We start from the raw sequence: 111765 nt of genomic DNA, 5'->3' as shown, positions 1-111765 counted from the left end.
CCTGTTTGCTGCGAGAGCTGGCGTGATGCAAAGCTTTGACGAACACTTCCTTGCCGACCCCGGTTTCACCGTGAATCAACAGCGGAATGTCCTTCTCCAGCAAACGCTCGGCCTGCCGTACGGCTTTTTCCACGCGGCTGTCGCCGAAGTGCAGGGTGTTGAGGCTGATCGCGGCAGGCGCTGTTTCGGCAGGTTCGGTGCGCGCGGGTTCAGTGCTCTTCATTTCAGAGAAAAGCCGCGCCTGGATCGGTGCCTGCTTCGGCCGTTTCAGCACGCACTGAAAGCGGTTGCGACCGGCTGCTTGCAGGGAAAAAGGCAGGCCTTCGGGCTGGTTCAGCAGTTCCAGTAGCGAGACTTTGAACAGGCTTTCAACGCTGACCCGCGACAGGCTGATGCCCAGCAAGTTATCGGCACGGCGGTTGGCCGAGAGCACTTGACCGGTTTCATCGAAAATCAACAACCCGGCCCATTGGCTGTCGAGGTTGTTCAACCCGGTATTGAAGGTCAATTGAAAGTGCTGGCCATGGAACAGGTTGAGGATCAGCCGGTTCTCCACGGTCTGGCTCATCATCTTGACCATGCCAAGGGTGTGGGACGGTGGCAGGTAGCTGTCGCTGGACACGTCCAGCACCGCGATCACCTTGCGCTCGGCGTCGAAAATCGGCGCGGCGGACCCGGTCATGAAACGGTTGGCCTTGAGGAAGTGCTCATCGTGCTCGATGTGCACCGCTTGCTCGCAGGCCAGCGCGGTGCCGATGGCATTGGTCCCGCTGCAACGCTCCATCCAGCTGGCGCCAGCGTTGAAACCGCGGGTCAGGCTCGGCTCGATGAAGCGCTGAGTGCCCCATGAGGTCAGCACCTGGCCCTGTTTGTCAGCGAGCATGATCAGGCAATTGGAGTTGCTCAGAATGTTTTCGTAATACGGCAGGACTTCCTGATGCGTGGTCTGCACCAGTGAATGCTGGCTCTCCAGCAAGTGCGCGATGTCTGCCGCCGGTAACTGATCGAACGCCGGGGCACTCTGATGATTGAGGCCAAACGCGCGGCAACGGGACCAGGAGTCCTGGATGATGGCGTCGTGGGATAAACCGGGGGCAGGTGCGGCCATGAAGGTCAGCCTCTGAGAAACACTTTTATTGTTGTTATAGGTATTCCCCTGTGGGAGCGGGCTTGCTCGCGAAAGCGGTGGGGCAGTCGATATCAACATTGACTGGTCGACCGCTTTCGCGAGCAAGCCCGCTCCCACAGGTTCTGTAATTCTGGCCTTGCTTAAAGGGAGGCACAAAACATCCGTAGAGTGTTGTTCACTATTGTTCATTGTCAACGGTTCGATTGTTCAGTTGTTCAATCGTGACTGTTCATTTCTGTTCAGCAACGAAAGCCGGCTTGCCGCTGTTTCGAAGTTTTTCAAGGCGGATCAACGGTTTGCATTTTCTGGCATGAAACTCGCTCTGTGCCTGGTGTCGCTTGACTCCAAATAATAAAAAAGGCCGAGCCATGTCATTAACCCTGGAGCACGTCAGCCGCACCGTCGAGGGCCAGACCTGGATCGACGATGCGAACCTGAGTTTCGAACCCGGATCCTTCAACGTTTTGCTCGGGCGCACGCTGTCCGGCAAAACCAGTCTCATGCGCCTGATGGCCGGTCTGGACAAGCCCGACAGCGGCCGCATCCTGATGAACGGCGTCGACGTCACGCAGCGCCCGGTGCGTTTGCGCAACGTGTCGATGGTGTATCAGCAGTTCATCAATTACCCGACCATGACGGTCTTCGAGAACATCGCCTCACCCTTGCGCCAGGGCGGTGTTTCCAACGAGCTGATCCAGAGCAAAGTGCTGGAAACTGCGAAGATGCTGCGCATCGAGAAATTCCTCCAGCGCCATCCCCTCGAACTGTCCGGCGGCCAGCAACAGCGCACGGCGATGGCCCGGGCGCTGGTCAAGGATGCCGAACTGATCCTGTTTGATGAACCGCTGGTCAACCTGGACTACAAACTGCGCGAGGAACTGCGCCAGGAAATGCGCGAGCTGTTCAAGGCTCGCCACACCATCGCCATTTACGCCACCACCGAACCCAACGAAGCGCTGGCGCTGGGTGGCACCACGACCATTCTTCACGAAGGCCGGGTAATTCAGAGCGGCAAGTCTTCGCAGGTCTATCACCAGCCGCAAACAGTGCTGGCGGCGGAGTTGTTCTCCGAGCCGCCGATCAACCTTATGCCGGGCCGTATCGCCGGCAACGAGGTCAGTTTCGCCAACTTCGTGCACTTTCCGTTGAATGTGGATTTGCGCCCGGTGGGCGAGGGCGAGTTCCGCTTCGGCGTGCGCCCCAGCCACATTTCGCTGGTGCCGAGCAACGACGATGACCTGGAACTGGCGGTGACCGTCGAGGTGGCCGAGATCAGCGGCTCTGAAACGTTCTTGCACGTGCGCAACGAACATTTCCTGTTGGTGCTGCACCTGCCCGGCGTGCACGAGTACGACGTCGATGCACCGATCCGCATCTACATCCCGACCCATAAACTGTTTGTGTTCGATGCGCAGGGGCGGCTGGTCCAGGCGCCCGGTCGCCGTATCGCGAGGGTTGCCTGATGGCCGAAATACGCTTGCAGAATCTCGCCCACAGCTACACCCGCACGCCGACCGGCCCCGAGGATTACGCGATTCGCGAGATGGACCACATCTGGGAGCAGGGTGGGGCCTACGCGTTGCTCGGTCCTTCGGGCTGCGGCAAATCGACGTTGCTCAATATCATTTCCGGGTTGCTCAGTCCGTCCCAGGGCCATGTCCTGTTCGACGGCAAAGCGGTCAATGATCTGACCCCGGAGAAACGCAACATCGCCCAGGTTTTCCAGTTCCCGGTGGTCTACGACACCATGACGGTGTTCGACAACCTGGCCTTCCCGCTGCGCAACCAAGGCATGGCCGAGGCGAAAATTCACAGCAAGGTGCAGGAAATTGCCGAGGTCCTCGACCTCCAGGCGCTGCTGAGCAAGAAGGCGCGCAACCTCACCGCCGATGAAAAGCAGAAAGTCTCCATGGGCCGCGGGCTGGTGCGCGATGACGTCTCGGCGATCCTCTTCGATGAGCCGCTGACGGTGATCGACCCGCACCTGAAATGGAAGCTGCGGCGCAAGCTCAAGCAGATCCACGAGCAGTTCAACATCACCATGGTCTACGTCACCCACGATCAGCTGGAGGCTTCGACGTTCGCCGACAAGATTGCGGTGATGTACGGCGGGCAAATCGTGCAGTTCGGTACGCCGCGCGAATTGTTCGAGCGGCCAAGTCACACCTTTGTCGGCTATTTCATCGGCAGCCCTGGCATGAACCTGATTCAGGTGCAGCCACAACCGGGCGGTGTCGGTTTTGCTTCGACGCATTTGCCGTTGTCTGACGCGCAACAAAAACGCATCGCCGAATCGCAATGGAAAACCTTGAAGGTCGGCATCCGTCCCGAGTTCGTGCATGTGTGGGACGAACCGGTAGATGACGCGATGCAGGCACACGTCGTACACGTCGAAGACCTCGGCACCTACAAGATCATGACCCTGAACCTCGACGGTGCGCCGCTGAAGGTGCGCCTGGCCGAAGACAAGCCCGTGCCTGAAGGCACGGCTTACATCAGCTTTCCGGCGCAGTGGCTGATGGTCTATGCCGACGATTACCTGCTGGAGACTCAGCCATGAACAAGGTGCAAAACAACAAGGCCTGGTGGCTGGTCCTGCCGGTGTTCCTGCTGGTGGCGTTCAGTGCGGTGATCCCGATGATGACCGTGGTCAACTATTCGGTGCAGGACATCTTCGACCAGTCCAGCCGCTACTTCGTCGGTGCCGACTGGTACAAGCAGGTGCTGCTGGACCCACGGCTGCACGAGTCACTGCTGCGCCAGTTCATCTATTCGGGCTGCGTGTTGCTGATCGAAATCCCGCTGGGCATCGCCATCGCCCTGACCATGCCGACCAAGGGCCGCTGGTCTTCGCTGGTGCTGATTATCCTGGCGATTCCGCTGCTGATTCCATGGAACGTGGTTGGCACCATCTGGCAGATTTTCGGTCGCGCCGATATCGGCTTGCTGGGGTCGAGCCTCAACGCCATGGGCATCAGCTACAACTATGCGGCAAACACCATGGACGCCTGGGTCACGGTGCTGGTGATGGACGTCTGGCACTGGACCTCGCTGGTGGCGCTGTTGTGTTTCTCCGGGTTGCGGGCCATTCCCGACGTGTATTACCAGGCGGCGCGGATCGATCGGGCCTCGGCCTGGGCCGTGTTCCGCCACATCCAGTTGCCCAAGCTCAAGAGTGTGCTGCTGATCGCGGTGATGCTGCGGTTCATGGACAGTTTCATGATCTACACCGAGCCGTTCGTGCTCACCGGCGGCGGCCCGGGCAATGCCACCACCTTCCTCAGTCAGACCCTGACCCAGATGGCTGTAGGGCAATTCGACCTGGGGCCGGCCGCCGCGTTCTCGCTGGTGTACTTCCTGATCATCCTGTTGGTGTCCTGGCTGTTCTACACCGCCATGACTCACTCTGACGCCAACCGCTGAGGTCTGCCATGAGCAAAAGAAAGCTGATCCCGCTGCTGATCTACATCCTGTTCCTGCTGGTGCCGATCTACTGGTTGCTGAACATGTCCTTCAAGAGCAACACCGAGATCCTCGGCGGGCTGACACTGTTTCCGCAGGATTTCACCTTCGCCAACTACAAGGTGATCTTCACCGACCCGAGTTGGTACACCGGTTATCTCAACTCGCTGTACTACGTGAGCCTCAACACGGTGATCTCCCTGAGCGTGGCGCTGCCGGCGGCTTATGCGTTTTCGCGTTATCGCTTCCTGGGCGACAAGCACCTGTTCTTCTGGCTGCTGACCAATCGCATGGCGCCGCCTGCGGTGTTTCTGCTGCCGTTCTTCCAGCTGTATTCCTCGATCGGCCTGTTTGACACGCACATCGCCGTGGCCTTGGCGCACTGCCTGTTCAACGTGCCGTTGGCGGTGTGGATCCTCGAGGGCTTCATGTCTGGCGTTCCGAAGGAGATCGACGAAACGGCCTACATCGACGGCTACAGTTTTCCCAAGTTCTTCATAAAGATTTTCGTCCCGCTGATCGGCTCCGGGATCGGCGTCACGGCGTTCTTCTGCTTCATGTTCTCCTGGGTCGAGCTGCTGCTGGCCCGGACGCTGACGTCGGTGAACGCCAAGCCAATTGCTGCGGTGATGACCCGAACGGTCTCGGCGTCCGGCATTGACTGGGGCGTACTGGCGGCGGCGGGGGTGTTGACCATCCTGCCGGGCATGCTGGTGATCTGGTTTGTTCGCAACCACGTGGCCAAGGGCTTTGCCCTGGGCCGGGTCTGAGGAACTGATGATGGAATGGATGAGTTGGACCGGCCCCACGGCGGCGTTCTTCGGCGTCATTGCCTTGATGCTGGTCGGCATGACGACCTGGGAATTACGCTCGCCGAGTGTTCCTCGGCGTGGCTTTTTGCCGATTGCCACGACCCGTGGCGACCGGCTGTTTATCGGTCTTCTCGGCAGCGCCTACCTGCATTTGCTGGTAATTGGCGTCACCGACTGGAGCATCTGGGTTGCGTTCGCGTTGTCCCTGGTGTGGCTGTTGGCTGTGATGCGGTGGGGCTAGTCGAATCGCTCGGCAATCGTGCTCCAAAACCTAAACAGGAGGTCTCTATGTTCGACAAAAACAATAAGCTGCGACATAGCATTTCATTGGCAGCCATGCTGGCACTCAGCGGTTTGAGCGCATCGGCCTGGGCCGACGCCTATGAAGACGCTGCGAAGAAATGGATTGGCAGCGAGTTCAAACCGTCTACCCTGACGGCGGATCAACAGCTTGAAGAACTGAAGTGGTTTATCAAGGCGGCAGAGCCGTTTCGCGGGATGGACATCAAGGTTGTTTCCGAAACCCTGACCACCCACGAGTATGAATCCAAGGTCTTGGCCAAGGCCTTTACCGAGATCACCGGGATCAAAGTCACCCACGACCTGCTGCAAGAAGGCGACGTGGTGGAAAAACTGCAGACCGTGATGCAGTCGGACAAGAGCATCTATGACGGCTGGGTCAACGACTCGGACCTGATCGGTACCCATTTCCGTTACGGCAAGACCGAAGCCATTACCGACCTGATGGCCAATGAAGGTAAAAACTTCACCTCGCCGACCCTGGACCTCAAGGATTTCATCGGCACCTCCTTCACCACCGCGCCCGATGGCAAGCTCTATCAATTGCCCGATCAACAGTTCGCCAACCTCTACTGGTTCCGCGCCGACTGGTTCGAGCGCCCGGAGCTGAAAGCCAAGTTCAAGGAAAAATACGGTTACGAGTTGGGCGTGCCAGTGAACTGGTCGGCCTATGAAGACATCGCCAAGTTCTTCAGCGAAGACATCAAGGAAATCGACGGCAAGCGTATCTACGGGCACATGGACTACGGCAAGAAAGACCCGTCCCTGGGCTGGCGCTTTACCGATGCCTGGTTCTCCATGGCCGGCGGCGGTGACAAGGGCTTGCCCAACGGTTTGCCGGTGGATGAGTGGGGCATTCGTGTTGAAGACTGCCACCCGGTCGGCTCCAGCGTGACCCGCGGCGGTGACACCAACGGCCCGGCAGCGGTTTTCGCCACCACCAAATACGTCGATTGGATGAAGAAATACGCGCCACCGGAAGCGGCGGGCATGACCTTCTCCGAATCCGGCCCGGTGCCGTCCCAAGGCAACATCGCCCAGCAAATTTTCTGGTACACCGCGTTCACCGCAGACATGACCAAACCGGGCCTGCCGGTGGTGAATGCCGACGGCACGCCAAAATGGCGCATGGCGCCATCGCCACGCGGACCGTATTGGGAGGAGGGCATGAAGCTTGGATATCAGGACGTGGGTTCGTGGACGTTCATGAAATCCACGCCTGAGAAACAGAAACTGGCGGCCTGGCTGTACGCGCAGTTTGTGACCTCGAAAACCGTATCGCTGAAGAAAACCATCGTCGGCCTGACACCCATCCGCGAGTCGGACATCAACTCGCAAGCAATGACCGACCTGGCACCGAAACTCGGCGGCCTGGTGGAGTTCTACCGCAGCCCGGCCCGCGTGCAATGGACCCCGACCGGGACCAACGTGCCGGACTATCCACGTCTGGCTCAACTGTGGTGGAGTCACATCGCCGAAGCCGCCAGCGGCGACAAAACCCCGCAACAGGCGCTGGATGGCCTGGCCAAGGATCAGGACGCGATCATGACGCGCCTGGAACGCTCGAAAGCGCAAGCCGTGTGCGCGCCGAAAATGAACGCCGAGCGCGATGCGCAGTACTGGTTCGATCAGCCGGGTGCACCGAAGCCGAAACTGGCGAACGAGAAACCTAAAGGCGAAACCGTGAGCTACAACGAACTGCTCAAATCGTGGGCGGATGCACGCAAGTAAGAGGCTGTAATGTGAAACGCGAACGGCACCGAAAGGTGCCGTTTTGCTTTGTGCCTGTTCCGCCGCCATCGCGGGCAAGCCCGCTCCCACAGGTATTGCGCAGTGCCGGCAAATGTTGTGTACACCGCTAAACCTGTGGGAGTGGGCTTGCCCGCGATAGCGGTGGAACAGCCAATGAAGAGGCTGGATGGGCCGGATTTTTCGTGGGTAAGCCAGAACTGGCCTGATAATTCCGTGCACCACAGTTCGTATTTCAATGCTGGATGTTTAAGCGTTTAAGTGGATGAGCAGAACCTTCCCACAATGTTTTCAGGTTGTCCGTCGGACGTCAGCTCTCTAGCCTGTGGACGTCGCTGCCAAATCAGCGATCGGGATTGGAACCCCGAGGGCAGTACAGCGCCAAGGCGCCTTTCATAACGTATGCTTGCACACCTTCAATGTGTGCATTCCGTTTATGGCGGCTGTGCGCGGGAGACCTTCGGGTCTGCCGGGTTCTTTGCCCCCGGGTTCCAACCTGCGTACAGCTGCCACCCTTCGCGTGGAACCGAAAGGGGCAGCTACAACTTTCATGCAAAGGAAATACCCTATGAAAAAACCAACCCCCAACCCTCCCGAAGCAGATACCGCTACGGACGCCGACCCAACATCCCCCTACGTCTGCGTGGACACCCGAAAACTCCACGAAGCCGCCGACCGCGCCCTCGACTACTACCTCAACCCCTCCGCCCAAATCATGGCCACGCCATACACCCCCAACGCAATGTTCTTCGTCAATCCCGAAGCGGACACCGAATCCTTGCTGGCCAATGCCTGTGAATCCCTGGCCTCGGCCTCGGTCATGCTCGGTGATTTTGCTGCGCTACTGGAAGGCACGCATCGCAGAACGCTGTTGGGGATCGCGCAGGTGGTGATGCTCGGCGAATTGGCAGTGAATAAGGCGCTGGATAACGTCGACCCTGCGGGCTGATCAACGGGACTGAGCAGACACAAAAAAACGCGGCGCTAGAAGGGCCGCGTTTTTATTGAATGGCTGGCAATCGGCTTCTTTGCTGTCAGGCAAATTCCAGTCGCCGTTGCTAACAGCCTCGATCAGTTTTCGCTGGTTGGCTCCTTGCATGTAGTTGGATCGACTGAGCCCCAATGCGTTTTGCAAATCGTCGAAGCCTGGTAAATCGTCCGGGCGGTTCAGCGCCTCTCGAAAATTTTCCATGGCTTGGTAGGTGTCGAGTACATGACCATGTTGGCCATGGACTTCTCTTCGGGGGATGAGTCTGGTCACGTCCGTGTCCCTTTCCGCAAAACGGGGACTTTGGCGAGTAGCCTCAAATGTGAATGTCGGGTGATTCCGGTTTGGCAGTAGGGTAAATCCGATTTACCTGCGAGCCGAAGCCGAAGGCAAAAAAAGGCGCCCTGATGGATACCCAAAAGACTCACCTCTTACCCAAGGAGCGCCAAGGTTTAAGCCCACTCCCACAGGTATTGCAGCGTCACCTGTGCCTGCCCATCAACTTGCTGATCGGCGTGCGCAGCTCATCGGCCAGGTCATCGCAGAACTGCGACAACTGCTGCACGCCCTGCGGCTACATAACGGATATGTAATTTGCGCGCCACCTTCATGAAAGGTTCGGATTGTTACCTTGATCTCGTTAGTTAATTAAACGAGGAATCAAACATGAAACTTGCACAACTGAGTGCGTTTGCAGCAGCGTTGCAGATGTCTTCTGTGGTTTTGGCTGAAGGTGGTGGCGACAGAGCCTTTGAAAAAATGATGGCGGCCAATGAACGCTCGATGGAGGTGTTTGTTGCCAAAGAACAGGCGCGTAACCCCGTCGTGTTGACTGAGAAGAAGGACGACAAGACCCAAGATTTGTAAGCGTGTCGAGTGACCCTTCCTTGTCGCTCATCTGCGAGATCTTCCATGCCTCCCATCAGTTCGGAAAAATGTCACGTTCCATAGTGCGATCTCTTGTCAGCGCAGATGTTCACGTTTCAACGACTGGCGCACGGTTTTCAGAATCGCCAGCTCGAAGGCGTTGTGTCCGGCGTTGAGTAGCCGGCATCGCAGCGGCTGGCGCCGCCGAAGCCAGCGAACGCTGGCCATGCCGAAGGTATCGCTGATGCCTTGGATCACTTCAGTCTGGGCATTAAGCGAAGGCGCTTCATCCGCGGTTGTGAAGAAGTACTGGTTTACGTGGTAATGCAACTCCAGGCGGATAGCGCGCACGGCTTCGTCGTCAACGAATGCTTCGAGTGCGCTCGGCTGCATCGATTGTCCGCTCAATTGCAGTGTTGCCCTTAACCAGTGGAGGGCCGCCTGGCGCTGCTGGATTGCGCAGCCATTGTTCAAGACTTGGTAGATCGCACCGGCACTGACGGCGCATGCCCCATGGGTAATGGCCGAGAGACCGCCATTCAAGGTTTGATCGTAGGCACTTACGTTGGCTGAAAACGGCACGAAGACTGAGACCAGTGTGGTTTTCAGAACGGCCTCTGGGTAGCGTTGCTGGTATTGAATGGCCAGCCAGCTGCCCCATGAGACGCCGAGCATACTGATCGTTTCGAACCCCAGATGCTGCCGCAGGGCTTCGATGTCTTCGACGCAAAGCCCGGTGTCGTTGTGTCGGAGTTCGCCGTGGGGAACGGAGCGCCCGCAGCCACGCTGATCGAACAGGATAATGTCGAAACAGCGCTCATCGAAGAACTCCAGATGACGTCTGTCGCTGCAACCCCCAGGTCCGCCATGCAGGAAAAATATCGGTTCGCGACCTGGGGTGCCGTGTCGCTCCCAATAGAGTTGGTGACCGTCGCCGGTCGAGAGGTAGCCACTGTTCACCATTAGGCGGGCGTCCTCAGCCTGTAGAACTGAAACAGTTCCGTGTGGCCGGGACGGGCCGCTACGCTGGATATCAGTTCAAGCTTCAGCACCTGCGCCATATAGGCCACGGCGATCAGCACCGGCGTATGGCCGAAAAGGAGAATAGTGCCTCCCGGTTTAACGCCGGCTGCCATATCGAGGAACGCTCGCTGCGCGTCCTTGCGCGTCATCACTTCGGCATTGAGGAAACGCAGGATCAGCACATCGCATTGAATGCCTGTTGTCGCGATGTGGCGGGCGTCGGCCAGGTAGAACCGGGCGGCTGAAGTGCCATGATGCTTTTTGGCATATTCGATCATCGACGCTGAGCGATCAGATCCCAGGCATTGGCGATCCGGGAGTTCCCCAGCGAGGTGCGCGATGAACTCGCCCGTCGAACACGCCGGGTCATGGATCACCGCGCCGGGAGATGACAGGGAATTGATCAGGCTCGTGCAATGCTGGCGAAAATGCAGTTCGTCAGCATCCAGCTGCGTGGCGAGCAACTCAGTACATTGCCAGTACTCGGGCGGGCAGACGCACTCTCGGCCGCTGTCATCCATGGCAGGAAACGGAAATCGCACTTCGCTGCCCGACTGCGTCAATGCGTTATGGAACGCGGTTTCTTTCTCCTGTGCAGATACAGCATGGAAATAGATCACGGCGCCTTGATTGCCCCACTGCCACTCCGCCAGCGGTCCGAGCAACATCCAGGGTTGGAGCACGCTGCTGATGTGCCAGCCGACCGTCTCGCTGTGTTGCAGGACTTTGCGGCCGACCCATTCGCCGCCGCCGACACGAAGGACAAACAAATGATGCAGGCCCGAGCCGAAGGGTTCGATGAAGCTATCGAGCTCGCCCGGCGATGCCTTGTGCCGGGGGAATGATTGAGCAAGGTGGTGTTCTCGATGAAGGGTAGGGGTCATGTTGCCACTCCCTGGTTCCTTTGCAGGCGCCGTCCTCGTGCCTGCGGTATCACCACGTTGCCACTGGACACCACAAAAAACCGCTCCAGCCCCGGAATGACGACGTTGACCAGCGTGGTCCCCAACGGCGTCTGATGTAGTTGGGTGACCCCCAGCGCGCGCCCATGCCGGTGGAGATCTTCTGCCAGCAAGTTGATTTGCTCGGCCAATGGTCGCTCATTGATTGTTTCGGGTAATTCGACGGTGAATTGCTCGCACAGGGTAAGCAGTGGATACAGATCGAATCGCAGGCAGCGGAGCAGGCGAGGAAATTTGCTCAGGTGCCGTTGCGCATTACTCAGGTAGTGTTGCAGTTCTGGCTCCGAGGCCCCGTGATGCAGTTGGACGAGTTCGGTCAGCGCCCGCCACGCGCCATGTCGGGCGCTGATCGAGCTACCGCTGCCGAACACGCGAGGATGGGGACCAGGTTCGGTTGTGAACGCCAGAAACGTGCGAGGCAGGAATTCGGTGCTGATGTCGATCAGGATGATTTCCGCTCCGATCTCCGCTTCGGCGTCCGACCACAGTTGACCCAATTCTTCGTGATCTGCCACGCGCCCAACCAGGCGCAAAACAGGCCGGTTCTCGTAGTAAAAATGCTCCAGCAAAAACAACGAGACCGCATCGCGCTCGATGCATTCATTTGCCGCATGCAAGACCGCTTCGTCGTAACTCGCGCCAATGGCCGTTCCACTGTTAGAGGCGTATCGCCGTAATACTCCGTAGTTTGTAGTGTCTTGTTCCAGTGGTTGGCGCGAATAGTCGGGAGTGCATAACGCAACGGGGTAAGAGAATAAAATTTTTTTGAAAATGTCCGTATAAGTTCTGCAGGCTGTCAAGGCATCGGGTTGGTCGATGAGAGTCGAAAGAACAGTGTCGTCGATAAATAGTGGCGAGTCGGAAAAATAATGCGGGGCCATGCAGTGAATATCGCAGGAGCTGTAGTGATCACTTAGATAATGTTCCAGTGTTTCGTAAAGTGCACCCACCTGGGCGTGATGGAGGTAACCTTTTCCCGCTCCCCTGGCGATGCCCTGTTGATTGCCAACACTCGCCGAGACATGCACCGCGACAATCTTTTGCCCGAGTGTGCGGGGTTCTGCGCGAATCCCCAGGGTTTCCAGTTCGGCGTGAATCCTCTTTTCAGCCTGAGCGAGGGTGAGTTCTCGTTCTGCACGTGTAAAGTTATCCATTGTTCCCTCCCTTGAAAAACGGGGGGCATTTGCCCCCCGCTTTCTTAAACGGCTTCCAGTTCTGCCTGTTCATCCTCGGTCAGTTGCAGTTGTTCAATTTGCTCTGCTGTGGGGGTGTCCTGTTGTTGCAGGTCGATAACTTTGTTTGCGTTCCAGCTGACAAGGTAACCCATAGGTAGACTCTCTTTTTTGTTGGATAGTGGCGTGCTTAATCAAGCACGGAGCAACTGTATAAGTTGGAAGTTGGTCGGTCAAAAATGACGGGAAGTTACAGTGTCGTTATTTTTGGTGTAAGGAAACACATACACATTAATCCGCGATTGACGACTTTTATTCGTAAACAGGAGAGGACGCCGAGTAAACACCGCATTCGCTGCAGCGATGGGGGAAATGGGGTGTGGGAAAATTCAGATAGTTGGGTAGCCAAATCGCAATGATGAGTCTGTTTTCGTTCCTTTACAGGTAGTACGCGGAGATTTTTCCTATCGCGTTTGAAGTTTCTTCAGACGGCGGCGCGGATTTACCCCTCGAATTCAACCGGCAGAAGTCTTTGCTTTCTGCACAAATGAAAACGCCCCGAACAAGTCGGGGCGTTTGCTTGGAACCACCATCAGTGCGTTTTCACTCAGTCTTGAGAGGTGCCGTTTTTGTTTGTGCCAGTTCCAGCGCTTTAGCGAGCAGGTCCGTCACTGCGGGCAACGATCCAATGAAGGAGCAATTAAAATGGTGCAGACAATTCAAGTCAGTGCCGCCAGTTGCGCGACTGTCTCCGGAAAACGCTCAACCAGGCGGATCAGTGTCGTGGCTTGGGCATTGGGAATTGCCCGTCCCTGCTCCCAATTCTCGAGGGTTCGGGTGTTGGTGCGCAGATACATGGCGAACACGGACCGGGAGAGGTTGAGCTGTTGGCGGATGGCTACTACTTCCTCGGCAGTGATGGGCACCAGTTTTGGCAACTGAACCTTGTGGGTTCGCAACGTGATTTTGCCTTGGCGCTCATCCGCCAGGGCCTCGAGGCCATCCATCAGTTCGGAAAAAATATCACGTTTCATAGTGGGATCTCGTGTTGATTTCTCTATCTAGCGCTTGTCTGAAAACGTTTTTCTGGGAGGGCGACAGGTCGTCTTGCTCGTTTTTGCTGTACACGGTGAACAGCCAGAATTGATCGAAGCCTGACCACCAGTAATAAATCACCCGCAATCCGCTACGTTTGCCCTTGCCTCGTCGTTGATCGCAGAAGCGGATTTTGCGCAGCCCACCGGTGCCCTCAATGAGATCGCCCGCTTCCGGATTCTTAAGCAACTCCAGTTGAAAGCTGCGAAACAGATCGTCATCCATGTACTCGTCTCGATGTTTCTGAAACATACGTAATTCGATAAAAAGAGCATCCATGTTCTGTACGCTACCTACGTATAGTGTTGTCTTGATAATCGAATCGGTCAAGGCATCGAAGCCATCCTTTTCGTTCCCGTTTCCAACGGTAGACCCGGGTTGAAAAAACACCTGTAGGACAAATCAACCCGTGCGGTGAGAGCATTCGATCAAAGAGAGGGGATACTTCGCAGTGGGACTGACCCGGGAGGCGGTGCATAAATCGATGCTTGAAAATCACGATCCCACAAACGCAAAAACGGCACCCGAAGGTGCCGTTTCTGTTTTCTACCGAGTATCGACTAAACGATCAACCCGCCAGGCCCGCCTGCTGAACCAGCACCAGCAATGGCTGCGGATACAGACCCAGGAAGAACGCCAGTGCGGCGATGGCCAGCAGCATCACGCCGCCTGCACGTTGTTCCCAATGCAGTTGCGCATCGTGACGACGCAGGTTTGGCTCGATCAGGTACAGGGTGACCATGACGCGCAGGTAGTAGAAGACGCCGATGGCGCTGCCCAGTACCAGGGAGCCGACCAGCCACCATTGATGCGATTCGACACCGGTGGCGATGATGTAGAACTTGCCGATGAAGCCCGCGGTCAGCGGGATACCGGCCAGGGACAGCATCATCACGGTCAGTACGGCGGTCAGGTACGGACGACGCCAGAACAGGCCGCGGTACTCGTACAGGGCATCGGCGTCACGACCGTTGTACGGCGAGGACATCAGCGTGATCACGCCGAACGCGCCGAGGCTGGTGATGACGTAGGTGACCAGGTACACACCGATGGCTTCAACGGCCAGACCCTTGCTCGCCACCAGGGCGATCAGCAGGTAACCGAAGTGAGCGATGGACGAGTAACCCAGCAGACGCTTGAGGTTGCTTTGGGTCAGTGCCAGCAGGTTACCGAACAGGATCGACGCGATGGCGATGATGGTCAGTACGTCGCTCAGTACACCGCTGCTTGCCGCCGGGGAGATCTGGAACAGACGCACCATCACCGCGAACACCGCGACTTTGGAGGCGGTGGCCAGGAACGCCGCCACCGGAGCCGGGGCCCCTTCGTAAACGTCCGGGGTCCAGAGGTGGAACGGCACCAGCGACAGCTTGAACGCCAGACCGATCAGCATCATGCCCAGGCCCAGTTGCGCCAGCGAGCTTGGCAGGCCGGTGGCCGCGAGGGCCTGGCCGATGCCAACGAAGCTCAGGCTACCGGAGTCGGCATACAGCAGCGCCATACCGAACAACAGGAACGCGGAACCGGCGGCCGACAGCACCATGTACTTGATACCGGCTTCCAGCGAATGCTTGTTGAAGAAGGCGTAAGCCACCAGACCGTAGACCGGTACCGAGAGCAGCTCCAGACCGACGAACAACCCGGCCAGGTGTTGCGCGCTGACCAGTACCAGGCCGCCAGCGGCGGACATCAGGATCAGCAGGTAAAGTTCTTCACGGTTGCCCGGGTAACCCGAACCGCCATCGCCGAGGTAGGCGTGGGCGAGGGTGACACAGGCGAGGGTGGCGACCAGGATCAGCGCCATGTACAAGCAGGCGAAGGTGTCGATCTGCAGCAAAGGCGTCACGGCCAGAGGCGCGACTTTCAGGGCCGGCAGGATCGACAGCAATGCCAGGTTCAGACCCGCCACGGAAATCAGGAAGGTCTGCGAGTGGTTGCGGCGCCAGGCGATTGCCAGCATCACCACGATGATCGTGGCGCTGGTGATCAACAACGGCGCAAGCGCGATAAAGTGTTGAGTCGTGAATTCCATAGCGCTCTTACCGGGCCGAAGCGAGTTGAGTGAAGGCGGAGCCAAGCCACTGCTGCACGCCATGCATCGTCGCGGCAGAAGTGTCGAGGAACGGCTGCGGGTACACGCCGATGTAAATCAGCAGCGCCGCCAGGCCGACCACCATGATCAGTTCGCGACCGTCCATGCCATGCAGCACCGCGTCCGATTTGGACGGGCCGAAGTAGGCACGGTGGATCATGATCAGCGAGTAGACCGAACCGAACACCAGGCCCGACGTTGCGATCGCGGTGATCCACGGCGCAGCGGCGAAGGTGCCGATCAGGATCAGGAACTCACCGACGAAGTTACCGGTACCCGGCAAGCCCAGGGACGCCGCCGCGAAGAACAGGCTGATGGCGGGCAGGTAAGCGATCTTCGACCACAGGCCACCCATTTCACGCATGTCGCGGGTGTGAGTGCGCTCGTACAGCTGACCACTTAGGATAAAGAGTGCCGCCGCCGACAGACCGTGCGCCAGCATCTGCATCACCGCGCCCTGCAGCGCCAGTTGGCTGCCGGAGTAGATGCCGATCAGCACGAAGCCCATGTGGGAAACCGAGGAGTAGGCGATCAGACGCTTGATGTCGGTTTGCGCGAACGCCAGGAAAGCACCGTAGAAGATCCCGATCAGACCCAGGGTCATGGCGATCGGCGCGAACTCGGCCGAGGCATTCGGGAACAGCGGCAGGGCGAAACGCAGCAGACCGTAAGCCGCAGTCTTCAACAAGATACCGGCCAGGTCGACGGAACCCGCGGTCGGTGCCTGGGCGTGAGCGTCAGGCAGCCAGGAGTGGAACGGCACCACTGGCAGCTTCACCGCGAACGCGATGAAGAAGCCGAGCATCAGGATGTACTCGGTGGTGAGCGACATCTTGGTTTTCAACAGATCGGAGTAATTGAAGGTAATCACACCGGTGCTGTTGAAGTTGACCAGCACCAGACCCAGGATCGCCACCAACATGATCAGGCCGGAAGCCTGGGTGAAGATGAAGAACTTGGTCGCCGCGTAGATCCGGGTTTTCTTGCCGTCCGAAGAACTGTGACCCCAGAGCGCGATGAGGAAGTACATCGGCACCAGCATCATTTCCCAGAAGAAGAAGAACATGAACAGGTCGAGGGCGAGGAACACGCCGACGACACCGCCCAGGATCCACATCAGGTTCAGGTGGAAGAAGCCAACGTGACGCTGGATCTCTTTCCACGAGCAGAGCACCGAGAGGATACCCAGCAGACCGGTCAGCAGGATCATCAGCAGCGACAGGCCGTCGAGGGCCAGGTGCACGCTGATGCCGAAGCGCTGGATCCAGATGTGCTTGAACTCAAGCGCCCAGACCGGATCGGCGCCAGGCGCCGGAGCAAATGAATAATTACCGTGGGCCCACAGCCAGAGGCCGAGCGCGAGTTCCAGGGTCATGGTCAACAGCGCAATCCAGCGGGGGAGGGTAGCGCCGAAGCGCTCACCCATCCAGCACAGCAGGCCGCCGATGAAGGGGATCAGGATTAGCCAAGGCAGAATCATGACGGGCTCAATTCCTTTCGCAAGTTCGCAAGGTTCATATTCAGACCGCTACCAGCACGATGGCGCCGATGACCAGCACGGAGCCGGCTGCCATCGATGCCGCGTACCAACGCAGTTGACCGGTTTCGGTACGGCTCAGGGCGGTGTGACCGCCTTTGGCCATACGCGGGATCAGACCGATGGTCTGGTCGAGCGGGTCTTTGCGCAGTGCGTGGCTGATCGCAAGGTATGGCTTGACGAACAGTTTGTCGTAGATCCAGTCGAAGCCCCAGGCAGCGAACCACCAGGCCGAAAGGAAGCGGCCGATGCCGCTGTTGGCGATTGCAGTGACGAAACGACGCTTGCCAAGGAACAGCAGCGCGGCCAGCAGGATACCGGACAGGGCGATGGCGCCCGAGGCGATTTCCAGACTGTGCTTAGCTTCGCCGCCGGCATGGCCAACGCTTTCCGGCAGCACGCCGTGCAGCGGTGGAACGATCATGGCGCCGACGAAGGTCGACAGCACGATCAGCACCGACAGTGGCAACCAGTGAGCGATGCCGTGACCGGCGTGCGCTTCGGTCTTCGCTTCACCGTGGAACGTGATGAAGATCAGGCGGAAGGTGTACAGCGATGTCATGAACGCGCCGACCAGACCTGCATACAGCAGACCATGGTTGCCGCTGGCGAACGCTTCCCAGAGGATTTCGTCCTTGGAGTAGAAGCCTGCGGTCACCAGAGGCAGGGCAGACAATGCCGCGCCGCCGACGATGAAGCTGGCGTAGGCCAGCGGCAGTTTCTTCCACAGGCCGCCCATCTTGAAGATGTTCTGCTCGTGGTGGCAGGCAACGATCACCGCACCGGAGGCAAGGAACAACAGCGCCTTGAAGAAGGCGTGGGTCATCAGGTGGAAAATCGCGCCATCCCATGCGCCAACGCCCAGGGCCAGGAACATGTAGCCGATCTGGCTCATGGTCGAGTAGGCGAGGATACGTTTGATGTCGGTCTGCACCAGCGCGGCAAAACCGGCCAGCACCAGAGTCACGCCACCGACGACGCCGACGAGGTGCAGGATGTCCGGCGCCAACGCAAACAGGCCGTGGGTACGGGCGATCAGGTAGACACCGGCGGTCACCATGGTTGCAGCGTGGATCAGTGCCGAAACCGGGGTAGGGCCGGCCATCGCATCCGCCAGCCAGGTTTGCAGTGGCAGTTGCGCGGATTTACCAACAGCGCCGCCCAGCAGCATCAGGGTCGCCAGAACGATCCAGAAGTCACCGGACTGGAAGTGCTGAGGTGCCTTGACCAGCAGCTCCTGAATGTTCAGCGTGCCCAACTGCTGGAACAGGATGAACAGGCCGATGGCCATGAACACGTCGCCGATACGGGTGACGATAAAGGCTTTGAGTGCCGCGTTACCGTTGTTGCGGTTGCTGTAGTAGAAACCGATCAACAGGTACGAGCACAGGCCCACGCCTTCCCAACCGAAGTACAGGAACAACAGGTTATCGCCCAGCACCAGGAACAGCATGCTGGCGATAAACAGGTTGGTGTAGGCGAAGAAGCGCGAGTAACCGGCTTCACCGCGCATGTACCAGGACGCGAACAGGTGGATCAGGAAGCCGACGCCGACGACCACACCGAGCATGGTCACGGACAGGCCGTCCAGATACAGCGCGAAGTTAGGCGTGAAGCCTTCCACCGCCATCCACTGCCACAACACCTGGGTGTAGTGGCCGCCTTCCGGCGGGGCGACGTTGAATTGCCAGATCACGTAGGCCGCGACGATGGCAGACAGGCCGATGGAACCGACGCCGATCAGCGCCGACAGGTTTTCCGAAAAGCGACCGCGTGAGAACGCCAGCAGCAGAAAACCTATGAGAGGGAATACGAAAGTCAGATAGAGAAGATTCATCCGCGCATCTCGCTGGCAGCGTCGATATCGAGAGTGTGGAAGCGGCGATACAGCTGCAACAGAATCGCCAGGCCAATACTGGCCTCGGCGGCTGCAAGGCTGATCACCAGGATGAACATGATCTGTCCATCCGGCTGCGCCCAGCGGCTACCGGCAACGATGAACGCCAACGCGGAGGCATTCATCATGACCTCCAGGCTCATCAACACGAAAAGAATGTTGCGCCGGACCATCAGGCCGACCAGACCGAGGCAGAACAGGATGCCGGCGACCGCCAGACCATGCTCCATAGGGATAGCAGGCATCGTCATTGCTCCTTGGCTTCGTTGCGGCCCAAGTGGAACGCCGTGACGGCTGCCGCAAGCAGCAACATCGAGGCGAGTTCGACCACCAGCAGATAAGGACCGAACAGGCTGATGCCCACGGCCTTCGCGTCTACGGTGGTGTGGCCGACGGCCTGACCGGTCTGGTGGCTGAACAGCACGTACAGCAACTCGGCCAGCAGCAGGGCACCGAGAATCACCGGGCCGAGCCAGATGCCGGGCTTGAGCCAGACGCGCTCTTGCTGAACCGAGGCGGGCCCCAGGTTCAGCATCATCACCACAAACACGAACAGCACCATGATGGCGCCAGCGTAGGCGATCACTTCCAGCACACCGGCAAACGGTGCGCCGAGGGCGAAGAACGTCATCGCCACGGCAATCAGCGAAATGATCAGGTAGAGCAGGGCGTGCACAGGGTTGGTGTGGGTGACCACGCGAAGCGTGGAAACCACAGCGATACCCGATGCGAAATAGAAAGCGAATTCCATCTTTCTTCCTTAAGGCAGCAAGCTCTTCACGTTGATCGGTTCGGCTTCATTTTGCGCGGCGCCTTTTGGCTTACCGGCAATCGCCATACCTGCAACACGATAGAAGTTGTAATCAGGGTTTTTGCCGGGGCCGGAGATCAGCAGATCTTCTTTCTCGTAAACCAGGTCCTGACGTTTGAACTCGGCCATCTCGAAATCCGGTGTCAGCTGGATCGCGGTGGTCGGGCAGGCTTCCTCGCAGAGGCCGCAGAAAATGCAGCGCGAGAAGTTGATGCGGAAGAAGTCCGGGTACCAGCGACCGTCTTCGGTTTCGGCTTTCTGCAGCGAGATGCAACCGACCGGGCATGCCACGGCGCACAGGTTGCAGGCTACACAACGCTCTTCGCCATCAGGGTCGCGGGTCAGGACGATACGGCCACGGTAGCGCGGCGGCAGGTACACGGCTTCTTCCGGGTACTGCAGCGTGTCGCGCTTGCGGAAGGCGTGGCCGAAAATCATCACCAGGCTGCGAAGCTGGGTGAAGAAGCCATGCACGATGTCAAATATGTACTTCATGATTCTCTATCCTCACTGAGCCGCGACGGCGGGCGTGTTGAGCAACACGATCGCAGCGGTCACCAGCATGTTGACGAGGGTCAGCGGCAGGCAGAACTTCCAGCTGAAGTCCATCACTTGGTCATACCGTGGGCGCGGAATCGAGGCGCGCAGCAGGATGAAGATCATGATGAAGAACGCGGTTTTGAGCGCGAACCAGATGAAAGGGATCTGCGGCAGAATGTCGAACGGACCGTGCCAGCCACCGAAGAACAAGGTCACCAGCAGCGCCGAAATCAACACGATGCCGATGTACTCGCCGACGAAGAACATGCCCCATTTCATGCCGGCGTATTCAATGTGGTAACCGTCGGCCAGTTCCTGTTCCGCTTCCGGCTGGTCGAACGGGTGACGGTGAGTCACGGCGACGCCAGCGATGAAGAAGGTCAGGAAACCGAAGATCTGCGGAATGATGAACCACAGGTGCTGCGCTTGATAATCAACGATGTCGCGCATGTTGAACGAGCCAACCTGGATCACGATGCCCATCAGCGACAGGCCCATGAACACTTCGTACGACACGGTCTGTGCCGAGGCCCGCAAGCTGCCCAGCAGGGCGAACTTGTTGTTACTCGACCAGCCGGCGAACAACACCGCGTAGACCGACAGACCGGCCATGGCGAAGAAGAACAGGATGCCGATGTTCAGGTCCGCCACGCCCCAGGTCGGGGTGATCGGGATGATCGCGAAGGCAATCAGCAGGGCGCTCATGGCCACGACCGGTGCCAGGGTGAAGATCATCTTGTCGGCGAACGGCGGTGTCCAGTCTTCCTTGAAGAACATCTTGATCATGTCGGCCGCGATCTGGAACGCGCCGAACGGACCGACGCGGTTCGGACCGTAACGGTCCTGCCAGAGGGCGAGCAGACGACGCTCGACCCAGCTCAGCAGCGCGCCGCAGACCACCACGGCGAGCAGAATCACGATGGCCTGGATGACCGAGATGATCACGGCGATCACTTCAGGAGTGAACCAAGTCATTGCGCTGCCTCCTGCAGACCGTCAACGGTTTTGCCAAAGATCGCGGGCGGAATGCCGGCGATACCGGCCGGCAATGCCACCAGGCCAGCACCCAGCTCTTCGTTGATGCGCAGCGGCAGACGCAAGGTCTGGCCAGCGACGCTCAAGCTGAGCATGGCGCCGTCATTGACACCCAGGCGGTCGGCTTCGGACTTGGCCAGCGACACGTAAGCGGCCGGAATGCGCTCTTGAACCGGTGCGGCTTTGGAAGAGTTTTCTTCGCTGCCGAACAGGTGGAAGAACGGCACGACCTGCCAGGTGCCCGGCGCCGGGTTGAATGCACGTGGAACAGCGGCGAACCAGTTCAGCGAATCACCGGTGCTTTCGATCAGGCGGGTGCCCGGGTCGCCAGCGCGGATGTGACCACCGACTTCGTCCTGGAACTTGTTCCAGGCTTGCGGCGAGTTCCAGCCCGGAGACCAGGCGAATGGCACTTGCTGACGCGGTTCGACCGAGCCCGAGTAGCCTTCCATGGAGAACGAGAACGCAGTGTCGTTGTCCTGGGAAGTACGCGGTTCGTGCACGCTGATGTCGGCGCGCATGGCGGTACGACCAGAGTAGCGCAGCGGTTCGCGCGCCAGTTTCAGGCCTTTGATGCGGAACGCGGCGGACGGCGCGGCGTCGACGATACGCGCCAGTTGCGGCGTGCTTGCAGCCACAGCGGCGGTGACGTGGTCCAGTTGGGTCCAGTCGATCGGCTGGTTCAACAGGGTCGCGCGCAGGGCATGCAGCCAGCGCCAGCCTTCGTGAACCAGGATGCTCGCATCGAGGTAAGTCGGGTCGAACACCTGGAAGAAGCGCTGGGCGCGGCCTTCCTGGCTGACCAGCGTACCGTCGCCTTCAGCGAAGCTGGCGGCCGGCAGAACCAGGTGCGCGCGATCGCTGGTGGCAGTCTTCTGATGGTCCGCGACGATCACCACTTTCGCGGCGTTCAGGGCGGCATCAACCTTGGCTTTGTCGGTGCGGGTGTACAGATCGTTTTCCAGCACGACGAGAGCGTCGGCACGGCCGTCGATCACCGCTTGCAGGGCGTCGTCGACCGAGTCGCCACCGAGCATGGCCAGGCCGAGGCTGTTGGCCTCTGGCACGATCAGGCTGATGGAACCGTTCTTCTCACGCAGCTTCAAGGCTTTGGCGATGTTCGCGGCGGCTTCGATCAGCGCCTTGGAACCCAACGAGGTGCCGGCGATGATCAATGGACGCTTGGCCGCGAGCAGGGCGTCGGCGATGCGCTTGGCCAGATCAAGGGCTTCAGCATCCAGGCCTTCGACGGCCGGAGCGCTGGCGTCGAGGGCGTGAGCCACGGCGAAACCGATGCGGGCCAGATCGTCCGGTGCTGCGTGAACGCATTCTTCAGCGACGTCGTCGAGCTTGGTTTCAGCCAGGCTGGCGATGAACAACGGGTTCAGCGCGTGCTGACCGATGTTCTTCACGGCGGCGTCGAGCCACGGCTGAACGCGCATGGCGTCGGCCATGTCTTCGGCTTTGCCCTTGACCGATTGGCGCAGGGACAGGGCCATGCGCGCAGCGGTCTGGGTCAGGTCTTCGCCAAGAACGAAAATCGCGTCGTGGTCTTCGATGTCGCGCATGTTCGGGATCGGCAGCGGGCTGTCTTTGAGCACCTGCATGACCAGACGAATGCGCTCCAGCTCAGCGGCTTCGATACCGGAGTAGAAGTGCTCGGCACCGACCAGCTCGCGCAACGCGTAGTTGCTTTCGAGGCTGGCGCGCGGCGAACCGATACCGACGATGTTGCGACCGCGCAGCAGGTCAGCGGCTTTATCCAGCGCTTCGTCCAGGGTCAGCTTGGCGCCGTTGGCCAGCAATGGCTGACGCGGACGATCCGTGCGGTTGACGTAGCCATAGCCGAAACGGCCACGGTCGCACAGGAAGTACTGGTTGACCGAACCGTTGAAGCGGTTTTCGATACGACGCAGTTCACCGTAGCGTTCGCCCGGGGAGATGTTGCAACCGCTGGAGCAGCCATGGCAGATGCTCGGCGAGAACTGCATGTCCCACTTGCGGTTGTAGCGCTCGGAGTGAGTCTTGTCGGTGAACACACCGGTCGGGCAGACCTCGGTGAGGTTGCCGGAGAACTCGCTTTCCAGGGTGCCGTCTTCAACGCGACCGAAGTACACGTTGTCGTGGGCGCCGAACACACCGAGATCGGTGCCGCCAGCGTAATCCTTATAGAAGCGCACGCAGCGATAGCAAGCGATGCAGCGGTTCATTTCGTGGGAAATGAACGGGCCCAGTTGCTGGTTCTGGTGGGTGCGCTTGGTGAAGCGATAACGGCGCTCGTTGTGGCCGGTCATCACGGTCATGTCTTGCAGGTGGCAGTGACCGCCTTCTTCACAGACCGGGCAGTCGTGAGGGTGGTTGGTCATCAGCCATTCAACGACGCTGGCGCGAAACACTTTCGCTTCTTCGTCGTCGATGGAGATCCAGCTGCCGTCGGTGGCGGGGGTCATGCAGGACATGACGATCCGACCACGCTTGTCGTTCTCGTCGGTGTACTGCTTGACCGCGCACTGGCGGCAAGCGCCAACGCTGCCAAGGGCTGGGTGCCAGCAGAAATAAGGGATATCGAGGCCTAGCGACAGACATGCCTGTAACAGGTTGTCTGCCCCATCGACTTCGAGCTCTTTGCCGTCTACGTGGATAGTGGCCATGGTTCAAAGTTCTTCGTTGGCCCGGTGTCAGCGGGCGTGGCTAATGGAATCTTGTTGTTCGCGTGAATCAAAACAGCCGCTTGCGGCGTCATCACACGAGAAGGCGAAGGGCACGGACCCTTCGCCTTTTTTAAGCGTTTACGCGCCGACTACGATCGGCCTTGCCAGAGGCGGGACGACGGCGCTGGTGGGCGCGATGCCGGCTTCGAACTCATGGCGGAAGTATTTGATTGCGCTGCCCAATGGCTCCACGGCGCCCGGTGCGTGAGCACAGAAGGTCTTGCCCGGGCCGAGGAAACCGACCAGACCCAGCAGGGTCTCGATGTCGCCGGCTTGCCCTTCACCGTTTTCGATTGCACGTAGCAGCTTGACGCTCCACGGCAGACCGTCACGGCACGGGGTGCAGAAGCCGCAGGATTCACGGGAGAAGAACTCTTCCATGTTGCGCAGCAGGGAAACCATGTTGACGCTGTCGTCCACCGCCATGGCCAGGCCAGTACCCATACGGGTGCCCACTTTGGCGATGCCGCCGGCGTACATTTGTGCGTCGAGGTGTTCCGGCAACAGGAAACCGGTACCGGCGCCGCCTGGCTGCCAGCACTTGAGCGTGTAACCGTCGCGCATGCCACCGGCGTAGTCTTCGAACAACTCGCGACCAGTGACGCCGAATGGCAATTCCCACAGGCCCGGGTTCTTGACCTTGCCGGAGAAGCCCATGAGCTTGGTGCCCATGTCTTCACTGCCCGGGCGCGCCAACGATTTGTACCAGTCCACGCCGTCGGCAATGATCGCCGGGACGTTGCACAGGGTTTCAACGTTGTTCACGCACGTCGGCTTGCCCCACACGCCAACGGCGGCAGGGAAGGGCGGCTTGGAACGCGGATTGGCGCGGCGGCCTTCGAGGGAGTTGATCAGTGCGGTTTCTTCACCGCAGATGTAACGCCCGGCGCCGGTGTGGACGAACAGCTCGAAATCGAAGCCGCTGCCCAGGATGTTCTTGCCCAGAAGGCCTGCGGCCTTGGCTTCTTCCACGGCACGGTTCAAGTGCTTGGCGGCGGTGGTGTATTCGCCACGCAGGAAGATGTAGCCACGGTAGGTTTTCAGCGCGCGAGCACTGATCAGCATGCCTTCGATCAGCAGATGGGGCAGTTGCTCCATCAGCATGCGGTCTTTCCAGGTGTTCGGTTCCATCTCGTCCGCGTTGCACAGCAGGTAGCGGATGTTGATGGATTCGTCTTTGGGCATCAGGCCCCACTTAACGCCAGTGGGGAAGCCTGCGCCGCCGCGACCTTTCAAGCCCGAATCCTTCACGGTCTGGACGATGTCGTCCTGAGCCATGTCGGCAAAGGCCTTGCGGGCAGCGGCGTAACCGTTCTTGGCCTGGTACTCGTCGAGCCAGACGGCTTCGCCGTCATCACGCAGACGCCAGGTGAGCGGGTGGGTCTCGGCCGAACGCTTGATGCGGTTGGCTGGACCGAAGGAAGTCAGGGTCATACGTAGCCCTCGAGCAATTTGGCAACGCCGGCAGGCTGCACATCACCGAAAGTGTCGTCGTCGATCATCAACGCCGGCGCCTTGTCACAGTTGCCGAGGCAGCAGACCGGCAGCAGGGTGAATCGACCGTCGGCAGTGGTCTGCCCCAGGCCGATGCCCAGATTGCTCTGGATTTCGCTGACAACCGATTCGTGGCCGCCGATGTAGCAGACCATGCTGTCGCAGACGCGAATGATGTGGCGACCGACTGGCTGACGGAAGATCTGGCTATAGAACGTCGCCACCCCTTCAACGTCGCTCGCCGGAATGCCGAGGATCTCGCCGATGGCGTAGAGCGCGCCGTCAGGCACCCAGCCACGTTCCTTCTGGACGATCTTCAGGGCTTCGATCGACGCCGCGCGCGGGTCTTCGTAGTGATGCAGCTCGTGCTCGATGGCCGAGCGCTCGGTTTCACTCAAGGTGAAACGGTCTGTCTGGATAAGCGTGCTATTCATGCTTAGCGGTCCACGTCGGCCATAACGAAATCGATACTACCCAGGTACGCAATCAAGTCCGCGACCATGCTGCCTTTGATCACCGAAGGGATCTGCTGCAGGTGCGGGAAGCTTGGCGTACGAATCCGGGTGCGGTAGCTCATGGTGCCGCCATCGCTCGTCAGGTAATAACTGTTGATGCCCTTGGTCGCTTCGATCATCTGGAAGGATTCGTTGGCCGGCATGACCGGGCCCCACGAAACTTGCAGGAAGTGCGTGATCAGGGTCTCGATGTGCTGCAGCGTGCGCTCTTTTGGCGGCGGCGTGGTCAGCGGGTGATCCGCCTTATACGGGCCTTCCGGCATGTTGCGCATGCACTGCTCGATGATCTTGATGCTCTGGCGCATTTCTTCGACGCGCACGATGCAACGGTCGTAGGCGTCGCCATTGGCGGCCAGCGGCACTTCGAATTCGAAGTTCTCGTAACCGGAGTACGGGCGTGCCTTACGCAGGTCGAAGTCGCAACCGGTCGAACGCAGACCGGCACCAGTGACGCCCCATTCGAAGGCTTCCTTGGTGTTGTAGGCGGCGACGCCGATGGTCCGGCCACGCAGGATGCTGTTGTCCAGTGCGGCTTTCTGGTATTCGTCCAGGCGCTTTGGCATCCACTCGACGAAGTCTTTCACCAGCTTTTCCCAGCCGCGCGGCAGGTCGTGGGCGACGCCACCGATGCGGTACCAGGCCGGGTGCAGACGGAAACCGGTAATGGCTTCGATCACCGTGTACGCCTTCTGACGGTCGGTGAACGTGAAGAACACCGGGGTCATGGCGCCGACGTCCTGGATGTAGGTACCCAGGAACAGCAGGTGGCTGGTGATCCGGAAGAACTCGGCCATCATGATGCGGATGACGTCGACCTTCTCGGGCACCTTGATGCCGGCCAGCTTCTCGACCGAGAGCACGTACGGCAGGTTGTTCATCACGCCGCCGAGGTAGTCGATACGGTCGGTGTACGGAATGAAACTGTGCCAGGACTGACGCTCGGCCATCTTCTCGGCACCACGGTGGTGGTAACCGACGTCAGGCACGCAGTCGACGATCTCTTCACCGTCCAGCTGCAGGATGATGCGGAACGCACCGTGCGCCGAAGGGTGGTTGGGGCCGAGGTTGAGGAACATGTAGTCCTCGTTCGCGCCGGAACGTTTCATGCCCCAGTCTTCAGGCTTGAAGCGCGCGGCTTCTTCCTCAAGCTGTTGCTTGGCCAGGGTCAGGCTGAACGGATCGAACTCGGTGGCGCGGGCCGGGAAGTCCTTGCGCAGCGGGTGACCTTCCCAGGTCGGCGGCATCATGATGCGGGTCAGGTGCGGGTGGCCGGCAAAGTTGATGCCGTACATGTCCCACACTTCACGCTCGTACCAGTTGGCGTTCGGCCAGATACCGGTCACGGTCGGCACGCTAAGGTCGCTCTCGGACAAGGCGACCTTGATCATTACGTCACTATTACGTTCGATCGACATCAAGTGATAGAACACAGTGAAGTCGGCGCCGCTTGGCAGCCCTTGACGCTTGGTGCGCAGACGCTCGTCCACGCCGTGCAGGTCATAGAGCATGACGTACGGCTTGGGCAGGTTGCGCAGGAAAGTCAGGACTTCGACGAGTTTGGCCCGGGCAACCCAAAGCACCGGCATGCCGGTGCGGGTAGGCTGGGCGGTGAACGCCTCGGGGCCAAAACGGTTGTTCAGTTCGACGACCACATCCTGGTCGTCTGCCTTATAAGGCGGGATGTACAGAGCACTGCCTGTAGTCATGGTTATTTATCGCTTTCGGTCAACGTAAAGAATGAAGCCAGTGTCTTGTTCTTTTAAAGAAGCAGATCTGGATCAGACTTCGTCGGGGCTGCGCAGGTTGGTGACTGCGATTCGCTGTTCGCGGCGCTTTTCCTTTTCGGAAGGCATCTCGGCGCGGTACACGCCTTGATCACCGACGACCCAGGAAAGCGGACGACGCTCCTGTCCAATCGACTCTTGCAAGAGCATCAAGCCTTGCAGGAAAGCTTCAGGACGGGGCGGGCAGCCAGGCACGTAGACGTCCACGGGCAGGAACTTGTCCACCCCTTGAACGACTGAGTAGATGTCGTACATGCCACCGGAGTTGGCGCACGAACCCATGGAAATAACCCATTTAGGTTCGAGCATTTGCTCGTAGAGACGCTGAATGATCGGCGCCATCTTGATGAAGCAGGTACCGGCGATAACCATGAAGTCCGCCTGACGCGGCGATGCCCGGATAACCTCGGCGCCAAAGCGCGCGATGTCGTGGGGCGCCGTGAAGGCGGTAGTCATTTCCACGTAGCAGCACGAAAGACCGAAGTTATACGGCCACAGGGAGTTCTTGCGCCCCCAGTTGATCGTGCCGTTAAGCACGTCTTCGAGCTTGCCCATGAAGATGTTTTTGTGGACTTGATCTTCTAACGGATCGGAAACGGTTTCCCGTTCGCCAATCGGATACTGCTCGTTAGGAGCATCGGGGTCGATCCTGGTGAGATTGTATTGCATTGCCAAAGCCTCATTGTTTCAGCTTCGCCTGCCGCTTGCGACGAGCTTCCGGAGCCCAGTCAAGGGCGCCCACTCGGAACAGGTAGACAAGACCTGCCAACAGAATTGCTATGAAAACGAGAGCTTCGACGAATCCGGTCCAGCCGCTTTCGCGGACGGACACAGACCAGGCAAAGAGAAAGAGGGCTTCGATATCGAAGATCACGAAGAGCATCGCGACCAGATAGAATTTGGCTGAGAGCCGCAAGCGGGCGCCACCTGTAGGTAGCATGCCGGACTCGAACGGTTCGTTTTTGCTGCGACCCCAGGCTTTTGACCCGAGAAGGCTGGAGACGCCGAGCATGAAGGCGCAGAGGCCGACAACGCCCAGAAGGAAAATGGCAAAGCCCCAGTTGTGGGCCATGAGTCCTGTCGCTTCGGGCATGCTGGTAATCCTTAACAGAGAGCAAAGGTCTCTGAGCTTGATAAAGAAACAAAGCAGTGACGATATGTCGCAGCAATCAATCCCGCTGATTTTATGGCACAACACTCTGCAAGTAAAATTCCTATAGCGAAATTATTTATAGGAATAAGGACATAGCGCACCTCCGAAAGCCCGCGGCCCATGCGTTGCGGGCATTAGCCGGCATTTCATCAATATTGTTTTGTCGGAAATGTAACGAACATAGTTGTCGCTAAATGATAATCAATATTGTTTGAGTCGGTTTTTAAACTGTTTAACGGGATGATGACCGGGAAGTTGTCTTATATGCGCATTACTGCAAGTAGCAGGCGGGGTCGTTTTACCGTGTTTTTCTGATGGGGAGACTGCTCTGGATCAAGATTTTTCAGATGGTTTTGCGCCATGGCGCGTTCTCTGTGGGAGCGGGCTTGCCCGCGATGAGGGTGTGTCAGGTGCTGCCGAATTGACTGACAGACTGCCATCGCGGGCAAGCCCGCTCCCACAGGGAGTAGCAGTATTTGCTAAATCGCAGGCAAAAAAACGCCCCGAACCAGTCGGGGCGTCAGATGTGCGGCGTTGCGGTTAGCTTTCTACTCGATCCGCAACGGCCGTTTGCTCAGGCGAAGCAGATCAGTGGAACTGTTCTTCTTCGGTCGAACCGGTCAGTGCGGTTACCGAGGACGTGCCACCTTGAATCACAGTGGTCATGTCGTCGAAGTAGCCGGTGCCCACTTCCTGCTGGTGAGCCACGAAGGTGTAACCCTTGGCGGCGTCAGCGAACTCTTGCTCTTGCAGCTTCACGTAGGCAGTCATGTCGTTGCGGGCGTAGTCGTGCGCCAGGTTGAACATGCTGTGCCACATGTTGTGAATGCCGGCCAGGGTGATGAACTGGTGCTTGTAACCCATGGCGGACAGTTCGCGCTGGAACTTGGCGATGGTCGCGTCGTCCAGGTTTTTCTTCCAGTTGAAGGAAGGCGAGCAGTTGTACGACAGCAGTTGGTCCGGGTATTCCTTTTTGATCGCTTCAGCGAAGCGACGAGCCTCGTCCAGATCCGGCTTGGCGGTTTCGCACCAGATCAGGTCGGCGTACGGCGCGTAGGCCAGGCCGCGAGCGATCGCCTGGTCGAGACCGGCGCGCACTTTGTAGAAGCCTTCCTGGGTGCGTTCGCCAGTCACGAATGGCTGGTCGTACGGGTCGCAGTCCGACGTCAGCAGGTCAGCAGCGTTTGCGTCGGTACGGGCCAGGATGATGGTCGGCGTGCCGGCAACGTCAGCTGCCAAACGAGCAGCGGTCAGCTTCTGTACAGCTTCCTGGGTAGGAACCAGTACCTTGCCGCCCATGTGGCCGCATTTTTTCACGGAAGCCAGTTGGTCTTCGAAGTGAACGCCGGCGGCGCCTGCTTCGATCATGCTCTTCATCAGCTCGTAAGCGTTCAGAACGCCGCCGAAACCGGCTTCAGCGTCAGCCACGATTGGTGCGAAGTAGTCGATGTAGCCTTCGTCGCCCGGGTTCTTGCCGGCTTTCCACTGGATCTGGTCAGCACGACGGAACGAGTTGTTGATGCGCTTGACCACGGTTGGAACCGAATCCACCGGGTACAGCGACTGGTCCGGGTACATCGATTCTGCGGAGTTGTTGTCCGCAGCAACCTGCCAGCCCGACAGGTAGATCGCCTGGATACCGGCTTTGACTTGTTGTACAGCCTGGCCGCCGGTCAGGGCGCCCATGCAGTTGACGAAATCTTTCTCAGGACGGAAGGACGGCTTGGCGCCCTGGGTGACCAGGTTCCACAGCTTCTCGGCGCCCATTCTTGCAAGGGTGTGCTCAGGTTGAACCGAGCCACGCAGGCGGACGACGTCAGCAGCGGAGTAAGCGCGTGTCACGCCTTTCCAGCGTGGGTTTTCAGCCCAATCTTTTTCGAGGGCTGCAATTTGCTGTTCGCGTGTCAGTGCCATGGAGATAAACCTCGTCGCATAGGTCTGGGGTGGAAAATTCCTGCTCCTGCCCACTACGCAAATCAGGCGTAAGAGGCTGCTCGCTGACCAGAAGCTTAGGTGGTCAAGTCGGATTCGGCGGGGATGGCGACGGGATGAACGATGGGCTCGAGGGGAAGTGAGCAGGTAAGGGCGAACTGGCGAGCGGATTCGGGCGTCGTGGGCCTTTATACGAACTTCAGTGTGGAGCCGGGTTACCTAATTACGCTTCCGTCCCTCGGGACAACTTCGTTCCAGTCGGCAACCTCGTCAAACACACCTTGTGGGCGGTACAGACACGAAACGGCTCGCGGGGTAGTTGCGAGCGACGCTTCGAAGGCCCTTGCCAGGGCCCCTGATTAGCGGGAGCGAGGCCATCATGCCTTTGCTTTTTTCGATCGTCAAACGTTTTGTAGTGCTTTTTTTGTGGCACTACATCTTTGGTCTAATACGACTAATCAGTCAGTTTTCGGTGGTTTAGTCCAAAGTGTCGACTTTCACCCGCAGGGTCATGTCATCCCGGCCCTGAGTCGAGTAGCTGCGGCCCAGACCCTGTTTGTCAGCTTGAGTCTCGCGGTTCACACCGGCCAGGGTGATCCATTCGCCGAGGCGCCCGGTGACAGTTGTGTCGGTGCTTTGCACATTCACTACATCGGGACGTTCCTGGCTCATGCGGTCACGGTTGGTACTGATCGCCAGGTGAACGATGTCGCCGGTGACGCTGGCAGTGACATAGAACCCTTGGGTGACGTTTCGGTATTCAGTCTGGCTGCGCAGATCGCCGTAGGAATCGGTCTGTGCGCTGGTCAGCGGTACGCTTTGGCCGACCTGAATCAGTGCTGGAGCACCTTCGCTGGCCTGGATTTGCTGGATGCCGCCATCACGGCTGTCGGTGCTGCGATTGATGATGCGCGTCTGGCTCGGTTTGGCACCGTTGACTGAGTAACCCTGATCGCCCTGGAAGTTGTTTTCGTTGGTGTCGACGGTAATCAGCAAGCGCTTGGCCGCAACGTCGAGTTGGGAGATCAGGGCCTTAAGTTCGTCGATCTTGCGCTGATCAGCATTGACAATGAGTTGGTTGCCGTAGGCGCTGACCTGGCCGTCCTTGCCGATGAAATTTTGTGCCATCGGCAGCATATCGTCACTCGTGCGGTAGTTCAGGGGCACGATCTCGGTGGCTGCCATGGCCGAAAAACTGCAGCTCAGCAGCAGCGTGGTGAGCAGGGTGCGTAGGGACATATCCGTTATCTCCGCCATCTTGAAGTGTTGATATTGCCAGTTTGTCGGCCCGGGGTGGGGCAAGTTGAATCGCAGACAGCAAAACGCCCCGGTATCCGAAGATAGCCGGGGCGTTTTGGGGTGTTCTTCAAGGCTCTTCGCGAGCAAGCCCGCTCCCACAGGGAAATGCATTCCAATTGTGGGAGCGGGCTTGCTCGCGAAGGGTGCGACTCGGTATCAGGCCGAGTGCCGCACCATGTCCACATGCGGAATCCCGGCTTCCAGGAATTCCTCACTGACCATGCTGAAGCCCAGGCGTTCGTAGAACGCCGTGGCCTGCACTTGCGCACTCAGCATCTGCTGCTTCAGCCCGCGCTTCTCTGCTTCACCGATCACCGCGTGCATCAGTGCATCGCCGACTTTCAAACCGCGCCAGTCTTTGAGCACCGATACCCGGCCGACATGACCGTCAGGCAACAGGCGTGCTGTGCCAATCGGAAAGTCGCCCTCGTAGGCCAGGAAATGCACCGCTGTTGCGTCATCAGCATCCCATTCCAGTTCAGGTGGAACGGATTGCTCGGCGATGAACACCGTCTCACGAATGCGCCGGATCTCGGCGATATCCTTCTGCCAGTCTGCGACACGTACGTGAATTTTATTCATCGGCAAACCCCAGGCTTCCTTGCTTGATCAGTTCGCACAGCAGGCCGCGGCCATCTTCGTCGCTCAGCCACTCGCCGAGATTGTCGATGTGCAGGGCGTCGGCGGCGCAAATCAATTTCAACAGATCGCGCAGTTTGCCCGGCAGGTAACGGCTCTGGCCACTGGCGAACAACAGCAGATCGTCATCCACTTCGGACCATGCCAGACGCGCACTCGGGTTGCGGATCATTACGGCGCCTTGCTCGAGGCTGGCGAGCAGATCGTCTTCTTCGACTTCTTCCGGACCAACCACCAGTTCCGGGTAGCGCGGCTCGGTCATGAACTGGCCGAACCAGGTCAGCAGCAGGCGCTCGTCGCTCATGTGCTCGGCCAGCAAGGCTTTCAGGCGATCAAGAGCGTCGTGCTGAATCTGATGCGGGTCTACCGCTGGCAGGGCGTCGGCGTCGGTGTAGCGCTCTTCGTCAGACAGGAACTGGCTGAGGAAGTCAGTGAAGTGGGTCAGCACTTCAGCAGCGCTAGGTGCGCGGAAACCGACCGAATACGTCAGGCAGTCATCGACGGCCACGCCGCAATGGGCCAGGCGTGGCGGCAGGTAAAGCATGTCGCCCGGTTCCAGCACCCATTCATCGGTGGCTTCGAAATCAGCCAGGATGCGCAGGTCGGCATGTTTCAGCATCGGGCTCTCGGCATCGCACATCTGGCCGATTTTCCAATTGCGCTTGCCGTGGCCTTGCAGCAGGAACACGTCGTAGTTGTCGAAGTGCGGACCGACGCTGCCACCCGGGGCGGCGAAGCTGATCATCACGTCGTCGATGCGCCAGCTCGGCAGAAAACGGAAGTTCTCCAGCAGTTCGGCGACTTCCGGCACGAACTGGTCAACGGCTTGAACCAGCAGGGTCCAGTCGCGTTCCGGCAGCTTGCTGAATTCGTCTTCGGCGAAGGGGCCGCGACGCAACTCCCAAGGACGCTCGCCGTTTTCGATGATCAGGCGCGACTCAACTTCTTCTTCCAGCGCCAGGCCGGCCAGTTCGTCGGCATCGATCGGGCTTTCGAATTCAGGAATCGCCTGGCGGATCAGCAGAGGTTTTTTCTGCCAGTAGTCGCGCATGAATTCGCGCGCCGTGATGCCACCCAGAAGTTGAAGAGGAATATCAGGATTCATGTGTAACCTATTGAAAAAAAGCACTTTTCAGACGGGAATAAAAACGCCCGGCGCTGCCGGGCGTCTCAAACGGGTACAGCGGTCGATCAGATGCGTCTGGCTTGCTCTACAGCGTTACCGATGTAGTTCGCCGGGGTGAGCAATTTCAGCTCGGCCTTGGCGGCGGCTGGCATGTCCAGGCCGTCGATGAAAGTTTGCAGCGCTTCAGGGCTGATGCCCTTGCCGCGGGTCAACTCTTTCAGCTTCTCGTACGGGTTTTCGATGTTGTAGCGGCGCATCACGGTCTGGATCGGCTCGGCCAACACTTCCCAGCATGCGTCCAGGTCAGCAGCGATCTTCTGGGCGTTGAGCTCCAGTTTGCTGATGCCTTTGAGGCTGGCTTCGTATGCGATCACGCTGTGGGCGAAGCCGACACCGAGGTTGCGCAGTACGGTGGAGTCGGTCAGGTCGCGCTGCCAGCGGGAGATTGGCAGTTTGCTCGCCAGGTGCTGGAACAGTGCGTTGGCGATGCCCAGGTTGCCTTCGGAGTTTTCGAAGTCGATCGGGTTGACCTTGTGCGGCATGGTCGAGGAACCGATTTCGCCAGCGATGGTGCGCTGTTTGAAATAACCCAGGGAGATATAGCCCCAGATGTCACGGTCGAAGTCGATCAGGATGGTGTTGAAGCGAGCGATCGCGTCGAACAGCTCGGCGATGTAGTCGTGCGGTTCGATCTGCGTGGTGTACGGGTTGAAGCCCAGGCCCAGTTCGTCTTCGATGAAGGCGCGGGCGTTTTCTTCCCAGTCGATCTCAGGGTAGGCCGACAGGTGAGCGTTGTAATTGCCGACAGCGCCGTTGATCTTGCCCAGCAGCGGAACGGCGGCGACCTGGGCGATTTGACGCTCCAGACGGTAAACCACGTTCGCCAGCTCTTTGCCCAGGGTGGTCGGCGAAGCCGGCTGACCGTGGGTGCGCGACAGCATTGGCACGTCGGCGAAACGGATGGCCAGTTCGCGGATGGCTTCAGCAGTCTGGCGCATCAGCGGCAGCATCACGTCATCACGGCCTTCGCGCAGCATCAGGGCGTGGGACAGGTTGTTGATGTCCTCGCTGGTGCAGGCAAAGTGGATGAATTCGCTGACCTTGGCCAGTTCCGGCAGCTTGGCCGCTTGCTCTTTGAGCAGGTATTCGATGGCTTTGACGTCGTGGTTGGTGGTGCGCTCGATCTCTTTGACACGCTCGGCGTGCTCCAGAGCGAAGTTGTCCGCCAGGGTGTTCAGTACAGCGTTGGCTTCGGCGGAGAACGCCGGCACTTCGCTGATGCCTGGGTGAGCGGCCAGGCGCTGGAGCCAGCGCACTTCAACCAGGACGCGAGCACGGATCAGACCGTATTCGCTGAAAATTGGGCGCAGGGCCTGGGTTTTGCCGGCGTAGCGGCCGTCAACAGGGGAAACCGCAGTGAGCGAAGAAAGCTGCATGGGGTGTTCTCGGACAGTCGGGCAACGAAATGGGGCGCGTATCATACATGAAAAAATCCGCCGGTCCGTTGCCAACTGACCGGCGTATTACGCGTTACAGATTTGAAGCTGTGTTGCGGGCGCGGTTCAGCTGCTGCGCATCAGCGGGTAAAGCTCTTTGAGCAACTTGCGACGGCTGATCACCAACTGCCAGCGATGACCGCCCAACTGCCGCCACAGGCGCGCCGAACGAATGCCGGCCAGCAACAGGGCGCGGATTTTCGAGGCGTTGCTCGGTTGCTGCAGGTTGCGCATGTCGCCGTGGACCTGAATCCGTTGGCGCAGGGTGCTCAGCGTGTCCTGGTACAGCGCGCCGCAGGCGGCGATCACGTTTTCGTGCGCCGGGCCGAAGTGCTCGACCTGGGATTGAATCTGCGGCAGGCGCTTGCCGATCGCGTCGAGCATGTCGCCGCGCTTGGCCAGTTGGCGCTCAAGGCCCAGCATGGCCAGGGCGTAGCGCAGCGGCTCGCGCTGCAGGGTGCTCGGGTCGCGTTCCAGGGCGCCGATCAAGGCGCGATAGCCTTCACGCAGGTTGAGATCGTCGCCGCCGTACACTTCGAGGGTGTCCTTGGGGTCACGAATCAGCAGGCTGCCGAGCATGCAGGTCAGGCCGGCTTCGCTGGTCTGGCCAGTCTTGGCAATCTTGTCGACGAGGACGGCGGCGAGAAACACGCCGCCCAGCGCCGTCAGTTGCTCCTGAGTGGGGCTCATGCCTTGCTGCTCCAGGGTTCTGCAATTTCAATCACGCCACCGCCGAGGCAGATTTCACCGTCATAGAACACCACCGACTGGCCCGGGGTGACCGCGCGTTGCGGGTCATCGAAGGTTGCGCGGTAACCGGTGGCGGTCTTTTCCAGCGTGCAAGGTTGATCGCTCTGGCGATAACGGACCTTGGCGGTCAGCTTGCGCGGCTCGCTCAGATCGATCGGGTTGACCCAATAGATGTCCGAGGCGAGCAGGGCGCGGGAGAACAGGTAAGGGTGGTCATTGCCTTGGCCAACGATCAGCTCGTTGTGTTCCAGGTCCTTGATCAGCACGTACCACGGCTCGTCACCGGCGTCCTTCAAACCGCCAATGCCCAGGCCCTGACGCTGGCCGATGGTGTGATACATCAAGCCGTGGTGGCGGCCGATGACTTCACCTTCGGTGGTCTTGATCTCGCCTGGCTGGGCTGGCAGGTATTGCTTGAGGAAGTCGCTGAAGCGGCGTTCGCCGATAAAGCAGATCCCGGTGGAGTCCTTTTTCTTCGCGGTTGCCAGCTCGTGTTTCTCGGCAATCGCGCGCACTTCGGGCTTTTCCAGCTCGCCGACCGGGAACAGGGTCTTGGCGATCTGTTCGCCGCCGACAGCGTGCAGGAAGTAACTCTGGTCCTTGTTCGGGTCCAGGCCCTTGAGCAGTTCGGTGCGGCCATCGATGTCACGGCGGCGCACGTAGTGGCCGGTGGCAATCAGGTCGGCGCCGAGCATCATGGCGTAGTCGAGGAACGCCTTGAACTTGATCTCGCGGTTACACAGGATGTCCGGATTTGGCGTGCGCCCGGCCTTGTATTCGGCCAGGAAGTGCTCGAAGACGTTGTCCCAGTACTCGGCGGCGAAGTTGGCGGTGTGCAGCTTGATGCCAATCTTGTCGCACACGGCCTGGGCGTCCGCCAGGTCATCCATGGCGGTGCAGTATTCCGTTCCATCGTCTTCTTCCCAGTTCTTCATGAACAGGCCTTCCACCTCATAACCCTGCTCGATCAGCAGGAGAGCGGAAACGGAAGAGTCCACGCCGCCGGACATGCCGACAATGACGCGCTTCTTTTTTGTGTCAGAAGGGGCTGGATCACGCATAGGGATTCAATGAGTGTCTTGAAAAAGGACGCGATTCTAGCAGGCCGAAGCCCGCAAGGCTAAAGAGAAGGGCGGATCAGTTCGAGACTGAAGTGTTTACCGTCCAGATAATCATCGATACAGCGGATGATCAGCTCACTGCGCCAGTTTGCGCGCTGTGCCAGCAGTTCGTCACGCGTCAGCCACTTAGCGCCGACGATACCGTCGTCCAGTTGATAGTCCGGGTGGTGTTTGAGCGGTTTTGCGGTAAAGCAGACGCGCTGGTAGGTCACGCCGTTGCTTGGGGCGGTGTAGAGGTAAATGCCCACCACGCCAGTCGGTTCCACGTCCCAGCCGGTTTCTTCAAGGGTTTCACGCACGGCGGCGTCGATCAGGGTTTCGTCCGGGTCGAGGTGGCCGGCGGGTTGGTTGAGCACCGTTCGTCCGTGCTTGGTTTCTTCGACCATCAGGAAGCGGCCGTTGTCTTCAACGATGGTGGCGACGGTGATGTGGGGTAGCCAATCCATAGAGCTTCCTCAAATTCTGAATAGTGAAACACGGGCCCTGTGGGAGCGGGCTTGCTCGCGAAAGCGGTCGGTCAGTCAATAAAAGTGTTGAATGATAAACCGCATTCGCGAGCAAGCCCGCTCCCACATTTGTACGGTGTTCACATTGAAGTGTGGGGCAGAAACAGAAACCCCGGCACTGGGCCGGGGCTTCTTTGCATCCTTACAACCTTAAACCAGCGCTGCGATCGCGGCGTTGAAAGTGTTGCTTGGGCGCATGGCCTTGCTGATCAGCTCGGCATTGGCGTGGTAGTAACCGCCGATGTCCACTGGCTTGCCCTGAACGGCGTTGAGCTCGGCAACGATGGTCGCCTCGTTCTCGGTCAGGGTCTTGGCCAGTTGGCTGAACTGGGCTTGCAGAGCAGCGTCTTCAGTCTGGGCAGCCAGGGCTTGAGCCCAGTACAGCGCCAGGTAGAAGTGGCTGCCGCGGTTGTCGATGTTGCCGACTTTGCGCGATGGCGACTTGTTGTTGTCCAGGAACTGGCCAGTGGCCTGATCCAGGGTCTTGGCCAGCACCAGCGCTTTAGGGTTGTTGTAAGTAACACCCAGGTGCTCGAGGGAGGCGGCCAGGGCCAGGAACTCGCCCAGGGAATCCCAGCGCAGGAAGTTTTCTTCCAGCAGCTGCTGAACGTGCTTCGGTGCCGAACCGCCAGCGCCGGTTTCGAACAGGCCACCGCCATTCATCAGCGGCACGATCGACAGCATCTTGGCGCTGGTGCCCAGTTCCATGATCGGGAACAGGTCAGTCAGGTAGTCGCGCAGAACGTTGCCGGTCACCGAGATGGTGTCCTTGCCTTCGCGGGTGCGGCCCAGAGTGAAGGCCATCGCGTCGACAGGCGACATGATGCGGATGTCCAGGCCCGAAGTGTCGTGATCCTTCAGGTAAGCCTGAACTTTCTCGATCACTACGCCGTCGTGGGCGCGCATCGGGTCCAGCCAGAAAATGGCCGGGGTTGCGCTTGCGCGAGCACGGTTGACGGCCAGTTTGACCCAGTCCTGAATCGGCGCGTCTTTGGTCTGGCACATGCGGAAGATGTCGCCGGCTTCAACCGACTGTTCCAGCAGAGTGCGGCCAGCGCTGTCGGAAACCCGAACCACGCCGTTGCTCTTGATCTGGAAAGTCTTGTCGTGCGAGCCGTACTCTTCGGCTTTTTTCGCCATCAGGCCAACGTTTGGCACGCTGCCCATGGTGGTTGGATCGAAAGCGCCGTGCAGCTTGCAGTCTTCGATCACCGCCTGGTAGATGGTGGCGTAGCAGCGATCCGGGATCACGGCCTTGGTGTCGTGCAGTTGACCGTCAGTGCCCCACATCTTGCCGGAGTCACGGATCATCGCTGGCATCGAGGCGTCGACGATGACGTCGCTCGGCACGTGCAGGTTGGTGATGCCTTTGTCGGAGTTGACCATGGCCAACGACGGACGAACGGCGTAGACCGCCTGGATGTCCGCTTCGATCTGCGCTTGCTGCTCGGCAGGCAAGGCCTTGATGCGAGCGTACAGGTCGCCGATGCCGTTGTTCAGGTTGAAGCCGATCTGTGCCAGCACGTCAGCGTGCTTGGCCAGTGCGTCTTTATAGAACTCGGCAACGATCTGGCCGAACATGATCGGGTCGGAGACCTTCATCATGGTGGCTTTCAAGTGAACCGACAGCAGCACGCCTTTTTGTTTGGCGTCTTCGATCTCGGCGGCAATGAAGCTGCGCAGTGCGTTTTTGCTCATGACGGCGCAATCGAGGATCTCACCGGCTTGCACGGTGGTCTTTTCTTTCAGGACGGTGGTGGTGCCGTCTTGAGCGATCAGTTCGATTTTGACCGCGTCAGCGGCGTCGATCAGGGCGGCTTTTTCGCTGCCGTAGAAATCGCCGGTGCTCATGTGCGCGACGTGGGACTTGGAGTCTTTGGCCCAGGCGCCCATTTTGTGCGGGTGCTTGCGAGCGTAGTTCTTGACCGACAGTGGCGCACGACGATCGGAGTTGCCTTCGCGCAGAACCGGGTTTACGGCGCTGCCCTTGATCTTGTCGTAACGGGATTTGGCGAGCTTGTCGGCGTCGCTGGTCACGGTTTCCGGGTAGTCCGGCAGTGCGAAGCCCTGGGCTTGCAGCTCTTTGATCGCGGCTTGCAGCTGCGGAACCGAAGCGCTGATGTTCGGCAACTTGATGATGTTGGCTTCAGGCGTAACGGCCAGGTCGCCCAGTTCGGCGAGGTGGTCGGCTACGGCTTTATCACCCAATTGCTCGGGGAAGCTGGCCAGGATGCGCCCTGCAAGAGAGATATCGCGGGTTTCAACGGCGATATCAGCCGAGGCGGTGAACGCCTCTACGATAGGCAACAGTGAATAGGTGGCGAGGGCGGGAGCTTCGTCGGTGAAGGTATAGATGATCTTCGAGCGGGTGGGCATATTCGGATTAACTCTCTCTTCTTTGCTAAAGCGTGCGCAGAAACTCGAGGGGCGCCGGGTAAAGCGCGTTCGTTCAAAGTCATCCATGAGCCGAATGTCGAGGTTTCTTTGCGGTGATGTTGGGTGCATCGGTCGAGCGTCAAGCGGGTGGGTTGCGGTAACAACCCTGCTTTTTCAGGCCCCAAGCCTCGGCTACTTGTTCAGTTGCAGGAGAGGTCGGCCGTTGTGACTCTGTGGTCAGCGGGCGGCATTATACATAGGTAGCTGGCAATCTGCCGATGGTTCATACGTAACGATGCACGTCCATTGGTCTAAAGGTCGCAGGGACCCGTGGGGCGTAGAGTCTTGCACCGTGCTTGAGTTTGGCGCTTTTCCCTTTGCTTTCAGGCTTGTACGTCGCGAACTGCGCAGCTTTGCGGCAGATGGTTGGAACATAGGGTTTGCGTGCCGATTTAACTGGGGTACGCTCGAACGAAGCCAGATGTTCAATCCAAACAATGGAGTTCAGCATGGGATACAAGAAGATTCAGGTTCCAGCAGTCGGCGACAAAATCACCGTCAACGCGGACCATTCTCTCAATGTTCCTAACAACCCGATCATCCCCTTCATCGAAGGCGATGGTATTGGCGTTGATATCAGCCCGGTCATGATCAAGGTTGTCGATGCTGCTGTTAAGAAGGCTTACGGCGGCGAGCGCAAAATTTCCTGGATGGAAGTCTACGCCGGGGAGAAAGCGACTCAGGTTTACGATCAGGATACCTGGCTACCTCAGGAAACCCTGGACGCAGTCAAGGATTACGTGGTTTCCATCAAGGGCCCTCTGACCACCCCGGTCGGTGGCGGCATCCGTTCGCTGAACGTGGCCCTGCGTCAGCAGCTCGACCTGTATGTCTGCCTGCGTCCGGTACGCTGGTTCGAAGGCGTGCCGAGCCCGGTCAAGAAGCCAGGCGATGTCGACATGACGATCTTCCGCGAGAACTCGGAAGACATCTATGCCGGTATCGAATGGAAAGCCGGTTCGCCGGAAGCGACCAAGGTCATCAAGTTCCTGAAAGATGAAATGGGCGTCACCAAGATCCGTTTCGACGAAAACTGCGGTATCGGCATCAAGCCGGTTTCCCTGCAAGGCACCAAGCGCCTGGCGCGCAAGGCTCTGCAATATGTGGTCGACAACGACCGCGATTCGCTGACCATCGTGCACAAAGGCAACATCATGAAGTTCACCGAAGGTGCCTTCAAGGAATGGGCCTACGAAGTGGCGGCTGAAGAGTTCGGCGCGACCCTGCTCGACGGCGGTCCGTGGATGCAGTTCAAGAACCCGAAAACCGGCAAGAACGTTATCGTCAAGGACGCCATCGCCGACGCCATGCTCCAGCAGATCCTGCTGCGCCCGGCCGAGTACGATGTGATCGCGACCCTGAACCTGAACGGCGACTACCTCTCCGACGCCCTGGCGGCCGAAGTGGGCGGTATCGGTATCGCGCCGGGTGCCAACCTGTCCGACACCATTGCGATGTTCGAAGCGACCCACGGTACCGCGCCTAAATACGCCGGCAAGGACCAGGTCAACCCGGGCTCGCTGATCCTGTCCGCAGAGATGATGCTGCGCCACATGGGCTGGACCGAAGCGGCTGACCTGATCATCAAGGGCACCAACGGCGCGATTTCCGCCAAGACCGTGACCTATGACTTCCACCGTTTGATGGAAGGCGCGAAGCTGCTGTCTTCGTCCGCGTTCGGTGATGCGCTCATCTCGCACATGTAAGCGAACCGCTATAAAAAAAACCGCCTTCGGGCGGTTTTTTCATGACTGGATGATCTGTTGCGTCAGCTCGACACCGACTCCTGTTTAACGGAAGGTGTCGTTTTTTCGGTGGCAGGGATGGCAGCCGTGATTTTCACGGCGTGCAAGCCTTTGGGCCCCTGGACGATATCGAAGTTGACGATTTGTCCGGCCTTGAGGGTCTTGTAGCCGCCCATCTCAATGGCAGAGTAGTGGGCAAAGAAATCGATGTCCTTGCCGTCCTCGTCGCGTCCTTCTCTGGCGTCGGTGTTAATGAAACCGAATCCCTTGGCATTGTTGAACCACTTCACCTTACCGACTGGCATACCCATATCCCTCTGCAACAGACTCCATCACTGGAGTATCATCCAGTACATCCGCAGTCAGTCTCTATAATTAAGATTGACTCCGCGGACCTTTTTTACCCACTGTGGGCTCTATTGGTTGTAACACTGATTTCCCGATAGTCAAGGTGACCAGGCAGTCGGAGTTGAAATCGACGTTGGCCGCCCCCACCACTGTATTTGAACAACTGACGAACCTTTCTTTCCATGCATGCAATCAGCCAGATTCGACTAACATTCAATCAGGATCGCCCGGCTCTCCAAAAAGAACACCCGGGAGCTCAAGACGACGATTCCGCAGGCATTGCTGTTCAGGAGGCAAAGCCTGCACTACAGGCGCCGCCGATGTACAAGGTGGTTTTGTTCAATGATGACTACACACCGATGGATTTCGTCGTCGAAGTGCTCGAGGTGTTTTTTAACCTGAATCGGGAGCTGGCGACCAAGGTCATGCTGGCCGTCCACACAGAAGGACGGGCAGTATGTGGAGTGTTTACCCGCGACATCGCCGAGACTAAGGCCATGCAGGTCAACCAGTACGCCAGGGAAAGCCAGCATCCGCTACTCTGTGAAATCGAGAAGGACGGTTAATCGCCGACCACTTGGGTATGAGGTGAAGCTATGTTAAACCGCGAGCTCGAAGTCACCCTCAATTTAGCCTTCAAGGAGGCTCGATCGAAGCGTCATGAATTCATGACCGTCGAACACCTCCTGCTGGCCCTATTGGATAATGAGGCTGCCGCCACCGTTTTGCGTGCCTGCGGCGCAAACCTCGACAAACTCAAGCATGATCTGCAGGAGTTCATCGACTCCACCACGCCATTGATTCCTATCCATGACGAGGATCGCGAAACCCAGCCAACCCTGGGCTTCCAGCGTGTCCTGCAGCGTGCTGTTTTCCACGTACAGAGCTCGGGCAAACGCGAAGTGACTGGCGCCAACGTGCTGGTCGCAATCTTCAGTGAGCAAGAGAGTCAGGCAGTGTTCCTGCTGAAACAGCAGAGCGTTGCGCGCATTGATGTCGTCAACTACATCGCTCATGGCATTTCCAAAGTGCCTGGGCATGGCGATCACTCTGAAGGTGAGCAAGATATGCAGGACGACGAGGGCGGTGAGTCTTCTTCTTCAGGCAATCCTCTGGATGCTTATGCCAGCAACCTCAACGAACTCGCGCGCCAGGGTCGTATCGATCCGTTGGTCGGCCGTGAGCTGGAAGTCGAGCGTGTCGCGCAGATCCTGGCGCGTCGTCGCAAAAACAATCCGCTGTTGGTTGGCGAGGCAGGCGTAGGTAAGACCGCGATTGCCGAAGGCCTGGCCAAGCGTATTGTCGACAACCAGGTGCCGGACCTGCTGGCCAACAGCGTGGTGTATTCCCTCGATCTGGGAGCGCTGCTGGCCGGGACCAAATACCGCGGTGATTTCGAGAAGCGCTTCAAGGCGTTGCTCAATGAGCTGAAAAAACGTCCGCAGGCGATCCTGTTCATCGACGAAATCCACACCATTATCGGTGCGGGTGCTGCGTCCGGTGGCGTCATGGATGCCTCGAACCTGCTCAAGCCACTGCTGTCGTCGGGCGATATCCGTTGCATCGGTTCGACCACGTTCCAGGAATTCCGCGGGATCTTCGAGAAGGACCGGGCCCTGGCTCGGCGCTTCCAGAAGGTCGATGTGTCGGAGCCGTCGGTGGAAGACACCATCGGCATCCTGCGTGGCCTGAAAGGTCGTTTCGAAGCGCACCACAACATCGAATACAGCGATGAGGCGTTGCGTGCCGCTGCAGAACTGGCGTCGCGCTACATCAATGACCGGCACATGCCGGACAAAGCCATCGATGTCATCGACGAGGCGGGCGCCTATCAGCGTCTGCAGCCGATCGAGAAGCGCGTGAAACGCATCGAAGTGCCTCAGGTCGAGGACATCGTTGCGAAAATCGCACGGATTCCGCCAAAACACGTCACCAGCTCCGACAAAGAGCTGCTGCGTAACCTTGAGCGTGACCTGAAGCTGACCGTATTCGGCCAGGATGCCGCGATCGACTCGCTGTCGACTGCGATCAAACTGTCCCGCGCCGGTCTCAAGTCGCCTGACAAGCCTGTCGGTTCGTTCCTGTTCGCAGGGCCGACCGGTGTCGGTAAAACCGAAGCGGCGCGTCAGCTGGCCAAGGCCTTGGGGATCGAGCTGGTTCGCTTCGACATGTCCGAGTACATGGAGCGCCACACCGTATCGCGTCTGATCGGTGCACCTCCAGGCTATGTCGGGTTCGATCAGGGCGGTCTGCTGACCGAAGCCATCACCAAGCAGCCTCATTGCGTGCTGTTGCTCGATGAGATCGAGAAGGCGCATCCGGAAGTCTTCAACCTGCTGCTGCAGGTCATGGACCACGGTACGCTGACCGATAACAACGGGCGCAAGGCGGACTTCCGTAACGTGATCGTCATCATGACGACCAACGCCGGTGCCGAAACAGCGGCTCGCGCTTCGATCGGTTTCACCCATCAGGACCACTCGTCCGATGCGATGGAAGTGATCAAGAAGAGCTTCACGCCGGAGTTCCGTAACCGTCTGGACACCATTATCCAGTTTGGTCGTCTCAGTCATGAGGTCATCAAAAGTGTGGTGGACAAGTTCCTTACCGAGCTTCAGGCGCAGTTGGAAGACAAGCGCGTGCAGTTGGAAGTGACCGACGCTGCGCGGGGCTGGCTGGCGGCAAGTGGCTACGACACGGCGATGGGCGCTCGTCCAATGGCGCGTTTGATCCAGGACAAGATCAAGCGTCCGCTGGCTGAGGAGATTCTGTTTGGCGAGTTGGCTGACCATGGTGGTGTGGTTCATATCGATTTGAAGGATGGCGAGCTGACCTTCGATTTCGAGACCACGGCTGAGATGGCCTGACGGTTGTTGATCTGTTGTAAAGCTAGAGGCGCCTTCGGGCGCCTTTTTGCTGTTGGGGGCTTTGGGTTTGGGTGTATATCCGTTGGTGCGGTAACGGCGGCTGGCGGTTTCGCCCTGACGGCGACTCACTTTTTTTACAAACGCCTAAAAAAAGTAAGCAAAAAAACGCTTGCTCCTACGTTCGGCCCACTCGCTGGGGCTCGGGGTTCCTTCGCTCCGGGATCCATCCGGGGGGCATCGCCTCCGGTTTGCTTCGCTGCACCTCCTCTCGATGTGTTCGACTTCGTCGAACGGTCGCTGCGCTCCCACCCCGGATGAATCCCTCCCCTCAGCCTTCCGATGTCGCACGTGGATCAAGATCAAGAGCTGCAGCCGAGCTAACGCTCATCCTGTTGAGTGGTGAGAAGCACATGCACACCCATCCCCTGTAGGAGCTGTCGAGTGAAACGAGGCTGCGATCTTTTAATCTTTTGATCTTTTAATCTTTTAATCTTTTAATTTTTTGATCTGCTGTGGCTGTGGCTGTGGCTGTGGCTGTGGCTGTGGCTGTGGCTGTGGCTTTTGATCTTGATCTGCTTTTGATCTTTCGCCCCTTCGGCAGGCCGAGCGTAGGTGTTCATCAGGGGGTTAGGCGCGTAGCGCCGTGCGGCGCAGCCGCACACATCGAGAGGAGGTCGTCGCGAAGCAGACCGGAGGCGATGCCCCCTGATGGACACCGTAGCGAGGGTACGCGGAGCCTCAGCGAGGCGCCGTACGTCGGGGCGAAGACTTTTTGGTTACTTTTGAGGCGTTTGTCAAAAGTGACTCGCTGTAAGAGCGAAACCGCCAGCAGCCGTTACCGCAGCAACGGATATACACACAAACCCCAAACCCCACCAAATCGCAGACAAACAAAAACGCCCGGCATAAACCGGGCGTTTTGTATTGACTTGATTAGCGAGCGCGGTAAGTGATGCGCCCTTTGCTCAAGTCATAGGGCGTCAGCTCGACGCGCACTTTGTCACCGGTAAGAATACGAATGTAGTTCTTGCGCATCTTGCCGGAGATATGCGCGGTTACGACGTGCCCATTTTCCAACTCCACACGAAACATGGTGTTGGGCAGGGTGTCGACGACAGTGCCTTCCATTTCGAAGCTGTCTTCTTTCGACATGCAGTAAAGCCCTCGGTGTCCAATGAATGGCCCGGTGCAACTGCGCCAGGCAAAAGCGGCGTGCATTGTGCCCGAAAAATGGGGTTTAAGCCAAGGGGTTCTAGTTCAGGATGACCCAACGTTGATTAATCAGCAGTTCGATAGGGCGATATTGGGTCTTGTAGCTCATTTTTTTGCAGTTCTTGATCCAGTAGCCGAGGTAGACGGCTTCCAGGCCAAGACGTTTGGCCTCGGCAATCTGCCACAGGATCGCGTAGCGCCCCAGGCTGCGGCGTTCTTCTTCGGGTTCGTAGAAGGTGTAGACCGCCGACAAACCGTTTGGCAGTAAGTCAGTGACAGCTACCGCCACTAACCGGCCTTCGAGGCGAAACTCGTAAAAGCGTGAAAACGGCAGGTCACGCACCAGGAAGGTCGAAAATTGGTCACGGCTCGGCGGATACATATCGCCGTCGGCGTGCCGCTGTTCGATGTAGCGCTGGTAGAGGTCGAAGTACTCTTCGCTGTATTGCGGTCTGGCAGGACGCACTTGCAGGTCGACGTTGCGCTTGAAAATGCGTTTCTGCTGACGGTTGGGCGTAAATTGCGCCACGGGGATGCGCGCCGGAACGCACGCATTGCAATTCTGGCAATGAGGCCGGTAGAGATGATCGCCGCTGCGACGAAAACCCATTTCAGACAGATCTGCGTAGACATGCACATCCATGGGCTGACTAGGGTCGAGGAACAGCGTGGTGGCCTGCTCCTCGGGCAGATAACTGCAAGAGTGGGGCTGAGTGGCATAGAACTTCAAACGCGCCAACTCGGTCATGATCAACCCTCGGGGATAAGCTTTGCATTAAGTGTAAGCCACGCGCGCAAATGTCGCTCAGCAAACCCAGGTGGCACGGCTGGGTTGATCCAGATGCTGCGCAAGGTAGCCGGCAAACTCGCGGCGGGGAATGGCCCTGGCCCCCAGACTGTGCAGATGGTCGGTCGGCATCTGGCAATCGATCAGCACAAAACCTGAGTCTTTCAGATGTCGCACCAGTGTGGCAAAACCAAATTTCGAGGCATTGTCGGCGCGGCTGAACATGGACTCGCCGAAAAACAGCTGACCCATCGCCAGGCCATAGAGCCCGCCAACCAATACGCCATTGTCCCAGACCTCCACGGAATGCGCGTAGCCGCGCCTGTGCAACTCGAGGTAGGCGGTCTGCATCGCGTCGGTGATCCAGGTGCCGTCGGCGTAATCGCGTGGTGCGGCGCAGGCGGCAATGACCGAGGCGAAATCGTGATCAAAGGTCACTTGGTAGCGTTGCTGGCGCAGCAATTTGTTCAGGCTGCGCGAGACATGCAGTTCGTCGGGAAACAGCACCGTGCGTGGATCCGGCGACCACCAGAGAATCGGCTGTCCCTCCGAGAACCACGGAAAGCAGCCGTGGCGATACGCCTGAATCAGACGATCGGCAGACAGGTCGCCGCCTGCGGCCAGCAGACCGTTGGGGTCGCGCATGGCTTTTTCCAGCGGCGGAAAGGTCAGGGTATTGCGTTGTAACCAAGTCAGCATGGTATCCGGGCTTGCAGAAGGGGAGGGTGGTGGCGGGCCATTGGGCCCGCCGTCAAGTTTGCCGTCAAACGACGGGAATGTCGTCGAGGTATTTCTCTGCATCCAGTGCGGCCATGCAGCCAGCCCCTGCGGAAGTCACTGCCTGGCGGTACACGTGATCGGCTACGTCGCCTGCGGCAAAGACGCCGGGAATCTCGGTGGCGGTGGCATCGCCCTCGTTGCCGCCCTTGACCAGCAGGTAGCCGTCGCGCATGGGCAGTTGGCCGATAAACAAGTCGGTATTGGGCTTGTGGCCGATGGCGATGAACACGCCGGCCACAGGCAACTCGCTGGTCTCGCCGGTGTGGCTGTCGCGCAGGCGGGCGCCGGTCACGCCGCTGGCATCGCCCAGAATTTCATCAAGATGCTGATTCCAGTGCAGGCGGATATTGCCGGTGGCGGCCTTTTCGAAAAGCTTGTCCTGAAGGATTTTCTCCGAGCGCAACTTGTCGCGCCGGTGAATCAGGTGGACTTCCTTGGCGATGTTCGACAGGTACAGGGCTTCTTCGACCGCGGTGTTGCCGCCGCCGACGACCGCGACCACTTGATTGCGATAGAAGAACCCGTCGCACGTGGCACAAGCTGAAACGCCACGGCCGGCAAAGGTCTCTTCCGACGCCAGCCCCAGGTATTGCGCTGAAGCGCCGGTCGCAATGATCAGGGCGTCGCACGTATAGGTGCCGCCGTCGCCAATCAGCTCGAAGGGGCGCTGCTGCAACTTGGCGGTATGAATGTGGTCGTAAACGATCTGTGTGTCGAAGCGTTCGGCGTGTTTTTGCATGCGTTCCATCAGCACCGGGCCGGTAAGGCCTTCGACGTCGCCGGGCCAGTTATCGACTTCGACGGTAGTGGTTAGCTGGCCACCTGCCTGTATGCCGGTAATGACAACGGGTTTGAGGTTGGCACGAGCGGCGTAAACGGCTGCGCTGTAACCGGCAGGGCCAGAACCCAGAATGATCAGGCGGGAATGCTTCGCTTCGCTCATAAAAACACCTCATAAGCCTTTGTCACAAAAGAGAATGCATGCTCAAATTGAATCGCGCGTAACCTGCCTTTGGCTATGCTACATCCAAGGGCTTGAAGCATGGCATCGGGCGAACAAACCCGTACAATGCCTGCCTGAAACGGTGTTTGTAACAAAATAAGCAGTGCGTGCCGTGTTTAAAAAAACCAGGGCGCAGTGTTAAAAGTAGTCTCAGTTGCGCCTGTTAACTTTTTTACCTGCCTGGATTGGGCAGTTTTTTATAGTCAATCAACAGATGGACGCGCCACGGGCGCAGGAAAAGAAGCGTTTTGAAGAAATCCACCGCAGCACCCAAGACAGTCGTTCCGCTCTGGCGCCAGCATTTGCACTACCGGCTCAAGGAAGGTGCATTGATCGCCATCGGCGGCCTGTGCCTGTTCCTGATGATGGCCTTGTTGACGTATGGCAAGGACGACCCGGGCTGGAGCCACAACAGCAAGATCGAGGATGTGCAGAACTTCGGCGGACCGGTCGGTTCCTACAGCGCCGATATCCTGTTCATGGTGCTGGGTTACTTCGCCTATATTTTCCCGCTGCTGCTGGCGATCAAGGCGTATCAGATCTTCCGTCAGCGCCACGAGGCGTGGGAGTGGAGCGGCTGGCTGTTCTCCTGGCGCCTGATTGGCCTGGTGTTTCTGGTTCTGTCTGGCGCCGCCCTGGCGCATATCCATTTTCACGCGGCGACCGGTCTGCCGGCCGGCGCTGGCGGTGCGTTGGGCGAAAGCCTTGGCGATCTGGCCAGGAACGCCCTGAACATTCAGGGCAGCACGTTGTTGTTCATCGCGCTGTTCCTGTTCGGCCTGACCGTGTTCACCGACCTGTCATGGTTCAAGGTGATGGACGTCACCGGCAAGATTACCCTCGACCTGCTGGAGCTGTTCCAGGGCGCGGCCAATCGCTGGTGGGCCGCCCGTGTCGAGCGCAAGCAACTGGTTGCGCAGTTGCGTGAAGTCGACGATCGCGTTCATGACGTGGTTGCGCCGACTGTCACCGACAAACGCGAGCAGGCCAAGGTCAAGGAACGCCTGATCGAGCGCGAACAAGCGTTGAGCAAACACATGTCGGACCGCGAGAAGCAGGTGCCGCCTGTGATCGCGCCCGCGCCGCCAAAACCGGCAGCGCCAAGCAAGCGTGTGGAAAAAGAGAAGCAGGCGCCGCTGTTCGTCGACAGCGCCGTCGAAGGCACCTTGCCGCCGATCTCGATCCTCGACCCAGCAGAAAAGAAACAACTCAATTATTCCCCGGAATCCCTGGCGGCCGTCGGCCATTTGCTGGAAATCAAGCTCAAGGAATTCGGCGTCGAAGTCTCGGTGGATTCGATTCACCCGGGCCCGGTGATTACGCGTTACGAAATCCAGCCCGCTGCTGGCGTCAAAGTCAGCCGCATTTCCAACCTGGCAAAAGACCTGGCGCGCTCCCTGGCCGTGACCAGCGTGCGGGTGGTGGAAGTGATTCCCGGCAAGACCACCGTCGGTATCGAGATCCCGAACGAAGATCGTCAGATCGTGCGCTTCTCCGAAGTACTGTCGACGCCCGAATACGACAACTTCAAATCGCCCGTCACCCTGGCCCTGGGTCACGACATCGGCGGCAAGCCGGTCATCACCGACCTGGCGAAAATGCCTCACTTGCTGGTGGCCGGTACGACCGGTTCCGGTAAGTCGGTGGGGGTGAACGCGATGATCCTGTCGATCCTGTTCAAGTCCGGCCCGGAAGACGCCAAGCTGATCATGATCGACCCGAAAATGCTTGAACTGTCGATCTACGAAGGCATTCCGCACCTGCTGTGCCCGGTGGTCACCGATATGAAGGATGCGGCCAACGCCCTGCGCTGGAGCGTGGCGGAGATGGAGCGTCGCTACAAACTGATGGCGAAGATGGGAGTGCGAAACCTGTCGGGCTTCAACGCCAAGGTCAAGGAAGCCCAGGACGCCGGCACACCGCTGACCGATCCGTTGTACAAGCGCGAAAGCATTCACGACGAAGCACCGCTGCTGACCAAGCTGCCAACCATCGTCGTAGTGGTCGACGAATTCGCCGACATGATGATGATCGTCGGCAAGAAGGTTGAAGAACTGATCGCCCGTATTGCCCAGAAGGCCCGTGCGGCCGGTATCCACTTGATTCTCGCGACCCAGCGTCCGTCGGTTGACGTGATCACCGGTCTGATCAAGGCGAACATCCCGACGCGCATGGCGTTCCAGGTGTCGAGCAAGATCGACTCGCGGACCATCATCGACCAGGGCGGCGCCGAGCAATTGCTGGGTCACGGTGACATGCTCTACATGCCGCCGGGCACCAGCCTGCCGATTCGTGTTCACGGCGCGTTCGTGTCCGATGACGAGGTTCACCGGGTGGTTGAAGCCTGGAAGCTGCGTGGCGCGCCGGAATACAACGACGAGATCCTGGCCGGTGTCGAAGAGGCCGGCAGTGGCTTTGAAAATGGCGGCGGTGGCGGTGACGACGATGCTGAAACCGATGCCTTGTACGACGAAGCCGTCCAGTTCGTTCTGGAAAGCCGCCGTGCCTCCATCTCTGCAGTTCAGCGCAAGCTGAAAATCGGCTACAACCGCGCCGCGCGCATGATCGAAGCCATGGAAATGGCCGGGGTCGTGACGTCCATGAATACCAACGGTTCGCGTGAAGTCCTGGCCCCGGGCCCGGTACGCGACTGATTTGAATTGAAAGGGCATCGCGACATGCGATGCCCGTACTCCCACGAATTTTATGAGGACTCCCATGCGTCTTATCCGCATGCTGTTGCTGCCGGTACTGGCTTTGACCACGCTCTCGGCTCACGCCGATGACAAGGACGTGGCGCGTCTGACCCAATTGCTGGAAACATCCAAGACCCTGACTGCACGCTTTTCGCAACTGACCCTCGATGGCAGCGGCACCCAATTGCAGGAAACCGCCGGTGACATGTCGCTGCAACGTCCCGGGCTGTTTTACTGGCACACCAATGCGCCCGCTGAACAAACGATGGTTTCCGACGGCAAGAAGGTCACCCTGTGGGACCCGGATCTTGAACAGGTCACCATCAAGACCCTCGACCTGCGCCTGACCCAGACTCCAGCTCTGTTGTTGTCGGGTGACGTGTCCAAGATCAGCCAGAGCTTCGACATCAGCGCCAAGGAAGCCGGCGGCGTGATCGACTTCACCTTGAAGCCGAAAACCAAAGACACGCTGTTTGACAGCCTGCGCCTGTCGTTCCGCAACGGTCTGGTCAATGACATGCAACTGATCGACAGTGTCGGCCAGCGCACCAACATCCTGTTCACCGGCGTGAAGGCCAACGAGCCGATCCCGGCTTCCAAGTTCAAGTTCGACATCCCCAAGGGTGCGGACGTGATCCAGGAATAAAACGCAGTCCCCAGTGAGGTTTCATAAGTAGTGATGGACCTGTTTCGCAGTGCCCCGATAGCTCAGCCCCTGGCCGCTCGCCTGCGTGCGGCCAATCTGGACGAGTACGTCGGTCAGGAACACCTGCTCGCTCGCGGCAAGCCTTTGCGCGAAGCCCTGGAGCAGGGTGCCCTGCACTCGATGATTTTCTGGGGACCACCGGGTGTGGGCAAGACCACCCTGGCGCGGTTGTTGGCGGAAGTCTCGGATGCGCACTTCGAAACGGTCTCGGCGGTGCTGGCTGGCGTGAAAGAGATCCGTCAGGCGGTGGAAATCGCCAAGCAGCAGGCCGGGCAATACGGCAAGCGGACCATCCTGTTCGTCGATGAAGTGCATCGCTTCAACAAATCGCAGCAGGATGCGTTTCTGCCCTACGTTGAAGACGGCACGCTGATTTTCATCGGCGCGACCACTGAAAACCCCTCGTTCGAACTCAATAACGCCTTGCTCTCACGGGCGCGTGTCTATGTGCTCAAAAGCCTCGACGAAGCGGCTTTGCGCAAATTGGTGCATCGCGCGCTGACCGAAGAGCGTGGCCTGGGCAAGCGGCAACTGACCCTCAGCGATGAAGGCTTTCAGATGCTGCTGTCCGCCGCCGATGGCGATGGCCGCCGTTTGCTCAACCTGCTGGAAAACGCCTCGGACCTGGCGGAAGACAACAGCGAGATCGGCATCGACCTGCTGCAAAGCCTGCTCGGCGATACCCGGCGCCGTTTCGATAAGGGCGGCGAGGCGTTCTACGACCAGATATCGGCGCTGCATAAATCGGTACGCGGCTCCAATCCAGATGGCGCGTTGTACTGGTTCGCTCGGATGATCGATGGTGGTTGCGATCCGTTGTACCTGGCCCGGCGCGTGGTGCGCATGGCCAGCGAAGACATCGGCAATGCCGACCCGCGTGCCCTGAGCCTGTGCCTGGCAGCGTGGGAAGTGCAGGAGCGCCTCGGCAGTCCTGAAGGCGAGTTGGCAGTGGCTCAGGCCATCACTTATCTGGCGTGCGCGCCGAAAAGCAACGCGGTGTACATGGGCTTCAAAGCCGCGATGCGCAGCGCCACCGAACACGGCTCGCTCGAAGTGCCGCTGCACCTGCGCAACGCGCCGACCAAGCTGATGAAGCAATTGGGTTATGGCGATGAATACCGTTATGCCCACGATGAGCCAGACGCGTACGCCGCGGGCGAAGACTATTTCCCGGAAGAACTCGAGCCACAACCGTTCTATCAACCGGTGCCGCGCGGCCTGGAGCTGAAGATCGGCGAGAAGCTCAACCACCTTGCACACCTGGACCGTCTAAGCCCCCGGCAGCGGAGAAAATAGTGATCCCTCTGGTTATAGCGGTCTCCATCGGCGGTGTTGCCGGCACATTGTTGCGCTTTGCCACCGGCAATTGGGTCAACGCAAATTGGCCGCGACACTTCTATACCGCGACGCTCGCCGTTAATATCGTGGGCTGTCTGCTGATCGGCGTTCTATACGGTCTGTTTTTGATTCGTCCGGAGGTGCCTTTCGAGGTGCGTGCCGGGCTCATTGTCGGCTTCCTCGGGGGGCTGACGACTTTTTCATCCTTTTCACTGGATACGGTGCGCCTGCTTGAAAGCGGGCAGGTGCCGCTGGCCCTGGGCTATGCTGCGATCAGCGTATTCGGCGGTCTGCTCGCCACCTGGGCCGGCCTGTCCTTGACCAAACTTTGATAAACGAGAAACCGACATGCTCGATTCCAAACTGTTACGTAGCAACCTTCAGGACGTAGCGGACCGCCTGGCATCCCGTGGCTACACGCTGGATGTGGCGCGCATCGAAGCGCTGGAAGAACAGCGCAAGACCGTCCAGACCCGTACCGAAGCACTGCAGGCTGAGCGTAATGCGCGTTCCAAATCCATCGGCCAGGCCAAACAGCGCGGCGAAGATATCGCGCCCTTGATGGCTGCTGTGGAACGCATGGCAAGCGAGTTGAGCATCGGTAAAGTCGAGCTGGACGCGATCCAGACCGAGCTGGATTCGATCCTGCTGGGTATCCCGAACCTGCCACACGAATCCGTGCCGATTGGCGCCGATGAAGATGGCAACGTTGAAGTCCGTCGCTGGGGCACCCCGACGGCGTTCGACTTCCCGGTCCTGGACCACGTTGCGCTGGGCGAGAAGTTCGGCTGGCTGGATTTCGAAACCGCCGCCAAGCTGTCCGGTGCCCGTTTCGCTCTGTTGCGCGGTCCGATTGCTCGCATGCACCGCGCTCTGGCGCAGTTCATGATCAACCTGCACACCAGCGAACACGGTTACGAAGAGGCTTACACGCCGTATCTGGTCCAGGCGCCTGCGCTGCAAGGCACCGGCCAGCTGCCGAAATTCGAAGAAGACCTGTTCAAGATCAGCCGCGAAGGCGAAGCCGATCTGTACCTGATCCCGACCGCGGAAGTGTCGCTGACCAACATCGTCGCCGGCGAGATCGTTGATTCGAAACTGCTGCCGATCAAGTTCGTGGCTCACACGCCGTGCTTCCGTAGTGAGGCCGGTGCGTCGGGTCGCGATACGCGCGGCATGATCCGTCAACACCAGTTCGACAAGGTCGAAATGGTCCAGATCGTTGAGCCGTCGACGTCGATGGACGCGCTGGAAGGCCTGACCGCCAACGCCGAGAAAGTCCTGCAACTGCTGCAACTGCCGTATCGCACGATTGCCTTGTGCACCGGCGACATGGGCTTCAGCGCGGTCAAGACCTACGACCTGGAAGTGTGGATCCCGAGCCAGGACAAGTACCGTGAAATTTCGTCGTGCTCCAACTGCGGCGACTTCCAGGCCCGTCGTATGCAAGCGCGTTTCCGCAACCCGGAAACCGGCAAGCCTGAGCTGGTTCACACCCTCAACGGTTCCGGCCTGGCGGTCGGTCGTACTCTGGTGGCGGTGCTGGAAAACTACCAGCAGGCCGACGGTTCGATCCGTGTACCGGACGTGCTGAAGCCGTACATGGGTGGCCTCGAGGTCATCGGCTAAATGGACTATCTGCCGCTGTTTCACAACCTTCGCGGCAGTCGTGTGTTGGTCGTCGGCGGGGGGGAAATTGCCTTGCGCAAATCCCGCCTGCTGGCCGAAGCCGGTGCGCTGCTGCGGGTAGTTGCACCTGAAATCGAACCGCAACTGCGCGAGCTGGTGGTCGGCAGCGGTGGCGAGTGCCTGGTACGGGGTTACGTCGAGTCGGACCTTGACGGTTGCGGGCTGATCATTGCCGCCACCGACGACGAGCCGCTCAACGCGCAAGTCTCCGCCGATGCCCATCGGCGTTGCGTGCCGGTCAACGTGGTGGATGCGCCTGCCTTGTGCAGCGTGATCTTCCCGGCGATCGTCGACCGATCCCCATTGATCATTGCGGTGTCCAGTGGCGGTGACGCACCGGTGCTGGCGCGGTTGATCCGCGCCAAGCTGGAAACCTGGATACCGTCCACCTACGGTCAACTGGCCGGCCTGGCGGCGCGTTTTCGCACTCAGGTCAAAGGCTTGTTTCCGGATGTGCAGCAGCGTCGGGCGTTCTGGGAAGATGTGTTCCAGGGCCCGATTGCCGACCGACAACTGGCCGGGCAGGGTGCCGAAGCCGAGCGCCTGATGCTGGCGAAAATCAGCGGTGAAGCGCCTGTCGCTACCGGTGAAGTGTATTTGGTGGGCGCGGGGCCGGGAGATCCTGATCTGCTGACCTTCCGGGCCTTGCGCCTGATGCAGCAAGCCGATGTGGTGCTGTATGACCGTCTGGTTGCACCGGCCATCCTCGATTTGTGTCGTCGTGATGCCGAGCGGGTTTATGTTGGCAAGCGCCGCTCCGATCACGCTGTGCCTCAGGATCAGATCAACCAGCAATTGGTCGATCTGGCCAAGCAAGGCAAGCGCGTGGTGCGACTGAAGGGCGGTGATCCGTTCATCTTCGGACGCGGCGGTGAAGAGATCGAAGAACTGGCGGCCCACGGCATCCCGTTCCAGGTCGTACCGGGTATCACGGCGGCCAGCGGTTGCGCGGCGTATGCCGGGATTCCGCTGACGCACCGTGATTACGCGCAGTCAGTGCGGTTTGTCACCGGGCACCTCAAGGATGGCTCTACCGATTTGCCGTGGGGCGACCTGGTCGCACCGGCACAAACCCTGGTGTTTTACATGGGGTTGGTGGGCTTGCCGATCATTTGCGAGCAGTTAATCAAGCATGGTCGCGCAGCCGATACCCCGGCGGCGTTGATCCAGCAGGGCACCACGGTCAACCAGCGAGTGTTTACCGGCACCCTGGCCGATCTTCCACGGCTGGTGGCGGAGCACGAAGTGCATGCGCCGACCTTGGTGATCGTTGGGGAAGTGGTGCAACTGCGCGAGAAGCTGGCGTGGTTCGAAGGGGCTCAGGCGCAGGTCTGACCCCCGTAACTGATCGTTCCCACGCTCTGCGTGGGAATGCCGCCAGGGACGCTCCGCGTTCCGCTTCGGATGTGACGCAGAGCGTCACGGGATGCATTCCCACGCGGAGCGTGGGAACGATCATCAGTTTCAGGCTTTACGCCAAACCCCTTTCCCGCTCAACCGTTCCCGATCATGGGGCGCGGTGAAATCCTGCGCCGGTCCCTTGGGCACGACACCCGTCGGGTTAATGGTCTTGTGGCTGCCGTAGTAGTGATTCTTGATGTGCTGGAAATCCACCGTCTCGGCAATCCCCGGCCACTGATACATCTCCCGCAGCCAGTTCGACAGATTCGGATAATCGGCAATCCGCCGCAGATTGCACTTGAAGTGCCCGTGGTACACCGCATCAAAACGAATCAGCGTGGAGAACAACCGGATGTCGGCTTCCGTCAGGTATTCGCCGACGAGATAACGGTTCTCGCTCAACAGCAGTTCGAGCCGATCCAGCTCGGCGAACACATCATCAAAGGCTTCTTCATAAGCACCCTGAGAGGTGGCAAACCCTGCGCGGTAGACGCCATTGTTCACGGCCGGATAAATCCGCTCGTTCAGCGCATCGATCTCACCGCGCAGAGGCGCCGGATAGAAATCCAGGTCATTGCCGGTCAGTTCATCGAAGGCGCCATTGAACATGCGGATGATTTCCGCCGATTCATTGTTGACGATGCGGTTTTGCTGCTTGTCCCACAGCACCGGTACGGTGACACGGCCGGTGTAGTCGGCGGTATCGGCGGTGTAACGCTGATGCATGAATTCGAAATGATCGAGTTTGTCGCCGGTTGAGCCGAGGTTCTGATCGAAGGTCCAGCCGTTTTCCAGCATCAGCCAACTGACCACCGACACGTCGATCAGGTTTTCAAGGCCTTTGAGTTTGCGCAGGATCAGCGTGCGATGCGCCCAGGGACAGGCGAGGGACACATAAAGGTGATAGCGCCCAGCCTCGGCGGCAAAGCCACCGACACCGGTCGGGCCGGGTTTGCCGTCGGCGGTCAGCCAGTTGCGGCGTTGCGCCTGTTCACGCTGGAACGCGCCGTCCTTGCTGCTTTCGTACCACTGGTCATGCCAGCGACCTTCAACTAACAAACCCATATTCAAGACTCCTTAACCGATAAGCGTTGGAGAGGAGTCTATTCGGATAGGTTCGATAAAAAAGCGCAAAGGTTAACGGGTTATGATCGGTTAAATAGATCTATCCCGTGCGTCCCAATACTGTTGTGCGGTTTCGAAGGCTTGCTCGCGGGATTGACCAAGGCCGCGCAGCGCCAGGGCCATCGTCGAAATCAGGGCCATTTGCGGATAGCTGTCGACCACATCGCCGCGCCACACGGCTTTCAAGTGCTCGGGATCGAGCGAGGCGGGTTTGACGTGGCGCTGGGTTGACATCTGCGGCCATTCCTCATCCCAGCTTTCGCCGCCGGTGGTGCCGTACAAGTGGCTGTCGGCGTCCGGGTTGATCTCGATTTCGCCGCCATCGCCCTTGACCACGATTGCGGTATCGCCGAGCAAGCCGCTGGCATCGCGATGCACGGCCTGATAGCCAGGATGGAAAATGCTTTGCAGGCCACAGCGGGCGCCGAGCGGATTGAGAATCCGCGTCAGCGAATGAATCGGCGAACGCAGGCCCAGCGTGTTGCGCAGGTCGATCATGCGTTGCAGTTGCGGTGCCCAATCCACCAGCGGCATGAAGGCCAGACCGCCCTGATCCAGTGCTTCGCCGACCTGCTGCCAGTTGCGGCACAGCGGGATGTTCAACTGATCCAGCAATTGTTCGCTGTACAGCCGACCGGCCGTGTGTGCGCCACCGCCATGCATGAAGATGCGCACGCCGTTCTGCGCCAGGCACTTGGCCGCCAGCAGATACCACGGCAGGTGGCGCTTCTTGCCCGCATACGTTGGCCAGTCCAGATCGACCGCCAGCGCCGGCGGGTTCAGCCGTTCACGCAAGGCTTCGGCGAACCCGGCCATTTCCTCGGCGCTTTCTTCCTTGTGCCGCAGCAACATCAGAAACGCACCTAGCTGTGTGTCTTCGACCTTGTCGTCGAGCACCATGCCCATGGCTTCGCGGGCTTCGATCCGGGTCAGGTCGCGAGCGCCGCGCTTGCCCTTGCCGAGGATTCGCACGAACTGGGCGAAAGGGTGTTCGGCAGGTGTTTCGAGGGTCAGCGCTGGAAAGTCGGTCATAAACAATTCGTCGGTTTGGGCAGGCCCGCCAGTTTCGCGGCGAGTTTGGCAGGGGTGCCTTTGAACAGTCGGTTCAGGTGCAGGCTGTTGCCTTTTTCCGGGCCCAGCTTCAGTGCGGTGTACTTGATCAACGGACGGGTCGCAGGCGACAGCTGGAATTCGTCGTAGAAACCGCGCAGCAGTTCGAGGACTTCCCAATGTTCCGGGCTCAACTCGATGTCTTCGGCGGCGGCGAGGGCGGCAGCCACCTCGTTGGACCAGTCGCTCAGGTCGATCAGGAAGCCGTCCTTGTCCAGCTCGATGGCGCGGGCGCCGACTGTCAGGGAATTCATAGCCAACTGTTGACCTTGTCATAGTGAATCGACAGCTCGACGAAGGCCGGGTAATCGATGGCCTGGACCGCGTCAGGAATCTCCAGCGCACGAGCCTGGACGTCCTCGGCCAGTGCGAACAGTTTCAACTGGCGAGCACTCAGCGCGTTGAACGGCGATGTGCCAGGCTGCAACGCATACACCGCATCACCGGTCAGCAGCAGCGCGTCGTTCGCGCCAATCACCCGCAGGCAACTGGTCAGGCGGTCGTCGCCGAATGGGGAATGAGACAACACATGCAAAGTCGACATCAGAGGGTGATCACCTGGTCGTAACGGTCAATAAGCGCAGTGATTTGCTCGGCAGCCAGCACCTGGGCTTCTTCGAGCGAGAAACGGCTCGGGTCCAGGCCGCGTTCCGCCGCGCTGTCGGCACAGACGAACAGCTCTTCAACGCCGAACATCGGCAACGCTTGCAGGTTGGCGCTCAGGTCTTTTTGCTGCAGGGCCTTGGCGTCCTGTTTGGCGGCGAGCTGGAACACGCCGTCATCGAGAAACAACAAACCGATCGGCAGATCGAAAGCACCGCCGGCCAGCACGATGTCCAGTGCTTCGCGCGCATTCGGCCCGGACCATGGGGCTTGGCGGCTGATGATCAACAAGGATCTGGGCATCTCACGCGCCTCCGAAACAGATCAGGCGGTCGGCGTCCTGCACGGCGTCATGCAACTGACCCAGGCCGGACAATTCCCACGGTGCGCCGACCGATACGGCCTCGCGCTGATAACGCCCGGCTTCTTCTGCGTCCAGCACACCACGGCGCAGGGCGGCGGCAATGCAAACAACGCCGTCCAGTTGATGCTCGGTGACAAAGGCGCGCCATTGCTTGGGCAAGTCCAGCTCATCCTGGGGCGTGACCACGCTGCCGGAAGCGTTATAAACGCCGTCCTGATAGAAAAACAGCCGGACAATTTCATGCCCGCCCGCCAATGCGGCCTGGGCGAACAGCAAGGCGCGGCGCGAGGAGGGCGCATGGGCGGCGGAAAACAGCGCGATGGCGAACTTCATGACGGACTCGATCAGCAAAACTGTGGCCATGATAAAGCTTTATCGGCGAGGCGGCGAAGTGCGTTTGATCATGGACCGAGTCGCCGCCATCGCGAGCAGGCTCGCTCCCACAGGGGTTTTGTGGCAAATATCGATTTCGTGTACGACATTAATCCCTTGTGGGAGCGAGCCTGCTCGCGATGCCGGTCTGGCAGGCACCGCTCAGCGCGGCATATAACCCAACTGCCAACGCCTCGGAATGCTTAACGACAGCCCCCCCAACGCCGCGGCCAGCAATCCGCTGGCAAACAATGCCTTGAGCCCCAGGTGATGTTCCAGCACGGCACCCAGCACGGCGCCGGCAAACATTCCCGTCCAGGGAATCAACTGAACCCGCCAGCCATTGCGCCGTTCGCCGAGCATCCAGCGCCCCAGACCACGCCCGAAGCGCGACAGGGCGCCGGTCACGTAAGTGAGGCCGACCGGCAGACCGTTCACTTCTTCCACCGCCGCATTGAGCATGCCCATGGCGATGATGGCTGAGAGCAACGCCGGCAATTGTTCGTCATAAGGCCAGGCAGCGGCGCCACAAAGCAGCATGGCGATGCACAGTAATAACGGCAGTGCCCGTCGCCCGCCCAGACGACTGATCACAATGCCCAAGGCGTTGCCGACGACAAAGGTGGCCACAAGGATCAACAGGCGCAAGGTCAACCCGAGATTGCCGTCGCTGATGGCGACCGCAAGGCGGGTGGTGTTGCCGCTCATGAAGGAAACAAAGTCACCGCTGGCCATGAAGCCGATGGCATCGGTCATGCCGGCGAGCACCGAGAGTGCGGCGACCAGCGACATGCCGATGCGGCCGCGCCATTTGCGGGCGTGCAGATGGCCCGGGCTGGCGCGGGTACTTGAAGGCGACGGTAGCATCGGTTGAGCATCCTTGAGCGGTGGCGGTTACTTGCTCAACCCATATAACTCACAATATTCCAGCCAGTCCAGACCCGCCATCTCAGCCACTTCCTTGTGCACTTCCCTGCGCTGAGTCTCGTAGTCCTCAGGCGTGTCGACAGTCAGTTTCAGCGTCAGCTCCCAGGCAAACAACCCCAGGCGCTCGGCTTCGGCTTCGAACGCTTCATGCAAGCGCTCGTCACGGTATTGTGCTGTCGTCTCGCCTTTGGCCTGGGCCAACAGCGGATTGAGGTTGTCGAGTTCGTGGCGCAGCTCGGGGCGCTCGTCGAGAAATTTCTCCAGCGCCTTTTCATGTTGCTGTTCGGTTGCCGCCATGGTCACTCCTTGAGGCTGCTCTTATGAAGATTGCTTCTTGCTGGCCTTGGCCGCAGCGGCCAGGCACTCGAGTGCAAACTGCTCGGGGTACGTCATCTGGATCGGCGTGGTTTCGCCTTTGACGGTCCGTTCGCCGTCGAGGATGTAGCGAATCCGTTTGTCGGTGACGCCAATTCGCTTGGCGATCCAGGAAGGGGTCTGGCCGATCTGGCTGATCAGCTTGTCAGCGTATTCAGCGGTCGGTTTGTAATACTCGGCGTTGGGTGTCATGGACGTTCCAGAAAAATGAGCCCGAAAAAAGCGGCGATGTGACGGTAATGGCGCGACAGGGTGCGCGAATCGTCAGTCGATGTCGCGCTATAAATGAAGTAAAGCAGAACGATACGCCGTGCCACGGTGATACAGTCCGCTTTTTCTTGATGAGCGAACACGATGCGAATTCTGATGGTGGCGCTGGCCGTAACGTTGCTGGCCGGATGTGCCGGTTCGGTGATGAACGATGCCCGCACCAAAGCCCCTTATAAAACCCTGAAATCGGACAAGCCGGAAAAAGTCGTCGCGCAGTGCGTGCAGTTTTCCTGGCAGGACGAGGCGGTGTTCGGTGTCGATGCCGCTGCTTACCTGCAATCGGGTGAGAAGGGTGGGACCACGGTCTACACGCGCTCGGCGGAGTCGTTTGTCGACGTCACCACCGATGCTTCCGGAACGGTGCTGAGTTACTACGCGCAGCATGACGACTTTGTCGCCAAGCGCCGTCTGGCGGCGTTGGCAACCTGCCTCTGATATCGACGCAGTACCCCAGTGGGAGCGAGCCTGCTCGCGATAGCGGTTTATCATTCAACATTGATATCGATTGACAGGCCGCCATCGCGAGCAGGCTCACTCCCACAGGAGTTTGCGCGATTTCATCACAGGCGCTTCTGGAAAAACAGGCGCTTGTGGCCCGGCGGATAGTCGACAATCTGGCCCAGCTCGCTGTAGCCCAGCTTCTGGTAGAACCCCGGCGCCTGAAAGTCGAACGTGTCGAGCCAGACCCCAACGCACTCCTTCTCTCGCGCCACGTCTTCGGCCATACGCATCAGCTTCGAGCCCAGGCCTTGTCCCCGGGCCTGTTCCGGCACCGACAGCAATTCGATGAACATCCACTGGTAAAACACCCGAGCATAGAGTCCGCCGAGGATCTCGCCGCTTTCGTCACGCACCAGTAACGCAATGGGTTCCTGCATCGAGACGCCGGCCTTTGAGGCGTTATAGGCGCGCAATGGCAAAAGGATCGCTTGCCGCTCTTCATCTGTGGGGGTTTGCGAGCGTTCAATTCGCAGGGGCATCAGCTACATCCTTATGGCTTTGGGAATAACGATCTCCAAGCCTATCCCGGCAAGTGGTCGTTGTTCCAGCCCTTCAGGTGGAACCCTCGCTCGCGCCCGGCTGTCTAGGCTAAACAGCGTCATCCCAGAACGCAGCCGATGAGGATCCTCCGTGAATATTTTTGAAGCCTTGCGTGAAAGCCATGACCGTCAACGCACCTATGCCGACGCGCTGATCAAGACCAGTGGCGACACCCCGGAGCGGGTCGAGGCTTACAAACAGCTCAAGTCCGAATTGCAGGCCCACGAAACTGCGGAAGAGCGGCATTTCTACATCCCGCTGATGGAGTTCGACAACGGCGTTGACCTGAGCCGTCATGCCATCTCCGAGCACCACGAGATGGACGAAATGATGGAAGAGCTGGATGAGACAGAGATGTCCAGCCCGGCCTGGCTGGCGACTGCCAAGAAGCTTTGCGAGAAGGTTCATCACCACCTCAAAGAGGAAGAGCAGAAGTTCTTCCAGATGGCCGGAAAACTGCTCGATGACAAACAGAAAGAGACGCTGGCTGGCCAGTACGTAAAGGAATACAAGGCTCAGCTTTCCTGATCGAAGCAGTGCACCCGGTTGGCACTTTGGGGCGTAGTCCTTTTGCTATGCCGCGAGTAAGCGCTAGCCCAGATAACTGGTTATACATCCAGTATTTGTTCTGTGTTGGTTTGAGACGTCATGCAGCCACGGGTTTTGGTCCCATGGACAAAAAAACTGGCTCCGTTAGTTTGAAGGCCTCTCCTCGGGAAGGAGAGTTCTCAAATCAACGGAGTGAAAACATGAACCAACCACACGCTCAAACCCAACTGCGGCACGGCCGCGTCACTTCCCCTGCAAGCCGTGGCTCGGTCGCTGTGGAGCTGGGGCTGCTGGGGAACTGGCAAGTCAATGAAATGGAAGGCGGCAAGAATTTCCCGGCATTGATGGCCGGGCCTTTCCCGGTGCCTTACGAGACAGACAGCGTCAGCGTCGTTCCGCCTGGCGATGGTCATATCCTCAGCGGTGGCAAGGTCGATGCTCGTGACTGCCTTAATTTCACCAATGAGGAAATGAGCCTCAAGCTCAACCGACCGTTTACCTGGCCGATGCTGAGCGTCGATCCGGGCCAGACCTTTAACGTCACTTGGGAATACACCGCGGCCCACGTCACTCGTGGCTACAGCTGGTTCATCACCCGGGATGGCTGGAACCCGAAACAGCGGATCAGCCGTGCGCAGTTGGAGCCGACATCGTTTTTCGATGACTTCTACACCCAGGTGCCTTACTACAGTCATTCCGCCGAGATGAAAGCCAAGGTCAACCATGAAGTGACTTTGCCGGGTAACAAGAAGGGCCACCATGTCATTGTGCTGATGTGGATTGTGGCCAATACCGGGAATGCGTTTTATCAAGCGTTTGATGTGGACTTTAAGTAGGCAATAAGGTCCGGCAGTGATGCCGTTTACTTATGACGTTTTGGGGTTGGGGCTTATCCGTTTCTGCGGTCACGGCGGCTATTGGTTCCGCCCTGACGGCGGGTCACTTGGAGAAGCGCCAAGTAACCAAGCGCTAGCGCCCCTGACGTACGGTGCCTCGCCTAGGCTCGGCATTCCCTCACTCCGGTCCTGCTCCGTGGGCCCGCCGCCATCGGCCATCCATGGCCGGGGGCGGCTAACCCGGCATCCATGCCGGGTTGCCCACTACGCAGAACCTGCGTTCGGCCTTCCGATGGGGCAGATCAAGATCAAAAGCTAAAGGCGAGCTAACGCTCGACCTGATGAGTGGTGAGGAGCCACAACGGTGCGCCGATCTGCTTTGTGTGGGAGTGAGCCTGCTCGCGATGCTGTTGCTGTTGCCATTGATCGTTCCCACGCTCCGCGTGGGAATGCCGCCGGGGACGCTCTGCGTTCCGCTGTCGACACCAGGCATGAGTCTTGCGCAAGGTGACGCGGAGCGTCACGGGATGCATTCCCACGCGGAGCGTGGGAACGAGCACTACGCGCAAGTGTTGAGCAAACAGGTCGGCCCGTAGGCCGCCTCGCTTTGCTTTGGCACTGCACGCCCCCTCGTGAGGCCGAGCGCAGGTTCTGCGCAGTGGGCAACCCGGCATGGATGCCGGGTTAGCCGCCCCCGGCCATGGATGGCCGATGGCGGCGGGCCCACGGAGCAGGACCGGAGCGAGGGCATGCCGAGCCCTAGCGAGGCACCGAACGTCAGGGGCAAAAGCGCTTGGTTACTTGGCGCTTCTCCAAGTGACCCGCCGTCAGGGCGGAACCCTAAGCCGCCGTTACCGCAGCAACGGATATGTACCCAACCCCAAAATTTCTTAAGTGAACAGGTCATGCCGGGCTTTTAAGTTTTCGCCTACCATGTGCACCTCCCGACAAAAAAAGGATGAATTGTGATGTCGAACACCGCCGAGCGAGTCAACATCATCGAATCACAGGTGTTGTCCCACGACTGGTACCTGCTGAGAAAAATCAGCTTCGACTACCTGCGCAACAACGGTGAATGGCAACGCCAGACTCGCGAGGTCTACGACCGTGGCAATGGCGCCGCCATTCTGCTGTTCAACCGCGAGAAGAGAACGGTCGTGCTGACCCGCCAGTTCCGGCTGCCAGTGTTCGTCAACGGCCACGATGGCTTACTGATCGAGGTTGCAGCCGGATTGCTTGAAGGCGCCGATCCCGAAGAGCGCATCCGGGCCGAGGCCGAAGAAGAAACCGGCTATCGCGTTCACCATGTGCAAAAGGTCTTCGAGTCCTACATGAGCCCCGGCTCGGTGACCGAAAAACTGCACTTCTTCATCGCCGAATACGACAGCGCATCGAAAGTCAGTGATGGCGGTGGGCTGGAAGAAGAGACCGAAGAACTGGAAGTGTTGGAGTGGGCATTCGAGGAGGCGCTCGAGGCGTTTTATCGCGGGGAGATCTGCGATGCGAAGACCATTATGTTGCTGCAGTATGCGGCGATGAAGGATCTCTTCGGCCCCTCAAAATAAATCATCCATCCGGCTGGCGCCTGACCATTCGCATCCTTCCAGTGTCAGCAATCGCTCTTTGGCCGCAAGCCCACCGGCAAACCCGGTGAGCTTCCCGGATGCACCGATCACCCGATGGCACGGTGCAACAATCGAAATCGGATTCTTGCCATTCGCCGCACCCACTGCGCGCACCGCGCTCGGATGGCCAATCTGCTCGGCAATCTGGCTGTAGCTGCGGGTCTGGCCAAACGGAATGGTCAACAGCGCCTGCCAGACCTTCTTCTGAAATTCGGTGCCGGCAAAATCCAGTTCCAGCTCAAACCGGTTGCGCGTTCCGGTGAAGTATTCCTCTAACTGCTGAACAGCGCGCACGAGGATCGGGCTATCCGGCGCTTCGTGCATCGGCCCCAGTCTTACCCGATTCGGCTTGTCGTTTTCCCAGAGGATGGCCGCCAGTCTTGAATCTTTCGCGACCAGCTTCAACTCGCCAACCGGGGAGGCCAGGGTGGTGAAGGTGTAAGGCATGCCGGCGGACTCCGCAACAGGGCTGAACAGGGGCTCAGCATACTGACTCGACGGGGAGGCGCAATACGCAATCCCAGCCATACTTGCCTCTGCTCTTGACGCGTTTTCTCAGATTTTTTACACAAACCATAAAAAGAAGAGACCGACTCATGAAGTTCGAACCTTTTGCCAAATCGCTGATTGCGACCTCGTTGGCGCTCAGCTGCCTCAGCACGTACGCCGCCTCGGTGGCCCCGGTCGCTGCCGAAAACGGTATGGTCGTGACGGCACAGCATCTGGCGTCCCATGTGGGCGTCGATGTGCTCAAGAATGGTGGCAACGCCGTCGATGCCGCGGTCGCGGTGGGTTATGCGCTGGCGGTGGTTTATCCCGCAGCCGGTAACCTGGGTGGCGGCGGCTTCATGACCATTCAGCTGGCGGACGGGCGCAAAACCTTCCTCGATTTCCGCGAAAAAGCACCGCTGGCCGCCAAAGCCGACATGTACCTCGACAAAGAGGGCAATGTCGTCCCGGACCTCAGCACCCGCGGGCACCTGGCCGTTGGCGTGCCGGGCACCGTGTCCGGCATGGAACTGGCCCTGCAGAAGTACGGCACCAAACCGCGCAAGGATGTGATCGCGCCGGCGATCAAACTGGCCGAAGACGGTTTCGTGCTGGAGCAGGGCGATGTCGATTTGCTGGACTATGCCACCGACGTGTTCAAGAAGGACATCAAGGATTCCGGCTCGATCTTCCTCAGCAACGGCGAACCGATGCAGGTCGGGCAAAAACTGGTGCAGAAAGATCTGGCCAAGACCCTGCGGGAAATTTCCGAGAAGGGCGCCGACGGTTTCTATAAAGGCTGGGTGGCCGACGCTATCGTCACCTCCAGTCAGGCCAACAAGGGCATCATCACCCAGGCCGACCTCGACAAATACAAGACCCGTGAGCTGGCGCCGATCGAGTGCGATTACCGGGGCTATCATGTGGTATCGGCACCGCCACCAAGCTCCGGTGGGGTAGTGATCTGCGAGATCATGAACATCCTTGAAGGCTACCCGATGAAAGACCTGGGCTACCACTCGGCCCAAGGCATGCACTACCAGATCGAAGCGATGCGCCACGCGTATGTGGACCGCAACAGCTACCTGGGCGACCCGGACTTCGTGAAAAATCCGATCGCGCACCTGCTGGATAAAAACTACGCGACCAAACTGCGCGAAGCCATCAATCCGCAAAAGGCCGGCATATCCCGCGACCTCAAACCCGGTGTCGCGCCACATGAAGGCAACAACACCACGCATTACTCCATCGTCGACAAATGGGGCAACGCGGTATCGGTGACCTACACCCTCAACGACTGGTTCGGCGCCGGCGTCATGGCCAGCAAAACCGGGGTCATTCTTAACGACGAAATGGACGACTTCACTTCGAAAATCGGCGTACCGAACATGTACGGCCTGGTCCAGGGCGAAGCCAATGCCATTGCTCCGGGCAAGGCGCCGCTGTCATCGATGAGCCCGACCATCGTCACCAAGGACGGCAAAGTCGTCATGGTTGTCGGCACCCCCGGCGGCAGTCGCATCATCACGGCAACCTTGCTGACCATGCTCAACGTGATCGATTACGGCATGAACATCCAGGAAGCGGTCGATGCGCCACGTTTCCACCAGCAGTGGCTGCCAGAGGAGACCAATCTGGAAGCCTTCACCACCAGCCCGGATACAGTGAAGATGCTGGAAAGCTGGGGGCATAAATTTGCCGGACCACAGGACGCCAACCACCTGGCGGCGATTCTGGTAGGCGCGCCTTCGCTGGGAGGCAAACCGGTCGGCAAGAACCGCTTCTACGGCGCCAACGACCCACGTCGCAACACCGGGCTGTCGCTCGGTTACTGAGGATTGTTTTTCAAAGTCAAAGGGGACGGATCTATTTTCTGTCCCCTGTTTTGCCAAGACATCAAGGAAGGCACCATGACAACTGCATTACTGATCATCGACGTCCAGCAGGCCCTGTGCTCTGGCGAGTACGAATGCTTCGGGATCAAGCGCGTCATCGACAACATCAACGACCTGAGCGCCGCGGCCCGTGACGCTGGCGTTCGGGTCATCCTGATTCAGCACGAAGAAGAGGGCAGCCCCTTGGCGCATAACGCCCAAGGCTGGCAACTGGCCGAAGGGCTGGAAACCTCGCCCAAGGATCTGCGTGTGCGCAAAACCACGGCGGATTCGTTTTACCAGACCAACTTGCAAAAGCTGGTGCCGAAGGAAGACTTCGAACGCCTGATCATCTGCGGCTTGCAAACCGACTACTGTGTCAACGCTACTGTGCGCCAGGCCTTGAAGCTGGGTTACGACGTGGTGCTCGCAGGCGACGCTCATTCCACCGTCGCCAACGCCAGCATGACCGCCGAAGACATCATCGCCGAACACAACAAGGATCTGGCGCACCTGACCGGTTCGGTGGCACGGATCGACGTCACTCGCACCAGCGATATACGCTTTTAAGCGGCAAAAATCTCGATCAACTCAGTCAGGAACGCACTTACCAGATCCCGCTGCCGCGACGAATGCCGAACCGCCGCATGAAAGCCCACTTCATAGCGCAGCAGTCGAGGATTCAACGGATGCAGTTGCCCCAGCTGTTCATGCTTGGCCGCATAGTGCTGAGGCAAGAAGCCCAGGTGCTGGCCCGACAGGATGAGCAGGGCGGCGCCATCCATGCTGTCAGTGAGCACGGTCAAGCGTTCGATCGAAGTGGGCGCCGGCATTTCCGGCAAGGGGTGGCTAGGCCAAACCCAGTCGTAGCCGCTGACGTCCTCGCGGGTCAGATCACCTACTTGCCCGGACAACGGGTGAGCCGGGGCGCAATAGGCGATCTGGGTTTCCTTGAACAGAGGAAAGTAATCAATGCTGGGCAAGCGGTGCCAAAAGTAACCAATCGCCAGATCGATATGGCCGTTGATGATTTTTTCTTCCAGCAGTGATGACGACAGCTCAGTGAAGTGGAAATAAAGTCCCTCATGGCGAGACCGCAAACGTGCAATGGCCAGGGCGATTTTCTTGTTGGCCACGGGATCGATTTGGCCGAGCAAGCCAATGTTGATGTTGCCCGACACTTTGCGATTGATGTGCTGGACCTCCACCCGGAAGCCTTCGGCCGCCGCCAGCAGGCGTCGGGCCGCCTCGACAAACTGACTGCCCTTTGGTGTCACCGAAAACCCGCCGCGTCCGCGCTCGCAAAGACGAAACCCGACCCGCGCTTCGAGCGTGGCCAGTTGTGCGCTGATGGTCGGTTGCGTGGTGTTGAGCGCGGTTTGCGCGGCCGAGATACCGCCGGCCTCGACGACGGTCAAAAATACCCGGATCAAGCGCAGATCCAGCTCCGATACAGTTCCCAGCATGTGTGTCCCCCAAAGCTCAGTCACATAGATGCGGATCTATGTAAACAGTGTGCCTGCGATATTTAACCGCCCTGATCCAGGCCCTACATTGCAATGAAACCGGCGCTTTGCCCATAAAAACAACAAACACCAGCATAGGAACAGTCGTATGTCAGGGTCCCCTCATTCTGTGCGCGCCGTCGAGGCGAACAGCGGACTGGCCATCGAAGGCCATTCGATCGATTACATCCCACACAGTGAACGTCACGCCAAGCTCAGCAGCCAAGGGCCTTTCTGGTTTTTGGGCAACTTCCACTTCTTCACCATTTCCATTGGATTTGTCGGCCCGAGCCTCGGATTGTCGGCGCTGTGGACGATGCTGGCCGGTGCGCTAGGCATTATGTTCGGCACCATCTTCATGGCTTTCCACGGCTCGCAAGGTCCGGAGATGGGCCTGCCGCAAATGATCCAGTCCCGTGCCCAGTTCGGTTATCGCGGAGTGATCCTGGCCTTGATGGCGACGATGTTTGTGTTCGTCGGCTTCAACGTGGTCAACGTCTCGCTGATCATGAACGGCCTGGAGCACGTGTTCGGTATCGACCCGACCATCGTGGCGGTGACTGTGGTGCTGATCGGTGCGCTGCTGTCGATCTACGGCCACGACCTGATGCACAAAGCCTTCAAGTGGGCATTATTGGCGACCTTGCCGCTGTATGCGCTGGTCACCATCGCCTTGATGTTCGGCGCCGGCCAGGAGGGCGTCGCCCCCGCGACCGATCTGGGGTTCAACTGGGTAGCCTTTGCCACGCTGTTTGCCATCGGCGCCAGCTACAACATTTCCTACGCGCCTTATGTCTCCGACTATTCCCGCTACCTGCCGAAAAACACCAGCCGGCCGAAACTGATCGCGGCGATCTTCATCGGCGCCTCGTTGTCAGGGAGTTGGATGATCGGCCTCGGTGCCTGGCTCGCGCAGCAGTTGAAAGCGACGGACGCATTGGTCGCCCTTAACCAGGTCGGTTCATCGATGATTCCGGGCCTGGGCAACGTGTTGGTGATTGTCTCGGTGGCGGGCTTTTTGCCGATCATCGCCCTCAACACCTATAGCGCCATGCTCACGTTGCTGACAGGCGTCGACTCGATCAAAAAAATCACGCCGACGCCCCGCGCCCGAGTGATGTCGATCAGCGCGATCAGCCTCATCCTGCTGACCTGCGTACTCTCGATCAAAGGCGATGGCATCGCGTTGTTGAACACCTTCCTCGTCCTGCTTCTGTACTTCCTCGTGCCTTGGACCGCGGTCAATCTGGTCGACTACTTTTTCGTGCGCAAAGGGCGCTACGCCATCCCGCATTTCTTCACGCCGAAGGGCATTTACGGCGCCTGGCAGTTTCGCGGCATCGCCTCATACCTGATCGGATTCGCTGCGATGGTGCCGTTTTTCTACATCTTCGATGCGGCGGCCGGCAAAGAAGTGTTCGTCGGTCCGCTGGCGCGCATGCTCGAAGGCGTGGACATTGCCTGGCTCGTGGGCCTGGTGGTGTCGGGCCTGACGTATTACCTGCTCAGCCGTTCGATCGACCTTAAGCACGAGCACCGGATCATTGACGCAATCACCGAGCACGACATTGTCGCCTTGGCCCATCAACCGCTGGAGGAGGTGCATTGAACAGCGTAAAAAAAACCGTGGTCGCCTGCTGCCAGGTGGCGCCGAAAATTGGCGACCTCGCTTACAACCGCACGCTGTCCGAACGTGTGATTCGTTCGGCGGCGCTCCAGGGCGCTCATGTGGTGGTGTTGCCCGAACTGGTCCAGAGCGGTTACGTATTCGCGGACCGCAACGAAGCGCTGTCGTTGTCCGAAACCGCAGACGGCCAGGCCCTGACGCTGTGGAAGGCGCTGGCGAAGGAACTGAATATCATCGTGGTCGGCGGATTCTGCGAGCGGTTGGAAGGCGATGAACTGGCCAACAGCGCCGCGATGATCGATGCCCAAGGACTGCGCGCCGTGTATCGCAAGGCGCACCTCTGGGATGCCGAGAAAGACATCTTCAGCCCCGGCAACGACGCGCCGCCTGTCATCGAAACAGTCCATGGCCGGATCGGCATGCTGATTTGCTACGACCTGGAATTCCCCGAATGGGTGAGACTGCCGGCGCTGGCCGGTGCCGATTTGCTCTGCGCGCCAGTCAACTGGCCCGACGGTCCACGGCCATTAACCGAGCGTCCGGCTGAAGTCGTGCGGGTGCAGGCCAATGCCTCGATCAACCGGATGTTCATCGCCGCCTGTGATCGGCATGGCCACGAGCGCGGTGTTGGTTGGGTGCAGGGGTCGGTGATCGTCGATGCTGATGGTTATCCGCTGGCAGGGCCGGCGGAGCAGGGTGGGGAGCAGCTTTTGCTGGCGACACTCAACCTTGCCGAGGCGCGGAACAAGCGCATTAGTGCACGTAATGATTTGCATGGGGATCGGCGGTTGGGGTTGTATGGGGGCGTCGAGGAGTGAAGCGGTAGGCTATAGATCACTTTTGGCCGAATGTTGCCCGTTACGAAGGACAGCAATTGGCCAAAAGTGGACGGTGGACACGGTCATGGCGAATGGGTAGCTTCATTCGCGGGCAGCAGTCCTTGCCGTGACCCATGTTGCGTTTCTCCCTGAGCAATGTCGTATTTGCCGTGAGCACTTCTAAGCCAACCTTCCCGTTGCGGAGCATATAAGACATGTCCAACATCGTCGCATGGACCCTGTTCGCCTTGGGCGTCCTCCATATTCCATTCGGTATTATCAAGTTCAAAACAGCATTCGCCGCCGCTGTAGACTCTGGCTTCATTGACCAATTCAAAGCGCACGAAGATCGGCGAACTGCCCTCTGGTTTACCATGCTGGGACCGCTTTTTATGCTCGCAGGGCAGACAGCAATTCACGCCGTAGCTGTTGGCGATGTCGCGCTACTTAAAATTGTCGGCATCTATGTGCTTATGATCTCGATCATTTGCGTCATTGCTGTTCCAAAATCGGGGTTCTGGGCAACGCTTCTGGTATCTCCGCTGATCATCGCGGCAGGGTATGGCCTGTACGCCTAATAAACGGCTCATCCTTCACGATAGGCAACAATGGGCCAGCAGCAGCCAGTCAGATGTGTCTAGATAGTTTGGGGTGATCCAGTCAAAAAGGGGACGGAATTATTTCCAGGAAAATAAATCTGTCGCCTTTTTTGCTATGACTTAGGCCCGCCACGGTGGAAGAGCCCCTTCGAAAAGTGAAAAGGCTCGATGCAGGAAACTGTTGAAGCGAGCGGCATCTCGCCGCAGCCCTGCCTGTTGACCACCAATCAGGCACAGGTGGGCCACCTGACCAATCACTTCTGCTTGGCCTGGCACATGGACCAAGCGGCGGCACGTCCGTATCGCGAAGTCCAGTCGTCTTGTGTCAACACGCTGCTGAAACTCGCCTACCAACGGGTCGTGCAGCGACCAGGCTCGGATGGAAACTTCCCGCCCAGGTTGTTTCTCAGCGGCAATACTCAAGTAGCGTGTCAAGGTTTCGCCCGCGCTACGACCCTGCGCGGCATAAGCGAGCATGCGCTCCGTGTAGTCTTCTTCCCAAGCGGCCAGCAAGGCGCGGACAAAGTCTTCGCGATTGCGGAAATGGTGATAGAACGATCCGCGGGTCACATTCAATCGGCGAGATAGACTCTCAGCCGAAACGCCAATATGCCCCATTTGGTCGAGGGCCTCAAAACCAGCCGCGATCCAATGGCTACGAGTTAGTTTTCTCACCAGTTATTTCGCTCCATATTTAGCGCCATACAGACTGTGTATGGTGCGCAACCGATTGATACGCTGCGGACACCAACAAAGATGGCCGTTGCGTTTTGCGCGCCAGCACCTTTTATGGAGCTCGCCTTGAAGAACATCGTTCTGGTTGCTTTCGACCAATTCACTGATATCGACCTATTCCTGATGTGGGACATCTTAGGCCGCAATACTGAGGACTGGCACGTCCGAATATTGGGTTCTAGCTCTATCGTGCGTTCGGCGAACGGCCTGCCTGTTTCAGTGCACGGTCCGCTTTCGGAGGCCAATAGTGCAGACGCGGTGTTGTTCGTCAGCGGCAAGGAAGGGATACCCGCTGCACTTGCCGCTCCAGATTTCCTGCCGTCGTTTGAGCTTGACTCCAGACGCCAGCGAATTGGCTCCATATGCGCCGGAGCGTTCATTCTCGAACGGCTTGGGCTGCTCAGCGGCCAAGCAACTACTCACCCGGATGCACGATCGAGCTTGCAAGCTCTGGGACTTGAGCCCGTGGACCAGCCTCTTGTATGCCAGGGGAACGTTGCAACCGCTGGAGGATGCCTTTCGGCGCTCTATCTGGTGGGATGGTTGGTTGAATCCTTGTTCGATATCGACAAGCGCCGTGCGACGTTGCTCCCTGTTCTGCCTGCAGGGCAGCAAGAGCTCTATGATGCCTTGATCGGGCTCAGTATCCGACAAGGAGAAGTTGGCGCGGTTGTCCCTGTCCGGCTTGAAAGTCGGTAACCGTCACTTCTAAGCTAGATAAGCACGACAGGGCGACAAGGAGCGTTATACGACAAACCATCGCAACAAGAAACGCGATATGGCGTGTCGTCTAATTAGTAGTTAGAACTCAGGAGAGATCCCCGATGCCCCGAGAATTTGAGCTCATAATGTCCGTGCCAGTCCCATCGAGGTCCGGCATCACCCACCTCTACAAGTCGATGGACCTAGCGGACGCTTTTGCGATTCGGCTCCCTGCGGGCACATCTACCAATCCAGACTTGCTAGCTCGATTCATCCTTTCCCACCAACCATCCTGGATCGGATGGCTCATGAAAGTTCGAGACACTATCGTTGCCTGTTTTGGTCTCAAGACAGCCAAACATTTGGCATCACTTGCTAATCGGATCGGAGTTTTCAAAGTCTACAGCACGAAGAAGACTGAAATCGTGATGGGAGAGGACGACAAGCACCTCGACTTCCGGATATCGATCCTGTGTTCTGGAGAGGCAGAGCCAGAAGGCAGTCGCCAACTCGTTTTTTCAACCGTGGTCCATTGCCACAACCGTCTAGGCCGGGCCTACATTTTCGTTATTGCCCCATTTCACCGCTTGGTTGTTAAGGCCAGTCTCCTCCGTGCAGCGCGCGTCGGTTGGCCTCTGGCTACCTGCACCTAACGCTGAGAGCGGAAAAAGGGGACGGATTTATTTTTAGCGGAAAAAGGTTTACACCTATTTCAGGACTAGACACACATTAACCGCTCATGACACTAGTTAGAGAAGCGGAATGCTATAGCTTACAAAAACTCGATTCTGATCTACGTTACGAGACGCTTCGCTGTTGGACTTACCGTTACGCCAGCCGAACCCGACACCTTTGAGCGCTCCCGACTGAAGGACGTAGTCCAGGCTAATGTCTCTTTCCCATTCTTTTTGGTTGTCGCCTGACGTAGTTTTAATATTATCGCCGGAGAGGTACATGACCGAGCCTTTCAGGCCAGGGACACCCAGAGCGGCGAAGTCGTAAGCATATTGACCGAAAGCTGTGCGCTCGCCTGCGTGGGTGAAAGTTTGGATCAGGCGGTCTGTATACAGATACAGGCTTGCTCCACCGGCACCCTTGTCTACCAGGCTACCCTGATTGAGTTGAGTGAAGTTGCTGCCATCCGACACACTTTGGTACCCCGCGGTAATTGCGTGGCCACCCAGCGTGTAAATCAACGCGGCACTCCAGGTACGGTTGTCGATCTCTCCATCACCGTTTTTGGTGTAGCCACTCATTCTGTAGCCTGACGTACCGGAGCTATTTGCACCTGACGAGTCAGTTTTGAAGTAGCGCAGGTCGGTTTTAAGGGACTGATTGTCCGAGAGGGCAAGGGTGTGAATTAATCCAAAAAAATGCTGCGTATAGTAGTTATCGAGGTTGGCGTAATAGTACTGAGCTGTCAGATCCTTGGTGACGCTCCAATCGCCCCCGGCGAAGTCAAACTGATTGCTTTCACGCGTACCACCAGCAACGGCCAACCCCGTCTGATCGCTCGAACCACGTCCTGTCGCATGTTCGATCCGACCTCCAGTCAAGGTCAGCCCCTTGAACTCGCTCGAGGTGATTTGACCGCCCTCGAAGGTTTGTGGAAGCACGCGCCCATCGTTGGCGACCAGAATGGGGAGTTTCGGAATCAAGGTGCCGTAGCGAAGTTCGGTTTTCGACATTTTGACTTTTCCGGTCAGCCCCAGCCGGCTCCACTCGTCGACGGCACGGTTGTCACTGTCAGAAGGCATCATGGTGCTGCCAGCGTGCCGTCCTTTGCCGCTGTCCAGGGTAACCCCCAGCAACCCCAGGCCATCGACACCAAAGCCAACCATGCCATCGGTATAGCCCGATTTGAAGTCCAACATGAAACCCTGCGCCCATTCTTCGGTTTTGGAAGGGGCGGCAATGCCATCGCGGTTGTCGTTATTGAAGTAGAAGTTTCTCATTCCCAAAGTGGCTTTGCTATCACTCAGGAACTCAGCATGCGCTTGGGCACTCAGGGTGAGACCAAGAAACACCGAACTTGCAGCAAATTTTTTTCTAATCACTTATATAGCGCTCCATTTGTTATTTTCAAGTAATAGAAGCAACACAAAATCTTCCCGCTCATCGCAACTATGCGATGAAGGCGCTGAACAGCTAATTAACTTATTTATTTAAATAGGTTAGACGGTGCTCAAGGCATATTTAGATAAATGATCTAGTGGCCCAGCGGTTAGTTCGTCAATCAAAAATAGCCAGAAACAGGCGCAGCCGAGGCCACGCAACAATGCGGCGTCCTCGACACGGGTCTGACGGGCGCCGATATGGCCTGTCTGGCTTTCGATAGCAGATGGGAAACTGGTCATTTTTTCGCGGCTCTTGTTGTTATGCAGCGCGATAGCGTTAGAGCCGAGTGTGTGAGAAAGGCGCAGGGAGCGCCTTGCCAGGGGAGATGGAGTTCTGCGTTGGGGTCTGAAAATTTATCTTATCGTCTGATTTTCAGGACTGGGACCCGACACTATTGCCGGTCACGCCGCAATGATCGAGATCCGCTGCCGCTCAAAGGGTATGGCAAGAAATGCGGGTTTTTCGACCTATGCAGTCAAATCCGCCGAGCTAGGATGCATGGCACCAACAGTCCGAGTGCACGGTAGATAACCAGCACCGGTCAAGCCGTCCCCTCACCAACTAATCTCATCGAGACAGGAACAATCATGACTATTGAAACGCAGAACAAATCCATCGTGCTTGAAGCTTTTGATACGTTGTTCAATAAACGCGACTACGTTGCTGCCGAAGCGTACTGGTCTCCTGCCTACATTCAGCACAGTGCCCTTATCGCGCCTGGGCGTCAGGGGCTGTTTGATCTGGTCAAAAGCCTGCCCGATACATTGACTTACGAACCTGGCGTCATCATGGCGGAAGGGGACAAAGTTATGGTTCACGGTCGTTTCTCTGGCAATGGTCATCCTTCCGCGCTCATCGCAGTCGATATCGTGCGTCTGGAAAATGGCATTCTGGTCGAGCACTGGGACGTTCTCCAGGACGAGGTCACCGCCGTCAGTTCAGCCAGCGGCCTGCCAATGTTCGGCGCACGTTTCCCGGATTCGGTTGAGTAAGAGACGGTTCTGCGATGAACCAATAATGCCCCCTGAGATTAAATGGCGCTGCGGGGCGAGTCTGTATCCGCCCCGGTTGCGCCAACGAAGTCTCATACTCGATAGTTCAATATCGAGCGGTTTCACAAGCATCAGTCATTACGCGATCCAATTGAGGGGAGTTTGAGTCCCGCTCTTTGCCGCATCCAGCAACTGATGCAGGCGCAATGCATCGTTGAACGTCGCCGCCGCGTGGGTGCCTTCGGCAATATCCTGCGCATACACGTGATACAGCTCTGCCAGTTCAAGCACTGCGGACGGCAATGACGAGGCCGGCAGGCGCTGATAATTGTCAGGCACCGGCAACACTTCCAGCGTCAGGTTATCGCCATGCGCGCCCTCGATGACATAGTCGTCGCCCACATCGCCAAACGCCGAACGGTTGCTGATTTTCAGGTCGCCCTGATCACCGGTGATGTCGATTTGCACGCCGGAGCCATTCCGCTTGCCGCCTTCAATGTGGATCGAGATAACGCCACCATCCTCCAGCATGCCGCTGAGCACCAGTTGGTCAGGCGCGGTACTTGGCAGTACTTCGCCGGTTTCCTTGATGGTCACCTGCGGGAACTGGCTGACCATCAGGCCTGACACGCTGAGCGGCCAGCCAGTCGCCGTGAAGAGCATGTCGAGGAAGTGGCCGGCATAGATTGCAATCACGCTGGAGAAGTTTTCCTCCGGTGCGGTCCAGCGCAGCGCATTGGGTCGCACGGCCTGGAAGTAATTCATGCTGACATGCATCCGCACTGAACGCACTTTGCCGACGTAACCTTGCTGCAGCAGATCTTGCAGGTAACGGTTGTGCGGTGCATGGCGGCGCTGCAGACCGACGATGTGACGCACGCCTGCCTGGTTGGCCAGTTGCAGCAGTTCCTGGGAGTCAGCGGTGGTCGTCGTCAATGGCCATTCGCAATAAACATCCTTGCCGGCAGCAATGGCAGCACGTACGGTTTTTTCGTGCTGGGGCGCGGTGTTGAGCACCACGACCAAATCAACTTCGGGGTTATTGACCAGAGCGTCAACCGAGTCGGCAACCTCGGAGATTGAATACTCGCCGGCCGCTGCTTCAGCACGTTCACGCCGTTCGCTGTAGACCGCCTGCAAATGATACTGCGGCAAAAGATTAAGCACGCGCAGGTGGCCATGGCGTGCCCAGTTGCCTACGCCAATAATGCCGACGCGAATCGGTGAGTGTTTGGTTGTCATGGGAAAGTCCTCGCAAGGTAATGAATGTTTGTCGAGGTGGAGTCTATGGAGTGAACGCTTGGGGAAAAACCGGCCAGAGGGCAGAACACTTTGGACACGGATGGCGCTAATGGACGGTGTGAATCGTTTGATTGTGGAGTGATTGATCCGCAGTGATTGGAGCTGCGCCCTGTTTTTCGCCGACTGATCGATACCTAACATGGCGCCACTCATTTCTGTGGAGCTATCCCATGAACGATTCACACGCAATACCTGCTGCTTCTGCGCAGCCTCAGGAGCAAGCGTCTTCCTCACGCGATTGGTTGTCGGTGTATTCCGTTGCCCTTGGCGCATTTGCCTTTGTCACTACTGAATATCTACCGGTAGGCGTTTTGCCGCAGATCGCCAACAGCCTCAGCGTCACCGAAGGTGTTGCAGGGCTGATGGTTACCGTGCCGGGTGTGGTCGCCGCGGTGTCGGCGCCGGCGATCATGCTGGGCGCGGGCCGTATGAACCGGCGTCACTTATTGCTGTTGCTGACGCTGGTGCTGGTGGCTTCCAATGTGGTGTCGGCATTGGCTCCTTCACTGGCCGTCATGTTGTTGGGGCGCGGGCTTCTCGGTGTTGCGCTGGGGGGATTTTGGGCTGTGGCCATTGCGGCGGCGGGGCGGTTGGTCAGCCAGTCGAAGGCAGCCAAGGCCACGGCTTTGATCTTCGCAGGGATCACCCTGGCAACGGTGTTCGGAGTGCCTTTCGGGACGTTTGTCAGCACGCTGTTTTCATGGCGCATGTCCTTTGCCGTGACAGCAGGGCTCGCGTTGCTGGCGCTGATTGCGCAAGCGTTGACCTTGCCGTCATTGCCTTCCAGCGAAGGCCTGAAGTGGCGCGCGCTCGTGGCATTTTTGTCGCGCAGTAATGCCCGCCGCAGCATGTTGTTATTGGGCACTGTGGTGGCGGCACATTTTACGGCTTACACCTACATTGCACCGTTCCTTGGCCATGACGCTGGCTTCTCACCAACGGCCATCACCGCCATCCTGTTGGGTTTCGGCCTGGTCGGCATGCTGGCGAATTTTGCGATGGCCGGGACCATCACCACCCATTTACGTGCCTCATTGGGCGCCGTGGTATTGCTGATGGTGGCAGCGCAGTTGGCCTTGCCTGAGTTGCAGGGGATGGCTGTGTCGCTGGCGGTATTGGTGTGGGGCATCGCATACGGTGCGATCCCTCTGGGCGTGAGCAGCTGGATGCAACTGACATCACCCCAACTGCCAGAAGCGAGTTCGGCAATGCTGGTCACGACCTTTCAGATTGCCATTGCCTCAGGTTCACTTTTCGGTGGTTTGATGGTCGATCATGCCGGTGTGCCGTCGGCTCTCTGGCTGGGCGCTGGCATCGGTTTGCTCGGGCTGGCGGTGATGCTCAGTTTCGGCATCCAGAAGACTCCGATAGCCCAATCACTGCAACGCTGATTTCAGCCTTTCAGAATGTTGTCTTTGAAAAAGTCGATCAACACTCGCAACCTCGGTGCTGTCTGCTTCGATGCAGGCCAGAGCATCCACAGGTTGCCGGTGTGGTCGGTGTAATCCTCCAGCACCACCTTGAGCCTGCCGTCGGCCAACGGTTCACGGATCGAAAAATCCGGCAGACAGGCAATCCCCACCCCATCGATCGCCAGGTATGTCAGCGGGTCCATCGTGGTGCAAGTCAAGGCCCGCGTCAGGTTCGGCTCGATGTGCGTGTCGCCGACGCGCAGCGGCCAGCGCTCGATCATTCCCGTGGCTGGAAACTTGTGCAGCAGGCACACGTGGCGGATCAAATCGTCCGGGTGCGTCGGGTCGCCATGGCGTTCCAGATACGCCGGCGATGCCACCAACTGCAATTGGTAGCCGCCCAACTTGCGCGCCATCAGCCGCGAGTCCTGCGGTGCGCCTGTGCGGATCACCGCGTCGAAACCTTCCTCGATCACATCGACCATGCGGTCGGACATGTCCACGTCCAGTTCGATGTCCGGGTAGGCGCGCATGAATCCGGCCAGCACCGGCATGATCAACACGTTCTGAATCGGCACGCTGATACGCACCTTGCCGCGCGGTGTGGCGGACAACTCCAGCAGCTCCATTTCTGCCGCTTCCACTTCGCTGAGGATACGTTTGCAGCGGTCCAGGAACAGCTCGCCTTCGGTGGTCAGGGTGACGCTGCGGGTGCTGCGATGGAACAGCCGCACACCCAGGCGTTCTTCCATGCGCGCCACGCTCTTGCCCACTGCTGATGAGGAGATTTCCAACAGTCGACCGGCTTCGGTAAAGCTGCGGGTTTCGGCCACATGAATGAAGGCCGTAATGCCGCTGAGGCTGTCCATCATTTGAAGTGTGCTCGGTGCGGAGGGAGGGTTGATGCAGAGTAGAGGCGGGCGGGGAGATTGTGAAGGGACATCGGCTATTCATGGGTGCCGTTAACTTTCATGAACCTGACGTGACGTCCCAGTCTGGCTGCACGCTCTGCATTTGAGTTTGCCAATCGTGCAGCCGTCGAATGGCCTGAAACGTCGGTATTTCGACCCATGCGCTTTTTTGTTCGCGCCTAGCATAGCCCCTGTATTCACAGCACGGGCAACCCGCCCTTTTCCTCAATTATTCACGTTTTGCATTTCCGCAATCTCAGAGGACTTACCCATGAAACTTACTCAAAACACCATCTTCATCACCGGCGGCGGTTCTGGCATTGGCCGTGGGCTGGCCGAAGCACTGCACAAACTGGGCAACCAGGTGATTATTTCAGGTCGGCGCAAAGGCCATCTGGAAGCCGTCGTTGGGGCCAACCCGGGGATGCACGCAGTCGAACTGGATATTACCGATCCGGCCAGTATTACCGCGGTCGCGAAACAGTTGATCAGCGAATTCCCGCAGCTCAACGTGCTGATCAATAACGCCGGGATCATGTTGCCGGACACAGCGGCCGGCCAGGTCGATGACGAATTGCTGGCGTCGACCGTTACCACCAATCTGATGGGCCCCATTCGCATGACATCGGCGCTGATCGAGCACCTCAAGAAGGCCGATGACGCTTATGTGGCGTACACCTCTTCAGTACTCGGATTCGTGCCCATGGCGCTGACGGCGGTTTACAGCGCCACCAAGGCGGCGCTGCATTCTTACGCATTGTCACAGCGCTTCATGCTGCGCGATACCTCGGTCAAGGTGCTGGAAATCGCGCCACCATGGGTACGTACCGAGTTGATGAACAGCTCCGAAGTGGAGCTGGCGATGCCATTGGATGAGTTCATTGCCGAGACGATAGCGGTGCTGGGCACGGACGCGGTGGAAATCCTGGTCGAGCGGGCCAAGCCAATGCGCGCTAATGCCGGGGCGGATGAACACGCCTTTGTCACTGAGTTCAACACACAGGTATCGGAACTCTACGCCTGATAAGGACCCTACGGCGCTTGCATGAGTGCGGGCGCCGTTGTCCGGACATCGACAGTTCGATCTCCATGATCGCCAGCATTACAGCCAAAAAGTCCGAAGTGTTGGGAAACACGGCCCATTTATCCACTCCGGAAAATCACCTTTACTGATGCCACGCGCCCCAACCCCGAAAGCCCACATGGCTATCGACCCGGGCAGATATCCAATGGCTCTACACATACACTTCAATCGAGGCAACCATGTCCAAACTTCATTCCCCAGTTAAAGTCGGGCGGTTCACCTTCGCCCACCGCATTGTATTGGCACCACTGACCCGCATGCGTGCCGAAGAGGGCGCTCGTCCTGGCGCCTTGATGGCCGAGTACTACGCCCAGCGCACGTCCGAAGGCGGTTTCCTGATCGGTGAAGCCACCATCGCCGCGCCAAACGGCAACGGCTATCTCGGCGCACCTGGCCTGTTCGACGACAGCCAGATCGCGGGCTGGAAACATGTCACTGACGCCGTGCACGCTAAAGGCGGCAAGATCTTTCTGCAGCTTTATCATGCCGGTCGCCAATCCAATGTCGACGTGCAGCCTGCAAACAGCATCCCCGTCGGCCCATCGGAAGTCCTGCACGGCGGCGTTGCCTACACCACCGAAGGTTGGGTACCCAATACCCCGAACCGCGCCCTGACCATCGAAGAGATTGCAGACCTGGTAGAAAACTTCCGCACCGCTGCCGAGCGTGGCGTGAAAGCCGGTTTTGACGGCGTGGAACTGCATGGTGCCAACGGCTATTTGATCGACCAGTTCCTGCAGGACAACAGCAACAAGCGCACCGACATGTACGGCGGCTCGTTCGAAAACCGCGCACGCTTTCTGCTGGAAGTGACCAACGCGCTGATTTCGGTGTGGGGCAGTGATCGGGTGGCAGTACGTGTCGGCCCGAGCGGCACCTGGGGTGACATGGGCGACAGCGATCCAGAAGGCCTGTTCACCTACGTCGCGCAACAACTGGCGCCGCTGAACCTGGCTTACCTGCACCTGATCGAACCGCGCATCCTGGGCAACATCGAGGACGAGAATGCCGACCCGGCGCCGGTCGCTGCCCAGCTGATGCGCAAACACTACAAAGGCGTGATCATCGCCGCTGGTGGCTTTGACGGCGAATCCGCCGAGGCCATCCTTCAGGCTGGCGACGCCGATCTGGTGGCTTTCGGTCGCCACTTCATTGCCAACCCGGACTTGCCGGAACGCCTGCGTCACAACCTGCCGCTGAACGCGTATGACCGTCCGACCTTCTTTGGCGGTACCGAAGTGGGTTACACCGACTACGAGTTCTATAAAGAAGAAGCGACTGCGTAACCTCTTTCGCCGAGCGCGAACGGCTGTAGCCGAGAGCCCAAACGAAGCCCCCTCATGGGGGCTTTTTTGTTTGTACACGAGCTCTGGTGAACCCGGCAAAAAAGGACAAAACATGGCTCGAAATGCCGGTATTTCGTCCTGTGAGCCTTGCTCCCGCTCCCTAATATGGACCCATGGCACAGCAACAAAGAACCTGAGTTTCGGTGGCGTTTATCTTCAGCTTCATCGCTCGACGCGCCGCCGTGAACAAGCACGCTACATCTTTAACCCACACTTGATAAAAGGAAGCATCGATGAAGTTTTTATCCGCTGCACTGTTAATGGCAACTTCCACCGTTGCGTCTTGCTACGCCATGGCGGCTACGCCGGCGACCGCGATCCACAACGTTGTGCTGGTACACGGCTCCTTCGCCGACGGCTCCGGGTGGCGTGGTGTCACGGAGATTTTGGAAAAGGACGGCTTTCATGTATCGGTCGTGCAAGAGCCGGAAACCTCGCTGGATGACGACGTAAAAGCGGTCCAGCGTACGCTGGCCTTGCAGGATGGCCCGGCGGTATTGGTCGGACACAGTTATGGCGGTGTGGTGATCACCCAGGCCGGTACCGATCCGAAGGTTGCCTCGTTGGTATACGTCGCGGGTATCGCTCCGGACGCGGGTGAAGCGGCGGGCGAATTGCTGCACAAAATGCCGGCGGCCTCGACGGCGATTACCCCGACGGCGGACGGTTTCGTTTACCTGGCGCCGGACAAGTTTCGCGCCGACTTTGCCGCCGACCTGCCGGAAAAGCTCACCCACTTTATGGCGTTGTCTCAGGTGTTGACCAACGGCGCCAACTTCGGCCAGAAGATTACCTCGCCGGCTTGGAAGTCGAAGCCGAGCTGGGCCATCGTCGCCACCCAGGACCGGGCTATAAATCCTGATCTGGAACGCTTCATGTACACCCGTGCCGCGGCTCAGGTGACAGAAGTCAAATCCAGCCACGCGGTGTATATCTCGCACCCGAAAGAAGTGGCTGCGGTGATCGAAAAAGCGGCGTTGGCAGCCCTGCCAAAGTAACAGGCCCACGTCACTCCCGGGATGACCCTTCAAGGCCCTGTTGCAAACGCAGCAGGGCATTATTACCGTGCGGCAGACCGCTGGCCCTCATGGCCCCCGGCGCACTTGCAAGACATCTTGCTCCTGCGAGGCACCGGGAAGAGGAGGGTAGGGAAATGGCGCGGCCAACACCGGTCAATGCGCCGGGGAAGTCCGGTGCCGATACCGATCATGGACAACAGACAGCAGGAGCTAACCGATGACCACTCATCTTCAGAATAACGACGCCCTACACGCTGGTCAGCAGACCCAGGCGAGTCACCTCATCGTTGTTGAGCTGCGGCGCGCAAGCCCGTCCGACCTCGCCCAACAGATCAGCGGTTTTATCGACAGCATGGCTGTACTACCGAACTGCTCTCGTTATGCACTCGCCCTGGATCCCGCCGACCGTCACACCCTGCTGATTCAGGGTGATTGGAGTTGTCCTCTGGCGATGGCCGAGCACTTTGAATCGGCCACCTTGCAGGCGCTGATCGGTTATCTGCGCTCATCGTTTGTCTACCGGATGGAATTCAGCTGTCAGGGCCTTACCGTCTGAAGCTGCGTCACAGTAGCGTTAGTCTCCATCCCTTTCTACCCTCTCGTTTCAGCGACACTTGTGGTCGCTGCGGGGCTTTGGCTCGCGCCCAAAAAAGCGACTTTTTCGGTCAACGCACAATGGCTTGAAATGACGGTTTTTCGACCGATGCCCCAAACCTATAAAGCCCAAGATACTTCCCATGAGCAGCGCAGAGCAGTTGAAGTTCCGCACTCCTCACGGTGAGCCTCGGCCAGAAGTTATTACTGACTGTTGCTTCGCGCCGCACGCTGAGTCGCCGGTCCGGCGCAACCCTTGCGCATCGATATAAAACTTCTTTTCGGAGCACGCCTGATGAATGATCTACTCGCTTTCGCCGTTGAGGCCCACGGTGGCCTGGATCGCTGGAATAGCTTCGCAAAACTGCGGGCCAACGTTTCGATCGATGGTGCTATCTGGCACCTCAAGCAGCAGCCGGGTCAGCTGTTCGATAAAGAATTGGATATCGAGACCCAGACCCAGCGCCTGAGCATTACGCCCTTCGCCGGATCGAACCAACGCAGTGTGTTCCTGCCAGGTCAACTGACCCTGGAAACCCTCGATGGAATCATCGTCGAACAACGCGACCAGCCCGCCGACTCCTTCGTGGGCCATACCCTGGAAAGCCCTTGGGACCCGCTGCATGTGGCCTATTTTGCCAGCGAAGCGTTGTGGACCTACCTGACTTCACCTTTTCTCTACACCTACCCCGGCTTCGAATCCAGGGAGATCGAGCCATGGAAGGAGAACGGCGAAGTATGGCGGCGTCTGGAAGTCACCTTTCCTGATCATATCGAGAGCCATACCCGCAAGCAGATCACCCACTTCGGTCCGGATGGCCTGATGCGTCGCCATGATTACACCGTCGACATTCTTGGCGGAGCGACCGGCGCTAACTACGTCAGTGATTACTGCGAAGTACAGGGGCTGATGATGCCGACCAAACGCCGTATCTACGCCTACGACGAAGCGGGGCAAAAAATCCCCGAGCCTTTGCTTGTGTCGCTGGACTTCAGCAAGCTCATTTTCAGCTAATCGAATACCATGAACTCAACTCAATTCATCAAAAGCAACCGGCCGCTGTATTGGCTGGCCTTAGGCACGTTTGCCGTCGGTACCGAAAGCTTCATGATCGCGGGCCTGCTTCCCGGCATGGCCAAGGATCTTGACGTCAGCGTTGCCACGGCGGGCCAGTTGGTCACTGTATTTGCGCTGGCCTATGCACTGAGCTCTCCAGTGCTGGCGGCGCTGACCGGGAACCTGAACCGGCGCAGGCTGCTGATCGGTGCCATGGCGCTCTTTGCAGTGGCCAATCTGCTGGCCTTCACGGCCAGTGGATATTGGTCGTTGATGGCCGCGAGACTGGTGCTGGCGCTCGCAGCGGCAGTGTATGTACCTGGTGCGAACGCACTGGCCAGCGTGGTCGTGCCGCCTGAACAGCGAGGCCGCGCCATCGCTATCGTCAACGGTGGCCTGTCGCTCGCCATTGCCCTGGGTGTTCCGGCGGGCACCGTGCTGGGGGCGGCAATGGGTTGGCGCGCCACGTTCGGCAGCGTCGCGATCATTGCCGCGCTGGCCGTTGCCGGTTTGCTGATAGGCCTTCCACGCGAGATAGGAACCGGACTCGCTACTGCCAGCCTGCGCCAGCGCATTTCAACTGCGGCTCAACCTGCGGTTTTGCATACGCTATTGATCACTACGTTGTGGGCGATGGCGAGCTACACCACTTACACCTACCTCGCTCCGCTGTTGGAGGCCACCACCCTGATAAATGGCCCGGCGATAGGCTTCGTGCTATTTGGCTGGGGTGTTTCAGCCGCAATCGGCCTGGCCATCAGCGGCCGAACGGTAGACCGCAAAGGTCCGCGCGCAGTGATCCTGCCCGCGTTGGCGACATCCACTACCGCGTTCGTCGTCCTGTCGCTGGCGCCGCACTTTATCGACAAACAGTTTGTAATTGTGCCGATTGTTCTCGCCATCGCTGCCTGGGGCGTGGCGCACTGGGCTTTTTATCCTGCCCAACAAACCACGCTGGTCGGCGTGGCTGGCGTTGCGAGCGCGCCGGTGGTGTTGTCGCTCAACGCTTCCTTCATGTACCTCGGTTTCTCACTGGGTGCGGGTCTTGGCTCCCTGACATTGCACTACAGCTCGTTGACCAACCTAGGCTTTGTCAGTGCCCTCTGCACAGCAACGGCCTTGATCCTGGCCTACACATCCGGTCGCCGACCTGCACCGCAACTTCAGCCTTCAAATTAAATAGTCTGCACGCTCAAAAAGTTGTGTTCCAAGAATGAATAACGGCGACCAATGGCCGCCGTTGTTCTGCTGCGAAAAAATAGACGCTTATACGTCGGCGTTAGAACCGAAGGTCCGGCGCAACGATTGCGGGGATTGGCCATATACGCGCAGGAAGGCCCGGCGCATACGTTCGCGGTCGCCAAAGCCGGTCTCCGAAGCCACTGCTTCGAGCGTTAGACGGCCCTGTTCGATCATCAAGCGGGCGGCCTCCAGTCGCAGGTTTTCGATGGCCTTGGCGGGGGAGCTTCCGGTCTGCTCGCGAAAGCTTCGACTGAACTGCCGAGGGCTCAAGCACGCCGCATCCGCCAGGTCTTCTACGGAAAGGTCGCGACGCAGGTTTTTTCGAGCGAAATCCAGCGACTGCTGAATGCGGTCGGAGCTCGGACTCAGTTCCAGCATCGCCGAATGCTGGGACTGCCCACCCGCACGGCGATGGTAAAGCACCAGCCGCTGCGAGACGGTTCGGGCCAGCGCGGCACCGTAATCCTTCTCGACCATACCGATGGTTAAATCGAGCGCAGCGGTCATGCCCGCCGAGGTCCAGATCTTGCCATCGATGATGAAAATGCGATCTTCTTCAACCTTGATTGCGGGGAATCTGTCGCGCATTTCCTTGGCGCGAGCCCAGTGCACTGTGGCGCGACGCCCATCGAGCAATCCGGACTCGGCAAGCGCGAAAGCGCCGACGCACAAAGCGCCTACCCGCCGTGAATTGGCATTGGCTTCAATCAGAAAGGAGTGAATACCGTTCGACGCCGAACTGCGATCCATTGCGCCGCTGATCAAGATGGTATCGAACTCAGTCTTGTTGAACTGCTGCGTATCAACCGAGGTGAACAGCGAACTGGCGACCAGGCCGCCATGCTCGGAGAGCACGCTGATGTCATAGAGTTTTTCACCCGCAGCCAGGTTGGCAAACTCGAAAGCCGAAAGCGCAGCCAGGCTCATCACCTGAAAATCGGGCCGTACGATCAACGCCACACTTTGCATAAAGACTCCCGTTCGCCCAGTTGAACGCTGGTTTGAGGCATGGATTCTGCTGACATGCGAAACGCAAGCATGCGCGAAAATCGCGGGACTGCAAGCAGAACCGCGATTTCGCCAGGGGGTTAGCGTTTTGTGCCGGGTAAATCAGTCAGGCCGGCGCACGTGAAGGCCGAAAACGATGGTTTTACGGCCTTTACCCACACTAAGGCGCTCTCTACTCTGACCGTATTCCATGCACCCGCCTTTGGAGCAAACCGCATGTCTCATAAAGGCACGGCCGTTATAACCGGCGCAGATACCGCAATAGGCACAGCGTTCGCCCATCGACTGGCACAGCGGGGTTACGACTTGATTTTGATTGCGGCAGATCGGCCGCGATTAATGACACTCGCTGCATCGCTCACTGACTCCAGCGGTCGGTCGATTGAAGTGTTGAACGCGGATTTGGCAGTGTCTGCCGAAGTGGTCCGCATTGAGGGCGTGTTAAGCCAGGACGCCAGCATCACGTTGCTGATCAACCATCACGACATCACGGAGGAACATGAGATAGGGGCGACAATCGCCTTGGGAGTGACGGCGCCCGTGTGCTTGTCGTATGCCTTGGCAAATGGTTTTGTAAAACGTGACATCGGAACAGTGATCAACCTGGTGCCGGTGTTCGAAGCGAGTTCCGGCGCTGCCATTGAATCGGCGAGTAGCGCTTTTCTGCTCTCGCTATCCGACACGCTGCAACAGCGCTTCAATAATGTCGCCGTGCGTGTCCAAGCCGTTTTGTATGCGGGGTTACCGCCGATCCGATACCAGAGCGCAGTGGCCATCGTCGACGCAGCGCTGGAGGATTTTGATTCTGGAGTAGCCATCTCGCTACCGACCTTTGCCCATCGGGTGGCATGGAATGCCTTCGTGGCCGCCCGGATGGAATTGTTCAGCGGGGTAGGGGGCGGGTCCAGCAACGTGGCGCCTGCACACCTGCTCCATTGAACGTGGTCGTCACTGCCACATTCCCCGCGACGTTCGAGCCCGCAACCGCGGCGTCACAAAATCAAAGAACGCGCGCAGCTTCAACGGCAGCGGCGTTTGTCCTTTGTGCACGAGGTTGATGGGCAAGGGCGCCGATTCAAATTCATCGAGCACGATGCTCAGTTGCTTGTTTCGTACTGCGTCTGCGACCTGATAGGACAGCACACGGATCACGCCCACCCCAAGAATCGCTGCGGCGATAGCCGCTTCGGCGGCGTTGACGGTGAGCCGTGAATGCATCGGCACGGACAGCTCTGACTTGCCAGCGCCAAACACCCAGGCGCGCATGGACGCGAGGACTTCGAAAGTGATGCAGTCATGCCCGGCGAGATCTTGTGGTGTGGTCGGCACGCCATGGCTTGCCAGGTAGGCCGGACTCGCGCAGACGACCCGGCGCACGGTTCCGACTTCCGTCGCCATGAGCATGCTGTCGGGCAGTTCGCCAATTCGCACGGCGACATCGGCGTGTTCGTCCATCAAATGCACGACGCGATCGGTCAGCACCAGGTTGATGTCGATCTCTGGATAGTGCGCGAGAAATTCCGCCACCACTGGCACCACATGCAAGCGCCCGAACACGACCGGGGCGGTGACCACCAGTTCGCCTTTAGGGCTGGCGTATTCACCCGTCGCCGCGCGTTCGGCTTCGCCAATCTCTTCGAGAATGCGTCGGCAGGCCGCCACGTAGGAGTCGCCGGCCTCGGTTAACGAAAGCTGTCGCGTCGTCCGATGCAGCAGGCGTGTATGCAGATGCGCTTCCAGTTCTGCCACCTTGCGGCTGACGGTGGTCAGGGGCATGCCGAGATGACGTGCGGCCGCCGACAGACTGCCCGCATCAACGACGGCGATGAGGATGGACATGGATTCAAGACGGTTCATCAAACTCTACCAAATACTGGAAGGATGCTTCCCGATCCTATGGGATTCTCTTGATAAATGCGAGTCGGTAAGGTTCAAGCCTAACCTCCGGCCCGCGGCGTCCCGCTGCACATACTGGGGAGATTGAAAGGAGAGCGCCGTGAGCGGCCAGCCCGATACATCTGCTAGTTCCCCTGCGCCCGCGATAGCGTCGCGCGGCAAGATCATCATGATGGCGATCATCGCCGGCGCGGTGATCACCAACATCTACGCCACCCAGCCGATCCTGCCGTTGATCTCGTCGGGCCTGGGGCTCGACCTGACGACGGTCGATCTGGTCGCCGGCGCAGCGCTGCTCGGCTTCGCCTTCGGGCTCGCTTTTCTGTTGCCGCTGGGTGACCGTTTTGATCGACGCAAGCTGGTGCTTGGGCAGATCGCGGTGGCCTTTTTATTCGGTCTCGCGGCGGCGTTTGCGCCCGGCATCTGGGCGCTGATTGCGGCGTCCTTTGGCCTTGGCGTCGTCAGTTGCGTGCCCCAGCAACTCGTCCCCTTCGCGGCGGTGATGTCGCGGCCGGAAGAACGCGGGCGCTCGGTCGGCACCGTGGTCAGCGGCATCATGGTTGGCATTCTGCTTGGCCGCACGATCAGCGGCGTGGTGGGAGCGGCCTGGGGTTGGCGCGCGGTCTACGGCGTGGAAGCTGCGTTCATGATCCCGGTGTTTATCGCCGCGGCGATGCTCCTGCCGCGCGGCGTGCCCACCACTAACCTGTCCTATGCAAAGCTGCTCGCGTCGCTCTGGCCATTGGTGCGCGACAATCGGCCGATCCGTGAATCAATGATTGTCCAGGCGCTGTTGTGGGCGTGTTTCAACGCCTTTTGGGTCAACCTCGCTGCGCTCCTGAGCGATGGTCCCTGGCACCTTGGCAGCGCGTGGGCAGGCAGCTTCGGCATCATCGGGGCAGCCGGTGCGCTTGCCGCTTCACTGGGTGGTCGCGCCACTGACCGGATGGGTTCGCGAACGGTGATCGGCGCCAGTATTGGCATCGTTACCCTGGCGTTCCTGCTGCTCGCCGGGGCGCAGACCTCGATTATTTTCCTGGTGATCGGCGTCATCGTTCTCGATATCGGCGTGCAGTCGGGACTGGTGTCCAACCAGACTCGCGCCTTTGCAGTCGATCCCAAAGCACAGGGCCGCATCAACAGCCTCTACATGACGGCCACCTTCCTCGGCGGCGCGCTGGGCGTGACCATCAGCGGCTGGCTGATGAGCCGCTACGGCTGGTCGGGCATCGTGGTCTTTGGCATTGCGCTTGGGCTGATCGCGTTGGCCATCCACTGGCTCGGCGCGCCACGCCGCCAGGCAAGCGCGGATGTCGGGGTGCGGTAAGGCCAATCAGATATCTGCAGGAGCAGACCTCTCTGCTCCTGCATCCGTCCCTTTTTTCCTACTGTCCTCGGCTAAATCCCTGCTGAAACAGAACCAGGTGCAGCGCGCTTTGCTGGAGCATGCGAGTGCCGCGCTGGCACGAAAAAAGGGCACGGATTTATTTTTAGGATCGGACGAGGTAGGCGGCAATGTCCGCTCCGCGTTGCAACCGATCGATAAAAACGAGAAGTTCATCAAAATGAACCTCGCTATACTCATGGCATCGGAGTAGGTATTGAAGGGAAGCAATTGGCCAAAACAGACGATATAACCTTGGAGTAGTCGGATGCGCGAGACTACGGAGAAGCTTCTAGTCGCAGTCGAACTATTGGATCGAGCCCTGCGCATGTACTACGAGGGAAGCTCCTACTTTGCGGCGCTGCATCTTGCAGGCGGTGCTGAGGAAATTCTTGGCGTTTATGTTGAGCGCAGGGAGGGAGAGTCATCCTTGAAAAGCCTGGTGTCCGGTGCAGTGGAGTTTTCCAAGCTTTTAAACGACGGAGTGGCGTCAAATCCCAAAAACATCAGAGATGCCATCAATCACCCGAAGAATCAAACGAAGCACATGGACAAGGGGAATGGCGAATATGTAACCTTCGATCCAAAGATGGAGGCTCGCAATTTGTTGGAGCGAGCGGTCTCAAACTACTACACATTAATCAGAGACAATAATCGCTATAATCTGCCGGAAACTGGGCTTCTCAGTAGATTTAACTTGGAAATTATTGGGCTTCCATCGGCCAGTGTCGATCGATGCTCCTTCAGTCTACGTTGGATACCTGCTCGATATAGCTAAGAAGGTCGTCAGTTATGTCGAACCATTCGCCATGCATGCGCGAATTTGAAAACATAGTCTGTATTTCTGCTTCTCTCTGTTTTGCTAAAACTGAAAATTCTATTCTGCCGGGCGTAATAAGTCCTGTAGCCTTCCTTAAATCTATAGCGCCGACCAACTTCAGTTTGCGGTGATTTGCAGTTTGTAATTGAAGAATACGTTTTTCTAATGGCTCTATAGTCGTACCTATTTTTATAGCCAAATCATCTCCAGCCTGGAGGAAGTAGACATATCCTGTGGTGTAATGATCTTTCATAAATAACCTAAATTATAATTGTTGATGGTGATGATTTTATGTGCGTAGCACATTGAAAAAGGGGGGGCGGATTTATTTTTAGGATAATAAATCTGTCCCCTTTTTTGTCCGTATTTTTAGGAAAATAAATCTGGCCCCTTTTTTTATTCAGCTAAAGAACTCAACCTCTCCACCCACAAGCTTATAGATAGCGCCTACGATTTTTATTTTTCCATCCTGCTCGAGCTTGTTCAGGGTAGGGCTGTGTTTACGGATATCGGCCAGCGTCATCTTGATGTTGGTGCGTGCAACGGAATCGACAAATTCATAGTTGTCAGCCGTACGTTTACCTGCATATACCGTTTCATCAATTGCTGGTTTGATTTTGTTCAGCAATCCAGTCAAGTTTCCAAGTTCGGCATTGGCGATGGCACCCTTCACCGCACCACAGGAGGTATGCCCCATCACCACTACGACCTTGGCTCCTGCCAGAGCACAGGCAAATTCCATACTGCCGAGAATGTCTTCGTTTTGCACATTGCCAGCCACGCGGCAGTTAAAAGTTTCACCAATCCCTGCATCTAGAAGAATTTCCGCCGGGGCACGCGAATCAATACAGCTTAAAATTACCGCTGACGGATACTGTCCTTCTTGACTGGCGCGCTTTTGCGCCAAATAGTCATGCTGCTGCATTTTGCCTTTACGGAAACGCAGGTTGCCAGATTTCAGGCTTTCAATGACCTCATCCGGCGTCATTTTATCCCGCTCTTCTTTGCTAAGCGCTGCGGCAAAAGACACTGAAGGCACGGTTAACCCGGCCATTCCAATGCCAGTAATCGTTAATGCAGAAAGGGCAGCTCCGCGCTTGAGCAGCATGCGGCGGGATGGGAGCTGCGGGTTAGAATTTTTCATTCTTCAACTCCTGGATCGTGGCATTGGAACCATTAACTGTAGAAGCCCTGGAAAGACTCGCAAGCAAAGCGGACAAGTTGGAGCCTCCTTATTTTGTCTTTTACGGTATTCACTGCGATCATCGTCATTGTTTCGCAACAAGGAGTAGGGAAATGAGGCTGCTGCCCTAGGTGAAGATGCCAGCGCTTTGGATTAAAAAAATGTAAAAAAAGGGACGGTGTCGAGAAGTGGGACCGAAAACTGAAGAACTTATCTGCGTTCTTGATCAGCTTGTATTCGTGCTTCAAAGCGATGGAGATACCCACTGGAGCTTTTGGATGCATAAGGCAAGAGCCCGATTGTTGGCCTCTGATTTCTCTGGGATTGCGTATCTACTGTCAGCCTATGGGGGAATGGGCTCACTAAATGATCTCATTCTTGGTCAAAGCTATGAAGATGGCGTCCTTTTCTGGAAGCCAGGTCACGTCGAGCTAAACGAAAAATTCATTGAATTGCGCAATAGAGCCGAGCAGCTCGCCAACGCAATAAAGCGTTCTCAAGCTTAATCAGGCACCTGACAATTGCCACCGCAGCCGAGCTTGTATTCCCTTCGCATCACACCTTGGATGGCGATAAATGAACCCAACTCTCCACACGGCAGCAGTGTGCCGAGTTTAACCTTGCAGCCGGCTGGGACAATTGGTCTGGACATTACTTACTTTCAGAATCTGTGGCCGGCGACGTATTTCTGCAAAAGCTATTCAACCAATTTCGTGCCTGACATGCGTGTAAGTCATTCGCTGCGCTGATTGGGAGTGCGCACCTGAACGTTCGCGAATGGCTGCAATGGGTTGTGGACGCACATGACCCAGTATTGATTGCGAGAGAAGCAAAACAGGCATGCTTGCCGGCATAAGCTGGATGTCACTCGGTTCTATGCCCGATCTCTTCCCGGGTTGGCATCGTCCAATCCGAGGCTCTTCGTTCGTAAATCGAATCGGCGTGATTATCTACTTCATAGGTAAATGTCAGCAGGTAAAACGCAAACGCGGTTGCAGCTAATGCCGCTCTCCCCAAGGGGTTCGCATCTTTGGACAAACCACCTGGACCAATGGCAACCCAGCCCCCTCGCAGGTACGCGAAGACCGCTTGCATGAACCACGTGTACTGCCAGAGCCCCCCAGAAATGACTCCAGTCCCCGGTGAAGCGCACAAAAGCGTTTACCAATGAGGCCGTTACCATCAATGCCAGTATCAAATATCGAAAGCGCTTCAAAAATTTGAGGACGTTATGTTCCGATTCCATCAACCTTTTTTCCTTTCACCCCCAAGTTTCTTTCAGCACAGAGCGAAACAGTTCGGAGAGTAACGGCTCGACTTCTTTGCGTTCGCTACGGGTCGGCTTGATGGTTTCAAGTCGATGCAGTTCACGCTCAATAAATTGCTGGATGGGTATGATCTGGGGCGATAGACCCATCTCCGGAGACGCGCGCTTAATCGCAAGTAAGTCATCAATGGCTTGCTGGAGCTCGGGCTCTCTTTCGATAACACTGCGCAACTTGTCAAACTCGATGGGAGCGGGCGTATCAAACTGTTCCAGCCACCGCACCGATAACAAGGGACGCAGGACGTAAAAGTATTTTTTCAGCGGTACCTGAGGGGTCTGCAAATATCCCCTATAGTTGGTTTTGGCCATGCTGCGATAGTGGTAGATGCCACTCTCTACCGAATACACGTGCGGCAGTAACTCTTTAGCCCGCTCGTGGAAGGATCCAGAGTGTTCGTAAATGATGGTCGACTGCACCCACTCCACAAAGCCTGGGTTTGACTTCCAGAATAGCCTAAGCGCTTTTCGTAGATCCCAGCCATTGATATCCATGTAGTCAATGATTGGATACTCGATGACGTCGCGTTGCTCCTCAAGGCCGACCGAGAGATACCACTCAGGTTTATTTACGTAGATGAAGCGCGCATCGTAGTCGCTATTGGGAGAGGCGAATCCCCAGGCGCGACTGCCAGATTCAACCGCTAAAAGCATTTTCACGTCATGCTCGTCCTCAGCGCGGCGTAGGCGGCCTCGAACCTCTTCCTGAACAGCCATAGAAACCATGAGCTAACTCTAATTAGATAATATTCGATTGCACGCTACTCATTCGGAGGCGGACTGTCCAGTGGCCGTTCTGGCCTATTTCTGCCTGTCGCTTAGGGCAGTAGAGATTAAAAAGGGGACGGATTTATTTTTAGGAAAATAGATCCATCCCCTTTTTCCTTGATAGCCGACTAATTCAAGAGACTACGTTGCCAACATATTTGCGTCGGTCACATTTAAATACGTCAGTGACTTCCTAAATGCTTCCGAAGCTTTCATCTCCCGTAGGAAGTGCGCGTCAGCTTTTTCAACAGCTACTGAGAGCGCGTGTTTAAACATCCTCAAGGTTACGTCCTGAAAGCTACAAAACCTTGCGCCGTTGCCTACGACTCCACCAGAATCCGCCGGCTTGTGCGCTTTGGAGCCGCTCGGTAACTTGATTCGTGTCACTGCCCTTCAGTGATCGGGTTTCGCAGCCCGGGTAAACTCTAGACGCACAACGTCTACCGCTCGTGAGCAGACGAATCATAGTCTGTCATTCATGTCATGGCGGCTGTGCGTGGGAGACCTTCGGGTCTGCCGGGTTCCTAGAGTCCTGGTCTGCGAACCCGCGTACAGTTGCCACCTCTTTTTCGTTTCGCAGCGAATGGTGGTAACTCCATTTCTCTAGGAGTTTTGCCATGTTCAAAGTAACGCCCAACCCACCAGACACCGATCCCGCATCCCCATACGAACCCGATTCAAAGAAATTCCACGAAGCCGCCGAACGCGCCCTCGACTTCCACTTCCCATCTAACGCCGACATCAAAGCCACCCCGCGAATCCGCAGCACGCTGTTTTCCGTTGACCCAGAGGCCACTGCCGAAACCCTGGCGGTTTTTCTGGTCGAGACGCTGGCGTCGGTCGATGTGATGGTTCATCAGTTGGTGGATCATCTGGAGGGTGAGTCGCGCTATGCCTTGTTGGGCATTTCAAACAGCATCATGGTGGCGGAGATCACGGCGAACCGAGTGCTGGACAGGATTGAGCCACCTGTTTAACCGCTGTCCCTCGTCACAGATTTCTCATCGTTCGATCTATCTGTTTTCATAAAATCGGGGCGCTCAGCGCCCCGTTTTTTATGGCGCAAGTATCAGCTTCCAAACAGAAGAGGGGCGACACCGTCGGGTCGACTGGTGCTAGTCTCCTTATCCGAGTTCATCTGCCGAAGGCCCTTTCATGAGCGACGTCCACGGCACCGCAAAAGAACCAGCACGTTCCAAGCCCAGGGTCATGATCTACGGGGTCGGGTATTACGGAATGGAGGCTGTGCGCATTCTCGTCAAAAAAGGCTGGCCTATCGTTGCGGCGGTGAACCGGGCAGGTCCCAAGATCGGCGAGGACCTGGGGCGGCTTGCCGGGCTGAACGAAGACTTGGGCGTCATCGTTCAGGACTGTGAAACCGCCGACTACGCGACCATGAATGCGGACATCGCGTTGGTTGTGCAAACCGAGAGGCTGAGCCTCAACTTTGCCGCATATCAACGCCTTTTGGGCGCCGGCATCAATGTGATCTGCCACGGCTCGGAGTCCTATTTTCCGCAAGGCGCCAATCCCGACCTGGCCGAAAAAATCGATGCCTTGGCCAAGAGCAACGCTGTTACTTTCACCGGGACTGGCATTTGGGATTTTTCCCGCATCTGGGCGGGAATTCTGATTGCGGGACCGTGCACCGAGCTTCGCTCGCTCACGCATCACAGCGTGACAAACGCCGAGCTGGCGAACGAACGCATGATGCGCGCCTATGGCGTCGACATGACGCAAGCCGAGTTTTTGGAAAAGGTCACCAAGGTGCCCGGTCAATTGGGCGAGCTGTATAAAGGCATACCGGCGCACGTGATGCATGCGCTTGGCTTTACGCTCAAAAACGTGACCGAGCTCCGCGAGCCGGTACTGTCCGATCAACCGATGTGGTGTCGTACCCTCAACAGGTTTTTACAGCCCGGCACTTCGCTCGGTCTTCGGATCATCGTGTCGGTCGAAACCGTAGAAGGGCCTACGGCAAGCGCGCACATCGAGCTGCGTCTGCTGGCGGAAGGGGAGTCCGAAAACATGACGTGGGACGTTGATGGAAGGCCACCCTCCAAAATCCGGATCGACCGCGCCGATGGTGTACACACCTCGGCGTCCTGCATGGTGAACCGCATTCAAGATGTCATCGCTGCTGCGCCTGGGATCAGGTTGATTTCGCAGCTTGGTCCATTGCGACCGTCGCTGACGTAAATACCAGATACCCCGATCGCCACGGGTGAAATGCTCACCAGCGTTGCCGAGCACGCCGAGTTCATCAAGCTGCGCGGCGCTGACTTCCTGATGCCCGATGCAAAAGCGTTGCTGTTGATCGTTCCCATGCTCCGCGTGGGAATGCCGCCGGGGACGCTCTGCGTTCCGCTGTCGACACCAGGCTTGAGTCTTGCGCAAGGGTGACGCGGAGCGTCACGGGATGCATTCCCACGCAGAGCGTGGGAACGATCACTAAACCGTGGACAGCGCAAGAAGCTGAGGTTGCCAAAGACAAAAAAGCCCGCTCAATGGCGGGCTTCGTCAACGGTTTTTCTTATGGCGCATTGCCAAAACTCTTGCGTAATTCGTCCTCCAGTTTTCGACACGAATCAGCGATTACGCTTTTACCTGCTGCCGGGCCGGAGTAGCTGTCTACTTCTTGACGGCATAGTTCGACGGCATCTTGAGCTTGTATTCTTCCCTGGTCTTCTGGCGTGTCTCTGACATAAAAACCGAAAGCCCAGTACAAGGTTGTGGCAATAATAATTGCGACGAAGACCTTGCTGACAGGGCCTATTTTCCTTTCTGACGATAGTGGCCCCTGCGGCGCAATCCGTATTTTCTGCCTGAGGTCGGATCGGCAGTGCTTGCATAAAATGGCTTCAGCCATGATGACTTCCGCACAATAGGGGCAACTCTTTTTTCCAGCCTCCACGGATGAAACTCCTTTTTCAAAACGGAATTCTATCATTGGGCCTGAAGGGTGGTGAGAGGGGGCGTGAGCTACCTATCCTTACAGATCGCTTTTGGCCGATTCTATGAAGCAGATTTGACCTACGAACTGCTGCTCGCAAAGCCCAATTCGCGATGACTAAGCTTGAAAGTAAGCGTCTGGCCAGCGAGAGTGGGCCGTTGAGGGAGGGCAAATGGCCGTTCTCTACCAGTCATAACCGACATCAATCGACTGTGGATTCAACCGGTCGACGCAACAGATTGGTTAAATCGATCAGTCCTTTTAACCATTGCAACTGGTGGGCGGCACAGTAGAGGCAGTAATGTCCCACGTCAGCATTATCTGGGTGATGGCCGCATCAATGACCCCATGCAGCATGTTATCCCGAGCAAGGATGGAAATACCCTGCAAGAAACTGTCGAACACCGTAGCCATCGCAGGCGCGTAAATATTGCCCGGCAACTGACCGGCACTGACACCCCGCTCAACACACGCCAAAATCCCCGCGCGAGTGCGGGCGCGAGATTGGGTCAGGGCATCGACCACCCGCGCATTCTCTGGGCTGGGCGCGCTCATCGTGCCGAGGGTCACCATGCAGCCCTTGGGATGGCCTTCTTCACACTGCATTCGCGCTGACTGGCGCAACGCTGTCTCGATGGCATGGCGTGGCGGCAGACTCTCGTCCCACAGGCATTCGGTGCACCGTGCGAAGGTCGCCAGGTAGCGCTGCACACACTCATCAAACAACGCTTCCTTGGAGCCAAACGCCGCGTAAAAACTCGGCGCGGAGATCCCGCCACCGAGTTCGGCTTTCAACTGCGCGAGGGAGGTCGCGTCGTAGCCGTGTTGCCAAAACAGGTGCAAGGCCTGCTCCACGGCGTGGTCGCGGTCGAAGGTACGGGGGCGGCCCATTTGCGCCATTTCAAGGCTCCTCTGAATGTCGAGATAAATACTAGTCGATACATAAGTCGTTGACAACAAACGCTGACTACCCTCAACATTTGTATCGATCAGTATTTAAATCTGAAATTCTCGCTCAAGGAGTCTCCCGTGACGCCCTCAATCACCTCATCGGCAGCACCCGACCGCCTGCCTATCGGCGCGTTGCTCGCTCTGGCCATGACTGGCTTCATCTGCATCGTCACCGAAACGCTTCCCGCAGGCCTGTTACCGCTGATCAGTGAAGGCCTGGCGATTTCCCCCTCCATGGCCGGCCAAATGGTCACCGCTTACGCTCTGGGCTCGGTGCTGGCGGTCATCCCCATGACCATCGCCACCCGCGGTTGGCGCCGCCGTAACGTGCTGCTGCTGACCATCGTCGGTTTCTTGCTGTTCAATTCCATCACCGCGCTGTCATCCCATTACGGCGTGACTCTGGTAGCGCGCTTCTTCGCCGGTGTCGCGGCGGGGTTGGCCTGGAGCCTGCTGGCCGGCTACGCACGCCGCATGGTTGCGCCCCATCAACAGGGCAAGGCGCTGGCGCTGGCCATGGTCGGCACACCGATTGCTCTGTCCCTGGGCGTTCCCCTCGGCACCTGGCTCGGCGGCCTCGTGGGTTGGCGCACCACCTTCGGCATCATGTCGGCCCTGACTCTGGTGCTGATCGCCTGGGTACTTGTGAAAGTCCCTGACTACCCTCCCCAAGCTGCACACCAGCGCATGTCGCTGCGCACTGTGCTGACCACGCCGGGCGTACAACCTGTGCTAGCGGTGGTGATCAGCTGGATGCTGGCACACAACATTCTCTACACCTACATCGCACCGTTTGTGGCGCCGGCGGGGTTGGGGGATCAAGTGGATTTGGTGTTGTTGGTGTTTGGTATTGCTGCGTTGGTGGGGATTTGGGTGACTGCCAAATTGGTTGAGCCATTGTTGCGCAAGACTGTGTTGGTGAGCTTGGCAGCGTTTGCGGCTGTTTGCGTGATGTTAGGTTTTTTGGGTAGCGTGCCTGAGGTGATCTACATCGGTATGGTGGTTTGGGGGGTGAGCTTCGGTGGGGCGGCGACGTTGCTGCAAACGGCACTGGCGGATGCGGCCGGGGATGGGGCTGATGTGGCGTTGTCGTTGAATGTGGTGGCCTGGAATAGCGCGATTGCGGGAAGTGGGGTGATGGGTGGGGTGTTGTTGGATAGATGGGGCGTCGCCTCTTTTCCATGGGCAATGGTGGTGTTGGTGGGTGTGGGGTTTGCAATTGTCTGGAGCGCTCGGGTTCACGGCTTCAAATCGGGCCCGCGTGCGGCTGGCAGACCTGCGGTTGCGGGGCACTGAACCACATGACAAAGCGGCAATCCGAGGGGGCGACCTTAAGTCGATAGCGGCTTTTTTTGATCAATTCTGACATCTGTAAAGGGTCGTTATCGACCCTATATAAGACGTAGCGAGAGATCACCCTCCATCAGATTGCGATTACACACATTGGACGGGCTCCAGGCAAGACGAGAGAGCTTCAGGCGATGGTCAAGACTACGCGAGCGACATAGTCAAAAGTCGAGATCGGTGATCTCAGTGTCGAGAAAAAATTCTGCGCGGCCGATTTATCGGCCAGTGACTCTTGGCAGGAACTCTGCTATTCCCACTGACCCGCCAGCGGCTTCGTTCAACCTGGCGTGTTTGGTCGTCGTTGAATTTGAATGAAGACACCTGACGCTGCCAGAATGGTTGCTCAGCCGAGATGAGTGTTCTAAATGCCGCTACCCGATATTGTGACCGCCGAAGCCGTTGCACTGCACGCAGGCGTATCCCGTTCTGCGGTGTCGAGAACCTTTACCCCTGGCGCCAGCGTGTCGGCGCGCACACGAGAGAAGGTACTTCGGTCCGCTGAGGCATTGGGGTATCAGGTCAACTTCATTGCGCGAACGATGAACAAGGGCAGCAGCAATTTCGTTGGCGTGATCACGGCAGGATTCGAGAACCCGTTTCTGGCGAGCCTGCTGGGGCCATTGACTCACCATTTGAATGTCCACGGGCTGATGCCATTGTTGATGAACGCCAACGACCCCGAACAACTTGAGCGCTCGATGCATGACTTGCTTAGCTATCAGGTCGTGGGCGTCATTCTCACTTCTTCGGCGGCCTCGGTGGAACAGGTCGAGCGCTATCTGCATCGGCAAGTGCCACTGACCATGATCAACAGCGCCATCTCGGTCAGTGGCGCCAATGCGGTCACCAGTGATCACGTGGAGGGCGGCCGTCTTGCGGCTAAAGAACTGTTGCGAAGCGGTGCGAAACGTCTGGCATTTGTTGGGCAAAGTGAAAGTCATTACAGCTCTCGGCAACGCCTTCTGGGGTTCCGACAGGAGTTGCTTGTGAACGGCATGGAGGCGTTCGTAGAGCATTACGAAAGTGCGGGTGGCTACGAGGGCGGACGTCGGGCGGCACTCGCGTTGTGGAGCAGGGCTGACAGGCCAGACGGTATTTTTTGCGCGACAGACATGCTGGCGCTGGGCGTGTTGGACGTTCTGCGAGTGCATAAGCAAGTTCGCGTTCCTCAAGACGTAGCCGTCGTCGGGTTCGACGATATCCCCCAGGCGGCGCAGGATGCGTATGGCTTGACGACTATTCGCCAAGACCCGGATGCTCTGGCGCGTTTAGCGGTTCGAGCCACTTTGGAAGGATGCGACGCACCTTTGGTGGCGCCGGTCGCCCTGACGAAACGTTCCACTACCGTGGAATAAATAGTTTAAAAATCTGTTGAAAAGAAATTTTATTTCATGTTTTATGAGGATGACGTTTTTCCTGAAACTCGTCGAAGTGACCTTGTCACTTTTTTTTAATCCCGCGTTGCACACGTGTGCAATGCGCTCCGAAAGCGAGGTAGAGAGGTTATGCAGCCACATCGGCAGGCGTCCTGTTTCCTGGATGACCAAGCGCTGCAAGCGCGCTATGCATGTGCGAAAGCGTTGGCCATGGAGGCGGCGCAACGGGCTCTGGGGCCATACCACCAGCGCGATCAACTTGTTGTCGGTCACAAGGGTGATGAGCTTCAGGATCTGGTCAGCGCTGTAGACAAGGATGTAGAAGCATTCATCAAAACGCGCCTGGCAGAGCTTTTTCCCGAAGATGGTTTTCTGGGAGAAGAAACCGGCGGTGCGGCGCTGAATGCCCGTTGCATCTGGGTCGTGGATCCTGTCGACGGCACAAGTTGCTTCGTCAACGGGCTACATAGCTGGTGCGTCTCCATCGGTCTGTTGGTGGATGGCCAGCCCTGGCTTGGCGCAGTCGCCGACGCGGTGCATGACGAGTTGTTTCATGCCCTTGTCGGGCAGGGTGCCTGGGTCAATGATCAGCGTCTTTGCGTGCACAGTGCGGTGGATGTCCGGCACGGTGTCATGGGCGTCGGTACTTCGCATCGTCGTGGCAAGGAGCATTTCATCCCGTTCGTTTCACAGTTGCTGGAGCAGGGAGGCACCTTCATTCGAAATGGATCAGGGGCATTGATGATTGCCTACGTCGCAGCCGGACGGCTTATCGGTTACTACGAAACGCACATCAATAGCTGGGATTGTCTGGCGGGGTTGGTCCTGGTGAGCGAGGCGGGTGGCGTCGCCAACGATTTCCTGCGCAACGACGGCCTGGTCAATGGCAACTCGCTTTTGGTGGCCGCCCCTCGAATCTACGAGCAGGTGGCCTCAATGATAGGTGTATCGCTGGAAGATTAATTAACCCACCCTCTCACCAAGCACGTACAGCAAGCACAATAACAATAGGAACTGTCGGCTATGAAATCACTACTCAGTCTGCTCAAGGCAGCGCCTGCGCGTGCGCAGGACCCCACACTGGATTCCAAAGCGTTCAAGCGCTTGCGTCTGCAAACCCTGCTCTCAATGTCGCTGAGCTATGCCCTGTTTTATGTTTGTCGTTTGTCCTTCAACGTTGTCAAACCGGCGCTGGTGTCGCAGGACATCCTTAGTCCCAGCGAACTCGGCGTGATCGGCTCGGCGCTTTTTTTCACCTATGCGGTCGGTAAGCTGGTCAACGGCTTTCTGGCCGACTACGCGAACGTTCGTCGCTGCATGATGCTGGGGCTGGCACTCAGTGCGCTGGTCAACGTTTGCATGGGGCTGACCACCAATGCGGTGGTGCTGACGCTGGCCTGGGGTATCAATGGCTGGGCTCAATCGATGGGGGTGGGGCCTTGTGTGGTCTCGCTGGCCAGGTGGTACAGCGATCGCGAGCGCGGCACTTACTATGGCTTCTGGTCTATCGCTCATAACCTGGGTGAGGCGCTGACCTACATCGCCGTGGCGGCGGTGGTGGTTTCCTGGGGCTGGCAGTACGGCTACTGGCTCGCGACGGCCATGGGCATCCTGGGGATCATCCTGGTATTCGGCTTCATGCGGGATTCTCCTGAGAGCGAGGGTTTTGCGCCGGTCAATTCCAAGCCTCAACTCAAGGCCGCCGAAGGCGTGTCCAGCGTCACCTCCACGCAGTGGCTGCTGCTCAAGAGTCCGGCTCTGTGGCTGCTCGCCCTGGCATCCTGCCTGATGTACATCGGTCGCTATGCCATCAATTCCTGGGGCGTGTTCTTTCTGGAGAACGCCAAGCACTACGACACCCTGAGTGCCTCGACGCTGATATCGATCACCAGTGTCTGCGGGATAGTCGGCACCGGCTTGAGCGGCTTTGTCTCCGACCGCTTTTTCTCGGGTCGCCGCCATGGCATGGCCATTGCCCTTGGCCTCATGAACGCTGCAGGTCTGGCGCTGATCCTGTACGTGCCGGCTGATCATTACTGGCTGGACGTTCTGGGCATGATGATTTTCGGCAGTTCACTCGGGGCCTTGCTGTGCTTTCTCGGAGGGTTGATGGCGGTGGACATTGCGGGCAAGGCAGCCGCAGGCGCAGCGTTGGGCATGATTGGTATCGTCAGTTACACAGGTGCCGCCGCCGGTGAAATGCTGACAGGAATCATCATTCAACACAGCACCACCCTCACAGCCTCAGGCACCAAACTCTACGACTTTCATACCCTCTCGCAGTTCTGGGTAGGTGCATCGCTTGCATCGGTCTTGTTCACCTGCCTGCTCGCAAGAGTTTCTGCAACGCGACGCGGCAACGCTCAGCACTCGCCCCTGCACACACACTCCTGACGCCCTGTAGTTGACGCCTCCCGGCGCCAGTCGCCGGGATGGGCAAACTCATGCCTGAAAAACGAGAACAACAAAATGAAACGCACGTTAATCGGGGTTTCCCGTTCCAGTCTGGTTGCAGCATTGAGCACTATCATCCTGCTGCCCACCGCTTATGCCGAAGGGTTTGTCGACGATGCAAAGGTTGGGCTTACCTTGCGCAACTTTTACATGAGTCGAGATTTTGTCGACAACGGCGCGTCCAAGGTACTTCCTGGTCCCACCAAAAGGGGAGCCGCGATCGAATGGACTCAGAGCTTCATCCTCGATGCCCGATCCGGCTTTACTGCCGGTACTGTGGGATTCGGTGTGGATGCGCTGGGCATGTATGCGCTCAAGCTGGATGGGGGGCGTGGCACCTATGGCACCCAACTGCTACCCACTCATGATGGTTATCGACCTGCTGATGATTTCGGCCGCCTGGCGATTGCTGGCAAGGCGCGCTTTTCAAGCACTGAGTTGAAGGTGGGGGAGTGGATGCCCGTGCTGCCCATCTTGCGTGCCGACGATGGCCGGTCCCTGCCACAGACGCTGGAAGGTGCTCAGCTCACCTCAAAGGACATCCCCAACATGACCTTGTATGCGGGACAGTTTCAGGGCAACAGTCAGCGCAACGACGCCAGCATGGAAAAGCTGTCGCAAAACGGTGTTGGCGTATCGCTCCATGGCAAGAACAGCATCGAGTCTGACCATTTCAATTTTGTCGGGGCGGAATACGGATTCAACGAAAAACGCACGATGGTTGGTGCCTGGTATGCCCAACTCGAAGATATCTACCATCAACAATTCTTCCAGCTCATTCACTCTCAACCCATTGGCGGTGTCGTTCTGGGTGCCAATCTCGTGTATTTCAATGGGCAAGAAGACGGCTCGGCGCGGGCCGGCAATCAGGACAATCGCACGATGTCGGGTCTGTTCTCGCTCAAGGCAGGCGCCAATGTGTTTTATGTGGGGCTGCAACGACTGACGGGAGACAGTGCCTGGCAACGGGTGGCGGGCGCCAGTGGCGCCACGGTCGCCAATGACAGCTATGGGTCAAGCTACGACAACGCCGGTGAGCGGTCCTGGCAAGTACGGCATGACTACGATTTCGCTGCGCAGGGCGTGCCCGGGCTTACGCTGATGAATCGCTATATCAAGGGCACTCATGCTCATACCGGCAGTGTGACCGACGGCAAGGAGGCTGGTCGAGAATCGGAAGTCGGCTACGTGGTGCAGAGTGGCAGCTTCAAATCGTTGTACGTACGCTGGCGCAATGCGACGGTGCGCCGGGATTACGGAAACACCAACAGCTTCAACGAGAACCGGTTGATCATTTCCTACCCGTTGTCGATTTTTTAGCGCTTCAAGGGCCCTTGCCGAGCAGCAACATGGTTGGGGCCGGTAGCGAATCCCAAGCTTCCGCCTATTCAGTACCCGTGCTTCGATACCTTTTGAGCCGTCCTCGTTTTTCACGCGATGGAGCTTAAGGGGCAGCTTGATATAGGACATAAGGCCAACACGTACCGAAAAGGTCAGGAATTGCACTCGGTTTTTGCGACCGCCCCCCCAAGCTTGACGCCTATTCCCGGCCACCCGTTCGCTTATCCGTTAGTTTCCTTCTACATTAAAGAGGTGCACACGGAGCCAACAGCAAATGAAGACTTTGAAGTATTATGAGAAAAATCGACACGCCACATGGTTGGAGTTGTTTTTTGACCTGATCTTTGTTGTTGTAATTGGCAAGGTGACGCATATTCTCGGAGATGTTCATCAAGGCCACTTTGAGCATGAGCAATTATGGACATTTGTACTGCTTTTTGTTCCATTATGGTGGGTCTGGTCTAGTCACACGATTTACGCCAACAGGTTTGATACAGACAGTAATTCTCACCGTTTGGCAACATTATTTGTAATGTTGCTGCTCATTGTGCTGTCTGCGCTGATAGGGGATGAACCAGAAGTAAACTATCCGCTTATTATTGCCTGTTATTTTGGTATACGTGTCGTCATCAGTATTATGTACATTTCATCCAGACGTAAACTTAATGGCCGTGGCGAATTCTCCTCCAGGCTTGGCTTTGCCCTGTTAGTTAGCGCAGTTGTTACTCTTTCATCTATTCTTTTTGACCCGCCTATGCGTTACCTTGTCGCTTACTTTGGGATTTTTCTCGATATTCTCCTCCCTGTATTTGTTGGGAGTAAACTAAAGCCGTTGCCAGCACATACAGACCACTTGGTTGAACGACTGGGCTTGCTCACCCTCATCTTATTGGGCGAGTCAGTATTTAGTCTTTCTGCAGGGTTATCTAACATTCAATGGGGTCTTTATAATGTGATGACGGCAATCACCGGATTTATCATGATTTGCAGTATCTGGTGGATATATTTCGACAGCTTTTACCTGCTGAGCAAAAATGAAAGCAGTATGACTGGACACTCCTTAATCTACTCGCACCTTTTTCTATTTATGGGGCTAGCACTCCTCGCCAATTTGATCAGGCATGCGATCCTGAATGACATTGCGATACGCGATTTCCAGATTATGTCAATCATCGGCATGGCCTTGTTTTTCCTGGGCAAGCAATATGGCTATTTCATAGCCGTGCCTAAAATAAGGAAATATATAATACAAAACACTTTGATCGTGTTCTCTTTGGGTGCGTTGGTTATATTCCTACCCCGCGTCGAGTACATATTGGTCGGCCTGACAGCAACCATGATCTGTTATGTTTTCCTGAATTTCAGATATCGTGGAATGTTTATTAGGCCATAAGTTGGGGGCGCCCGCGAAACCCCGCAGACAAAATCGAACAACCCGCCCGCGAGCATGGAAAAGGGGATTGATCAATTTTCCAATCCAATTGCCCTAAAAAGTGATCAGGCAGCTGACCTGCGGCTTACGCGCTGCCCACTACGTCATTCTCAGTGTCCGTGGGCCACTCGCCGCTACCCTTTGTCTCTTTGGGTTTGTAATCCTGGGATCGACGACCATAGTTAAGAGTCCGGTGTCCCTTGTGGCTATCGCGATCTGACAGCACTGGATAGCGGCACAGACAACCACGATTACGCTTGCCACCGGTCCGATAGTGCTAACCGTGCGCTACCGCTGCACACCGCCAAGGCATCGATCGAACAGCTCTCGGGCGGGCGGCTAATGCTTGGTGTCTCCTCGGGCGACAGACCAGATTGCCGCCAGCCTCGGGGCACACGTCATCGCGACGACAAGGCGGCGCAACCACGACTTCGAGCATGACCCTACGGTGCTCGACTACACATCTGAGGATGTGGTCAAAGCCATCAAGCGGTGCAGCAGGTTAACCCTCCTCACCAACAGCTTATGCGTGAGGAGCGAGGCGCAAGGATCCGCTTAATCCACTGAAGGAAATCGAAAATGATGCTCGATTGGAACACCTACCATCAACAGCTGCTCGCCACGATTGGCGACATGGCCAAGCTCAGCCCAGACACCGTTCACGGTTATGGCCAGTTAAGCGAAGCCGGCACGAAAACCGGACGACTGGATGCCAAGACACGCGAGTTGATAGCGCTCGCCGTGTCTGTCACTCGTCAATGCGACGGCTGTATCACCGTGCACACGGAAGCGGCGATCAAACATGGGGCAACCCGGGAAGAAATCATGGAGGCGCTGGGCGTGGCCATCACCGTGAATGCCGGTGCCACCCTGGTTTACTCAGCGCGAGTCCTGGATGCCTACACCGCTAAAACAACCTAGCAGCGGCAGCACACTCAACGGCGGCAGGCAATGGCTACTGACTGAGGGCGAGGCCGGGCGGCTGAAGCCGATCATTGACAAGACCTTCCCCTTCGAGCAGATCGTCGAGGCGCACCGTTACGTGGAATCGAACCAGCAGTTCGGCAAGATCGTCGTCACCGTATCCCGGTAGAGGCAGTTCGTGAAAGACCAGGGGAGGGCAGAGTCGCCTTTCCCAAGATTACGGAAATGACTCGGCTCTGATCTCTCGGATAATTTCGATAGGAGGTAAACCTCATGCCCGTATCCACCGAATCTGCAGCGCAACAAGGCGCTATGCCGCAAACGTCCAGGGAGTTGCTGTTTCAACCCGTCAAACTAGGGCGCTACGAGCTTCCGCACCGGATGGTCATGGCTCCCTTGACCCGCTCGCGCGCCGGCCAGCCGGGCAATGTCCCGACGCCACTCAATGCCTGCTATTACGCGCAACGGGCTTCAGCCGCCCTGATCATCAGCGAGGCGACCCAGGTCTCGATGCAGGGCCAGGGCTACGCCTGGACCCCGGGTATCCATAGCCGCGAACAGGTCGAGGGCTGGCGACGGGTCAGCGACGCCGTGCACGAAGCCGGCGGTTTGATTTTTATGCAGCTCTGGCATGTCGGCCGCATTTCTCATCCGGCGCTGCAACCCGATGGCATGCTGCCGGTCGCGCCCTCGGCGCTCAAACCGAGCGGTGAGGCGTTTATCGAGAACGAGAACGGCGAGGGCGAGCTGGTGCCCTTCGTCACCCCGCGGGCTTTGCAGATCGAGGAGATGCCCTACCTCGTTCGGCAATTCGAGCGCGCGGCCAGGAATGCGCTGAGCGCCGGCGTCGACGGCATCGAGGTGCACGGCGCCAACGGCTACCTGCTCGACCAGTTCATCAATTCCGGCACCAACCAGCGCAGCGACTGCTACGGTGGGCAGATCGAAAACCGCGCACGGCTGCTCCTGGAAGTGGTCGAGGCGGCCTGCGAAATCTGTGGGCCGGACCGCGTCGGCGTGCGCCTATCGCCGCTCGGCACCTTCAACGACATCAGCGACGACAATCGGGAGGCGACCTTCGGTTACCTCGCCGAAAAGCTGAGCGACTACAAGCTCGCCTATCTGCACCTGGTCAACCCGGCAATCGCCGCGCTTGAGCAGGGCCTTCCTCCCACCCCTGAGGCCATGCGGATGCTGGCGCTGATGCGGGAAAAATACCGTGGCACGCTGATCCTCGCCGGCGGCTTCGACCACGACACGGCTGAGGCCTGGCTGCAACGGGGCAAGGCAGACTTGATCGCCTTCGGCCGCAAGTTCCTGGCTAATCCCGACCTGCCGGAACGCTTTCGCACGCGCGTGTCCCTCAATGCCGAGGATCAATCCACCTTCTACGGCGGCGGCGCCAAGGGCTATACCGACTACCCATCCCTGACCAAGGAGCGCTGCGAGGAAGCGAAACCCTGCGTCGATGAGAGTTGGCGCTAGTCCGCAAGCCGCTCGAGAACCAAGGAGCAGCCAGAATGATGCTCGAATGGAACGGGAACGATTACACGCTGTTCGAGCTGACCGGTGACCCGCACCGCTGGAGCTGGGCGGCAAATCGGCGAATATCGCGTCGTGCTTACTGGAAAGCATGGCGCATGATGATGTAGGCGTAACAACAGGAGGCACGTCATGGTCAAAGTAGCGTTGTTCGTTCGTCTGGAAGCAAAACCCGGGAAAGAGAAAGAGGTAGAGAGCTTTCTCTTGAGTGGCCTTCCAATGGTAGAGGAAGAGCCGGCCACTACGGCTTGGTTTGGAATCCGCTTGGGCCCGTCCACCTTTGGCATCTTTGATGCCTTCCCGGATGAAGCAGGCCGGCAGGCTCATCTTTCGGGCAAGGTCGCAGCGGCGCTTATGGCGAAGGCTGGCGAGCTGTTTGCCAAACCGCCGTCAATCGAGAAGGTTGACGTCCTTGCGGCCAAGCTACCCGGCTAAGCAAGCCCAACAAGGCCCCCAATCAACGTCACCGGTATGGAGCCGGACGCAGCACCGAAACCCACCAAAGCGCTGACCCCGGTGTCGCTGGACGATCACAGCCAGATGTTCAGCAGTTGGCTGTGGCAGGGCACCGGCAGCCTGAACGTTAAACGGTTGCGCGCATGGCTCAACGCATTGCCCAGTCAGTCGCCCGGCCGCGTCATGCGGCAGGACTGACGACCGCGCGGTAGCCGGCTCCTCGGTTGCGCACCATCAGCAGCGCCAATCCCAGTACCGAGACGAGGGCACCGACCAGCCCCATGTAGGAAACGCCAACGGTACTGATGGTCACCCCACCCAATACCGAGCCCAAGGCGATGCCGAAGTTGAAACCGGCGATGTTCAGGCCGGCCGCCACGCCATAGGCGTGCGGCGCATGCTGTTCGGCGATGCCGATCAGGCGGGCCTGCAAGGCCGGCACGGCAGCGAAGGTGAATAGGCCCAGCAACGCGACAAGTACGCCCATGGCAAGCGCCGAGGAGGCGAAAGCCCACACGCCCAGCGCAACGAAGGCGATACCGCTGATCACGATCACGCTTGAACGATCCACTCCGATCCGGTCGGTCATCTTGCCGCCAATCACGTTGCCAATCGCGGCGAGCACGCCATAGATCAGCATGAAGATGCTGACCGTGGCGCCACTGACGTGGGTGACGTCCGTGAGCAGCGGCGCGATGTAGGTATACGCGGTGAATGAGCCGGCATAGCCCAGCACCGTGACGAGCGCAGCAACCAGCAAGGTCGGATGGAAGATCGCCTTCACCGCCTGCCCGACCGAGTCGGCTCCAATGTGCCCTTGTTGCTTGGGCGGCTCCTTCATGCCCAGCAGCAGTCCCAGGAAGCCCAGTGCGCCGAACGCCGCGATCGCGCCGAGCACCGAATGCCAGGAGATCACGCCCCCAAGGTAGGTGCTGATCGGCACGCCAATCGCCATGGCAATGGTGAACCCGCCAAACA

114 protein-coding genes and 3 pseudogenes (2 of these 117 running past the window's edge) are annotated in these 111765 nt (G+C 58.2%); 57 read left to right on the top strand and 60 right to left on the bottom strand.

From position 1 onward, the window contains the following. Positions 1–1108 carry the 5' portion of a sigma-54-dependent Fis family transcriptional regulator gene (locus HNR03_RS25090; RefSeq protein WP_259156511.1) on the bottom strand. The gene continues 755 nt to the left of window position 1, outside the view, so the window shows 1108 of its 1863 coding nt (coding positions 1–1108); its start codon is at positions 1106–1108; its stop codon lies beyond the left edge, outside the window. A gap of 389 nt (positions 1109–1497) precedes the next feature. On the opposite strand from HNR03_RS25090, the gene HNR03_RS25085 reads away from it, so the two are divergent. From HNR03_RS25085 to HNR03_RS25055, 7 genes are all read left to right on the top strand, one after another. Continuing rightward, positions 1498–2592, top strand: coding sequence for an ABC transporter ATP-binding protein (locus HNR03_RS25085; RefSeq protein ID WP_090185704.1), 1095 nt, complete (start codon positions 1498–1500; stop codon positions 2590–2592). Continuing rightward, positions 2592–3689: an ABC transporter ATP-binding protein gene (locus HNR03_RS25080; RefSeq protein ID WP_208669051.1), complete on the top strand. Its 1098-nt coding sequence runs from the start codon at positions 2592–2594 to the stop codon at positions 3687–3689. Before HNR03_RS25085 ends, HNR03_RS25080 begins: the two co-directional genes overlap by 1 nt. Next, entirely contained in the window at positions 3686–4552 is an 867-nt protein-coding gene (locus HNR03_RS25075) for a carbohydrate ABC transporter permease (protein ID WP_208669050.1), read from the top strand. Before HNR03_RS25080 ends, HNR03_RS25075 begins: the two co-directional genes overlap by 4 nt. An 8-nt stretch (positions 4553–4560) precedes the next feature. Then, on the top strand, positions 4561–5361 hold the full coding sequence (locus tag HNR03_RS25070) for a carbohydrate ABC transporter permease (RefSeq protein WP_208669049.1): 801 nt from the start codon (positions 4561–4563) through the stop codon (positions 5359–5361). Between the two features lie 10 nt (positions 5362–5371). Further along, the gene (locus tag HNR03_RS25065; protein ID WP_259156507.1) at positions 5372–5644 is read left to right on the top strand and encodes a DUF2160 domain-containing protein; all 273 of its coding nucleotides are present in this window, start codon (positions 5372–5374) and stop codon (positions 5642–5644) included. Positions 5645–5691: 47 nt separating this feature from the next. Continuing rightward, positions 5692–7434: an ABC transporter substrate-binding protein gene (locus tag HNR03_RS25060; protein WP_222587628.1), complete on the top strand. Its 1743-nt coding sequence runs from the start codon at positions 5692–5694 to the stop codon at positions 7432–7434. A gap of 586 nt (positions 7435–8020) precedes the next feature. After that, positions 8021–8401 (top strand): DUF6124 family protein, encoded by a 381-nt coding sequence (locus tag HNR03_RS25055; RefSeq protein ID WP_259156503.1) that lies wholly within the window; start codon positions 8021–8023, stop codon positions 8399–8401. Here the strand turns inward: HNR03_RS25055 and HNR03_RS25050 are convergent, their stop codons facing one another. After that, positions 8402–8713, bottom strand: a complete 312-nt coding sequence (locus HNR03_RS25050; RefSeq protein WP_259156502.1) for a hypothetical protein — start codon at positions 8711–8713, stop codon at positions 8402–8404. 393 nt (positions 8714–9106) lie between these two features. Here HNR03_RS25050 and HNR03_RS25045 point away from each other — a divergent pair, with 393 nt between their 5' ends. Beyond that, complete coding sequence (locus HNR03_RS25045) at positions 9107–9307, top strand: co-regulatory protein PtrA N-terminal domain-containing protein (protein ID WP_259156500.1); 201 nt, start codon at positions 9107–9109, stop codon at positions 9305–9307. Positions 9308–9403: 96 nt separating this feature from the next. On the opposite strand, the gene HNR03_RS25040 is transcribed toward HNR03_RS25045, so the two are convergent. The 28 genes from HNR03_RS25040 to HNR03_RS24905 form a co-directional block, all read right to left on the bottom strand. Next, on the bottom strand, positions 9404–10270 hold the full coding sequence (locus HNR03_RS25040; RefSeq protein ID WP_259156498.1) for an alpha/beta fold hydrolase: 867 nt from the start codon (positions 10268–10270) through the stop codon (positions 9404–9406). Beyond that, positions 10270–11214, bottom strand: coding sequence for a trans-aconitate 2-methyltransferase (locus HNR03_RS25035; protein ID WP_259156497.1), 945 nt, complete (start codon positions 11212–11214; stop codon positions 10270–10272). The genes HNR03_RS25040 and HNR03_RS25035 overlap by 1 nt, the downstream gene beginning before the upstream one ends. Next, complete coding sequence (locus HNR03_RS25030; protein WP_259156495.1) at positions 11211–12446, bottom strand: YcaO-like family protein; 1236 nt, start codon at positions 12444–12446, stop codon at positions 11211–11213. Before HNR03_RS25030 ends, HNR03_RS25035 begins: the two co-directional genes overlap by 4 nt. 44 nt (positions 12447–12490) lie before the next feature. Then, positions 12491–12619 (bottom strand): hypothetical protein, encoded by a 129-nt coding sequence (locus HNR03_RS25025; protein ID WP_259156492.1) that lies wholly within the window; start codon positions 12617–12619, stop codon positions 12491–12493. A 564-nt stretch (positions 12620–13183) separates the two neighbouring features. After that, the gene (locus HNR03_RS25020) at positions 13184–13498 is read right to left on the bottom strand and encodes a DNA-binding transcriptional regulator (RefSeq protein WP_222587622.1); all 315 of its coding nucleotides are present in this window, start codon (positions 13496–13498) and stop codon (positions 13184–13186) included. Further along, positions 13488–13838 carry a toxin gene (locus tag HNR03_RS25015; protein WP_259156607.1) on the bottom strand — a complete coding sequence of 117 codons (351 nt, stop codon included), beginning with the start codon at positions 13836–13838 and terminating at the stop codon, positions 13488–13490. The genes HNR03_RS25020 and HNR03_RS25015 overlap by 11 nt, the downstream gene beginning before the upstream one ends. A gap of 289 nt (positions 13839–14127) precedes the next feature. Next, entirely contained in the window at positions 14128–15591 is a 1464-nt protein-coding gene (gene nuoN, locus HNR03_RS25010; protein ID WP_259156488.1) for an NADH-quinone oxidoreductase subunit NuoN, read from the bottom strand. Between the two features lie 7 nt (positions 15592–15598). After that, a complete protein-coding gene (nuoM, locus tag HNR03_RS25005) occupies positions 15599–17131 on the bottom strand; it encodes an NADH-quinone oxidoreductase subunit M (RefSeq protein WP_259156486.1) in 1533 nt (510 codons plus the stop codon). Between the two features lie 40 nt (positions 17132–17171). After that, the gene (gene nuoL, locus HNR03_RS25000; protein ID WP_259156484.1) at positions 17172–19025 is read right to left on the bottom strand and encodes an NADH-quinone oxidoreductase subunit L; all 1854 of its coding nucleotides are present in this window, start codon (positions 19023–19025) and stop codon (positions 17172–17174) included. Then, the gene (gene nuoK, locus HNR03_RS24995; RefSeq protein ID WP_007946416.1) at positions 19022–19330 is read right to left on the bottom strand and encodes an NADH-quinone oxidoreductase subunit NuoK; all 309 of its coding nucleotides are present in this window, start codon (positions 19328–19330) and stop codon (positions 19022–19024) included. The genes nuoL and nuoK overlap by 4 nt, the downstream gene beginning before the upstream one ends. 2 nt (positions 19331–19332) lie before the next feature. After that, a complete protein-coding gene (gene nuoJ / locus HNR03_RS24990) occupies positions 19333–19836 on the bottom strand; it encodes an NADH-quinone oxidoreductase subunit J (RefSeq protein ID WP_259156478.1) in 504 nt (167 codons plus the stop codon). A gap of 9 nt (positions 19837–19845) precedes the next feature. Then, positions 19846–20391 (bottom strand): NADH-quinone oxidoreductase subunit NuoI, encoded by a 546-nt coding sequence (nuoI, locus tag HNR03_RS24985; RefSeq protein WP_177331423.1) that lies wholly within the window; start codon positions 20389–20391, stop codon positions 19846–19848. A 12-nt stretch (positions 20392–20403) separates the two neighbouring features. Further along, complete coding sequence (gene nuoH / locus HNR03_RS24980) at positions 20404–21411, bottom strand: NADH-quinone oxidoreductase subunit NuoH (RefSeq protein WP_046032492.1); 1008 nt, start codon at positions 21409–21411, stop codon at positions 20404–20406. After that, positions 21408–24122 carry an NADH-quinone oxidoreductase subunit NuoG gene (gene nuoG / locus HNR03_RS24975; protein ID WP_259156474.1) on the bottom strand — a complete coding sequence of 905 codons (2715 nt, stop codon included), beginning with the start codon at positions 24120–24122 and terminating at the stop codon, positions 21408–21410. The genes nuoH and nuoG overlap by 4 nt, the downstream gene beginning before the upstream one ends. A 138-nt stretch (positions 24123–24260) precedes the next feature. Then, entirely contained in the window at positions 24261–25616 is a 1356-nt protein-coding gene (nuoF, locus tag HNR03_RS24970; protein WP_090185654.1) for an NADH-quinone oxidoreductase subunit NuoF, read from the bottom strand. Next, entirely contained in the window at positions 25613–26110 is a 498-nt protein-coding gene (gene nuoE, locus HNR03_RS24965) for an NADH-quinone oxidoreductase subunit NuoE (protein WP_007946422.1), read from the bottom strand. Before nuoE ends, nuoF begins: the two co-directional genes overlap by 4 nt. A 2-nt stretch (positions 26111–26112) precedes the next feature. After that, positions 26113–27897: an NADH-quinone oxidoreductase subunit C/D gene (gene nuoC, locus HNR03_RS24960; protein WP_222587618.1), complete on the bottom strand. Its 1785-nt coding sequence runs from the start codon at positions 27895–27897 to the stop codon at positions 26113–26115. Between the two features lie 72 nt (positions 27898–27969). Next, positions 27970–28644, bottom strand: a complete 675-nt coding sequence (locus tag HNR03_RS24955; protein ID WP_007946424.1) for an NADH-quinone oxidoreductase subunit B family protein — start codon at positions 28642–28644, stop codon at positions 27970–27972. A 10-nt stretch (positions 28645–28654) separates the two neighbouring features. Then, on the bottom strand, positions 28655–29068 hold the full coding sequence (locus HNR03_RS24950; RefSeq protein WP_003223812.1) for an NADH-quinone oxidoreductase subunit A: 414 nt from the start codon (positions 29066–29068) through the stop codon (positions 28655–28657). Positions 29069–29716: 648 nt separating this feature from the next. Continuing rightward, positions 29717–31042, bottom strand: a complete 1326-nt coding sequence (aceA, locus tag HNR03_RS24945; RefSeq protein ID WP_020296744.1) for an isocitrate lyase — start codon at positions 31040–31042, stop codon at positions 29717–29719. Between the two features lie 495 nt (positions 31043–31537). Continuing rightward, a complete protein-coding gene (locus HNR03_RS24940; protein ID WP_222587617.1) occupies positions 31538–32299 on the bottom strand; it encodes a secretin N-terminal domain-containing protein in 762 nt (253 codons plus the stop codon). 216 nt (positions 32300–32515) lie between these two features. After that, positions 32516–32941, bottom strand: coding sequence for a GNAT family N-acetyltransferase (locus HNR03_RS24935; protein WP_222587616.1), 426 nt, complete (start codon positions 32939–32941; stop codon positions 32516–32518). After that, positions 32934–34103, bottom strand: coding sequence for a cupin domain-containing protein (locus tag HNR03_RS24930; RefSeq protein ID WP_259156442.1), 1170 nt, complete (start codon positions 34101–34103; stop codon positions 32934–32936). The genes HNR03_RS24935 and HNR03_RS24930 overlap by 8 nt, the downstream gene beginning before the upstream one ends. A gap of 86 nt (positions 34104–34189) precedes the next feature. Continuing rightward, positions 34190–35560 carry an adenylosuccinate lyase gene (gene purB, locus HNR03_RS24925; protein WP_222587614.1) on the bottom strand — a complete coding sequence of 457 codons (1371 nt, stop codon included), beginning with the start codon at positions 35558–35560 and terminating at the stop codon, positions 34190–34192. A gap of 126 nt (positions 35561–35686) precedes the next feature. After that, complete coding sequence (hflD, locus tag HNR03_RS24920) at positions 35687–36310, bottom strand: high frequency lysogenization protein HflD (protein ID WP_090185634.1); 624 nt, start codon at positions 36308–36310, stop codon at positions 35687–35689. Next, complete coding sequence (gene mnmA / locus HNR03_RS24915) at positions 36307–37431, bottom strand: tRNA 2-thiouridine(34) synthase MnmA (protein ID WP_259156440.1); 1125 nt, start codon at positions 37429–37431, stop codon at positions 36307–36309. The genes hflD and mnmA overlap by 4 nt, the downstream gene beginning before the upstream one ends. A gap of 59 nt (positions 37432–37490) precedes the next feature. Continuing rightward, on the bottom strand, positions 37491–37937 hold the full coding sequence (locus HNR03_RS24910; protein WP_259156439.1) for an NUDIX hydrolase: 447 nt from the start codon (positions 37935–37937) through the stop codon (positions 37491–37493). 210 nt (positions 37938–38147) lie between these two features. Then, complete coding sequence (locus HNR03_RS24905) at positions 38148–40373, bottom strand: NADP-dependent isocitrate dehydrogenase (protein WP_259156438.1); 2226 nt, start codon at positions 40371–40373, stop codon at positions 38148–38150. A 509-nt stretch (positions 40374–40882) separates the two neighbouring features. Between HNR03_RS24905 and icd the strand changes: the two genes are divergently transcribed. Next, the gene (gene icd, locus HNR03_RS24900; protein WP_010458895.1) at positions 40883–42139 is read left to right on the top strand and encodes an NADP-dependent isocitrate dehydrogenase; all 1257 of its coding nucleotides are present in this window, start codon (positions 40883–40885) and stop codon (positions 42137–42139) included. A 62-nt stretch (positions 42140–42201) separates the two neighbouring features. Here the strand turns inward: icd and HNR03_RS24895 are convergent, their stop codons facing one another. Continuing rightward, complete coding sequence (locus HNR03_RS24895) at positions 42202–42483, bottom strand: cold shock domain-containing protein (protein WP_259156437.1); 282 nt, start codon at positions 42481–42483, stop codon at positions 42202–42204. 225 nt (positions 42484–42708) lie between these two features. On the opposite strand from HNR03_RS24895, the gene clpS reads away from it, so the two are divergent. Further along, entirely contained in the window at positions 42709–43092 is a 384-nt protein-coding gene (gene clpS, locus HNR03_RS24890) for an ATP-dependent Clp protease adapter ClpS (protein WP_090185621.1), read from the top strand. A gap of 30 nt (positions 43093–43122) precedes the next feature. Continuing rightward, positions 43123–45393 (top strand): ATP-dependent Clp protease ATP-binding subunit ClpA, encoded by a 2271-nt coding sequence (gene clpA / locus HNR03_RS24885; RefSeq protein ID WP_090185618.1) that lies wholly within the window; start codon positions 43123–43125, stop codon positions 45391–45393. 933 nt (positions 45394–46326) lie between these two features. Here clpA and infA read toward each other — a convergent pair. From infA to trxB, 4 genes are all read right to left on the bottom strand, one after another. After that, a complete protein-coding gene (infA, locus tag HNR03_RS24880) occupies positions 46327–46545 on the bottom strand; it encodes a translation initiation factor IF-1 (RefSeq protein WP_002553999.1) in 219 nt (72 codons plus the stop codon). 100 nt (positions 46546–46645) lie between these two features. Next, positions 46646–47353, bottom strand: coding sequence for an arginyltransferase (locus HNR03_RS24875; protein ID WP_222587609.1), 708 nt, complete (start codon positions 47351–47353; stop codon positions 46646–46648). 57 nt (positions 47354–47410) lie between these two features. Beyond that, on the bottom strand, positions 47411–48091 hold the full coding sequence (gene aat / locus HNR03_RS24870; protein ID WP_259156433.1) for a leucyl/phenylalanyl-tRNA--protein transferase: 681 nt from the start codon (positions 48089–48091) through the stop codon (positions 47411–47413). A 64-nt stretch (positions 48092–48155) separates the two neighbouring features. Beyond that, positions 48156–49115 (bottom strand): thioredoxin-disulfide reductase, encoded by a 960-nt coding sequence (gene trxB, locus HNR03_RS24865; protein ID WP_222587608.1) that lies wholly within the window; start codon positions 49113–49115, stop codon positions 48156–48158. Positions 49116–49423: 308 nt separating this feature from the next. Here trxB and HNR03_RS24860 point away from each other — a divergent pair, with 308 nt between their 5' ends. From HNR03_RS24860 to cysG, 6 genes are all read left to right on the top strand, one after another. Beyond that, positions 49424–51829, top strand: coding sequence for a DNA translocase FtsK (locus tag HNR03_RS24860; protein ID WP_208669027.1), 2406 nt, complete (start codon positions 49424–49426; stop codon positions 51827–51829). 64 nt (positions 51830–51893) lie between these two features. Continuing rightward, a complete protein-coding gene (gene lolA, locus HNR03_RS24855) occupies positions 51894–52517 on the top strand; it encodes an outer membrane lipoprotein chaperone LolA (RefSeq protein WP_054053642.1) in 624 nt (207 codons plus the stop codon). Positions 52518–52550: 33 nt separating this feature from the next. Beyond that, a complete protein-coding gene (locus tag HNR03_RS24850; RefSeq protein WP_259156429.1) occupies positions 52551–53873 on the top strand; it encodes a replication-associated recombination protein A in 1323 nt (440 codons plus the stop codon). Beyond that, positions 53873–54247: a fluoride efflux transporter CrcB gene (gene crcB, locus HNR03_RS24845; RefSeq protein ID WP_090185602.1), complete on the top strand. Its 375-nt coding sequence runs from the start codon at positions 53873–53875 to the stop codon at positions 54245–54247. The genes HNR03_RS24850 and crcB overlap by 1 nt, the downstream gene beginning before the upstream one ends. A 16-nt stretch (positions 54248–54263) precedes the next feature. After that, positions 54264–55544, top strand: coding sequence for a serine--tRNA ligase (gene serS, locus HNR03_RS24840; RefSeq protein ID WP_259156427.1), 1281 nt, complete (start codon positions 54264–54266; stop codon positions 55542–55544). Further along, positions 55545–56939, top strand: coding sequence for a siroheme synthase CysG (gene cysG / locus HNR03_RS24835; protein WP_259156426.1), 1395 nt, complete (start codon positions 55545–55547; stop codon positions 56937–56939). Between the two features lie 129 nt (positions 56940–57068). Here the strand turns inward: cysG and HNR03_RS24830 are convergent, their stop codons facing one another. The 9 genes from HNR03_RS24830 to HNR03_RS24790 all read right to left on the bottom strand — a co-directional run bounded on the left by HNR03_RS24830 (position 57069) and on the right by HNR03_RS24790 (position 62073). After that, positions 57069–58070: a glutathione S-transferase family protein gene (locus HNR03_RS24830; RefSeq protein WP_259156425.1), complete on the bottom strand. Its 1002-nt coding sequence runs from the start codon at positions 58068–58070 to the stop codon at positions 57069–57071. A 90-nt stretch (positions 58071–58160) separates the two neighbouring features. Continuing rightward, the gene (locus tag HNR03_RS24825) at positions 58161–59162 is read right to left on the bottom strand and encodes a glycosyl transferase family protein (protein ID WP_259156424.1); all 1002 of its coding nucleotides are present in this window, start codon (positions 59160–59162) and stop codon (positions 58161–58163) included. Further along, a complete protein-coding gene (locus HNR03_RS24820; RefSeq protein ID WP_259156422.1) occupies positions 59159–59494 on the bottom strand; it encodes a TusE/DsrC/DsvC family sulfur relay protein in 336 nt (111 codons plus the stop codon). The genes HNR03_RS24825 and HNR03_RS24820 overlap by 4 nt, the downstream gene beginning before the upstream one ends. Continuing rightward, entirely contained in the window at positions 59491–59784 is a 294-nt protein-coding gene (gene tusB / locus HNR03_RS24815) for a sulfurtransferase complex subunit TusB (protein WP_259156420.1), read from the bottom strand. Before tusB ends, HNR03_RS24820 begins: the two co-directional genes overlap by 4 nt. Continuing rightward, complete coding sequence (gene tusC / locus HNR03_RS24810) at positions 59784–60146, bottom strand: sulfurtransferase complex subunit TusC (RefSeq protein WP_259156418.1); 363 nt, start codon at positions 60144–60146, stop codon at positions 59784–59786. Before tusC ends, tusB begins: the two co-directional genes overlap by 1 nt. 1 nt (position 60147) lies before the next feature. Continuing rightward, positions 60148–60540 carry a sulfurtransferase complex subunit TusD gene (gene tusD, locus HNR03_RS24805; RefSeq protein WP_208669018.1) on the bottom strand — a complete coding sequence of 131 codons (393 nt, stop codon included), beginning with the start codon at positions 60538–60540 and terminating at the stop codon, positions 60148–60150. Between the two features lie 201 nt (positions 60541–60741). Then, the gene (locus tag HNR03_RS24800; protein ID WP_259156415.1) at positions 60742–61446 is read right to left on the bottom strand and encodes a YoaK family protein; all 705 of its coding nucleotides are present in this window, start codon (positions 61444–61446) and stop codon (positions 60742–60744) included. 27 nt (positions 61447–61473) lie between these two features. Further along, positions 61474–61803 carry a DUF6388 family protein gene (locus tag HNR03_RS24795; RefSeq protein WP_259156413.1) on the bottom strand — a complete coding sequence of 110 codons (330 nt, stop codon included), beginning with the start codon at positions 61801–61803 and terminating at the stop codon, positions 61474–61476. A gap of 21 nt (positions 61804–61824) precedes the next feature. Further along, positions 61825–62073: a hypothetical protein gene (locus tag HNR03_RS24790; RefSeq protein ID WP_008154823.1), complete on the bottom strand. Its 249-nt coding sequence runs from the start codon at positions 62071–62073 to the stop codon at positions 61825–61827. Positions 62074–62235: 162 nt separating this feature from the next. Here HNR03_RS24790 and HNR03_RS24785 point away from each other — a divergent pair, with 162 nt between their 5' ends. After that, positions 62236–62586 carry a hypothetical protein gene (locus HNR03_RS24785; protein ID WP_208669015.1) on the top strand — a complete coding sequence of 117 codons (351 nt, stop codon included), beginning with the start codon at positions 62236–62238 and terminating at the stop codon, positions 62584–62586. 125 nt (positions 62587–62711) lie between these two features. On the opposite strand, the gene HNR03_RS24780 is transcribed toward HNR03_RS24785, so the two are convergent. Then, complete coding sequence (locus tag HNR03_RS24780) at positions 62712–63131, bottom strand: N-acetyltransferase (RefSeq protein WP_259156406.1); 420 nt, start codon at positions 63129–63131, stop codon at positions 62712–62714. A gap of 151 nt (positions 63132–63282) precedes the next feature. Here HNR03_RS24780 and HNR03_RS24775 point away from each other — a divergent pair, with 151 nt between their 5' ends. From HNR03_RS24775 to HNR03_RS24760, 4 genes are all read left to right on the top strand, one after another. Further along, on the top strand, positions 63283–63720 hold the full coding sequence (locus HNR03_RS24775) for a hemerythrin domain-containing protein (RefSeq protein ID WP_222587596.1): 438 nt from the start codon (positions 63283–63285) through the stop codon (positions 63718–63720). A gap of 221 nt (positions 63721–63941) precedes the next feature. Beyond that, positions 63942–64577, top strand: coding sequence for a lytic polysaccharide monooxygenase auxiliary activity family 9 protein (locus tag HNR03_RS24770; protein ID WP_259156404.1), 636 nt, complete (start codon positions 63942–63944; stop codon positions 64575–64577). Positions 64578–64966: 389 nt separating this feature from the next. Beyond that, complete coding sequence (locus HNR03_RS24765; protein ID WP_259156400.1) at positions 64967–65173, top strand: hypothetical protein; 207 nt, start codon at positions 64967–64969, stop codon at positions 65171–65173. 372 nt (positions 65174–65545) lie between these two features. Continuing rightward, the gene (locus HNR03_RS24760; protein ID WP_259156399.1) at positions 65546–66142 is read left to right on the top strand and encodes an NUDIX domain-containing protein; all 597 of its coding nucleotides are present in this window, start codon (positions 65546–65548) and stop codon (positions 66140–66142) included. On the opposite strand, the gene HNR03_RS24755 is transcribed toward HNR03_RS24760, so the two are convergent. Next, on the bottom strand, positions 66134–66649 hold the full coding sequence (locus HNR03_RS24755; RefSeq protein ID WP_259156396.1) for a methylated-DNA--[protein]-cysteine S-methyltransferase: 516 nt from the start codon (positions 66647–66649) through the stop codon (positions 66134–66136). The two genes, HNR03_RS24760 and HNR03_RS24755, sit on opposite strands and share 9 nt — an antisense overlap. A gap of 149 nt (positions 66650–66798) precedes the next feature. Here HNR03_RS24755 and ggt point away from each other — a divergent pair, with 149 nt between their 5' ends. Next, on the top strand, positions 66799–68526 hold the full coding sequence (gene ggt / locus HNR03_RS24750) for a gamma-glutamyltransferase (protein WP_222587592.1): 1728 nt from the start codon (positions 66799–66801) through the stop codon (positions 68524–68526). A 75-nt stretch (positions 68527–68601) separates the two neighbouring features. Further along, a complete protein-coding gene (locus HNR03_RS24745; protein ID WP_259156394.1) occupies positions 68602–69135 on the top strand; it encodes a cysteine hydrolase family protein in 534 nt (177 codons plus the stop codon). On the opposite strand, the gene HNR03_RS24740 is transcribed toward HNR03_RS24745, so the two are convergent. Continuing rightward, positions 69132–70031 (bottom strand): LysR family transcriptional regulator, encoded by a 900-nt coding sequence (locus HNR03_RS24740; protein WP_259156392.1) that lies wholly within the window; start codon positions 70029–70031, stop codon positions 69132–69134. The genes HNR03_RS24745 and HNR03_RS24740 overlap by 4 nt on opposite strands. Positions 70032–70179: 148 nt before the next feature. On the opposite strand from HNR03_RS24740, the gene HNR03_RS24735 reads away from it, so the two are divergent. The 3 genes from HNR03_RS24735 (at position 70180) to HNR03_RS24725 (ending at position 73093) form a co-directional block, all read left to right on the top strand. Further along, positions 70180–71679, top strand: a complete 1500-nt coding sequence (locus tag HNR03_RS24735) for a cytosine permease (protein WP_259156391.1) — start codon at positions 70180–70182, stop codon at positions 71677–71679. Then, positions 71676–72515: a nitrilase family protein gene (locus HNR03_RS24730; protein WP_259156389.1), complete on the top strand. Its 840-nt coding sequence runs from the start codon at positions 71676–71678 to the stop codon at positions 72513–72515. Before HNR03_RS24735 ends, HNR03_RS24730 begins: the two co-directional genes overlap by 4 nt. A 215-nt stretch (positions 72516–72730) precedes the next feature. Beyond that, positions 72731–73093 (top strand): DUF6463 family protein, encoded by a 363-nt coding sequence (locus HNR03_RS24725; RefSeq protein ID WP_259156386.1) that lies wholly within the window; start codon positions 72731–72733, stop codon positions 73091–73093. A gap of 141 nt (positions 73094–73234) precedes the next feature. Here HNR03_RS24725 and HNR03_RS24720 read toward each other — a convergent pair whose 3' ends face one another. After that, positions 73235–73789, bottom strand: coding sequence for a TetR/AcrR family transcriptional regulator (locus HNR03_RS24720; RefSeq protein WP_259156385.1), 555 nt, complete (start codon positions 73787–73789; stop codon positions 73235–73237). A gap of 126 nt (positions 73790–73915) precedes the next feature. Between HNR03_RS24720 and HNR03_RS24715 the strand changes: the two genes are divergently transcribed. Together HNR03_RS24715 and HNR03_RS24710 are read left to right on the top strand one after the other, a co-directional pair. Continuing rightward, positions 73916–74548: a DJ-1/PfpI family protein gene (locus HNR03_RS24715; RefSeq protein WP_259156383.1), complete on the top strand. Its 633-nt coding sequence runs from the start codon at positions 73916–73918 to the stop codon at positions 74546–74548. Positions 74549–74673: 125 nt separating this feature from the next. Next, positions 74674–75204 carry a DUF2867 domain-containing protein gene (locus HNR03_RS24710; RefSeq protein WP_310504657.1) on the top strand — a complete coding sequence of 177 codons (531 nt, stop codon included), beginning with the start codon at positions 74674–74676 and terminating at the stop codon, positions 75202–75204. Between the two features lie 96 nt (positions 75205–75300). Here the strand turns inward: HNR03_RS24710 and HNR03_RS24705 are convergent, their stop codons facing one another. Continuing rightward, entirely contained in the window at positions 75301–76608 is a 1308-nt protein-coding gene (locus HNR03_RS24705) for an OprD family porin (protein WP_259156382.1), read from the bottom strand. Between the two features lie 117 nt (positions 76609–76725). Further along, the gene (locus tag HNR03_RS24700) at positions 76726–76908 is read right to left on the bottom strand and encodes a hypothetical protein (RefSeq protein ID WP_259156381.1); all 183 of its coding nucleotides are present in this window, start codon (positions 76906–76908) and stop codon (positions 76726–76728) included. Positions 76909–77256: 348 nt separating this feature from the next. Between HNR03_RS24700 and HNR03_RS24695 the strand changes: the two genes are divergently transcribed. After that, positions 77257–77661, top strand: coding sequence for a nuclear transport factor 2 family protein (locus tag HNR03_RS24695; protein ID WP_259156380.1), 405 nt, complete (start codon positions 77257–77259; stop codon positions 77659–77661). A 138-nt stretch (positions 77662–77799) separates the two neighbouring features. Here HNR03_RS24695 and HNR03_RS24690 read toward each other — a convergent pair whose 3' ends face one another. Continuing rightward, a complete protein-coding gene (locus tag HNR03_RS24690) occupies positions 77800–78903 on the bottom strand; it encodes a Gfo/Idh/MocA family protein (protein WP_259156379.1) in 1104 nt (367 codons plus the stop codon). A 230-nt stretch (positions 78904–79133) separates the two neighbouring features. On the opposite strand from HNR03_RS24690, the gene HNR03_RS24685 reads away from it, so the two are divergent. Continuing rightward, positions 79134–80354: an MFS transporter gene (locus HNR03_RS24685; RefSeq protein ID WP_259156378.1), complete on the top strand. Its 1221-nt coding sequence runs from the start codon at positions 79134–79136 to the stop codon at positions 80352–80354. A gap of 2 nt (positions 80355–80356) precedes the next feature. On the opposite strand, the gene HNR03_RS24680 is transcribed toward HNR03_RS24685, so the two are convergent. Further along, positions 80357–81244, bottom strand: a complete 888-nt coding sequence (locus HNR03_RS24680; RefSeq protein WP_259156603.1) for a LysR family transcriptional regulator — start codon at positions 81242–81244, stop codon at positions 80357–80359. 313 nt (positions 81245–81557) lie between these two features. Here HNR03_RS24680 and HNR03_RS24675 point away from each other — a divergent pair, with 313 nt between their 5' ends. The 6 genes from HNR03_RS24675 to HNR03_RS24650 all read left to right on the top strand — a co-directional run bounded on the left by HNR03_RS24675 (position 81558) and on the right by HNR03_RS24650 (position 87565). Beyond that, the gene (locus HNR03_RS24675; protein WP_259156377.1) at positions 81558–82310 is read left to right on the top strand and encodes an SDR family oxidoreductase; all 753 of its coding nucleotides are present in this window, start codon (positions 81558–81560) and stop codon (positions 82308–82310) included. A 239-nt stretch (positions 82311–82549) separates the two neighbouring features. Continuing rightward, complete coding sequence (locus HNR03_RS24670) at positions 82550–83656, top strand: alkene reductase (protein WP_259156376.1); 1107 nt, start codon at positions 82550–82552, stop codon at positions 83654–83656. Between the two features lie 293 nt (positions 83657–83949). After that, a complete protein-coding gene (locus HNR03_RS24665; protein WP_259156375.1) occupies positions 83950–84714 on the top strand; it encodes an alpha/beta fold hydrolase in 765 nt (254 codons plus the stop codon). A gap of 238 nt (positions 84715–84952) precedes the next feature. Next, on the top strand, positions 84953–85291 hold the full coding sequence (locus HNR03_RS24660) for a hypothetical protein (RefSeq protein WP_259156372.1): 339 nt from the start codon (positions 84953–84955) through the stop codon (positions 85289–85291). Between the two features lie 333 nt (positions 85292–85624). Continuing rightward, positions 85625–86344 carry a hypothetical protein gene (locus HNR03_RS24655; RefSeq protein WP_259156371.1) on the top strand — a complete coding sequence of 240 codons (720 nt, stop codon included), beginning with the start codon at positions 85625–85627 and terminating at the stop codon, positions 86342–86344. Positions 86345–86353: 9 nt separating this feature from the next. Continuing rightward, positions 86354–87565: an MFS transporter gene (locus HNR03_RS24650; RefSeq protein ID WP_259156370.1), complete on the top strand. Its 1212-nt coding sequence runs from the start codon at positions 86354–86356 to the stop codon at positions 87563–87565. An 87-nt stretch (positions 87566–87652) separates the two neighbouring features. Here HNR03_RS24650 and HNR03_RS24645 read toward each other — a convergent pair whose 3' ends face one another. Then, the gene (locus HNR03_RS24645) at positions 87653–88597 is read right to left on the bottom strand and encodes a GlxA family transcriptional regulator (RefSeq protein ID WP_259156367.1); all 945 of its coding nucleotides are present in this window, start codon (positions 88595–88597) and stop codon (positions 87653–87655) included. 159 nt (positions 88598–88756) lie between these two features. Between HNR03_RS24645 and HNR03_RS24640 the strand changes: the two genes are divergently transcribed. Continuing rightward, positions 88757–89575 carry an SDR family oxidoreductase gene (locus HNR03_RS24640; protein ID WP_259156366.1) on the top strand — a complete coding sequence of 273 codons (819 nt, stop codon included), beginning with the start codon at positions 88757–88759 and terminating at the stop codon, positions 89573–89575. Between the two features lie 9 nt (positions 89576–89584). Here HNR03_RS24640 and HNR03_RS24635 read toward each other — a convergent pair whose 3' ends face one another. Continuing rightward, the gene (locus HNR03_RS24635) at positions 89585–90493 is read right to left on the bottom strand and encodes a LysR family transcriptional regulator (protein WP_259156365.1); all 909 of its coding nucleotides are present in this window, start codon (positions 90491–90493) and stop codon (positions 89585–89587) included. 139 nt (positions 90494–90632) lie between these two features. Here HNR03_RS24635 and HNR03_RS24630 point away from each other — a divergent pair, with 139 nt between their 5' ends. Next, positions 90633–91859 carry an MFS transporter gene (locus HNR03_RS24630; RefSeq protein WP_259156364.1) on the top strand — a complete coding sequence of 409 codons (1227 nt, stop codon included), beginning with the start codon at positions 90633–90635 and terminating at the stop codon, positions 91857–91859. 325 nt (positions 91860–92184) lie between these two features. Then, positions 92185–92694, top strand: a complete 510-nt coding sequence (locus HNR03_RS24625) for a hypothetical protein (protein ID WP_222587585.1) — start codon at positions 92185–92187, stop codon at positions 92692–92694. On the opposite strand, the gene HNR03_RS24620 is transcribed toward HNR03_RS24625, so the two are convergent. Beyond that, a complete protein-coding gene (locus HNR03_RS24620; protein WP_259156360.1) occupies positions 92660–92989 on the bottom strand; it encodes a GIY-YIG nuclease family protein in 330 nt (109 codons plus the stop codon). The genes HNR03_RS24625 and HNR03_RS24620 overlap by 35 nt on opposite strands. 147 nt (positions 92990–93136) lie before the next feature. Next, entirely contained in the window at positions 93137–93880 is a 744-nt protein-coding gene (locus tag HNR03_RS24615) for a carbonic anhydrase (protein ID WP_259156358.1), read from the bottom strand. Positions 93881–94107: 227 nt separating this feature from the next. On the opposite strand from HNR03_RS24615, the gene HNR03_RS24610 reads away from it, so the two are divergent. Next, a complete protein-coding gene (locus HNR03_RS24610; RefSeq protein ID WP_259156356.1) occupies positions 94108–94425 on the top strand; it encodes a DUF6966 domain-containing protein in 318 nt (105 codons plus the stop codon). A 755-nt stretch (positions 94426–95180) separates the two neighbouring features. Here the strand turns inward: HNR03_RS24610 and HNR03_RS24605 are convergent. After that, a complete protein-coding gene (locus HNR03_RS24605; protein WP_259156354.1) occupies positions 95181–95969 on the bottom strand; it encodes a nucleotidyltransferase domain-containing protein in 789 nt (262 codons plus the stop codon). A 659-nt stretch (positions 95970–96628) separates the two neighbouring features. Here HNR03_RS24605 and HNR03_RS24600 point away from each other — a divergent pair. From HNR03_RS24600 to HNR03_RS24590, 3 genes and pseudogenes are all read left to right on the top strand, one after another. Continuing rightward, complete coding sequence (locus HNR03_RS24600) at positions 96629–96988, top strand: DUF6124 family protein (RefSeq protein ID WP_259156352.1); 360 nt, start codon at positions 96629–96631, stop codon at positions 96986–96988. A gap of 178 nt (positions 96989–97166) precedes the next feature. Continuing rightward, the gene (locus tag HNR03_RS24595) at positions 97167–98210 is read left to right on the top strand and encodes a hypothetical protein (protein ID WP_259156351.1); all 1044 of its coding nucleotides are present in this window, start codon (positions 97167–97169) and stop codon (positions 98208–98210) included. A 6-nt stretch (positions 98211–98216) separates the two neighbouring features. After that, positions 98217–98348, top strand: a pseudogene (locus HNR03_RS24590) (enolase); the annotation flags it as partial. A gap of 196 nt (positions 98349–98544) precedes the next feature. Here HNR03_RS24590 and HNR03_RS24585 read toward each other — a convergent pair. Together HNR03_RS24585 and HNR03_RS24580 are read right to left on the bottom strand one after the other, a co-directional pair. Further along, positions 98545–98880, bottom strand: coding sequence for a hypothetical protein (locus HNR03_RS24585; protein WP_259156350.1), 336 nt, complete (start codon positions 98878–98880; stop codon positions 98545–98547). Positions 98881–99225: 345 nt separating this feature from the next. Beyond that, positions 99226–99864: a TetR/AcrR family transcriptional regulator gene (locus tag HNR03_RS24580; RefSeq protein WP_259156349.1), complete on the bottom strand. Its 639-nt coding sequence runs from the start codon at positions 99862–99864 to the stop codon at positions 99226–99228. A 129-nt stretch (positions 99865–99993) separates the two neighbouring features. On the opposite strand from HNR03_RS24580, the gene HNR03_RS24575 reads away from it, so the two are divergent. The 13 genes and pseudogenes from HNR03_RS24575 to HNR03_RS24515 all read left to right on the top strand — a co-directional run bounded on the left by HNR03_RS24575 (position 99994) and on the right by HNR03_RS24515 (position 110985). Further along, positions 99994–101211: an MFS transporter gene (locus HNR03_RS24575; protein ID WP_259156348.1), complete on the top strand. Its 1218-nt coding sequence runs from the start codon at positions 99994–99996 to the stop codon at positions 101209–101211. A gap of 416 nt (positions 101212–101627) precedes the next feature. After that, on the top strand, positions 101628–102617 hold the full coding sequence (locus HNR03_RS24570; RefSeq protein ID WP_259156347.1) for a LacI family DNA-binding transcriptional regulator: 990 nt from the start codon (positions 101628–101630) through the stop codon (positions 102615–102617). A 150-nt stretch (positions 102618–102767) separates the two neighbouring features. After that, positions 102768–103601, top strand: coding sequence for an inositol monophosphatase (locus HNR03_RS24565; protein ID WP_222586648.1), 834 nt, complete (start codon positions 102768–102770; stop codon positions 103599–103601). Positions 103602–103661: 60 nt separating this feature from the next. Next, a complete protein-coding gene (locus tag HNR03_RS24560) occupies positions 103662–105032 on the top strand; it encodes an MFS transporter (RefSeq protein WP_222586647.1) in 1371 nt (456 codons plus the stop codon). Between the two features lie 75 nt (positions 105033–105107). After that, positions 105108–106412 (top strand): OprD family porin, encoded by a 1305-nt coding sequence (locus HNR03_RS24555; protein WP_259156346.1) that lies wholly within the window; start codon positions 105108–105110, stop codon positions 106410–106412. Between the two features lie 295 nt (positions 106413–106707). Then, a complete protein-coding gene (locus tag HNR03_RS24550; protein ID WP_259156343.1) occupies positions 106708–107826 on the top strand; it encodes a low temperature requirement protein A in 1119 nt (372 codons plus the stop codon). Between the two features lie 265 nt (positions 107827–108091). After that, positions 108092–108237, top strand: a pseudogene (locus HNR03_RS24545) (LLM class flavin-dependent oxidoreductase); the annotation flags it as partial. Between the two features lie 210 nt (positions 108238–108447). Beyond that, on the top strand, positions 108448–108786 hold the full coding sequence (locus tag HNR03_RS24540) for a carboxymuconolactone decarboxylase family protein (protein WP_222590486.1): 339 nt from the start codon (positions 108448–108450) through the stop codon (positions 108784–108786). 46 nt (positions 108787–108832) lie between these two features. Continuing rightward, a pseudogene (locus tag HNR03_RS32030) lies at positions 108833–108958 on the top strand (zinc-binding dehydrogenase); the annotation flags it as partial. A 143-nt stretch (positions 108959–109101) separates the two neighbouring features. Further along, complete coding sequence (locus HNR03_RS24530) at positions 109102–110274, top strand: alkene reductase (RefSeq protein ID WP_259156600.1); 1173 nt, start codon at positions 109102–109104, stop codon at positions 110272–110274. A 35-nt stretch (positions 110275–110309) separates the two neighbouring features. Further along, positions 110310–110441: a hypothetical protein gene (locus HNR03_RS24525; protein ID WP_259156339.1), complete on the top strand. Its 132-nt coding sequence runs from the start codon at positions 110310–110312 to the stop codon at positions 110439–110441. A gap of 22 nt (positions 110442–110463) precedes the next feature. After that, positions 110464–110766: a putative quinol monooxygenase gene (locus HNR03_RS24520; protein ID WP_222587575.1), complete on the top strand. Its 303-nt coding sequence runs from the start codon at positions 110464–110466 to the stop codon at positions 110764–110766. A 36-nt stretch (positions 110767–110802) separates the two neighbouring features. Continuing rightward, positions 110803–110985 carry a hypothetical protein gene (locus HNR03_RS24515; protein ID WP_259156334.1) on the top strand — a complete coding sequence of 61 codons (183 nt, stop codon included), beginning with the start codon at positions 110803–110805 and terminating at the stop codon, positions 110983–110985. Here the strand turns inward: HNR03_RS24515 and HNR03_RS24510 are convergent. After that, positions 110969–111765: the 3' portion of an MFS transporter gene (locus HNR03_RS24510; protein ID WP_259156333.1), read on the bottom strand. Its footprint extends 394 nt past the window's final position; the window shows 797 of its 1191 coding nt (coding positions 395–1191); its start codon lies beyond the right edge, outside the window; it ends in the stop codon at positions 110969–110971. The genes HNR03_RS24515 and HNR03_RS24510 overlap by 17 nt on opposite strands.

The sequence above is a fragment of the Pseudomonas sp. JAI111 genome (assembly GCF_024809425.1).
In the GTDB taxonomy this organism is placed as follows: domain Bacteria; phylum Pseudomonadota; class Gammaproteobacteria; order Pseudomonadales; family Pseudomonadaceae; genus Aquipseudomonas.
The sequence above is the reverse complement of the archived record's forward strand: the minus strand, read 5'-3'. Positions and strand labels throughout refer to the sequence as shown.

What these genes read in the sequence shown, in the direction of transcription:
- HNR03_RS24520 (WP_222587575.1), top strand. Translation starts at nt 110,464, where the DNA reads ATGGTCAAAGTAGCGTTGTTCGTTCGTCTGGAAGCAAAACCCGGGAAA.
- HNR03_RS24620 (WP_259156360.1), bottom strand. Translation starts at nt 92,989, where the DNA reads ATGAAAGATCATTACACCACAGGATATGTCTACTTCCTCCAGGCTGGA.
- HNR03_RS24755 (WP_259156396.1), bottom strand. Translation starts at nt 66,649, where the DNA reads ATGCCTTACACCTTCACCACCCTGGCCTCCCCGGTTGGCGAGTTGAAG.
- nuoI (WP_177331423.1), bottom strand. Translation starts at nt 20,391, where the DNA reads ATGAAGTACATATTTGACATCGTGCATGGCTTCTTCACCCAGCTTCGC.
- nuoN (WP_259156488.1), bottom strand. Translation starts at nt 15,591, where the DNA reads ATGGAATTCACGACTCAACACTTTATCGCGCTTGCGCCGTTGTTGATC.
- HNR03_RS24910 (WP_259156439.1), bottom strand. Translation starts at nt 37,937, where the DNA reads ATGGATTGGCTACCCCACATCACCGTCGCCACCATCGTTGAAGACAAC.
- nuoH (WP_046032492.1), bottom strand. Translation starts at nt 21,411, where the DNA reads ATGACTTGGTTCACTCCTGAAGTGATCGCCGTGATCATCTCGGTCATC.
- HNR03_RS24635 (WP_259156365.1), bottom strand. Translation starts at nt 90,493, where the DNA reads ATGAACCGTCTTGAATCCATGTCCATCCTCATCGCCGTCGTTGATGCG.
- HNR03_RS25055 (WP_259156503.1), top strand. Translation starts at nt 8,021, where the DNA reads ATGAAAAAACCAACCCCCAACCCTCCCGAAGCAGATACCGCTACGGAC.
- HNR03_RS24950 (WP_003223812.1), bottom strand. Translation starts at nt 29,068, where the DNA reads ATGCCCGAAGCGACAGGACTCATGGCCCACAACTGGGGCTTTGCCATT.
- HNR03_RS24670 (WP_259156376.1), top strand. Translation starts at nt 82,550, where the DNA reads ATGTCCAAACTTCATTCCCCAGTTAAAGTCGGGCGGTTCACCTTCGCC.
- HNR03_RS24650 (WP_259156370.1), top strand. Translation starts at nt 86,354, where the DNA reads ATGAACTCAACTCAATTCATCAAAAGCAACCGGCCGCTGTATTGGCTG.
- HNR03_RS25065 (WP_259156507.1), top strand. Translation starts at nt 5,372, where the DNA reads ATGGAATGGATGAGTTGGACCGGCCCCACGGCGGCGTTCTTCGGCGTC.
- HNR03_RS24830 (WP_259156425.1), bottom strand. Translation starts at nt 58,070, where the DNA reads ATGGGTTTGTTAGTTGAAGGTCGCTGGCATGACCAGTGGTACGAAAGC.
- cysG (WP_259156426.1), top strand. Translation starts at nt 55,545, where the DNA reads ATGGACTATCTGCCGCTGTTTCACAACCTTCGCGGCAGTCGTGTGTTG.
- hflD (WP_090185634.1), bottom strand. Translation starts at nt 36,310, where the DNA reads ATGAGCCCCACTCAGGAGCAACTGACGGCGCTGGGCGGCGTGTTTCTC.
- HNR03_RS24685 (WP_259156378.1), top strand. Translation starts at nt 79,134, where the DNA reads ATGAACGATTCACACGCAATACCTGCTGCTTCTGCGCAGCCTCAGGAG.
- nuoK (WP_007946416.1), bottom strand. Translation starts at nt 19,330, where the DNA reads ATGCCTGCTATCCCTATGGAGCATGGTCTGGCGGTCGCCGGCATCCTG.
- lolA (WP_054053642.1), top strand. Translation starts at nt 51,894, where the DNA reads ATGCGTCTTATCCGCATGCTGTTGCTGCCGGTACTGGCTTTGACCACG.
- HNR03_RS24940 (WP_222587617.1), bottom strand. Translation starts at nt 32,299, where the DNA reads ATGTCCCTACGCACCCTGCTCACCACGCTGCTGCTGAGCTGCAGTTTT.
- HNR03_RS24690 (WP_259156379.1), bottom strand. Translation starts at nt 78,903, where the DNA reads ATGACAACCAAACACTCACCGATTCGCGTCGGCATTATTGGCGTAGGC.
- HNR03_RS24895 (WP_259156437.1), bottom strand. Translation starts at nt 42,483, where the DNA reads ATGCCAGTCGGTAAGGTGAAGTGGTTCAACAATGCCAAGGGATTCGGT.
- HNR03_RS24875 (WP_222587609.1), bottom strand. Translation starts at nt 47,353, where the DNA reads ATGACCGAGTTGGCGCGTTTGAAGTTCTATGCCACTCAGCCCCACTCT.
- HNR03_RS24740 (WP_259156392.1), bottom strand. Translation starts at nt 70,031, where the DNA reads ATGCTGGGAACTGTATCGGAGCTGGATCTGCGCTTGATCCGGGTATTT.
- HNR03_RS24565 (WP_222586648.1), top strand. Translation starts at nt 102,768, where the DNA reads ATGCAGCCACATCGGCAGGCGTCCTGTTTCCTGGATGACCAAGCGCTG.
- nuoM (WP_259156486.1), bottom strand. Translation starts at nt 17,131, where the DNA reads ATGATTCTGCCTTGGCTAATCCTGATCCCCTTCATCGGCGGCCTGCTG.
- aceA (WP_020296744.1), bottom strand. Translation starts at nt 31,042, where the DNA reads ATGGCACTGACACGCGAACAGCAAATTGCAGCCCTCGAAAAAGATTGG.
- nuoC (WP_222587618.1), bottom strand. Translation starts at nt 27,897, where the DNA reads ATGACTACAGGCAGTGCTCTGTACATCCCGCCTTATAAGGCAGACGAC.
- HNR03_RS25080 (WP_208669051.1), top strand. Translation starts at nt 2,592, where the DNA reads ATGGCCGAAATACGCTTGCAGAATCTCGCCCACAGCTACACCCGCACG.
- HNR03_RS24745 (WP_259156394.1), top strand. Translation starts at nt 68,602, where the DNA reads ATGACAACTGCATTACTGATCATCGACGTCCAGCAGGCCCTGTGCTCT.
- HNR03_RS24695 (WP_259156380.1), top strand. Translation starts at nt 77,257, where the DNA reads ATGACTATTGAAACGCAGAACAAATCCATCGTGCTTGAAGCTTTTGAT.
- HNR03_RS24735 (WP_259156391.1), top strand. Translation starts at nt 70,180, where the DNA reads ATGTCAGGGTCCCCTCATTCTGTGCGCGCCGTCGAGGCGAACAGCGGA.
- HNR03_RS24580 (WP_259156349.1), bottom strand. Translation starts at nt 99,864, where the DNA reads ATGGCGCAAATGGGCCGCCCCCGTACCTTCGACCGCGACCACGCCGTG.
- HNR03_RS24655 (WP_259156371.1), top strand. Translation starts at nt 85,625, where the DNA reads ATGAATGATCTACTCGCTTTCGCCGTTGAGGCCCACGGTGGCCTGGAT.
- HNR03_RS24550 (WP_259156343.1), top strand. Translation starts at nt 106,708, where the DNA reads ATGAAGACTTTGAAGTATTATGAGAAAAATCGACACGCCACATGGTTG.
- mnmA (WP_259156440.1), bottom strand. Translation starts at nt 37,431, where the DNA reads ATGCGTGATCCAGCCCCTTCTGACACAAAAAAGAAGCGCGTCATTGTC.
- tusB (WP_259156420.1), bottom strand. Translation starts at nt 59,784, where the DNA reads ATGTCGACTTTGCATGTGTTGTCTCATTCCCCATTCGGCGACGACCGC.
- HNR03_RS25075 (WP_208669050.1), top strand. Translation starts at nt 3,686, where the DNA reads ATGAACAAGGTGCAAAACAACAAGGCCTGGTGGCTGGTCCTGCCGGTG.
- HNR03_RS24780 (WP_259156406.1), bottom strand. Translation starts at nt 63,131, where the DNA reads ATGCCCCTGCGAATTGAACGCTCGCAAACCCCCACAGATGAAGAGCGG.
- HNR03_RS25030 (WP_259156495.1), bottom strand. Translation starts at nt 12,446, where the DNA reads ATGGATAACTTTACACGTGCAGAACGAGAACTCACCCTCGCTCAGGCT.
- HNR03_RS24770 (WP_259156404.1), top strand. Translation starts at nt 63,942, where the DNA reads ATGAACCAACCACACGCTCAAACCCAACTGCGGCACGGCCGCGTCACT.
- HNR03_RS24905 (WP_259156438.1), bottom strand. Translation starts at nt 40,373, where the DNA reads ATGCCCACCCGCTCGAAGATCATCTATACCTTCACCGACGAAGCTCCC.
- HNR03_RS24615 (WP_259156358.1), bottom strand. Translation starts at nt 93,880, where the DNA reads ATGAAAAATTCTAACCCGCAGCTCCCATCCCGCCGCATGCTGCTCAAG.
- HNR03_RS24795 (WP_259156413.1), bottom strand. Translation starts at nt 61,803, where the DNA reads ATGGCGGCAACCGAACAGCAACATGAAAAGGCGCTGGAGAAATTTCTC.
- HNR03_RS25025 (WP_259156492.1), bottom strand. Translation starts at nt 12,619, where the DNA reads ATGGGTTACCTTGTCAGCTGGAACGCAAACAAAGTTATCGACCTGCAA.
- HNR03_RS24800 (WP_259156415.1), bottom strand. Translation starts at nt 61,446, where the DNA reads ATGCTACCGTCGCCTTCAAGTACCCGCGCCAGCCCGGGCCATCTGCAC.
- nuoJ (WP_259156478.1), bottom strand. Translation starts at nt 19,836, where the DNA reads ATGGAATTCGCTTTCTATTTCGCATCGGGTATCGCTGTGGTTTCCACG.
- HNR03_RS24585 (WP_259156350.1), bottom strand. Translation starts at nt 98,880, where the DNA reads ATGGCTGAAGCCATTTTATGCAAGCACTGCCGATCCGACCTCAGGCAG.
- aat (WP_259156433.1), bottom strand. Translation starts at nt 48,091, where the DNA reads ATGCTGACTTGGTTACAACGCAATACCCTGACCTTTCCGCCGCTGGAA.
- HNR03_RS24675 (WP_259156377.1), top strand. Translation starts at nt 81,558, where the DNA reads ATGAAACTTACTCAAAACACCATCTTCATCACCGGCGGCGGTTCTGGC.
- clpA (WP_090185618.1), top strand. Translation starts at nt 43,123, where the DNA reads ATGTTAAACCGCGAGCTCGAAGTCACCCTCAATTTAGCCTTCAAGGAG.
- HNR03_RS24760 (WP_259156399.1), top strand. Translation starts at nt 65,546, where the DNA reads ATGTCGAACACCGCCGAGCGAGTCAACATCATCGAATCACAGGTGTTG.
- nuoE (WP_007946422.1), bottom strand. Translation starts at nt 26,110, where the DNA reads ATGAATAGCACGCTTATCCAGACAGACCGTTTCACCTTGAGTGAAACC.
- HNR03_RS25015 (WP_259156607.1), bottom strand. Translation starts at nt 13,838, where the DNA reads ATGGATGCTCTTTTTATCGAATTACGTATGTTTCAGAAACATCGAGAC.
- HNR03_RS25035 (WP_259156497.1), bottom strand. Translation starts at nt 11,214, where the DNA reads ATGACCCCTACCCTTCATCGAGAACACCACCTTGCTCAATCATTCCCC.
- HNR03_RS25040 (WP_259156498.1), bottom strand. Translation starts at nt 10,270, where the DNA reads ATGGTGAACAGTGGCTACCTCTCGACCGGCGACGGTCACCAACTCTAT.
- HNR03_RS25070 (WP_208669049.1), top strand. Translation starts at nt 4,561, where the DNA reads ATGAGCAAAAGAAAGCTGATCCCGCTGCTGATCTACATCCTGTTCCTG.
- HNR03_RS24560 (WP_222586647.1), top strand. Translation starts at nt 103,662, where the DNA reads ATGAAATCACTACTCAGTCTGCTCAAGGCAGCGCCTGCGCGTGCGCAG.
- HNR03_RS24725 (WP_259156386.1), top strand. Translation starts at nt 72,731, where the DNA reads ATGTCCAACATCGTCGCATGGACCCTGTTCGCCTTGGGCGTCCTCCAT.
- HNR03_RS24825 (WP_259156424.1), bottom strand. Translation starts at nt 59,162, where the DNA reads ATGACCGACTTTCCAGCGCTGACCCTCGAAACACCTGCCGAACACCCT.
- HNR03_RS24530 (WP_259156600.1), top strand. Translation starts at nt 109,102, where the DNA reads ATGCCGCAAACGTCCAGGGAGTTGCTGTTTCAACCCGTCAAACTAGGG.
- nuoL (WP_259156484.1), bottom strand. Translation starts at nt 19,025, where the DNA reads ATGAATCTTCTCTATCTGACTTTCGTATTCCCTCTCATAGGTTTTCTG.
- HNR03_RS24850 (WP_259156429.1), top strand. Translation starts at nt 52,551, where the DNA reads ATGGACCTGTTTCGCAGTGCCCCGATAGCTCAGCCCCTGGCCGCTCGC.
- HNR03_RS24570 (WP_259156347.1), top strand. Translation starts at nt 101,628, where the DNA reads ATGCCGCTACCCGATATTGTGACCGCCGAAGCCGTTGCACTGCACGCA.
- HNR03_RS24790 (WP_008154823.1), bottom strand. Translation starts at nt 62,073, where the DNA reads ATGACACCCAACGCCGAGTATTACAAACCGACCGCTGAATACGCTGAC.
- HNR03_RS24930 (WP_259156442.1), bottom strand. Translation starts at nt 34,103, where the DNA reads ATGAATCCTGATATTCCTCTTCAACTTCTGGGTGGCATCACGGCGCGC.
- HNR03_RS25045 (WP_259156500.1), top strand. Translation starts at nt 9,107, where the DNA reads ATGAAACTTGCACAACTGAGTGCGTTTGCAGCAGCGTTGCAGATGTCT.
- HNR03_RS25060 (WP_222587628.1), top strand. Translation starts at nt 5,692, where the DNA reads ATGTTCGACAAAAACAATAAGCTGCGACATAGCATTTCATTGGCAGCC.
- nuoG (WP_259156474.1), bottom strand. Translation starts at nt 24,122, where the DNA reads ATGGCCACTATCCACGTAGACGGCAAAGAGCTCGAAGTCGATGGGGCA.
- HNR03_RS24680 (WP_259156603.1), bottom strand. Translation starts at nt 81,244, where the DNA reads ATGGACAGCCTCAGCGGCATTACGGCCTTCATTCATGTGGCCGAAACC.
- trxB (WP_222587608.1), bottom strand. Translation starts at nt 49,115, where the DNA reads ATGAGCGAAGCGAAGCATTCCCGCCTGATCATTCTGGGTTCTGGCCCT.
- HNR03_RS24515 (WP_259156334.1), top strand. Translation starts at nt 110,803, where the DNA reads ATGGAGCCGGACGCAGCACCGAAACCCACCAAAGCGCTGACCCCGGTG.
- serS (WP_259156427.1), top strand. Translation starts at nt 54,264, where the DNA reads ATGCTCGATTCCAAACTGTTACGTAGCAACCTTCAGGACGTAGCGGAC.
- HNR03_RS24605 (WP_259156354.1), bottom strand. Translation starts at nt 95,969, where the DNA reads ATGGTTTCTATGGCTGTTCAGGAAGAGGTTCGAGGCCGCCTACGCCGC.
- HNR03_RS24555 (WP_259156346.1), top strand. Translation starts at nt 105,108, where the DNA reads ATGAAACGCACGTTAATCGGGGTTTCCCGTTCCAGTCTGGTTGCAGCA.
- HNR03_RS24665 (WP_259156375.1), top strand. Translation starts at nt 83,950, where the DNA reads ATGAAGTTTTTATCCGCTGCACTGTTAATGGCAACTTCCACCGTTGCG.
- HNR03_RS24820 (WP_259156422.1), bottom strand. Translation starts at nt 59,494, where the DNA reads ATGAATTCCCTGACAGTCGGCGCCCGCGCCATCGAGCTGGACAAGGAC.
- purB (WP_222587614.1), bottom strand. Translation starts at nt 35,560, where the DNA reads ATGCAGCTTTCTTCGCTCACTGCGGTTTCCCCTGTTGACGGCCGCTAC.
- ggt (WP_222587592.1), top strand. Translation starts at nt 66,799, where the DNA reads ATGAAGTTCGAACCTTTTGCCAAATCGCTGATTGCGACCTCGTTGGCG.
- infA (WP_002553999.1), bottom strand. Translation starts at nt 46,545, where the DNA reads ATGTCGAAAGAAGACAGCTTCGAAATGGAAGGCACTGTCGTCGACACC.
- tusC (WP_259156418.1), bottom strand. Translation starts at nt 60,146, where the DNA reads ATGCCCAGATCCTTGTTGATCATCAGCCGCCAAGCCCCATGGTCCGGG.
- HNR03_RS24645 (WP_259156367.1), bottom strand. Translation starts at nt 88,597, where the DNA reads ATGCAAAGTGTGGCGTTGATCGTACGGCCCGATTTTCAGGTGATGAGC.
- HNR03_RS24935 (WP_222587616.1), bottom strand. Translation starts at nt 32,941, where the DNA reads ATGAATAAAATTCACGTACGTGTCGCAGACTGGCAGAAGGATATCGCC.
- HNR03_RS24540 (WP_222590486.1), top strand. Translation starts at nt 108,448, where the DNA reads ATGCTCGATTGGAACACCTACCATCAACAGCTGCTCGCCACGATTGGC.
- tusD (WP_208669018.1), bottom strand. Translation starts at nt 60,540, where the DNA reads ATGAAGTTCGCCATCGCGCTGTTTTCCGCCGCCCATGCGCCCTCCTCG.
- clpS (WP_090185621.1), top strand. Translation starts at nt 42,709, where the DNA reads ATGCATGCAATCAGCCAGATTCGACTAACATTCAATCAGGATCGCCCG.
- nuoF (WP_090185654.1), bottom strand. Translation starts at nt 25,616, where the DNA reads ATGACCCTGACTTCCTTCGGTCCAGCCAACCGCATCAAGCGTTCGGCC.
- icd (WP_010458895.1), top strand. Translation starts at nt 40,883, where the DNA reads ATGGGATACAAGAAGATTCAGGTTCCAGCAGTCGGCGACAAAATCACC.
- HNR03_RS24600 (WP_259156352.1), top strand. Translation starts at nt 96,629, where the DNA reads ATGTTCAAAGTAACGCCCAACCCACCAGACACCGATCCCGCATCCCCA.
- HNR03_RS25020 (WP_222587622.1), bottom strand. Translation starts at nt 13,498, where the DNA reads ATGAAACGTGATATTTTTTCCGAACTGATGGATGGCCTCGAGGCCCTG.
- HNR03_RS24595 (WP_259156351.1), top strand. Translation starts at nt 97,167, where the DNA reads ATGAGCGACGTCCACGGCACCGCAAAAGAACCAGCACGTTCCAAGCCC.
- HNR03_RS25085 (WP_090185704.1), top strand. Translation starts at nt 1,498, where the DNA reads ATGTCATTAACCCTGGAGCACGTCAGCCGCACCGTCGAGGGCCAGACC.
- HNR03_RS24525 (WP_259156339.1), top strand. Translation starts at nt 110,310, where the DNA reads ATGATGCTCGAATGGAACGGGAACGATTACACGCTGTTCGAGCTGACC.
- HNR03_RS24660 (WP_259156372.1), top strand. Translation starts at nt 84,953, where the DNA reads ATGACCACTCATCTTCAGAATAACGACGCCCTACACGCTGGTCAGCAG.
- HNR03_RS24625 (WP_222587585.1), top strand. Translation starts at nt 92,185, where the DNA reads ATGCGCGAGACTACGGAGAAGCTTCTAGTCGCAGTCGAACTATTGGAT.
- HNR03_RS24785 (WP_208669015.1), top strand. Translation starts at nt 62,236, where the DNA reads ATGCGAATTCTGATGGTGGCGCTGGCCGTAACGTTGCTGGCCGGATGT.
- HNR03_RS24700 (WP_259156381.1), bottom strand. Translation starts at nt 76,908, where the DNA reads ATGACCAGTTTCCCATCTGCTATCGAAAGCCAGACAGGCCATATCGGC.
- HNR03_RS24955 (WP_007946424.1), bottom strand. Translation starts at nt 28,644, where the DNA reads ATGCAATACAATCTCACCAGGATCGACCCCGATGCTCCTAACGAGCAG.
- HNR03_RS24710 (WP_310504657.1), top strand. Translation starts at nt 74,674, where the DNA reads ATGCCCCGAGAATTTGAGCTCATAATGTCCGTGCCAGTCCCATCGAGG.